This is a genomic window from Dyadobacter diqingensis (genome assembly GCF_024220585.1).
GTDB lineage: Bacteria > Bacteroidota > Bacteroidia > Cytophagales > Spirosomataceae > Dyadobacter > Dyadobacter diqingensis.
On the sequence record NZ_JAMXKF010000001.1, the window covers coordinates 1 to 115343 of the forward strand.

The following is a 115343-nucleotide window of genomic DNA, read 5'->3' on the forward strand; positions in this document are numbered from 1 at the left end:
CTGCTTACAAAAATGTTACTGGCTAAAAACAGATAAGCCCACCATCAAAAGTGACGAAGAGCCCAACTTCTCCGAAATATCCAAACAAGAGCAGTAAAAGAGTCTAAAAATGAATTTGGTATTTTGGAGTCTTCCCTAGTCCCTGTTGCTTTCCCTGCAGCCGCGCTCCACTTTGCAGAACTCCAAAGTCTTTTTGTTGAGACTTCCTTCGACACCCCATCGACGGTCAATCTAAGGTAAACATAACGCAGAACATCTGCATTTTCTGTTTTGGGCTTCTTTGGGAAAAAGAATAACCCGAAGCTTTTTTCTAACATAACATAAGCGTTTAAGGTGAACAAAGTTCGAATCGCTATGCATGCAAATCAAGACATAAATCACATTAACATGTTTTATATCAATCAATTACATTGATTTAATCGCGTCATTTTTACCTGAACAAAGAAGCCACGGATGACGCGACTGAATTTTGGATATTTATGCATATTTTGATACACAAATGACAACAAAAAACCCTGTAAATGATTAATTTACAGGGTTTTGATGCTTTTTGTTACTGTATTTGGCAGAGAGAGAGGGATTCGAACCCAATCTCTATCTAGCTTATTTTCAGTAATTTATGACGATCAAAATATACCTGCTCCCGGATTGCTCACTTGATGCTTAAAATTGGGCAATTGTTATATCAAAATAAAGCATTAACTATCTTATAACCAATATTTTATGAAAATAAATTTTCGAGTCTCCGCGGGTTCGAGTATCTAAAGGATCGTTTTTAAAATTTGTAAATAGCTGAATTTAAACTATTTAATGAATAGGCTTGCCTGACATTTCCCTTTTTTACTGATTTTTTCAAATTTTTCAGCCGAGAGTCCATTTAATGACCAATTTGATAAAATACACTTATCAGCCAACAGTTATTCGATCTTCATGACCTGCCGGACGACCAGAACATCTACTATCGATGAACCGGTCGCACTTCCAGAAAGTATAACTCAGGTGATGCACGGATATTTCTTTGAGGTGATTGTTCAGCTCACCTTCCAGCATGGACTCCAGAAGATGTTTTAACATCGGAGCGAATACCCCGTCGGTACCACCCATTTTTTGCCGTCATAGAAACCTTGCATCGCTTCTTCTTTGAAGCGTTCGAACCGGGTCGCCGGAGCGATCGAAGGATTCGTTTGTCTTCATTGTGTCGATAAGTTTAAAATCAATTTACTTATTTTTCCCCTTAATAGAATTAAGAGGTGACAGTTTAGTTCTCAGTCTCTGTAAGACTGCTATTTCATCTCTTCAAAAAATCCTTCAAGCTAATGGTTGCCATACCTAAACCCTTGGCTTTTATCTGCAAGCCATTATCAGATGTCAATAGAATCGGGTTCTCGGCTTTGTATTTGAGAGCTACGGACAGAATTAAGTTGTCAGGTGACTTTCTATTAAAATCAATTGGCAGTAAAGATAATTCTGCCGTCTCCATTTTTACATTTTTTCTATCCAAACTCAAATTTATATTTTTCAAAGCTCGTCGAACATTATTCTTTTGTTCTTCCGACAATGAAACCTTCAAATAATCGAGTTCATCAATAACTTTGGCAGAAAGAATTACGAAATATTTCTTATCAATTTTTTGTATTATATCAGGATAATCAACAAATACATTTGTGTCAATTACATACATGTTTTCCTTCTGCGAATCTATTTCTTTTCTCTTTCTTTCAAATTGAGATACATCAATCTTACCAACCACTTTAAGCCCAATTCGTGTAGAAGAATTAACTTCCGAATCGATTGCAAGATTTACTAAATCCACGTTTACAGCACCACTCGGTTTCAATTCTTCTGATAGATGAGATTCTGCATGATCTAGTGGATAGTTAAAAGCCAAGCTGTCTCTAAGTTTTGATAGAAACAAAGCAACCTCACCATGGAGCTTCACCTTCCTACCAAAATCATGTTCTACCAGAATAAATGTCGATTTTTTTGCTCTGCTTGTAGCAACATTAAAACGATTAACATTATATGAAAATGAACTAGATGACGGTATTACATAAAAGCAATAGTCAACATCTAACCCTTGTACCCTATCGACAGTATCAATTAAATAATCTCTACTCTTAGTTTTGCTTTTTAAGGATTGTTGTAAAAATTTAAGTACTTCGACATACGGCGTTAGAACTGCCACTGAGGAATTTTCAAGAAATGATATTTCATCAATGGCTTGTATCAGAAATTTTTCCATTTCTTTATTTATGCTACCAGAGTGATTATGGAACAGCAATAGTGAAGGACCGCCATTAGAGTGCATAATCCTAGACAACGTCGGAAGTTTTTCAATATCCGAATCAATATCCTCAAATAAAGATTTTGACCTTATTGTACCCTGGTAAAAAACATTGGTAAATTCAGTTGACCGTTGGGTTAATCTCCGGCTTTCAATTTTTCTTTTGAACTTAAAGCCTAACACTTGGCTAACCACATTCATTCCATTAATTAAATCCTTTACATTTGGAAATACCTCATAATTTTTATTAGTCACTATAGGGACAATTTGTTTGGGGTCACCCACCACAATCACCTTCTTCCCAATTTTACAAGCAGCTGCAATCGTAGTTAAATATGCCTGAGACGCCTCTTCAACAATAACATAATCAAACGTCTGAGTCTGTGTCTCCCAAATTTTAGAAAATTGATAGTAGGTAGTAAGTATCAAGATACCTTTTGCCGCAATCAGATCTTTCGCATCCATTAATAGGGGAAATCTTTGCTTCTCATCTAGCACGAGAGGCAATTTTGATACACGTTGTTCCTTGAACAGCTTTTCAAAAAAGGGCTTTTCACAAACTTCCATAGCAGCTTTGTTTGTCAAAGCTGTAATCATCACAGACTTATTGTCTAAAACAAGGCGAGAAACTAAATCAGCAATTTGATATGTTTTTCCTGTACCCGGTGGACCTTGGAGTACATATACATCATTTATTTTTAAGTCGTCAATGATACTTTGAACAATATCAATCTCTTCTGTTAACAATTCAGGAGCTCTGTTTCTATCAACCGTATATCCAAAATTCAAAATATTGCACCAAATGTCGCTGTTTTCACTGTTTATAGTCTCGCTAAATTGTTTCAAATTTATTAGGTATTCGAACGGAGGAAGCGTGGGGCCAAATGCTAGAATTTGATTGTACAGCAGACTGTCAACAAACTCTTTTTCCATCCCTCTTAACAGCATCGTTATCCATCCTTCTCTTTTGGATGGTATATAGTCCACAATGACAGTCTCGGAACTATTTCTATCCTTTAACAGATCTGCATAAATCATCTCTCCCCAAGAAGATGGTCGCTCCATACCCGCTTTAAGAGTAAAACAATTCATTTTTTGATCTAGCCGTGGAGAACTATATTTCTCACCAGCAGGGATATCTACGAAAACATTACCTCTTTTTTCGTCAACACCTTTAAATTGACCTACATATACCTCCCCATCCTGGAAAAGTGATATACCTCTTGCATTAAAAGTTTTCTTCACTGAGAATTCTAATTCTCTTAGCTCCTCAGTATAAAAATCGATTTGATCCTGCCTTCCTATCATTTGTCAAAGTTTAAAATCATCGTCAGAAACAGCAATATCACTTTCTCCTATCCGAATACTTGACTTCTTCAACTTGGAGAAGAGACTTTCCCTCATCGTCTCACTTGTTACAAGTATCATATGTGCATCGGATTCCAGAGTTTCGAAAAAATCGTCTATTTTCGACTCCTGTTTATTATTAGAAACGCGAAACAATACATTTTTCGACAGATCTTCATTCAGTAGATCAATTCTATCTTTGAATAATCTCACAGAGTTGCCAGGATAGACTACGGCTAAGTAGGTATATAGATCCTCCAACATATCCCAATGTTCCTTATCCAGATATAGCAACCCTCCCCTTGCACTACGAACAATACACGTAATCATATTACCGTCTGAATCAATAATATCATATAGCGCTGAATACTTCAGCCCACTTTCACCTTCACTCACCTTGTATCCTTGCTCGCTCAGGTAATACAATACGTGAACCTTAGCATTATCATTTTCATCCTTTTGCTTCTCTGATGAAATCCCGAAACGATCTTGAATCATCCTGTCGAATGTTTCATTATAGGTAAATTGAGGCTTTTCTAGTATAGATGGATCCCTACGCGTTTCTAATTCCCACTTTTCCAAAGACTGCAATGCATTTTTAGGAAAAACATTTGATAAATGCCTCATTAAATCTGACCTAAGCAAATTAGAAAAATAATATTTCCCTCCATATGTTATTTTTAAGTCTTTGGTAAAAGCCTTAATATCAAGATTATCATACATCATCTTGAAAGGAATTTCTCCATCATCATAGAGAAATATCGGGTAGCTTCTATGCTCGATCCACTCCTCATAAAATGGCTCATTCCATAATTTAGATTTTCCTTCCAACCGTTCCGTATCGATACTGGAAGTAACTTTAATAGTTTCTGTCTTAAAATGTGATATTTGCTTGCCGCAAGTGTCGTCTACGATTAACACTTGGTGATCCCGTTTAGAGAGAGCCTGAAAAATCTCAAAAGATAAATCCTGATCTAGTTTCAAAATCAGCAGTTGTCGATCCAATTTTACATTAATTAATTTATAAGTTCTACGTCCGTCCTCATTGATTCCACCAATTATTGGTATTGTTAAAGACGTAATACTTCCTTTGTTAAAACTAACCTGGTTATTAATTAATCTTATAAGATCTATGTTAAGGGTAATTATTTCTAAACTAAATTTTGTTAACCAAATATTTGTATTCCAAATAAGTTGATGGTTCTTTCTGGATTCATCATAGTGATGATTCACTTTAACTCTATCATAATTTTCCGAAATAACTTCTTGTCTTAATTTAACAATGGAGCTCTCGAACTCATTATAACCCAATTGAGAGATAAAATGAATCCTCTTTTCTGCGTCTAACTCAATCCATTCTTGCAGCCAATGAGGCAATATTTCGCATGAGATAGCCCAATCTTTCTGAACACAATTTCTAAGATCAAAATCAATAAAACTAAATCCCTTTAAATCCACGAGATCAATATCATGGATTATGTCTAAAAACCTTCTATAAGAAGAAAATAAAGAAATTAAATTCTTCTTATTTTGGAAATAATTATCAAAATGAATTTTAGACCATTTGAAGCCAGAATTAATCGAACGATGTAAAATTTGAAACACTACCTGGTATTCGGTGTAATACCCTCTTGACTCAGACTCGATTCTACTACAAATTTCATTTATCGGTAGTGATCTTGTCTTAAAAATTTGTTTTCTTAACTTGGTCTTATCTGTAATTTCAAAAAATGAGACAATTAATTTATCAAGGATATCTGACTCTCCTTTAAATTCCTCCAAAATATCAGAAAGTTTGAGAATTTTCTTTCCTTCACCCTTCCCAATATAAACGTTGTTACTAAGATCAAAGTCACTCAATGAACTATTGCCAATTTTTATTTTCTTGCGAAGGTCATCAATGACAAACTGTACATCAGGATCAGTGGAGTCAGGCTCTTCCACAACTCTTAAAATGTTGTTAACAATTATATGTTCTGGTGAAGAGGCCGAATACTCAAAATCTAAACCTAGCTTTAATTCCGGAAGATTTTCAATAAAATTCCTAAATACCTTCCAATCCACATTTCGTGGTAAGTAACTTGCAAAATTTTGATCATATAGCTTTGTTTCAATAATCGATTTTAACAAAGCGTGATCTCTCAATAAGCCAATTTTACTTCTAGTTTCACTACACAATTCAAGATCAAGCTCCTGAAATAATCCTATTAAACCTTCAATACTATTGATATATGATTTAAGAAATGTTTCAGAACTATCGAAAACTTGCTTGTTTCCTATTGGCACAATTGACCATTTGTTCTCCGAGGTAGAGATAAAGGTATACTTAAAGAAAAAGTCACTATAACTGCCATCTGCCTCCATCCAGTCCAAAAGAATGTTGGCTGATGTTATATCCAAGTTTTTTAAGCTCTCCCAATTATCAAATGGCTGACTATCCATTTTTAATGAAAATAAATTAATAATCTCTTTACAATCCAGTACTGGATACATTCGACCCAGAATGCCACCAAGATTATTATAATTTATTGAAGAAATAGACTGAAACGCCCGCGACCAAAAGACTCCATCACATTCCAAAAATCTTGTTTCATCATTAATATATAGCCATGGTATTAAAGCCCACTGACTTTGTGAAATATCAACATCCTCATTTCTCCAAGAGAACGCTTCTTTTAGAAACTGAATATATTGTTGTATACTTTCCTCTTTAAATTGTACATTCCATTCGCTAAAAAGAGATTTATTTAAAATGAACTTCGTAAAGACATCCTGTTTTGATATCAATTGTTTTTTTAGCGAATCAGGTAGGGCATTGTATTCTACCTTGCTGATTATAAAATCCCTTATAACAGTATTATTTAGTACTTCTTCAAAACTGATTAAATGATGAAGGGGTCTCGGAGTTCCTTTGCTATCGACAAATAACGTAAGTTGTCCAAAATACCTACTTACGCCTATACCATCCATAAATGGTGCATTTTGAAAAAAGTCAATCAGCATCAACTTTGTCGAAATAGCCATGTTTGACAAATTACCATTAGCCGCTATTCTTTCATATGTTAATGTCTTATCATTAACATATCCATTTAATGAAAGTAATACGCCATTGATATTAGTGTAATTGGCAAAGTTAAGGTTAACGGTGTGATAGCCGAGATGTTGAAATAGACTTTCGTAAGTTGCTGTATTTACCGTCATTATCCAAGCCTCCTCCTCCTTAACCAAAACTTCAAGTGACAATAGTTCACCATTGTGAACTACAAAAGGAATTTTACTAAAATATTCAGGTACAAAACCTGCTAACATTTCCAACCACCCGAGTAGCTCGGGTCTCTCAAACAGAGATTTTTCGGCTATTATTCTTCCCAAGCGCTCGCATATTATTGGAGTAACATGCTCTGCTAGTTTCTCCAAATCAATAATCTCCAAATTTAAATATTCATAATCTCGAAGATATCTTGTATCAAGATTGAGATGTGGAAGATACTTTTGGGTTTGGACAATTTCATAAAAAACTTCGTGACCAAATAATTTTACCAGGCCTGATATATCAATAATTGTTTCTGAAATTAATTGTATCTCGTTCCTGTCATTAACAACCGTACATTCTAATTCTAATCGTTCTAAGTATCTCTCATTATAACTGTCTATTATTACCTGGGCAGTATCGTCCTCAGGAAGTAGATTCCTTAGTAATAGTGATAAGTACGAGTTAAAAGATCTATTATCCCTGACAAACTCCGACGCGTAGTATGATATAGTAGCTACATGATTGTCTGCTACCTTTAACATGATAAACTTGTTCCATAGATTATCACCCTGTATCTTTTGACGGTCTGAGGAAGGAACAAAATCGGCGTTTATCAAAAATGGCAGTTGGAATCTTGTATCCTCCATTGGGAGGTAGGTGAACAGACTTGAATATTTTGCAACTCCATTTGTGTAGTCTCGTTCTGGTATAATTTCATTTTCTTCCAGTGATATGCCAAACGAAATTTCCGTTTCGTCGACAGAGGCCAATTTGGGAGGAATTGTCTCAATTTCTCTACCTTCTAAATCCGTGAAATAATAGGTTACCTCATTGTAGTCATTAATTTTGTGTTGCTTTCTCAATCCAATATTGGATTGAGAAAATGAACTGTCCGAAACTTCTATGTTATCGAAAATTCGCTTTGTATAATAATAAACTTCATTTTTTTCACCTTTTCTAGACTTAGTAATTTCAGCGACATCGTCGATATCATTTCGAAAAACAGTAACTCCATTTTTAGGAGATCTAAATTTTGATATGTTTCGAAGGAACAGTAGGAACTGCGGACGCTTGGCGATGTTATCTATTGCTACTTTATATTCATCAATATTTGATTCTCCAAGTTTTAGAGCGAATTGAACCGGATTGTTAAAATTATTGAAGTTGCTATCATTGAAGTCTTCTGGCAAATGACTTTGCCATATAGGTATAACCTGCCATGGTATGTCCGTTGAACCGTTAAAACGCGTCTTTTGGTTTTTGAACTTTAATTTATCTTCTTCTAACAGTTCTGGATATTTTCTATACCTTTCACCAGCAAAATAAAAATTATCAAAATCCTCAAAAATACTGCTGTTGCGAAGGAACGCAAATTGATAGCCTCCAGACTTAACCCACACTTCTGTACTATCAGTAAAAACTGATTTGAAACCAATACCCTTATATCCCGTTTTCTTGTTATCTCCACGTTTAGTGCTTTCTGCCGCACTAGTTATGGCCTCTACGTCATTTTGATTAAAAAGAGCACCATCATGCATAATAAAGAAGTAGTCACCCTTGATATCAATATGAAACTCTACTTTCTCCCTACCCGGTGCGTCATCTGCGTTTTGTAACAATTCAAAAATCATTCGCTGCTTGGAGGAATACATTCCTTTACCGATTTCACGCATTAAATTAGCAATCATTTTGTTGGCCTCAGGATTACTTAGTCTCTCAAAACGTAATCGAATAAAATCTTTGTACGGATTTACTTCCAATTTTTTAATTGAGTGCGATACAGCACTGGGTAGTTTCCCAATATTTTCTTTTATGGAAAAAGAATAGTAGTTATTTTCGGACAAGGATATTTTGGGGTCAACAAAAACATTCAATGGCTCCTTGTTCCGCAATAAAATTTCACCAGAATCAGCATTCATCACAAATACAAATTCTGCATATCTATCATTTACACTTCGATAACATCCATAGTAAATAGATTCAATTGAATTTATTTGGGGATCTATTTCTTGGCTTAACGGATTTACAGCTTTTATTTTCAAAGAATACGGATTATTTCTACCCTTTGGCTGATTCGTGAACTCCAGTTCTACCAAATAAGAATCGCCGTCATTTAATGTTTGAACATTACCCCAAGAGAATGAAATTCGCCTAACTTCGACATTTACATCTTCAAAAGTGGGATAAATTAATTTTTCTTTACTTATAGGATGGACAAAACTATTGAAGTACCCGTGAGATTTATCCTCACTTTTATTTAAGGTTGCTATCAATATTAAATCGTCACTCTTCCAATTAATTTTTAGCTGTTTTGTATAGTCTCTCATATAAAATATTGATAGAAATCCTAAGCAACTTTATGGTACTGTTAGCTCTTCTTAATATCTCACCCATTAACTCCTCATCAATCAAGTATACACCCTTTAAGTATCTGGTACACAACCGCTGATTTTCAAAGCTTTAACGTACTTAATTATCCACTATATTCTAAAGGTTTCAGACCTAAATAAATGAAGTCTTTCTCTAGCATTTTTCAGAGTTTCTTCATCAAAAAGTATTTGAAATCTATCTTGAAGAATGATGTACTCGAAAGTTAGTTGTGGTTTGTTAATTGCTAGTAGTTTTTTAAAACCAGATTGGATATGGTCTGTTCCCGATTGCATAAGTCTATTGGCTCCTCCAACCGCTCCATAATTAAATATATAATCCCTTATTAGTCTTTCGTTGATTAATGGACCTTCCTTGATTGCTTCTGTAATGGTACGTTCAAAAATTGAGTTCAACTCAGCTTCAAGATTCAATAATTCTCCTTCTTTCGAATCCTCCTGTACTATATCGCGATTGGATAGCAATGAACTATCGAATTCAGATACAATTCTCTTTAATTTGTTGAATCTGGCCTGAAATTGCATTAGCAATAAATTTTCATCACTATGTATTACAAATTCATGATTGTATGATTCCGCGGAGATAGTCCAGTTGTAAGATCCAGCCATAAGATTTTTATTGTCGAAAATGGCAAACTTATCATGCAAGAATTTCCCACTTCCTTTTTGAAGAACAAACACTTTTCCCCCACCATTGATAAATCTGGTATAGGAAAGTCTATCATTTTCCATATGATCACTTATAATGATTTCTACTTTGCAACCATCTTTGACTTTATCTGTTAAAAATCCTAAGAGCTCTTTACTAGTAAACCAAGCTACCGCAATTTGAATTGAATCTTTTGATTGATAAATGTTGGATCTAATTTCATCCCTAATATTTCCAAAAAATGCCTTTGCCATATGATCTTATATATTAAATAAACACCACTGTAAATTTGAAATTCATCTAGCCATCTCAATGTACCTGCAAAACGCATTAGCCAGCCTCATCTGACCTGGGCTTTTGCACTCAAGCTCGAATAACCTGGGGCTTGCTACTAAAATACAGGCGGACCTCGCACGTGAAACGGCTACGTTGAGCCGATTCAAACTATACAGAAACTCCATTCCTCGCGGTGCATCTTCCGGCGTTGATGTGCTCATTGAGAAAATTACCACCGGAGCTTCCTGTCCCTGAAATTTATCAACAGTTCCAATGTGAGTACCTGCGGGCAAGGCAGACTCCAAACCAACTACCTGGGCATTATAGGGAGCGATTACCATAATATCAGACAATGTCAGCGCTCTCCTTACATTTCCTCCGTCAGTCCAAAACACATCTCCTTTAATTAGCTCCGAGACAATTTCATGTACACGATGAACTTCTTCCAAGGATATACTCTGATTACCCTCATGTACCACTGGCTCATACCACAATCCAGCACCGGTATATTTTGTATTCCCGTCAAGTAACTGTTGTATCAAATGCGACTTGGAGCCTAGTCTACTTTCATAAAAAAGCTCGGACGTAAAGGCACAGATTTCTGGATGCAAGCGCCAGGTTGTATCTAAAAATATTCCCCTATCTGATGGTATCGTTTTCTGGCCATTTAGGATATGTTCAAGTGCCGAAACTTCCGTTCCTTCTGGATGACTTCCTTGTTGTGGTTGCTGTAATTGTTGCGGATCTCCTAAAAGCACGATATTCTTAGCTGAAAGCGATACGGCCAAAGTGTCAATTAAGGATAACTGCCCTGCCTCATCAACGAAAAGCACATCAACAACACTTTCAAAATCTTCTCGTGCCCACAGCCAGGAAGTTCCTGCGGCAATGTTGGCTTGCCCAGTCACAAGCGCCTCTAATACTCTTTCGTTCGTTGTAACCTCCAATAATCTTGGATTCGGATGCTGAGATCTGGCTTTAACTTTTTGAACACAAGTTAATTCAACGTTTTGTTCATTAGCGGCTCTGATCACCTTATCCAATAAACCACTTATAACTTTATGACTAAGTGCTGTAACACCTACTTTTTTCCCAGCTGCCACTAATGCAATTATCATATTTGCTGCGGTATGACTCTTCCCTGCCCCAGGCGGACCTTGAATAGGCAGAACTCCCTGATTTAGTGCTAACACTATATCCACGGCCGATGCCTGTGCATCATCGGACAGTTCGTAGTTATGGCTTGTACGCGGGGGATTTTTCAACAACAGATCTCGTCCTGACCGAAAAAACCCATCGGAATCAATCCCATTATCTGCTACCCAATTAGCCAGTCGAAAAATCGCTTGTTCCTTAACCGTATCGTCTATTTGCACGTGCTTAAACACGGATATTGGGTGATTATCCCTAATACTTGGTCCTTTTCTTATATGGATTAGGCAAGCATCGAGATCGATTGCCTCAACGGTTCCTGCGTTCGAGCCGTCATTATTTTTTAAGATGTCTCCTTTCCTAATATCACAATCTTGCACAGGATATTGATAGACATCAATAACACTTTTTTTATCTAATTCTCTTGAACCGGTGAAAGCTAATCCTGAAAGAGCTGATTTCTCTTCAATCAACTCTTCTGAAGGTAAAGCCAAAATTCTAAAATATTCCCACCAAATTGCTTTCTTCTCACGCCGGTACCAGTCAAGCATGTTTGCCAACAGCCACCTTGCGTGCTCCTCTTCACTTCTTTCTTCAAAATTGATGGAAACGTCTTGATCCAGTCTATCGTAGAGCTCTTGAACTCGCTGCTGATGCTCAGTTAAGGCTTCACTTGTTTCACCTGTATCGATTGTTGGTCTCGAAATTTCACAACCCTCGCCCAATAAGTCTTCTCGAATAGTCTCTAACCAATTCCGCAGACTTTTAGTTGATACACAGTCCTCATGATTATAACTTTCAATTGCCCGAATTGTATCCTCCGGAATTCTATCACGATGGTTTGTTTCAATTAGCCTTTCGAAGGCTCTCAAATGATGAGATGCATCTCTGAGCTCCATCTTTCTTTTAAACTCATAAAAAACCTCTAATTCTTTCAAGGAATACCGTTCAATTCCAGCTCTTATGGCTTGTTTCGTAATGCTGTAAATATCAATAAAAATATTCCCTCTAAGCATTTTGTCAATCTCAGCCTCACGCGTTGCATATTTGCCCATCAGCCTCTTCAAAGCGCTGGGCTCATATGCTGTATAATGATAAATATGGAGATCGGGATAAGCTTCCCACCGTTCCATGACCAGGTCAACAAAAGTTTCGAAAGCATCCTTTTCTTCTGATGCGTTCAATGCCCAAATCTTGTGGTAGCGATCTTCATCTGCAAACACCCATCCAAATAAATATTCCAATCCGGTTCTACCCACAAATGGATCGCCTTCAAAGTCAAAAAAGATGTCTCCAACTGACGGTTCCGGAAGCCTGCCAACACCAGTCAAATTGTTATAGGGCAAAAGTTCATACACGGGCAACTGTGTTTCCCGAGCTTGTAGCTGGACCCTGGCTTGCTCCCGCACTCGCACATATGTTTCAATTGCACCACGTGCAGGCACTTGCGCTAGCGGCAATGCAACACCGGCAAGTTTTTCAAGTGTATCTGCTCCCCATTTATTAATTTCAATAGTCTGAGAACCTGACAAACCTGCTACAAAAGAAAGATGATCATCATCCCTTCTGCGTTGATCGCATTTTTGCCACCACCTACAGATGTCACATTGAGCAACAGGAACTGGATAAAGTTCGATGTCCGTTGGCTCGATAGCACTCAGTAATCTATTTTTAATTAGGCGGTAGTAGGCAAGAAAATCGTCAAGCCTAAAAGTATGCATGCTAAATCCGTCTTCCGGAGTCATCACATACATCTGATCTGGCATAATCCCCTGAATTTCAGAAATCAATTCAGAGTATAGACAAATTTGCAAAATTGTCCCGGCCCGAGTCTCGTTGGCAAGTTTGGAATCAATAACTTCATATGACCAGCTGCCCAGCCTACTCGGTTTGTCCACCTTTTTTAGAAAATCCGCACGGCCTAACCAAATCCCACTTTTTAGACTCGCCTGGTAGACAACATCCACTCCAGACTTCATTGCAGAAATAGTTCGCTCAATGGCATTAGTCTCGTCAACTCCTGGTTCAAAGGTACTGTAACCCTGTTCCCTTAAGTGGCTGAGATATTCCAGTTCAAATACTAAGCCGCGTTCTTGTAAGATCGCAAGTGATGGATCTCGATAAGTTGGTTGTTCAATAAACCCTTGCGCAGCAGCAAGATCCAAAGATGTCAAATGACAACATGTACTATGATTAGACAGGTCACCTGCCGAAATAATAATTCCGTGCTCGGTTTTTCTCATAAAGTATTCTTTAAGAGGGGGTTGAAAATTCTAGTTGTATTCCTTGTCTAATTCTCTATATTCAGCATCTTTCTTTTGAAGTTCAATATTGAGTTCTACTCTCTTATTAAATTGCTTGCATTTTGCAACTTCACTTTCAAGTTTATTAATAAACGAGCTCAGTTTTTTTTATTTTTTGTTCATAATTTGTTAGCTCTGCCAGACTCGTTATTTTTTCGGATCTACCAGACAATTGCCGACAGAAATCAAAATACACAAAATCTAAATTCTTCCTCAAATGCAATTCAAAAGAGTGATTTTCCAGATTCAGCCATTCACTCTTGAATACCCAATCAACTATCGCTATGTCACTATTAGTTGGGTGGGGGTGCTTTTGGCACGCGGAAAACATAACTTTATCATCCAGTACTATACAGAAGATGATTGGATACGGAACCGCCCGGTTTATTATTTCCAAAAGCTCTTCAAATCTCTGATCACTTCTCAGTTCAAGCAAAAAAATCTGTATCTCACGAATGTCTGCACCATTCAGATTTATGGTTTCAGAACTAAGTTTGTACCTTCGCCAATCCCATACCAAATATTAGTATCGCAAATAACTATTGACTTCTTTCCATTCATGGTTATACTTAAAATTCCTGCAAATTATTTGATTATCTAATAACAGCAAATAAATAGAGACAACGGGGAGGGTTTAGCATTCATATTCCGTTCAGATGTGACTTTAATATGTTGGAATTAAGATCTAAGGTTCACTGCTGTTGGCAAGTTCTAAGATTATAGATTTCAATGTTTCAAGATGTAAGCTAAATTACTGTTGTTCAACTACCTATAAGTCCACCTCTTTGTTATCAGTTTATTTTTTTTCAAAAGTCGGACTAAAAAAATCGTAAAGGTTTACATTTAAAGCCTCAGAAAGTCTAACCAAAGTATTAAACTCTACGTTTTTTTTCCCATGTTCCATTTTACTAATTTCACTACGCTCCATACCAATAGCCTCTCCCAAATCAAGCTGAATCATTTCGCGATACAGCCGAATTTCCTTTAATCTTTCTCCAAACAGCTTAATTTCTTTATTATACCTGTCTTTCACTTTCTAATTTGTTTTTCGAAAGTTGGATGGAAATGACAAAAAATAAAGTGGGTTATAACTCACAATTATCCAAAATTGACTATATTTGTAACTGTAAGTCATAAAGCATGCACCATGGGACTACATGATCTATCAACAGACAGTGAAAAAAATGACCGCTACCTCGCGCTGTTTCATCGAGGCGATCAGCGTGCGATGGATTTTCTCTACAGAAAATCCTTTCATAGTCTTTTGTATTTCGGCAAAACCCTAATCAAAGACGAATTCCTAATTACTTGCATCCTCCACGAATGTTACCTCAAAGCATGGGATCATCGTGAAAGAATGGAGACCTTACCGCATATATACAGATTCATCCGTATGAACCTACGCTGGCAAATTCTCCGACATATTGAAAAGTCGCGTCATACCATATACGGTAAAACCGTACTAATAGACCATTTTGAGGCGACAATTGGAGACTTTGAAGATGTGCTAACAGATAAAGAATCTTATGAGAATGACATCCAAAATTTTGAAAGAATAGCCGAAGCACTGAAATATCTGTCCACCGATGCACAACAAATAGCTTCGCTTTATTTCAGGCGGGGATTAACCCATAAACAAATCGCCGATCGATTAGGAACCAGCACCACCCATGTTTCCAATCAAATCAAAAAGAGTGTGGAGCAAATCAAAAATATGGTGCATGCGCAAAGCAAACGGGAGCGAAAGAACCTTTCAGTCAAAAAATTGAATCTGGACACGGGCACACTTAACCCTCAGCAAACCTCTATTTATCACCTTCGCAAAATCCAGAAGCTGTCATTTGCTGACATCGCTTTGAAATTGGGAATTAATCAAGTCCAAGCCCAGCAGCAATATATTCAGGCGCATCAGCTTTTGCAAGAGCAGAACAGCCAACAAAAAATCAAGAGATTCTAATCAAACCGGTCAGGAAAATGGACAAAACATTCTTCACCCGCAAAATTCAGCTAAAAATTGACAGCGAAGATCCTGAATATAAGTCTCAGGTTTTCAAAATGCTTTACGACTGGCGCAACATCTGCTTTAGGGCCTCAAACCTGATTTTCACACACCATTATGTGCAGCAGCAGATCAAAGAGATCATCTACCTGACCGATGAAGTCAAAGTCAAACTTGCCAATTTAAAGGTGGATGATGAAGGCATTCTCACAACTTCCCGAATGAATACCACCTATCAGATACTATCCAAAAACTTTAAGGGCAGTATCCCGATGCACATTATGAGCTCACTGAACAGTACGTTGGTTAGCACTTTCAATACAAATCTGGTTTCTTATATCACGGGTGAAAAAACACTGCCTAATTTTAAAAAGGAAATACCCATACCATTTAAAGGAACCGATGTAAAATCGCTGACAGCTAGTAATGAAAGCAATATCTTTCATTTTAAACTCTTTGATATTCCGTTTAAAACGTACCTGGGAAAAGATTTCTCGGACAAGAGCAAGTTACTGCATCGGCTTGTCAAAAAAGAAATCAAGCTTTGCACCAGCTCGCTCGTCATTGAAAAAGGAAAGATCTTTATGATGGCTGTTTTTGAATCGGAGAATCAGCTTCACGTGCTTAATAAAAATATCATCGCGGAGGCTTCGCTTTCACTTGATTACCCAATTATGCTGACTATTGGTAAAACCCGGTATACCATCGGAAATAAAGATGAATTTCTTTATAAAAGACTTTCCATCCAGGCTGCCATCCAAAGAAAGCAGAATGCCATGTCCTTTATGAACAACCAAACCAAAAGGAGATTGAAACAAAACACGATTGAAAATCTAAGGAATGCAGAGAAACGGTACGTAAACCAAAAGCAGCACGTATATAGCAAGCGGTTGATTGACCTCTGCCTGAAAAATCAGGCGGCAACACTGCTATTGGTGGATCAGCAGGAAAAAGAAGAGCAGGCGACAGAAGATCCCTTTATTCTGCGTAACTGGGGTTACGGTGGCTTAAAACAGAAGATCGAGCGCAAGGCTGCCGGTGCTGGCATTACTGTAATCGTGGAATAAAAAATTTAGAGGCTACTTGTAAAGCCGTAGGATGAAACTGTGACAGTTTCGTTAAATACCTCCAAGGTGTATACAACTGGGTTCGGCTTATTTTTAAGCAAAAGAAACTTTGAGGCTGCTTGTACAGCCGCAGGATTAAAGTCAATATAGCTTTAATTAAATACCTAACTGGGTATATACAACTGAGATCAGTTTTGCAATTTTCACAGTATTAATTCACTGCCCTACCGGGTTACCGGCAAGGCAGTGAAAAATTATTTATCGTTTAAATGACAACGTAGGCTCAGATACTCAATCCTTTCTTTCGCTGCTTTGTCAAACTTAGTTCTGCCGACTTACTTTTTGCCAGGCTCTGGATTACGCCAAGCCGTTTTTCCAGATTTGCAAGCGAATACTGCCTTCCGATATCCGAACCCTTCACTTTCATTCCGTTTTGGGTGTTGATAAACGTGATGCCACGTTTGACAAGCGTTTTCACGCCTTGCTTTTGTAGTTCAGTGCCAAGCTCCTGCATGGTGGAAACATTTGGTAACATACCGTCAATCGTCTGCTTCAATGTCAAAAGCGCCTGATCCTGCGTATGACGGGGTTGCTGTTTATTCTCAGCGGTCAGATGCATTTCCGGCGTGATCCGAAGCCCCAGTTCCAATTCCATTTTCCGGCAAAACTTGCCAACCCTTGCATAATTATTAAAATGGTCAGCCGTGTTTTTACCGTTATAGTTGATCCGGTTGGCAACAATATGAAAGTGATGATGCGCTTTATCCGTATGCAAAAATAGAGCCATCTGATTATCCTCAAATCCGAAATCCTTGGCAAACTGCAAAGCAATTTCGGTGATCTTCTCATTGCCAGGATTCTCCCCCGGCGGAAAGCTGAACGACTGGTGCCAGATGAATTTGGTCAGCCTTCTGTTTTTCTCCATGTTGTCCAGAAACTGCTTTGAGAGGTTGTCGATATCAAACCTTCCATCCGGCAACCTTTGAAGCGCCAGGTTCTGAATGTACACCAGCTCCCCTCGCACGTCATCTGCCCCGAGCTGCTTAATCTGTTTTATGCTCAGTTGCTTATCGTAATAGCAGTAGGCCAAAATCCCTTTGGCATACCTGCCCAGTCCTACCTTCCCAATCATAACTTTCGTTGTTTTAATAATTGCTCCAGCGCTTCCTTGATCACATCATGAACCGGCCTTGTCGCATCCGGCTTTTCAGATTGCCAGACGGCTAGATTCTCTGGCGTTTCTTCCCTGAGATAATGCGCCTCATACTTTTCAAGAAGTTCCTGGCTTTTATGGTGTAGCCTGGCCGCCGTTTCAAGGAGACTGGTTTTGCTCTCTGCGTTGTGCAGCACCTTTTCCAAATAACCATAAAGCTGACGCGTCCACTCGTTGATATCCGTCAGCGTCTGCCGAAACGATCGGACTTCAAAGTCCTCGTACACCCACTGCATGATCAGCTTTGAGATCAGCGAAATATTCTGGCTGCTCTCTTGCCACTGCCTGGAAAGCATATCGGCCTGGCTCGCCCGAAGCACCGCGAGGGCAAACTGGCCGCTGAGCATCCTCAGCACTTTGTAAAGCTCCGCGGTCTGCTTGGGCAGCACTTTGAGCTGCGGTCTTTTGATGGGCGTATCCAGTACTTGCGTAAGGAAGTACTGACTCGCCGAAAGCCCGCTCCTTTGGATCATTTCATTGATCAGCTCTTTCTGATCCCTACTCACCCACACCGAGAAGTGTTCTTTTTTAGCAATCCGCTCCCCTTTCGGCGGTCTGCCTTTTTGCTTTTTTTCCATAAGTCTTCAGCATTAAGCTATGAGCCCAAAGGCGAATAGCCGGGGTCCAGGGGTTTCCCCTGGCCAGTTCTCGCCGTTGGCCGCATTTTCGCGACGCAACGGCGATAGCTGGCTATGGAGAAAGCCATCGTAAGGACCCGAACGGTTTAAAAATGATTAAACAGTGACTTAAATTGATCATAAATGATTCTTCTGACTTTTAATTTCCTTTTTCTGATCCAAAATGACTTCAATTGCCTTGATTGGATCTAAAAGGATCATTTTAGCCTTCGAAGCGGAACGTGGACCTCTTTTCTTTTCCCATCGAACTCGTAGACCCGGCCAAAGGTGTTACCTGCGGGCTTTGCTGGTTTCAGGATCAAAAACTCGACTCCGTTTTGGGTTCTGATATTTCCTTCGCGCACAAGGTCCTGATACGATTCGATGTTTTTCAAATCCTTGACGTATCTGCTTATACCCTGATACATCTTAAAGGTGCTCAGGTAATAGTAGCATAAAAAGCCAAGGACCAACACGCAAACCGCATAAGGAATACTGACGCCCAGTCCGTGAAGAAACGATTGTTTGTCCGAAGCGAAGTTTACCGAACTGATCGAACCCTTAAAGGTCTGCTGCAACTTTTTGCTTTCAAGAAGGTTGACATTCAGCTCTTTTCTCATGGCAGTAAAATGCTCCCTGATTTCGGCAAAATTAATGGCGGACCATTCATCCATTTCCATCCCGTATTTCATCAGATACTCCGCCTGGATGTAGCTGATCATGGCAGACATCCGTGCTCTCTTATCATCATTCATCTTTGATGTCTATTTGAAGTTGTCTTTTTAAACTGAACCGTGTACCCCGGCTATAATTATCCAGTCCCCATCCCAGTCTTGCACCGTCCAGAATCTGTCCTCCCTGAGCCGTCGTGGGTACGAAATCTCCGAATTGTCTCAATGGAAGACCTGCCTTTGCGCAGCGCTCTTCAAGCTCCTGAGCAAGTACACCAAAGCCGCGAAATGAAGTAATACTCTTCCAGACGATGATCTTAAAATCATCTCCTACCGCAGCCCTGATCTGCTGTAGATAATTGACCGAAGACTGGTAAGCCGGTCCGCCGCCAATGACCACGTGGAAAATCATTTCAAAACCGGAGTCGTCAGCAAATTCCTTCATCGGGATATCATCCCGGATCAGAAACGGAAGCTGCGCGCTTTCAGGCGAGCCAAGGTCAAAATAAACTGCTTCGTACCGGCTCTCGGAAACCTCTTCAAGGTAACCCACCAACAAATCCCGCACCAGAACATCCCTGTCATCGTTCAGACTGACCATATCAAAGTTGTCACGGTCAATGAAGAAAAGCTGTTTTTTACTGGATTCGGTCGAAGAATCCAGGTCAACAAAAAGGATGTCTTTTTTATGCCCGTATTTGAGCGCAAACATATACATCAAAAGGGACTTACCCACGCCACCTTTGGACTGGGCAATAAAATTAAACTTTTTCATGATTTACCAAATTTGTCGCTTTTAAATGATTGTCTTCTTACCAGATCCTCTTCCACCGGTAACACTTGTGGTTCCAGCGGTTTTGGAATGATGACCGGAGCTGCTTTTCCGGACTTTCCCGCGTCATTCCATTGTGCTGCGTGCGAGCGGATGTACTTCACATCGTACAGCACGGTCAGCGGTGCGCCGAGCTCTTTGTTGATGAGCTCGACGGTAAGCGCCGCCGAAAGGTTCTGAGCGAAGAGCTCGCGGAAAAACTCGTAGAGTTTTCTTCTTCGCTTCGGATCTTTCATCTCATACATGGCTATCAAAAGTGCTTTATCCATTGTCTTGACTGTTTAAAGCTCTTTCATGCTGACCGCTAAGCCCTATACGGCTCGCACGCAGCGGATGAAAAGAAGGGTGATAATCAATGTGACCAAACCGGGCAAGGTCCCGGATGCAGCTGTGATACGTGGCAACGGATTTAATCCTTGCATAGCGCATCAGTCTGCGGCGGCTGATCTGTATCCGGTTTTGGCCCGCCTTCTCACAGTGAAAGGCGATAGCCGCATACAGACAGATGTGCACCGCGCGGAGCCTGGGATCATCCCATGCCCCTGCTACCAATCCGGCTCCCGCCGGATTGGTCATGTTTGTATCAGACGCTTTCAACGGTTACCGCTTTTTAGAGGGTCCGTTTGCCAGCATGAGCTCAATGTCCTCGTACTGGTAGTAAAAACTGCCGCCCACTTTGGTGTACCGCAGATGCCCATTGACACGGAGGTTCAAAAGCGTTCCGGGCGAGATCTTTAAAAGTTCCCTTACCTGGGCACTTTTAAGCCACCTGCCGTGCGGCGACGGTTTCGCTTTTGAAACAATGGTTTTTAATTCTTCGAGAAGTTCAGTTTTAAACTGTTGCAAGTCTTCCCTGGTGATCAACGCTACATGCATGACTGCTTTTGTTTAAGGATGGAACATAAACCTGACCGCTGACGGGGTACCACCGCCAGAAATCATCAAAAGCAAACATACAAGGGGAAGCTCAAATAATAATGACCAAAAGGGTCCATTGGTCAAATAGCAAAACTACTTATTTACATTCATTTTGCTGATTACAAACAACTTATGCTCATTCCTGACCTTTGTACCTTTGATGGTAACCTCACTGCCTTTTCCAGAAAAATAGTTACGTGCGGTCTCAATCGGGATAGGATTTCCGCCATGAAGGAAGTACCGGGAGAGCAGTTTGTACCACGCGCTTTTACCCTGTACCCTGAGAAGCGCCTTCTTTTCCACAGGCAGCATCAGCTCCTGCATTTGCAAAAGAAGATCAACGAAAGTGCCCAGGTGGTTTTCTACAATGCCAATCTTTTCGCTCGTCTCGTATTCTTTCATCGCTTTGAGCTGCTCTTTTAACTGCGCGTTTTCCGCGGTTAGCTGATCGATCAGACGGTTCTTTTCCCCGATCACAGATTCAAGTGGGTCGAAAACGTGCCATTGATCGATGGAGCGGAGAAACAATTGAAAGGATTCAAGTTTAAGAAGATTCGATTGATACGTTTTCTGTCTGGAAGAAAACGGGTTCTGTATTTTATAATACGCGATCCGCTCGGATGTAAGTCTTGAAAGGTTTATAAAAAAGACATGCTGCTGATCCGGGCTGGACCCGAGAAAATAATGAAGATGATAATCGTAAAAGGCGTTATAATCACAGGCGGGCAGACTGTAGATTTTCTTAAAAAGGTGATTGTGATTAAAATGCCAGCTTTGGATCAGTGGATTACCGATTTCAAAACGGTGTGGTGAAAAGTCGAATTTGTCTCTGATTTTAAAGTAGGATTTTTTCATAGCAAGCCAGTTTTTTATTTAAGTTACCAACAGGTACTAAAAAATCCAATTGCAGATAGAAAATTAATCAGCTGAAAATCAAGTTAGCATATCACTTCGAAAGTGCAGATATCGGTTCACAGGGCGTAAGCGAGTGGTATTTACTATATGATTCAGGAGTCTGAAAGTAATTAATCAGACTCCTGAACTTGATTTTAACTGTCAAGAAAAACATGACCATCATACTCTGAATATCCATCCAGAAACAAGTCTCTTCCAAAGGCTTCATAATCAAAATATCTTTCCAAAAGCGAAGGCGCTCCTGCGAGCATTCCGGTGTCTTCTACATATTGATAGGTGAACTCTGTTTTAGGATCTTTCATGACTCCTCCATAATAACCCTGATAGGCTTCATTAAAATTTTCCAGTGTTTCTTCGAGCTCATTGCCATTGGTTGGCCAAGAGACAATATCCGAGCAGTATAACTCAAAAGCCTCTACCCTGTCTTCATCCATTTCTGAAACTGTTTCAAAATATCTGAAAGTACCTTCATGCAGACTGCACTCTGAAATCAGAAAATCCGGAATACCCTCCCAGTCCTGAAACATTAATTCGGGTAAAAATTCATTGCGGTGGTATTCATAGCAGTCTTTGAAGAATTCTTCTGCATCATTATACTCTGATAGATCAAACCATTTTCCGAAAAGTGATCCGGAGTTGTACATTCCGTAAGTCCCTACATAAATCTTTGGAGTGTTTTGTGAATTTTTCATGCGTGAAAGACATTTGAAGTAGCTTGGGCCCTGGCGGGGCCGCCCCGGCTTTGTGCCAAAGGGCAATCGCTTGCCTCACTCGAATGAAAAATGACGGGGCTCGTCCCCTTGGCTTCAAGCCCAGACGGCGGTTTAAGGAGCGGCCATCAGCCGGGGGCGCCCAGCCGCGGTAAATAGCCGACTGACGAAGTGAAGGCTTGAAACCGTCATCTTTTCACTTCGTAACTTTCGTTTGCACTGACTGGTAAACGTGCGGCTGGGTTGCTTTATAGTAATTTGTTTAACTGGATATTCCGGACCAATGAGGTTCTTCGTCAATTTCCCCTAAAAACAATTCAGTACTTTGATTAGAAATGCGCAAAGTATTTCCACAGCAGGCTGGATTTTCCTGCATTAAAAAGGTTGTGTTATTTTCTCGGCACCAATGCTGATATCTTCCAATTTCACTTGCTACCTTCATTGGTAATTTTCCCCTGCAAACATATGATCCTTGATCATTAGCTTATGTCTGTGTTCTCTGGAAATTATCTGGGCGGGTTTGGTGAACGAGGTTTTTAACCATCAAAAATTGACACTGCCTTTCTTTATTTTAACCTAAACTGTTTAATTTATCTATTATTTGTTGATGATATCTTATTTGTGCAGCAACCCTTTGTTCATTGTACACAGGCTGATAATGTGCATTATAAGGCTCCTGTTTATACAAAACGTTCCATACCACCGTGAGCATTTTACGGGCTATTGCAATTAGAGCCTTTTTACTGTTCATTCTCTTATGTAATTGCTCAAATTTGTATTTAAAGTAACTTTCTTTACAACGGGTCGCACTCCACGAGGTTTGCACAAGAATTCGCCGTAGATAATTATTGCCTTTTGTTATGTGGTTATTTTTAATCTTGCCTGCGCTTTCATCATTTCTTGGACGCAGTCCAGCCCATGAACTTATAGCCGAACTGCTTCTAAAAGCATTCATGTCAGCTCCGGTCTCAGCAATTATCTGCATCCCTGATTGTTTACCTATCCCAGGGATAGTTCGGAGTAATTTTAGTTCAGAAGCATAATGTTGCTGGCAATGCTCTTCCATTCTGGTCTCTATTCTGGATGCCTGGTCAAGGAGAAGATCATATTGTTGCAAACCCAATTCAAGTAAAAATTTCTGGTCGTCCGATATGGCTCCTTCCAATGCCTGCTCCACCATTCCCTTCTTTCGCTTTTTTACCGCTGCATTTACCTGATCCATTAGCGTTTGATGATCCGAATTTCCTGCGACAATTGCGCGAATAATACCTATGCTGCTAACAGAATCCATCTTTGTCATTACGTTATTGATTCTGATGTTACACAATTCCAGACACTTATTCATTTGCTGTAAGACCCTTGTAATCTGGTATTGAAGCTGTACAAATTTACGGCTGTAGTTTCTAAGCTCCCTGATAGATCTGGGTGGAACCAGGCTTCTCCTAAGGAGATCCTTATGTAATAATGTAGCAATCCACTGGGCGTCAGCTACATCCCTTTTTCTTCCGGGCATTTGCTTGATGAACCAAGGGTTAACCAAAACTAACTGAAGTCCGGCTCCCTCCAGCTCATTCCATGTAGGAATCCAGTACGTCCCAGTGCTCTCCATAGCTACCTTTTTTACATCGTGATCCTGTAGCCAGGTCGATAATTTTTTGATGCCACAGCCAAAAGTTGAAAACTTCTGCACCTCCGTATGGTCCTTCCCATTGTAAAGCGCGGTATAGATTGTATCCTTATGTACATCTAGGCCGCATACGACAGTTCGCTCTTTCATGCTATCCTATATTTAAGTGGATTACAAATTTCTAGTATATGGCATGGAAATATCTGAATTCACTGGTTTTTATGTGTTTGTGAAAACGCAAATTTATCCTGGTTTGGTGAAACTTGAAGAGACATTTTAACCATTTTTTGGTCGACCAGATTGATTCAAATGTGTATTTGCCTTTATTTAAAGCATCTAGTTGCCTTAAAACAAGTGCGAAACTCCGGCCATTTGGCACTCATTCCATGGGAATTATGGCAATTCGTTGTAATTTTTAATTGTAACTGGTGCCGGATCCATGAAAAGCTTCATCAAAATTGACGAAGAACCCAAGTATCTCGGAATTTCCATCTTATCCAAGATTTCTTCAAGCCTATGTCCATTTCTTGATAGATCCCTTGTCAAGTCCCTCTCTAACTTTTCGCAATTTTCGCTCACGATCCGCTGCAAGTGGGATATTGTCAAGAAATCCCACTGCTTCAACAAGCTCCTAAATTTTTCCGTCAATTAATGATAGGTCCATTGATTTCTTTTTGTCTCCGATTCAAGATGTTGAGTATGTGCCGCATCAATTGAAGAAGATGAAACGGAAGAGAAAGAAGCGGTTATCGATGAGATTTTGACTTATTCAAAAATTGCGCTTGCACCACAGCGCAGCGAAAGCTACAAAGCAAAAACCGTCTCATGGATTTGCAGCCAAGGGCTAAACCCGTCACTTTTCGCTTTGAGTTAAGATAGGCGATTAATTTTTAATGACCGGGCAAAGCATTTACATCTACATGAAACTTCTGCATCCTTAGAATGAATGACAAATAGCTAAATGAATTACAGCAGAGCCATTTTTTCAGTATCGTGCGATTCGTCTCCTTCTCATTGATTGGCAATAGGTCGTCCAACCGATTCGCCAACTGACAGAGTCTGCTCCAAGTTGCGAGCCAATAGAACGGATCGCTCTCAAAGAACTAAAATGATTCTAAATTAGTATGCATTCATTATCGCGTCATCAATCTCTTGTAGTATAGATTGTTTCGATGAGTGCTCCGTAGACTTTGCTATCAGAACTGTAAGGAGTATTATTACAACTATCTGTATTTTTTTTAAATCCTCGATATCAAAATCCTTATTCAGCCCATGGTGAATCAAGCTACTTCGAACTTTATACATTTTTTTTAACAATTCAATAATTTCAGTTCGCTCATCCATATGCTTAGTCACCAGTTTTGAGCAGTACTTTGTAACACTTTCAATTATGGAAGATGTTTCATCTTTTAAAAGCAACGATTCGAGAACTGTGAAGATTTCAATTATTCTTTGATGGAGATTCTCTTTTGACAGGGCATCGGCAAATCTAGTTATTGAAATTTCAATGAGGGAAGATATCTCGTTACTACCGCGTTGAATCAGGAAGTTGTGAAAGATCTCAATCTGATTCAAAAGTGAATTTTGCCAAGTATCAGGATTCAACGTATAAAACCTTTGATCTCGCTGTCCAGTTATGTTAAAACTGTAAGGTTTCACTATATCCTGTTGCAAAAATTCATGGTTATAACTTCGCTTCGCATTCTTATCGATATCAAAAAGGATTGGATATTCTGGAAAATTTAGTGTTGGACTACAGATTTTTAGAATATCAATAGATATAGAGCATTCTTTCAATGCATTTTCAACGGCCTTTTCTCTTTCTGCACGAACTATTGTAGACACAAATACTTTTCCCTGATATAACTTCCGAATTGTAGCAAAATAGGACGGATCACTTTGAATTTCGTCTCTTTTCTCACTTTTGTATTGTATCTCAAGTTTATCAATATATGCTTTATTCATATAGAATAAAGTAGATTTTCCCAAATGATAAATACCAGAAATCTCAATCTTGTCAACAAAGAATAGAATTTTGTGATCTTTTAATTCCTGTGTTGATTCTGATAAAATAAAATTAGAATACTCCTCATCAATTTGTTTTTTTTGATAAGCACTGAAAATCCATTGAAGAGTTTTTTTTACAAGAAAGCTCTTGCTCACATATTTCTTAAAGCTATTTTCTTTCAGAATATTTTCCACCATTTTATAGACTCCACGAATACTGTCTTTTCCAAGTCCATACTTTCTCTCACCATTTAGCTCAAATGCACTTGTGATTGTATTAGTAATAGTATCTTCGGTGTACTCCATTAAAGGTCCGATAGGAGTCACAATGGTTGGTACTATCACTTCAATTTTGCTGTCGAGCGAATTTTCGGTTTGATGCTCTGATGACCCTTGCCCTTTTTTAGAACTAACCTCCTCCACTAGGTTTAAGAGCTTTACGCTCTCCTGATTGAGAAATTTTACTTTATTTGGATCTAGTGATAACATAACGATTATTGAAATACTAAGACAATCTAGGCTCAAATCTTATAAATTCAATCTCATTAGAACTTATATCTTTTAAGACCGCATCTACAACGTCATCTGCGGAGATACTTACTGTTTCCACATGTGTAGTAAGCCAGTCAAATTTATAGCCTACACAATGAACTTTCAACCATCCCATATCTGAGTGATATAAATATCCATCATCAAACAAAAATTCGTGGGTATAACTTCCATCGTCACGGCTGACTAATCGAATTTCGTTATCCATGTCAAGAAACGACTTTATCTTGCCACCTGACCTATCACAAATGCTCAATTGTTCATTTAATCCATCGATACTAATAACACCTTTGTACTTTTCCAACTGTTCACGAAGCCTATTAAAGTTCTCGATCAGCCAATCGTTATCAAAGCTAACATTTCTTTGAATGTTTGTCGGCTCAGTAATTAATATCTCAACGGTCACATTCTTTAATCTTCCTTCCCAATCACACAATTTTGGCGCTCGAAGTTCCATTCTTCTTATGTCCTTATTATCTCCGTAGTTTGCGGCCCCCATTTGATATCCTGTCTTAGATATGAATATTCCTGTAAGATCTCCAATGTCCTCAATCGCCGCATAAAAGTCCCTCATCATTCCCAATTCAACATCTCTTCCTAAATTTTTACATTCGACGGCAAATTTTTTTCGTTCCCCTTTAATGATCTGCTCAAAATAGACATCGATTTGATGTCGAACTCCCGATCTGCCCAAGAGTTTAACATCGTGAGCGATATTTTCTACTTCGGGCGAACGAGACAAGAAACTTTCAAAAATGAGCTTGGTGTAAATTTCGTATTGCTTTCCGCTTCTCACTTGATTTAGTTTCATGATTTGATATTTCTATATTTGGTTCAATTGTGTGAGCTTTGATAACATCCCAAGGCTATCCTAATCTCAAGAGTTAAAATTATGAAAGTAAAGATATCAGAATCACCAAATTGCTTCTAATATTGACGGTTAATGTTATAGTTTTGTATGAATCAGTCATTCAAATAAGAGCATTTGAGATTTAAAGTCTTCGTCAAAGTCTGCTGATCCGTCTTCGACTATGTCGACAGAGCGTAATAATAATTTTCAGCGTTCAGTTTAACCACCGAATAATAAGTCGAAATTTTGAAAATAAAGAAAATCTATGAATTTGCAGCTAAAGCTGACATCCATAAAGTAATGTCACAATAATTTATATTAGGAATGGCTATTCATCTCTGAGCCAAGGAAGGCATTTGATTTTTAGTAAAAAGGGATATTCTAATATTGTAATAGAGAGATTCGAACGATTGACTAGATAATTGTAAATTTGATTGAGAAGGCAGATTTAAAACAACATAAACTCCAAGTTATCGGAGACACCTTTATTGTTTATTTGGCATTAGATGAGTAGGATAGTCTGGAACACTATGCCGCAACGCTACATAAAATAATTACGAGCCACAATTGGGAGGAAATTCAGCCAAACTTATATGTAAACGCATACACATACATAACTTTTAGCCCAACTTTCGAGCCTGAGCCAATTCACGATTTCTTAAAACGTATTTTCGACTCAATTATGACTCAGAAGGCAAATGGCATTATTTTTCAAACAGCAGGAGAAACAATATCAAGACTGGATTGGAATATTTAACAGATGGTATCTCATCGATGAAGCCTATTTAAATATCCCACTGAAGCAGTTTGGGTTTAAACATAATATGCTAGAAATCAAACTGGATCCCAAAATACCACCCCCGAGGCTTACCAGAGAACCTGTAGGCAATATCTTGTTCCAAATTTGTAGTGGATTTTACAATGTCTCCTGCTCTTAATTTTTGAAGTGTAGCTTGCCAAGTCCAGACACCTCCTATGGAAAATGCAATTCTAGCCACCGGTATTGAAAGTCCGCTTCCTAATAGTAGAAATGGTCTTTTTTTCGTCGGATCCACACCAAATTGCACAAGAGGAGACATATATCGACTAGGTCCAAAACTGAAATTTAAAAAAGCTGCTGAAACAAAGGTGTCTTTAATAATTTCTTCCTCGGTAATCTTTAAATTATCATCAACACCAAAACCAGCCAATTTTGTGTTTGACCAAAAACCTCCAACACTTAAGAAAACAGCTATGGGATCATATTTTTTAAATATTAACTTTCCAAGATTTGTTTTCTGCTTTTCTTTCAATTGAACGGCAGTGGAGTCAAACTCGTTTTCGATTAGAGTTAAAGAAGTTTGAATCTCCTTACCATCCTCTAATTCTATTATTCTTCCTTCATAATACTCGGTTCTTGCTATGAGATGTTCTTCTGAGCCCACTAAATACAATGAAGGTGTTCGAATCGGAACATCACCAGGTATTTTTAATGAGTTGGAAATCAATTTAAATATTGGATCAAATTTATCCACTAGGTTCTTTTTTGCTGCAAGGCTCACCGTTGCTTGCTTTATAAATTGAGTTATTTCGTTCTTTAGGTATCGTTCAGTCAATTTATCAGCCAAATTAATTTTCGCCAGTTCGGTTGGAATGCTTTCAATAGAGTTTTGGGTGGGAGTAATGACCAATTTCACAATTTCAGAAATCGATTTCTTACTTTCAGGAATTGCAATATTCATATCACTAGCAGACTCAACACCAAATAGTTTGCCCGAAATTGATGCTATATCTCTTGTAATATTCTGCGAATTCAGCTCGTCAAGAACAGTGATCTTAGTTGTTAACGCATCGATTGCTGCGATTTCCGGTGCACTCAATGAAGCAGTTCTTAAATGAAGATATAAAATTGTTAGTTCAACACTGTTGAAACCGTCGGGCGGATAGGTAATTTGTCCCGGAACAGGAGCGGCCAAGCCTGACGCCCTGACAGCGGATAAGCTTTCTTTTTTCTCGCTGGCGATATTTTTTTCGTTTGAAACAAATAAATTTTTGAGATTATCAAAATAGGCTTTCACGGCTGCGTCGTTTTCGTCAACATATATAGAGTCGGACCAGCTAAGCGTGTAATGGAGGGGATTTAGCCATTTTACAAAAATATTACAGGTCCTACTATTAATAGCAAAATGAGCACTCCCATTCCATCGTTCTTTACCAGCTTCATTATTTGGATTTTGGAAGGTTTCAATTTTTCTCCGATCTAAATTTAAATATATTTTATTTTCTGTGACCCTAGTTCCACGTATGGCCAGAGACTTCTGACCGCTTACGCAAAGGCAGCTTAATGTGAATACCAAAAGAAGTAGTAGACGTTTATTCATAATTTCTAATGTTTGAAAGATCCATTTACTTTTTTGGAGGTGCAATGAATGAAAGATAAGATAGTCGATAAGTTGGTGTGATTACCGTTGCATTTTCTACGATGAGTTTGAACTTAATCCATTGACCTGGCTTCAATACTTTTGTAAAATAATTCCAGGCCCCTTCCCTCGGATCCGGACAACTTATGCCTTTTACATATACATTTAGATTTGTGCGATTAGGGTTAAAGTTCTTTTGATAGCCAATTATCCTAACTCTCGCATCTGAACTTACGAGAAATCCCAAATCTTCGTCATATTTTGCTTCTTCAAGGTTTAAAATTACTCCCGTTAACGTATCCCGAAGGATCATTTCGCTAACTAGCTCATCGTCTTGCTCAAAACCAGTTAATCCATTGCTAATGATACTGTCAAGTTGGCATCCATTCATAAACTCAGAGTGGAATCGATAGATTGATGAGTCCGACAATAATTCTGAGCAATTGAAATAATTATTATCAAAAAAATTTAGGGGGTCGTCAGGATCGAAGTCTGGCGGTGGTGGAATTGGAATGGTAAATGCTTGATCAAATGCCTTTTGCCAGCCATCTATAATTGCAGTAAATCGCACTGCTTTTTGAGGATGAGTAATACTCACACGAGAATCTTGTAACAAACTTGAAATCATAATCCAGGTTGACTGATCTTGTTTTGCTCCCATGCGGTAAAGTAAAAATCCTGCGAACTTGTCCGCTTGCAATTCTTGCCTGTACCGAATTGTCGAATCATTAGAAAGAACATGCCCATAGAGGTGATGGCCGATTTCGTGCGCTAGAATAAATGTTGATTGCCAGAAGTCAGTTCTGGAAAGCTTATCCGCATCCTCAATAAAGTCTTTATTATAAATTATGATCTTTTTATCTTCATAAGTCGTGGCCAAGGCGTTCGGGACGTTGCCCTGGAAAATTATTAGATCTTGCTCAATACCGGAAAAATCCTGAAGCGATTCAATAATTCTTACCGCTTTTTTGCTTGGTAAAGTAAGCTCATACTTCATTTTTAACGAATCGCCCACATCAAATGCGGCACAGAAATTCATTGAATTTAAATCAATGAATCCAAATTTGTCTCTATTTGGTGCTTCAAAATTCGCTCGTTTACAGGAAGAAAAACATAAACAGAGAATACATAAAATATGATTAACGTAAGTATACATCTGTAATAGTTCTTTTGTCTTCTTTTGAAATTCGTACATTTATCGGTGTAGTGTAACCATCCTCTGTTAAACTTGCAGGAATGTGGTACATCATTATGGAAAGTGGATCATATTTTCCACCTATAATTTGGTTTTGGGAGTAACGATCAAAAATGTTTAGTTTAATGTCCTTTATTTTCCAAAAATTTGGATAGCCCATATAGTAAGCATATACAGAATCAACATTCCACTTAATTTTGTTTCCATTAGGCAGCTGGTGTTCATGTACCAATCCAATAGCGTGGCCGAACTCATGAAGAACAACGCTTTGAAATAATGAATCTATTTCCTCCTCTTCCAACCACCCAAAATTCATCGAAGGACGCCTATTTTTCGAATCGGTTCCAATCGATGACCATGAAACCCCTTTTTGAGCAAAAGAAATTTTGATATCGGCATTTTGAGAATTAGGCACATACATAAATTTGGCTCCGATTAACGGCTCCCAAGCGGAGGCAATATTTTGAACTCGTTTTTGAATACTTTGAACTCCATCAATAAACGTTACAGTAATCACTTTGCTTTTTCCAGGTGCCCATCTCCACCTAGTGGCTGATAAAACCCCAGCACTAAGCCCCTCTACTTTATCAATGTATGAATCTGGAATAAGTTCCGTACACAATCTCACATGAGGAGGAATGGAGTCTTTTGCCACAATTTCACTTGTCTTTTCTTGCGAGTCAGAGTTATTTTTTGACGTACAAGATACAGTAAGCAACACGAGTACTAAACAGACTACGAATGAACACCAAAACGCTTGTAGTTTTAACATCTCTCAATATGAAGGTTTACTTTATTTTTTGAATATTAATTAACCACTTATAAAGATTAATTCACAGTTCATTTTCACAATAATTTTTTAGTATATATGAATAATCAGTTCAGTTTAATTAATCATGCTTGTTCAATACAAGCTTTTAAAACAAACAAATTTTAGTAACAAAGTTCTTCTATCGAGCAACTGATATAAGGCAGAACCATTCCTTCAATAGACAATATTTACTATTTCCGCAAAAGTCAAAGTAATGTCTCGATTTTTTGCATATTTTCAAATTGGAATATTAAGCTATGCCCCGAGTTCAATCGCTGGATAGTGGCCTTAAATAAACTCGATTCTACTTGGAGTGTATTTTATCTCCACAAGAGTGATCAACATAACTTCAATCAATATAAAAAGAAAAGGTTTTACCCTAGCTGAATTTTTAAAATACTTATTTAACGGCAGTCGACCTACTATCAAAAATATATAATCTATTAGAGTTCTACTTACATCCTAATGGGTAATCAACAAATAATAACTTCAATTTCTTGTCCTGAATAGGATTACTGTGAGCAATTAATATGTATCCGTCCGATGATACCCATATTTTATTGAATTGATAGAGTTCGTAATCTTGTTTCATGAAAAATGAGACAGAAAAAATGCGTGAACTGTATGATCAGTGGCAAACGCAAGGAATAAGTAAACAGGCTTTCTGCAATCAGAATGGCATGGGATATCATAAATTTAATTACTGGGTTAAGAAATTCCGACACAAGAATGTTGCGCCTGTGGCACCCACCCGTGGGTTCAGCCAGATACCGGTTCAACAGCCGGGTGTAGTTGAACAAAACCAACATCTGCTGGCGGCCATTAGTTTTCCATCGGGAGCACGTATAGAGCTATTCGGCTCTCTGGACGCATCATTTATTAGAAAGCTCATTCTTTAATATGTTGGCTTTATCTCACAGTTGCCGGTACTTTCTATACCGGAGCCCGACGGACATGCGTTTTGGGATCTATATCCTAGCTGGCCTGGTTCGGAATGAATTGGGTTTTGATCCCTCAAGCGGCGATGTCTTCGTTTTTCTGGGCAAGCTAAATCTGTAAATTTAATAACTTACTTACTATGCTGCATCACTCTGTATATTTAGACGCTTGTGTGCTAAGGCGGCTTGAACATTATTAACTATGTCATCAATATTCCTCTTCCTAACTGGCAAAGAGTTAAAAAAAGCAGATGCGGTGTATTCCACCGGTAATATGCGCTTACAAGACTCCCAAAAGATTTCTTCAGATACATCTGGAAATTCTGCATGAAATTCGCTGTAGAACTTATTAAAATAATTTATGGGTGCATCACGTGTCGATTCGATTGTCCAATCATCTGTTTTAAAATATTCATCGTTATCCTGAAGGAATCCACTAATTACCCTAATGCAAAAACCAACACACGTTGTGTAATTTGCTTGTTCGATTGTTGTAAAATGCAGACCATCCTGATCATAGTAAGATCCATCAAAACGATAGCCAAACTTGGGATCTTGTTGTTTAATAATATTTTGACAATGAGCGAGAAAATCTATGCTAAATTCATCTCCATCTATTACTTCTAATTCTTTACAAAAGTACCACTGATCTACCGGAGCTGGCGCTTCAAGTAGTACTTCAACTGCTGTAAAGTGAAATAAAGAATAATTCCCATCAACACCAATCAGTATTGCGGAGTGAATTCCAATCCCGTTTTCATCAACATGAATCGCTACCGCAACTGTATTTGGTAACAATTCTGAACCATCTTCAATTAAGATTAAATCTCTATTTATCGTTTCGAGGGTCACCAATTTTATATTTTTAAAATAGTTTCTTTCCAGTTTTATTTTCAAGATGCTTAACAATTATACTTATGAGATCTTTAAACTGACCATTTTCTTTAAAAGCTTTAGATGCAACTAGCATGCTTCTCATCTTATGCTTATCTACTAGATGGTGTGTAAATAATCTAACAAACTTTCTTGCCTCACCAAATCGTTGATTAACAATAAGATTTTTAAATTTCTCATGAATACGGAGTAAAGGCTCGGTGCCCGTGCCATTCATTATTTCTGCTATTTCAAGCCTAAATTCGTCATACAAGTCTTTTGTTAAGTAATTGTCACAAAATTCATAATAGATCTTGCCATCGCTTTTCATGCCAGTCCAAGCTGATAACATAACTGTGCTATAAAGCAAATTATTGACCTTCTGAGCTTGCTTTTCATCACACGATATCTTTTGTTTAACACCTTCAACTTCTACATGAATATTGGGTTTTTTACCCCCATTTTCAATAAGCTTACCGGTAATGAATTTTATGTCATAGTATTTGTCATCATTTTTACGTCTGGGTGATCTAACTGGTTTAATCGATTTCAGAATTTCAACAAAATCATAAGTCTCATTATCAAATTGAAACGAGGATTCGTAAGTTAGTCCATTGGCAGTTATTACCTTTTGTATATTTCTTACCTCTTCTAAATAGGTACCCTTTTGAGAATCTCTGTTAATAACATCAATGATGTTAGCTTGAATTTCTCTAACGTCTTCACCAACTATTGCCACACATGCGCTGCCACTTTTTACTGAAATCTTAACATCCGACTCAGCTCTATTCTCCGCACTACTTTCAACATCTATCATCCTATTGAGAGCTTCCAAAATTACTACAAGCGACTTTGCGGCGCGTAAGGACATATTATTCAAATCGAGATCTGAACCATCAACTTCCTTGGTAATCTTAATTTCAATCGTAGGGCTCGGCATGGTTGTTGAATTTCTGAAAACAAGTATACGTAAAAAATGAGACTTTAAGTAAACTAACACAAAATCGTTAAAACCACTGACCAATGTACTAGTAGGTAATAAATGCATCAAGCTAGTCGCCGGGACTGAGTGATTCAAAATTCTTTACGCTTCGCTTTAATCCAGCAGACAAGTCAACAATGCAAAATAATCATTACTTTACTGTATTTTTAAATATTAATTCCAATTTTTCAATTTTCTCCTTTTAGTGGAACGTAGAGTATAATTCTCCATGCTAGTGAATCACCCACAGCTATTCCTAATCAATTACGTACTTAAATTAACCTGAATTCGGGATAAGAAATAGCATATATATTATAAAAACAGGAGAAATATTGTTATGTTTAAATAACTGACATTCAAATATTTAACCAATAAATCTCCATATTTTCAAAGGATAAAGTTATCGAAATATTTTGTACAGTAGACGATTTTTGTAAAGAATTTGAGCTACGTATTAAAGAATTAAAGCAAGTTCAGGTCAATGGAGAAAAGCGATATAGAAACAGGTCTTTATCCATGTCTGATTCTGAAATTCTAACTATTCTGATCTGTTTTCATTTGGGAGCACACAAAACATTGAAACATTATTACCAACAAATAGTACAAGATCATTGGGCAGATTTCTTTCCTAAAAACCTGTCTTACAATCGTTTTGTGGAAGTGCAAAGCCGTTATTTTATTGTAATGGCTATGTTTTTGAAAGAGAAAGGATTAGGTAAATGTACTGGGATAAGTTTTATGGACAGTACTACACTGAAAGTTTGCAGGAATCAGAGAATTCATAACCATAAGGTATTTAAAACCTTAGCTGCAAGAGGTAAGTCATCAATGGGGTGGTTTTTTGGACGGGTCGCCGCTGCGATTTAAGTTGCACTTGGTTTGTAATGAAAAGGGAGAATTACTTTCTTTCTATTTGACCAAAGGCAATGTGGATGACCGGAATCCCAGACACATTAAAAAGCTAACTGAGCAGCTTTTTGGAAAAATTTATGCTGACAAGGGCTACCTATCGAAGGCAGTATGGGAAATGTTATTTGCAGATGGAATGCAATTAATTACAAAGGTTCGCAAGAATATGGGGGACGCCCAGTCAAAGGACATATTATAGAGCTGAAAGACAAACTTTTACTTAGAAAAAGAGCGATCATTGAAACTATAAATGACGAATTAAAGAATCTATGCCAGATAGAACATACCCGGCATAGATCTGTCAATAACTTCATAATGAATACACTTAGCGCCTTGATTGCCTATTGCTTCTTTCCTAAAAAGCCTTCACTTAATATCGAAGAAGTTCAAACAAACCAACTTTATCTATCTGTCGCTTAAACCGAATTCACGTGAAATTACACTACATTATAAAGCCAAACCGGACAGCTTTCCTAATATTAAGCAGGGCAATACGTTTATTATGATCCGTCAGGATCTTTTTCCCAGTTACCAAATTATTAATAAACTGATATTCAAAACCATGAAGCTTTTTAGCTTTTCGATCCCATGCCATTAATTTTTCGAGCACTTCAACTGTGACTGTAATCGTTTGTTCAGGAGCGCTTTCTTCAACAAGCTCGTTGTCGTCTGAAAAAAGAATCTCAGGCACGTGATCGGTGATGATCCCAAGTATTCTGATACCGGCAAGCCGTTCAGTTTCAGAAAACGCTTTATTGTTCCTAATCCGACCTACAAGGTTAAAGCAATGGTCCTGCTGCTGCAGTGAAAGATGTCCTGTTAATTTTCCCCATTCATCTATCTTATGCCATATTGCCGGTGGTACAGACCTTAACCGTTCGGTTTCTTCTTCGATTAGAATAAGTGCCGCCTCATCTTCAGTTATTTTTTTCCGCTGACCTGATTTCTTATCCGTAAAGTCTTCTTTTAGAGTAGTCAGATCGACATTCAGGTCGGCATTTTTGAGTTGAGACCAACAATCTTCTTTTTTTGCCCACTCACCATAAAGAGATCCGGGAGCATTCGTTCGAATCCAGGCATCGACTATAATCATCAGGTTATAAAGCGTATTAGACAAAGCATCAGAAATCTTTTGTTCTCTCCATATTTTAAATAAATCCAGCTGATAGTTTGTTTTTATTGCCAGCCATCCGATCGTATAAGGAACAGTAATATACCTCATGTCACCTATCGCATTTGGCCTGACACCATAAATCTTCTCAGCGGCCCGGAAAATTATGGCCTTAGCAACCAGATCCTCAAAATAAATATTGTCAGGTATTGCAGTTGCAACAGACATAAACTGAACGTAATTCTTTTGATTTCCCCTTACAACGGTCCAGGGACCGGCAACAATAGTTCGTACTGAAAATTTTTCCCCATATGCATTTTCATACTTGGCGACGTCCTCCTTACTGAATACCTGATATTTAGGATTTTTTATATCAAATGCCCTCGCCCGTGCGTCCGTGAAACCATCCTTAAGGCGTGCATTTTTATATTGGCCCCGGACGCGTTCATAAAACCATTTTGTCTGAACCGGTCTGGAATCGTGATGCGGCGTAAACGAAGCCCGGGAAATTTTTTCCAGACTAACATGAAATGGTTTATTTGAACTCAGATCTGACACTGAAACTTTATTTTGTGTATTAGCATATTCTGCAATTCTTGATACAATGCTGCTCAGATTCTGCTTATTTTTAACAAGTGAAAGTTTCAGCTGAACGAAAATTTTGGAAATGTCCGCCTTATCCTTTTTCAAGGTGTGATAAATAGATGCAGTGGTTTGTCCTCCGTTAACAATTTGAAGATCTTTTACTGCAATTATCACCTGTCCTTTACCGTCAGTCGCGGTGGCAATAGTCACGTCTTCAGCAGTTGCAGAGATGCCATTATTAAAAGCAAGAAACATTTCGGGTTCAGTCATTATGGTTTTCCGAATACCATTATTTATTTTTCCAGAAAACTGCAGGAAGGACCTTACATTTTGTTCCAGTAGACGGGCACCGAATCTTTCATAGATAATGGCAAGCGCGTCACCAGGCACTATTGCCAAATATGACTGATACTCTGTTGTGGGCCCGGGTGCTGCGACACAGGGTATTTCAAAACCGTCCTCACGAAAATTAATTTCTATCGGTATGTGCGATTTAACGCTGATATTATAGAGATAATCCAAGTCAACAATCCTAACGAAAACCGGATAGCCGGAAATGTTTGCCTGGGCAGGGGGATTTCCGGAGTATACGCTGTCAGTGAGAATTATCGCATTTATGCGAACCAGATTTTCCCGCAGATCGGCAGAACTACTCAGGGTTTGTGCAAACTGAAAAATTTCTGATGCCTCTTCTATTTCTTCCGCATAATCTTTGTAAACCGCCTTACGAAAAAAATTAGTAATACGCTTAACTGCTGTTTCCACATCCTCTCTGGAAATTTTCTGCGGCTCATCATACCCTTTGTAAAGAGTAATAATCAAATCGACTGTTTCGTAATTTTCTGAAATAGCGTAGCCATTTATTTTATGCTGGTTTTTGGTACCCAGTGCCTTTTCATCGTAAGCAGGACGAGCATTTTCTATTTCACCGGACTCGCCGAGCAAATCAAGCGCCCATTGTGTAAAGGTCTGTTCCTGTGTACCTCCGTTCTCTCCGGAAAGCTGAGCAGAACGAACGTCGCGTGACATTTCTGAAAAAAACCGGTTGATGCCGGCGCTAGCATATAAATCAATCATGGTAATTCAGGTTAGTAAATACGGAAAATGAATCTGTCAGGTAGTTCTGACAGGACGAAACCGTCACAGAATACTTAACATCACCAACTCCCTGACGAAGCTCATTTTCCTGTATACGGGGAAAATCTCCTTCAATTTTATAAAATTCAGCTACCCGCATTAGATATCCCGTATCAACATAGTATACTTCATCTTCAGAATGATAACCGACAAAAAGCAGCTTTGCGTTGAAACGGTTCAGTGCGGCGGCATCCGAATCCAATATATAACGAATTTCTTCGATCAAAGCCGGAAGTGTCTGTCCGGCGTTCTGCAACACTTCCAGAGAAATATGAAACAGATAAAGACTGTCCAGATGAGTGGGATCAAGCTGCCGGTCGCCATTAATAATTATTTGCTGGTGGTTATTCCCCCTGGTAGTTTTAACCTCAACTGCACACATTCCGGACTGGAAGTCACGAACCTGTCCTTCGCAGCCTACCCAGGTACTAATTCTTGAAAAATGTTCCGGCTGCGCGAATTCCAGAAAAAGCTTCAGGCAGTGGAGCTCACCCCAAAGCCCCTGCTGGGATTCAGCTGAAAGCCAGTCTCCGGCAGCTTTTTTAAATAAACCATTCCAGTTTGCAAAACGGTTAAGCATAACGTGAATCAGAATTCGTTCATCTGTGATGCTGCGTGCCGAGTTAATCAAATCTTCACAAAGAATAGCAAAAATATCATTGTGTGCAGGATTTATCAGTTTGAAAAGCAGAAGATTACGATCTGATTCTCGCGGATGATTATCCAGTGTAACCTCCAGATCCATTAGTCCGTTATAAGGTTTAAGATCTATTATGTGAGAATTGCTTACCGAGGCTGCAAGGCACCTGTTTTTTCCAGGAGATTTCAGCGCGACAAAAATCCGTGGTAAAATCCCGCTAGTAAAGCCCCGCAGCATAATTCCCGAAGTAAATTCCAGATCGTTTTCCTGCTGAACCCAGATTTCTTTAATTGTCATCATCTTCCTCTCCGTCCTCTTGTCCAAATTCAAAATCCTGATCAAAGTAAGGCAGCAGCTGTTCGGGTATCTTGTATGAAACTGCCGAGTTATGCCGGCTGCCTGGGAAGCTGATAGCAAAGGCTGCCACAGGTTCACTGAAAGTTTCCGGTTCGTCTTTAAGAAATGCCCCCTGCGGTTCCAGCAGATAGATCATCAGAAGTGAGGTGGAAGGATCCCGAATTTCGTTACGGACAATTTCACCGTTCGGGTATGATGGGATGCCTTCTTTGGCTTTTCTGATCCACAGTGCCCGGGTGCGTTCCATAGCTTCATCATAATCTTCGGGCGTCAGATCTATAAATTCATCACGCGGACTTATAACACGCGATTTCCGCAGGTAATAATTATCAGCTGTGGTATTTTGTATATCTGCATTCCGAAGGTACCATCCTGCACTAACCAGGCCATCAGCCATAATAGTATGTTTTGCGGGATCCACAGCCTTTTTAGAAATCAGTGCCACATTCCACGTTGTCAGTTCCTTATTGGTAAGCTGAAGATTAATGAAACGAATAAGATTTGACGGATCTGCTGCGCGAAGATTTTCTGAAAGCCTGAAGCCATAAAGAAACTCGAGAACCTTACTGGCAGAAACATTTTCCCATAAATAATTATCTTTCTTTATGACGAAATTATCGCCCAAAGATTCTATAAGCCCGGTTGTGGCTTCCAAATTTTTCAAGACAATATCTTTGTTTTTGGAAAGCTCGTAGGATTCAATCAGCCGTCCCGCCCAAGATACAGTAATATCGACTGCGCGCCGGATTTTATTCGATGCAGAAATCTGAAGAACGCCGGGATGAGTGCGCACCTTTAGCGCATATTTTTCAGGAGTGGCGCCTGCAACATTTGACATGTAATCAAATTCCTCACGAAGTTCCTCAGAGGCATGAGTAATGTGACAAAACCATTCATTGATATCACGGCTTGTGAACAACCGGCACAGATCGGTATAACCAGTACGGTAACCAAACCATCGGCCCATCTGCATTAAAGTATCATACATTTTTGATGCCCTCAGATAGTAGCTTACTGACAGTCCTTCAAGTGTCAGTCCCCGCGAAAGCTTGTTTCCTCCAATTGCTATCACCGAGAGCCCACCTTTGTGTTCATAATAGTCAAGCACATCCTTGGAACCACCATTAATTTCTCTTACCTGAATTCTTGATGCTGCCTCATGTAATGCTTCCATTACCTCCCCCCACTTGTGAACCTGCATGTGATGGTCCAGCTTTCCTAAACCGTTAAGAAGAATCGTCTCAGTAGTGTTCACATAAGATTTATTTTCCTTACTATCCTGTTCAAAAACAGCCTGAAATTCGGCGATAATTTCCGGTACGTTCTGCTCTATTCCAAGTTTGTAATATGACAAAAGTTCATCCACTACCCGGAAAACCAGTTTCTGCCAGTTTTGAAAACGGGTTATATGTATGAGCATCGAATTATGAACTGCGGATTGACCGCGGAGCGAACGTATCGCACAGGTAATTATGAAACTTTTAACGGCTGTTTTCAGCGACCCCGGTATCCGTCTGCGGAAATCGGTGATATAGTTCTGTTCGACGGCTTCATTACTCTTCCACTCCGGAAGGTCTGCTTTTTTATGCCTGTCCGGTATGAATGAATCATAATCACTAATACGCCGAACAACCGGCAGAACCGAGTCAGAACTCCCTTCGTCTTCGAGGACAGAAAATCCAAAAACTCTTTCGGGTCCTATGTAGTTTGACGGTGCGGGAAGATTAACAATGAAATCTCTTGGAAAAAGCTGATCTTCCTCGATCGGTATAAAAATATTTGCAAATGGCGTTGCAGTGTAACCAACGTACCCTGCTTTCTCGAACAGTCCGATTACCTCCCGAATTAACCGATTAGTTGTGGTAGCGGGATCATTTTCCCTATTGGTATTAATAGATGCCTGATCCGCCTCATCGTCAATAAGCAGCATTTTCTTGCTCCTTATAATGCGCTTCCCATCTGATCGTTGTTCTGCCTGTGCTGAAAGCCATCTAACGAGCTTTTCAAGTCTTGGCTTGGTTTTCTTGGCCACCACAATAATCGGCTCATTTGTATGGAAAGTTAATGTAACTGAGCTGCCTATATCCCCGCCGCTGGCACTGGAAGTAACAGAATGAACCGGAAGACGATTCCGATTAATGCCTGCACCTATAGTGTGCTCGCCAGTATCAAAAGCCCGCTGAAACTGCGTATCAAAACCAAGAAAACCCTCATCAATACGCAGCTGGGTTTGACTTCGCAAGCTGTTTTGTGTTCCGGCCAGCACCACAATAAGATTAAAGCCCGCATCCACCGCTTTGCTGATCAGTCCGGTATAGTTTGAAGTTTTACCTGACTGCACCTGACCAACAACAAGTCCATATTTGATAATCCCACCCGGCAGAACCGGATCAAAAAGACCATCAAGTATACGCGCGGTCAGACGATCAGTCTGCGTCACCACAGCAGTCGGCATCCCCTTTTCTTCAAGCAAATATTCGCTGTAACGTTTCCAGAAATTCCAGCTGATGGAAGCTGATTTTTCATAAACCCATGGTCTTGGATTCCGCTCAATCGCAGTAAAATCTTCCATGCGTATATTAAACAACGACATCAGCTCTTCTTTGATGGCATTACGACCAAGACCAGCAAATCTGGGATTACATACAACATTATCCACGGTCTCTTCAAATCTGGCATCGTCAATGGAGCCTGAAAGAGGCAGATCTGTTCTTGCAAACCTCACAGCCTCAGCTAATGACTCTGGATTCTCCAGGACTGTTGTCAGATCAGCGATGAGCTCGTGAGATGATACCGGAAAAATCTGTATTACCTTCAAAGCAATATCTGCAATTATATGTTTTGATAACGGTCTTGGCATTCGTGAAATCATCACCAGGGCCGTCTTAACAGCTTGTTTAATCATTATTACAATAGGTCAATCAGTTGGGGATAATGGTTGAAAGGTTCTGTGTTAACAAGTATTTTTTTCGCCTCCTCACCTGTTGCTCCATTTTGTACAATGTGGCGAAAAATCAGTTCGAGTGTTTCCCGGACCGGGTCGGCGATTCCTCCATCAAATGACTGGCCCTGAAGTTCGGGTTGTTCTGCCTCTTTTATGTAAATGGATTTTACAGGAACCGTTTCCTCGACAAATTTTAGAAGGATGTCAACTGCCCGTGCCGGATTCTCAGTTGCTTCTCTGATTGCTTTTTCAATTAAGGGATGACTACGGTTGACTTTGAAGTGCCATTTGTCTCCACGTTTATGTTCTAGCCATAAGGGAATAAAAGGCTGTCCCGGCGTACGTGAGAGGATTTTACCACGGTGCCTGTAAACTTCAACCGCAATATTTCTGATCTGACCGGCATAGGCTTTGAGTTGATCACGCAGAAGTAGCGGTGGCCTTGCAACTGATTTTTTAATGTCGATCTGCCATTGGGCATCAAGACTGTTCGGAATATCAACCATAATGCGCGCCAGCTTGTAATGTTCCTCTTTACGGTACATGCCCAGCCAGTCACCGGCCAGCAATAAACGCTGGTTTCTGTAAATATAGAATCCCTGCTGCTCATTCCATCCACGCGGACCTTCAGCGGTCCTGAATTCTTCGTTTGATAACTTTGATTTATGAGGCAATATATAACCTTTTAGAAAAACCTTTCCATTCAGCAAGTGCTCCTTCGGCTGTGGCTGTGTGAAATCATGGGTAGACAGGAAGGGATTCCAGGGCTCAACCATCCTATCCTGAAAATATATATTCAGTTTACCGGACTCCATAAACCGGTGAAAGACCATGGCAAGATGTCTTTTTACCTGGTTCATAATATGCATAAACTTCTCCAGCGCACCCTGGTCATCTTTCCGGAAATTCTGCACAAGCCTGTCGATATCATTCCATAAAATTGATGTGCCGGAATCCAGCATATTAATTCTTCCCGAACCAGAATTTTCGGGAATATATTTCAGCAGATCCCAGCGTCCGGTCTCCTTTACAAAATCAAGGTCCCACGTCCATAAGACCTTTTGCTCATTTTTCCGTTTGCTTATTGCAGTTAGTTTTCGACATTGCGAAAAACTTGCCGTTTTAAGGCCAAGGCCAAAACGGCCGAGATCCTTTTCGCTGCGTTCGGCGAGAGGATTTTTGCTACCGGGACGCATTGCCTGAATAAGTTCTTCATTATTCATGCCAGTACCGTCGTCAGTTATGGAAAGCCAGGTGCCATTCCCCTTCCATTCAAAATCAATCCAGACATTACCAGCGGCACCCGAGACCGAATTGTCAATTATATCTGCAACAGCTGCTTCAATGGTGTAACCGATTGCGCGGAATGTTTCAATCATTGAGGATGCTTCCGGAACAGCGGGGCGAGTCTCGTATAAACTATAATCCATATTTTTAAATTATTGACAGATGTCAGGAAGTGGGATTCCGGTTACCTGTACTGTTCTGATAAAGTTGGGTCTAATTCTTAATATTATAGCTGGCTTCTTAGTCAGTGCACTTTTTCGTCGATTCTTTTCTTTTAAAAATTATGGTTAAACTACATTTCTAAGCTTACAAGGCCGCTGTAAATAGATATCCATAAGGATTAACCAGTATCTCGTTTATCTGTATTGCGAATACCGAATTATCAATCAGATCACTGATTGACGTCTATGGAGAGTATCCTTCCTCTGCAATAGATTTAATCGGAAATTTCGGAGTAGGGATCACGTCTTTATGTTTTGACTTCATCAAAAGATTTCTATTTGTCTACCCTGTGGCAACAGAAAATTCAATAGGGGATGCATAGCTATTTCATTCTGATTTTCAACATCCTCCTGAAAGATATTACTGATAATTTCAGCTATCTGATAAGCAAGAAAAGGGGGAACAGCGTTACCCACCTGGTGATACTGTTCCGTTCTGTTACCACAGAATATATAGTTATCAGGAAAAGTCTGAATTCTGGCAGCCTCCCGGACAGTCAGGCTTCTGCATTGTACCGGATCAAAATGGATGAAGTAATGTCCGTCTTTACTGATGTGACTTGTTACAGTCGTTGCCGGCGAATCAGGCAGTTGTACACGGAAGCGGTCTGTGAACTTTCCGGAATCAACATTACAATGATCAGGAAGCAGATTTTCATCAAATAACTTATAATCGTTAAGTTTTGGAAATCTGTTATTCTTCCGCGTATAGAGCGCTGCAAAAAGATACCTTTTCAAATCCTGAAGCAGATGACTTCTAGAAACATGATGTGTTAAACCAGTTAAATTGCGATCACTGTACCATTCAAAAAGGCTGTGATGTTCGTCTAATTGCATATCATTTGTCTTCACAAATTCAGCGCCCATTGTTTCAGGAAACTGCTCTGTAAAATCCTCCATCCGCAGCTTAGACAGCAACTCCGAACTAAATCCCTCAATTTGCTGCTTCCAGGCTTCATAGGAGCTCTCAAATCTGGAATAAAATCTCTTTTTTCCATTTGAACCGTCCTTTTTCATAACATCTTCACTGTGAGAATAGGACCGGCTGATACCACTTCTGATTTTTGGGAGCATCCCGATAACAGACGCTAATCCGACTTTTTCCGAGTGTGTTAAAATATCAGGACGTTTGAGAATATCTTCTCTGACTCCTATGAGAATGACACGGTGCCTTTTTTGAGGCACGCCAAAATCTTCAGCTTTTATTAGATAGTCTGAATGTTTTGTAACCTTATTCTTAACCAGAGAATAAATTCTGTAACCCGGAGAATTATGATCTCCAAATACTGAAGACGGATCAGCCAGATCCCTGAGAATCCATCCGAAAATTTTCTCATCATTTAATTTTGCTGATAAAAGCCCCTCAACATTTTCCATTACAAAAACCGAAGGGTGATGCCGGGCAATGATTCTAAGATACTCTTTGTAAAGATAAACCCTGTGATCCTCTTCATTAATACCACCAACCCTCGATCTTCCGGCGTTAGAATACGCCTGGCAGGGTGGCCCTCCTATTAATACCCAGTCGTTTTGATTTTCCAGAGAAGTAACTATTCGCTGATCAACTTCTTCTGAAGGCGTCTGACCCAGAGTTGCTTGCCAGGCTTCACTTTGGGCTTCAGTATATTGTTCAGGGTATAATTGATATAATTCATCTAGGGATATCTCACCCTCTACAAAACGGTAGTATTCATCCGGAAGCTGTCTTAGTGGAAACTGGCGTACAAAAGAACGTAAAGTCAGAGTTTTATGAGCTGCTGCATCTTTTTCAATCGAAAGTTTAATACTAAAAACCCGGTCACCATTGTCATTGGCAACAGAACTAAACCCTTCTGCCAATCCCCCAGGCCCTGCAAATAAATCTATAATAGGAATCGGCATTGGATATTATGATTTGTATTACAATATATAGTTTAAATATAAAATATGTACTGTATGTAAATAATTTATTAATTATTAATGCTGACTTTGATGAAGGAAGCTAAATTTTCAATAGTCTTCTCTACCAGATTCTTTTTCAGCTCGCACTCCCAGACTATTAGAACCTGCCAGCCTGTTAACCTGATCTGCTCTGTTACTTTTCTATCATTTATAGTGGTCTTTCCAATTTTTGCAGTCCACCATTCAGTTCTGGATTTTGGAATAACAAAATACCGGCATCCTTCATGGCCATGCCAGAAACAACCATTTATAAAAATGACAGTTCTGTATTTTGGAAGAATAATGTCAGGCTTTCCCGGAAATGACTTATCATGTAACCTGTAACGAAAGCCCAAAGAAAACAGCCGCTTTCTAACCAGCAATTCCGGCTTTGTATCCTTGCTTCGGATACGGGACATATTAAAACTTCGTACCTCTTTATTGTGAACGTCAGCCATTACTTTCAGCAATTTTAGTTGATACTAATAGCTCCCGTATATCAACATCCAAAACAACTGCAATATCCTTTAATACTTCCAGACTTGGCTGCGCTTTGTTATTGCAGTAATTTGTCACAATTACATAGCTCTTTCCAATATTGGCCGCAAGCCATGTTTGTTTTCTACCCTGATTTTCTAAGACTTGTTTTATTCTGTTCATAATTAGCATCACCGGAATAATGTCAAAGATACAATAAAAAATATATTACATTTTAATATTTATTTATATTGTTTTTGGTTATTTTTACTTTAAAAATATTTTATTTATGGAAACGAATCTTCACTTTTCTATTGGTCTTAATTATTACGAGATTATGGATCTTTCGCATGCTAATCTTCATAGTTTTTTACAATTATGTAGCAGAGAGGAAATTATTGACTGGCTACGATGGAATGATCCTAACGGTATTTATACAGATTCTTTGTCAATGGCGGAATTTGACAATATCGTGTCAAAGAAAGAAGGAATTGAAATTATAAAAAGGCAATTGCTAGATTGTTAATATGTTTAATTTTTTTCAATATTTAACTTCCTGTTTGGGAGTGTTCGCTGAACTGTGTCAGGATTTAATTTCACAAGATTCAGCTGCCAACTAAAAATTCATGATCAGCCTGTAATCTTTCACTAAATTTAATATACAATTGATACATCGTCAAATACCAATTATGGATTGACATCGTCCAGTTTTTGGGAAGTCCTTGACGACCTAATAGACCAGTTTTAGCAACGCCTGATCGGAAGTAAATGCTCCTTTTGTCTTGGTAACTTTTCTAATCTGGCGATTCATTCCTTCAATGACATTTGTGTTGTAAATAACCTTTATTATTTCAGCAGTAAACTCAAAAAAGGTCGATAAATTCTCCCAATTTTCCATCCAGGATTTCACAGCCAAGGGATATTCCTTTCCCCATTTGTCTTCAAATTCAAGGAGATTTTCATATGCTCTCTCCTAGTTAACTACTTTATAAACAGGCTTTAAGTCTACAATGACAGTCTTTTTTGTATTTTCAGAAACATACCGTATACCGGTACTGATCTGGTGGATTTCACACAATTGGATTTTAGTTTTTGGAGATATAGCTTCTATGGCTTCCGGGAAACCTTTTAAGCCATCGATGCAGGCATTAATAATCTTCGACGCCCCTTTGTTTTAGGTTGGTTAAAACAGATAGCCGCCAGGCGGCCCCTAAAAACTTAGCACCTTCGTTTTCAGATAGATAAATACCTATCAAATCCTTTTTTCCTTCACGGCGTACATTATAATGCATGCTGTCCAGAGAGACAAAGGCATAAACGGCTTCTAATGGCCTGTAACGCAATTCATTCATCAGCGGAATTATCGCCCGTCGACGCGGTTTATCAGTGATATGAGAAATCTCAGTAGCAGATATTTCCATTGCATACATTTCCTTGAGATACTCAGAAATATTACGGACAATCATACCCCGTACATACATTGCAATTACCTTATCTTCAAGATCTTCGATGATAATTAGTTGGCATCTGGCAAGAATTTAGGTTCAAAAGTGCCTTGACAATCAATCTCCAAATGACCCGATTGAAGACTTCGGACAGTCTTCTTTGTTTTGCCGTACTTAGAGTTACTCTCGCCAGCAGCCTTGCTTTCTTCCAGGTGATTACTCAGCTCAGCTAGCGGAACAAAAAAGGGGTACTTTGACAGGATATCTTATCCAGATTAATCGGAATATCGTTCTGTAACGAAATGCAAAGAAAGTTTGATTTGATTCTGGAAGAAAACCAGAATATAAATTTTTGTTGGACTTTAACAATTCTTCAACAATCAGGCGCATCTAAAATAAAAGACTTCTTCTTACTCTCACAAGTTAGCCTTCTGCAGCCATAAGTAATTGCTAGCGCTTTCACCGGGCCCGGGTTTTCATAACCCAACCAATAACAACTATGTCAGAAAAAAATGTTGCCAAACAATGGTTTGGCCTGCCAGAGATTTCTTTGCTAATTGCACTCATGATTACCCTTAGTTCGTGTGGGCACGAAGACGTGACACCAATATCGACCGCGAATCCTACCCATGTGGAAGATGATCCGGATCCCAAGCCGCCAAAAGACGGACACGGAGGACGCATAAATAACGAAAGAACAAAAACATCTACAAAAAGAGCAAGCAGTTGAATTAAAGCTTAAAGAGATCCAGTAGAGGGTGTCAAAGTACCTGCTGCACAACCCTATTTTAAATGGCTGAATAACCTCATTTGTCTGCCAAATGGTCATTCAGCCATTTTTTTATTGATTTTAACCATGAATGAGCTGATAAAGGCAATTATTGCTTAATTAGATCTAATCTGTTATGGTTTATCTCGCACCAAGACCAGAAAAACAACCACCGGTTTTGTCAAGAGGACCCGGCAGTATCAGGCCATAAATTGCCAATAATATTCGAACAACGGTGCTCGCCATAAATAGCAAGGGAACAGGATCATTCAGATTAATGCCAATCTGGAAAGGTAAAACAAAAAGCAGACGAACTTCTAAAATGTGAAGAGGGGACTATTAAACAAATGAAACGATGTTTTAATTTAGAAGCTGTCTTCGCCAGCATTAAACCAACCACAGTTTCCGCCGCTTCATGCTCCGCGGCACAAAAAGGCCCAAACCGACTGGGGACTACTTTAAATAGCACAAAATATCAGAAAGAAGACTACATAGCAGGCCCATAATACACTTCCACCGGCCTTTTGGGCCCTGCCACTTGTAATTAGAGCATAAAATCTAATAAGCTGCAACTCCCTCGATCAAAATAGAAAACCGTGCCAGATATATTTAGAGACCGTCTCTTTTTTATACAGAATTACATTTATCGAGTTCTATTCTGTACATAGTCAGGAATTATGATTATCTTAACGTCCCATATATATTGCGCCCCCTTCTGTCTTTTTATGTACTTCTCTTCTGTTAGGATTTACTGGTGGATCATTACGATGTGCCTGTTTTTGCACACGTCTGCTTTCGGATCGTTGGGATCTATCCTCAAACTAAGAGCAGATGCCGAAGCCCTCTACGATGACGAAAAATTTAAAGAGGCGACGGTGGTGTATAAGAAGGCGTTTTCCAAGTGCATTGAGGGAGGTTTTCCGGAATTGGGAACGACCCTGTTGGTGGACCTCAGTTCCATGGAGCATTTGAACGGAAATTACAGGGAAGGTATCGCTCTGTGCCATCAGGGAATGCAATTGCTCAAAAAAGTCGCGCAACCTGCTGATTCTTCAGTATTCAAGCTGAATGCCAGCCTCGGCGAACTATACCGTCAACTCCAATATATTGATTCCGCCGCCTTTTACTTTGATACCGCAGATCGCCTCCTCAATAAAAACCCGAAACTTACCGATCAGATCACGGAATATGTGATCTACCATTTTAGCAACCAGTCGATGCTGCATGAACTCGTGGGACGCTTTTCACTCAGCGAAAAACTGGCTGTCAAGGCCTTGCACCTGACGCAGGATTATCACCTTCCCGATGACGAAGCAATCATTAGAAATGTACTGGCAGGTCAGCTCGAAAAGACAGGTAAATTTGCCCAGGCCATGGAACTCAGGAGAAGCGGCCTCGCGACGTATAAACCCGAAGATTTGCAAAAAGCCCGCATGTATTCTGGCATTGGCCGAAATGCGTTGTACCAGAAAAAATACGGTGAATCCCTCCGGTATCTCCTTCGCTCGTATAAGCTTTACACGGATCTTCGGAAGAAAAAAAGCGAACAGGACGACAGCAAGAAGTTGATCGCCTTATGCAATCACCTCGGACGTTGTTATATGTCATTGGGTATGTACGAACGCGCCCAATTTTTTTTTGAAAAAGGAATCCGCATTCATGAAAACAAATATGGAAAGCGGGGATTACTTATTGCTGACTGCTGGCTGATGAAGTGCCAGATCGAAGAATTAAGGGATAACAGAACAAGCGCGCTGCAATATTGCCAGGTAGCCCTTTCGGCAATTACCTTGCCAAACAGCAGGCTCGACAAATGGGAAAACCCGACCCCGGACGATGTCCTGAATGAACGCCTGGCCATGCAGATATTGTCCTTTAAAGGCTCTCTGCTCAACCGAAACAAGGCATTCGAAAAGTCATTGGCAACTTATCAGCGTGCAGTAGAAGTTTTTCACCATGCACGTCGTCAGCTGTACTTGCTCGAAGATAAGCTATATCTGAGCGAGACAGTGATACCGGTTCACCGGGAAGCTCAGGAGGTTGCCTATCAGTATTATAAAACGAACCGTACAAAATCAGCATTCGATGCCGCATTCAGGCTTCTTGAGCAGGTTCGCGCTACTGCATTGCAGGACTTTACAGCTGAGACGTTTCTACGCCCTCGATATTTGGATGCAAAACAGATTCGGGCTGAAATCGCACTTCGGCAAGAATTAGTACGGGTGCGATCCGACTTACTATCCGATGCTCCTGAAAAAGAGCGGCGTGAATTGATTGAAAAAGAATCCCGACTTCGACATGAACATTACCGATTGCTTCACAGCTGGGAAATGGAACACGCTACGTATTTTCAGTCCCGTTTTCAAATTGACTCGTTAAATATCAAACAGGTACAGGGGCAACTAACCAAACGGGCAGCTTACCTGACCTTCGGGTATCAGAAAGGTAAGCTTCATCTTTTTGCCATAACCAAAGAACATAGTATTTGGAAAACGATCAGCGTTGACTCCTCAACGCTTTTTAGTACAATGGCGGTGCTCCGGCAGGCGATTGCCAAACATCCTGATGTGAAGGGTTATCACGGAACCCCGGCTGCACTTCATGGATACGAATGGTTTATTGCACCATTGCTGTCACTGATTGAAGCAAAGGACGAATGGATCATTAATTCAGGTGGTGTGCTGGACGGCTTACCAGTAGAAGTTTTTGAAACTGGAAAGAGGGCTAACGACTATTTGGCTAAGCATTTCACAATCAGATACGTGTATTCAGCGGCCACACTCCGATCAGAAGCCGGGCCACCAATCGGCACTACTCCGGCATCGCTGACTTTAGCCCCGTTTCATGCTGATGTCCCGTCGCATATCAAGGCACCATACCGATACGAAACATTACTACTCAGCAGACAATCAGTTCTGAACCCAACCGATAAGCTGCTGGTCAATGAAGAGGCAACCCTTTCTGCATTTCGTAAGGAGTATACCAAATATCCGGTCTGGTATCTCTCGACGCATGCCAGGCTGGACCTTGCGGAACCGATGCGCTCGTACATAGCCTTCTTCCCACAAGAAAACAGTGACAGTCATAAACTATATGCAGGGGAAATAAGTCAGATGGACTTGCGTCACGTCAAGCTAGCTTCCCTGAGTGCCTGTGAAACCGGGGGAGGAAAGGTTAACCAGACAGAAGGAATTATGAGCCTTGCACGAGCATTCGCATACGCTGGCTGCCCCGTTACCATCAACACGCTATGGACAGCTCAGGATCGCAGCTCGGTAAACTTTTTCCAAAGATTTCGTCAGCACCTCGAAGAAGGTGATTCTCCTGCCTTGTCATTAAGGAAAGCGCGAAACGATTTCTTTGCGTCACCAGAAAATAACGCATATAATCACCCCTACTTCTGGGCCAATTTTGTAGTGGTGGGATCCAACGCTCCTGTTTACCCTTCACAACCTTTGGCACCTTGGAAAATCGCAGGCATTCTGGTGGGTATTTTAGCAATCTGTTCAACATGTTATGTCCTTCAAAAAAACTTTCGCCGTTGAATCTGGACATACAATTTCCATCGCTCTACCCAATCCACCTGATATTCCGGATTGTCAAGTTCCCGTAATTTATTAAAGTAATGCTCGGCTGCCCTGGGTTGATTGCTGTTCAGATAGGCCAACGCCAGGTACCATTGCGTTGCTTCCCTGAAATAGGACCGCAGATCCTGCTCGCGCTGCACTTTTTCGAGGTAGTTGATCGCAAGGAGATAATTCTTGTTTTCAATGGCATTCTGCCCCTCAAGAAGTTGACCGTAGGCAGTCGACTGCCCGCTTACGTCATTTTTTTGCGCTGCTTCACCGCGTACCGTCAAAAGGTCATCGTCAATGGTAGGCAACTTCACGGGAGCAAGTGCAAAGTACAAAACAAAACTGATACAGGCCGCTGAGATAGCCAGGCTCAACCAGAGGGACCGTGTTCTACCCCGTTTCAATGTTCGTCTTTCCAAATATATCTCCCGAAGTTCGGCCTTAGCCCGTTGCTCTACCCCCGCGGTATGCAACAACTGTTTGATTTGTTTCAAGCCTTCCACTTTTCCAGCAAATTTCGGATCATTAAGAATCTTAATTTCGACCTCTTTCTTTTTCGATGCGCCCAGTTTGTCAACCAGATAGCGCTCGATCAGGTCCAGTTCATTTGTTGGATCATCATTCATAAAGTCTCTTCAATAAGTTTAAACATCGAAATTTTTGTTGTTTCACCGCGTCCGGTGAACGCTTGATCTTAAGACCAATTTCTTCCAGGCTCAAATCTTCAATGTAAAAGCCATTTAAGATAGTGCGGCATGGCTCCCTCAGCTGGCTGATGATCTGTTCCGCGGTCAGCCTGTCTTCGAAACGTTTCACGACATCATCAATTTTCTGATAAATTGATGCAAATTCGGTTTCCCATTTACCTTTTTTAACCTCCCTCTTCCACCGCTTTACCCAAAGCCTGTAAGCAATACTATAAAGATATGTGTGCACGGTTGCTTCTCCATCCGGGTCAAATTCATCATTGCCGACGATTTCAATAAACATCACCAGCACATCCTGAAACAGGTCTTCGGCATCCTGATAATTGCCGCCCAAACTAATCACCATCTTCCTGATCGTAGGATAATTTCGGTTGTGCAGAAAGCGTATGATTGCATTAACATTTTGACCGTTCCTTTTTAAGCCTGCGACAATTTCGCGCTCGGAAAAACCTACCATCAGTACAAATTATTGTGGATTTAGAAGTTACTGCGTTTATACGGGTGGAAGGTTACACAAAAACCAATTTAATTTAAATTTCCGAAACGAAAAATGTCCTTACCTGTTCACAGCCGGTTCCCCGGATGATATAAACCATTAAAAGGATTGTCGGAATCCTCTTCATGCCTGGTATTTTTTTCACCTGGATGTTACCCAATCCGCCTGAGATGACAGCTATTCATAAATACCCAGGAAACAACTCCGTTCGGTTAAGCCGGTATATCTACCCTCAAATATTTATGAAGCTATTAACCTTTATATTTTGTATAGGCTGTATAAGTTCTCTATTGGCCCAAAACACGGGCCGTGATGTTAATTCGCCAACTTTTGAGGATACCAATGATGTGCGGCGAACCTATCGCCGACACATTATCATAGCCCTTGACCAATCCCCTCCTTTCACCCAGGACGTCAAAAATACCCCGGCGTATTTTCAGCAACTGTACCAGATTTTCTCCGATTCTTCCTTTTTTAATCCTGCTCAGGACGAAATTTCTTTTTGGAGCTTCGGCATTGCTTATCATGATTTCGAAAACCTCAGGCACCTGAATGCCACAGCTGAACCCCGGCTTAAAATCAGTGAATTTTATAAAAGCCTTTTTCAGTTCCAGGCAGGTTGGCAGTCGTTCAACAAGGCAAATGCATCAAAAGGCGACCTCAGATCTTTCCTTCAATTGCATATATACACAGCCAATACCAAATTTGGTCAGGGAGTTACACAATCCAATCTGGTTTATCCGCTCATTATGAACCGCATTGCCAGAAAAGATCTTGACACCTATGCAAAGGAGTATAGGCTGGTGATTTTGAGCGACTTTCTGACGGGATCTGTTCAGGGGAACAAACAAGACCTTTCAGTTCTGAAAAACTACGTCTATAAAGGACAACCTCTCGACGACAATGCAACCGTTACACTCATTGAAGCGGAGTTCAAGTCTCTGGACGAAAACGCGTTTACAGCCGAAAAGATCAAGGATATTAATTTGGGAAGACTGTGCATCCTCGTAAACAAGATCAGACCCAGAATTGAACAGAATGAGAGTCCATCGTCAGGGCTAAGCCTTGAAAACAGTCTTCATTTAACACAGAAAGGATTTCATTCGGGCATTTTCTCGATGGGCGAAGGCCAGCTTCGCTTTGCTCACAATGCGTCTCTGAACATCCGGGATGCCATTATCACCGTCAGGCAGAACGAAAAAACCCTCTTCCGAAAAAGTGGTGTGGCTGTTTTATATGATCAGCAAAATACTACGTACTCGATCGACGATCAGGAACTCAGCCTGCCAGAAATAGCCTCCGGCGTGGACACCCCGGTCAACGTAAGCTTTCAGCTTCTGGGAACCTATCTCGCCAAAACACCAAATGACGAGGATCTTCGGTTAAATTACAGTTTTGAGGTAAATCAAAACATTCGTGCGGAAGACATTCAGTTTGTCACCAGCGAGTCGCATCTATTGTGGAGCAGGATTCTGCCTGCAGCGGGATTGATAGTACTGATTCTTGGATTGTTATATTTCGGCAAACCCGTCGCATTGGTAATTGAACCCGGCGTTTTATCAGAATCCTATGAAAAAGTAGATTTTCGTGGCGAAGGCAAATCGGTTTATCCGTATCAGGCCTGGACTTCCTCCGACCACGATACAAAAATAGTTTTCAGAGGAAAATCAGTTTACAGGCTGGAAAACTATATTTTTAATTGGGATCGAACCCCTGCAAGAATAAAATTCACAACCAAAGAAAATGAGCCCGACGGCTTTATGCTGGTTTTGCGTGAAAACATCGCCAGCAACAGGGAATTTCTGGATCCGTATAAAGGGGAAATGGATGTAAATTTATCCAGACGGGGAGAATTCACCTTCGAAACCCGCCTCACCCAGAGCGACCACCTTATAGAGATTGCCACTCCGGAAAAAGTGAGCTTCACTTTGGAGGCAACACTGAGGGGTTGGGCGTGGGGTATTTTTAAAGTCAACCTGACAAAAAATTTCAGTTACGCATTCCTGATAGGCCCGGATCTGGGTAAATTATGGGTTGGTTTTGACCCTGGCACAACGGGAACCTGCATTGCAGCCGGACGGCATGCCGGAGAGATCATTACGAATCAGGTGGTACCTTCCTATCTGGCATTCGATACAACCAAAACGCCACATCCCATTTCTGAGGGTGTCCCTGTTCCTAACAATAGGGAATATTATCTCCATGGCACACTCGCCAGTTCTTCCCGCGAAGCAAAATATATCCAGTACCGATCCATCAAGAAGTTACTTGGGTTTATGGACGAAAAAATTATACGTTATGCTAATGGCTTTGAATTGCGCCTCAGTGGCTCACGTCTTACGGGTATGTTGATGAAGGGAATTTTTCAGGATATGAAAAGTGCTATCGAATCAGACCCCAATAAATATAAGGAGCTGCTCAGCCAGCGTCAGTTTAACCCGCAAAGGGCGGTTGTCGCCATTCCTAATAATTTTAGCCCTGGCAAGATCCAGGATATGATTGACGCTTTTGAGGAATTGCCCGGCCAGTTCAAAGAAATAAGATATGTTCACGAAGCGGAAGCGGTCCTGTTCTACTATCTCTCCAGGTATTCCATGGCCTCTTTTTCCGAGTCTGTACTGATATTTGACATGGGCGGCGCAACCATCAACGCGACGCTTGTGAATATTACCAAAGTACCTGCAAGAAATGCCGGAATAAAATACAACATCAGCATTCTTGGTAAAACCGGCTACGGGATCGGTGGAGATACAATAGACTATTGCTTAATGAAAGTCCTGCTCAGGAAATTCCCTGATGACTGGAAAAATAAACTTGACCCCTTTGACGACCGAAAAAGCGCTGTGGAGCGAAAAACCCTCGTCGAGAACTGGCTGAAACTGACCATGCAACTTAAAATACAATTGGTCTCCGCATTCAAGGATAATCCGACTCCTGCCAGCCTGATGGAGAAGGATTATCTTAAATACCGATTTTTAGAGGCTGATTTGTACAATGACCTGCATGATGATTTCGGTGATGTGCTGGACTCATTGAGCGAGGAGCTGTTCACCCGACAGTCCAATCGTTACCCAGTGTTTCACGAGCACGTATTTCAAACATTGATATACGACAATGTCCGCGAAGCGACCCAGGAAGCCATAGCGCTTTTTGAAGGTAAAAACATCAATAAAGTGATTTTTGCCGGTAGAAGCAGCCATTTCCCCTCCATCCGGCAGACAGTAACCGGGGAGATAAAAAAAACTTCTTCTGCTGTTGAAGATATTATGCTGGCGATGGACAAAGATAATATGGAAACAAAGTATGCTGTTGCGTTAGGCGCATGCTGGTACGGTCTTAACAAAAGTGCCATAGAGCTCAATAACCGGCAGATATTTTCAAACATCGGTATTCAGCGTCGGAAGTCTGCGCAGACCTCCGATATGGAATTCATATCGATCATCCGTAGCGGTACGGAACTAAGTGGTTCCATTCAAAGTAAAGTCCCCATTTCCGACACCTTTAATTTTGATCAGAATGAGGTTAATTTCTTTCAGATCATGGGGCATAACACAACCGACATACTGAAGAAAAACCAGAAACATAAGTATACGCGGCTGGCAAGCATTGCCATTAACGGCGCGACAACCTTCGTCGGAGCCAATCTGTCGGAAAACGACAAAATCAACTGCTGGGTCGCCTCCGAGAATTCCGACTTTCTGGAACAGCAATCTGCATTACTAACCGATCAACTTATAAATGATGCTAACGATGAACACTATACCTGGGTACTGTAATCTGACGCATTCGGTTATCATGAATGCAATCCTGACCGTGCTGATATTGTCGGCAGGGACCTCCGGCAATGCTTTTGGTCAGCAGGAAAGTGTCCAAATGATGGTTTCCAGAAAAATCCATATCCCGCATACTGCCGATTCTGTCACTTTTAACAAAGACTCTGTCTATCAGGTTTTGGAACAAATCAAGACAGGCAAAAACGCTGCAATAGACAGGATCTTCCTGATTAATCATCAGGGCAAAAAATACGTGATATCCTCAGTCAATTTCAAGCCGGAGGAAACTGTAAACACAAAGGCGGGAGTGTCCGACCTGGAAGGTACGGACCTATCTGGCACTAAATTCATAGAGCTCACGGATCAGCTGAATAAACAAACCCTGGAGATTGACCATCTCAATTCCAATCTGATAATTTTTGAAACTGCGACCGGAGTACTTGGTCTGCTGGCGGTAGTCGCATCTTTTCTTTTCTTCAGATTTTCCACAAGGTTGAAAACGGTTGTAGAAAACACCGTTATTGTACAGTGGAGTAAGTATTTTAAAGACATATCCAGTTTTTCGGACACATTTGAAATCGATGAGCAAAGCCTTCAAAGTTTAAACCCACACGCTGATTTGAAAGGCCTTATATCCGGAGATGAACTGGTACTCAAAGAAAGAAGCCACTACGAAAGCGGCCCTAAGATTCAAATGGAGTCTGTTTTCGAGCGGGCTTTCCTTCGGGCCAAGCCCGCAATTCTGGAAGCAGTTCAAAATGAGCTGGCTAATGGAACTGGCCACAGCAGCTTCCGGATATCAGAAAGCGAATTCAGGCAAATGGCAAATGCGAAGGATGCACTTTTAGAAGAAAAAAAATTAGCTGACGGCCGGGTCACCCAGCTCAAAGATGAACTGAATGTGCTCAAAAATAAATTACAGGCTGAATCTGCCAGCGAAAAAGCGCTGTCCATTTTACAAAAGGAATTTATAGATGTAAGTGCGAACACAACGCTGGTCCAATTTGCCGCTCACGCTAAGAAATTGCTTGGAACTTTAACGGAAGTCAGAAAAAAAACACTTGAATTTGCGGATTTCAGATCGCTCAATGCCGATCCTTTTGTTTGTAATCTGGTCGCTGCCCTGTTTGTAAAATCTCAAAATGAATTTCAACTGGTAAAAGTCCAGAATTGGTCCACCGTGATCAACGAGATCAACGATACGCAACGAATCTACACAGATGCATTTTTAAAAGGATATCAATTTGAAACCCTGACCGATAGCAGGCTTGCAAACGAATTTATGCGTACAGCCCGCAAGGAGTTGTTTAGGGATTATCTGAGCCAGAATTTGATTCTCTGCGAGACGCTGAGCAAGCTATCCTTGTTTGAAGGCGTATCTCGGCAACTGGCCGCCGACTCCGAGGCTGTTTTTAAGAATCTGGTCAAAACATTGCTTCAAGAGGCGGCATTGACAAACCTGAAAGTACAGTACATCGCATTGGGTACCTCAGATGATGAGGTTGAAAGGTTGATAGGCCACGATTGGGAAAGGGTTACCGAGGCGGAGTGGCCTTTCGACAAAATTGCAATAGGCAAGAATCGCGTCAAACAGATTCTAAGCCTTGGCTATGACGACACGCCAGGCATTCTTGATTCTAAAACAAAAATTGTATTGGACGTTTAACCTATACCAGTAGTTATGATAGACAGTTTAAATGCTTATTGGAACGGAACCCAATGGTTCTCTTTTTGGGACTTTTGGTTCCCTGTGATACTCACCTTCCTCCACATCTTGGGATTGACATTTACGCTCTTGAAATTGATCTCAAGGGGTGATAAACCTGAAAAGATAAACTATCTGACCGTCTTTATCATCCACAGAGCTTTTATCTGGGCATGCTGCCTGGTGGCTATGGGATGGGTAGCCTATATTTGCTGGTACTGGACAAGTCATTTATACGGACAAAACCATAGAGAGTTCGCCCACCTGCTATGCCTTATCCTTTCCCTGGCGGTGGCTTTGGCGGGGTACATATCGCTGCGCAAATACTATTCCCGGGAGACGCTCAGGGCAATTATGCCCGTTGCACGTACCTACAACGAGGCAGAACAGCGCTCCACTTTTGCAAGAAAGGGATTCGGAACGCTGAAACTCGCGTCGCTCACTCCCTTTCTGGGCTTTCTTCTGCTTTTGCTGCTCTTGAAAACCAGTCGAAGTATCATTGTTATTTTTCTTGACAACTCCCCAAGCATGGAACTTGGCCTGGCTCTTGGCCAACAGGCACTTAGCAAGACGTTCTCAGAATTACCTGCAAATACAGAGATCGTTCTGGCTTCTTTCCCAGCCAAAATATCAGGTAAGCCCGCCGTCAATGTGGATGACATTTTACGAAAAGAAAAAACCAGCGGCCTTTTGGTCTCATCACAAGAATTTGCCAATCCAGTAGATGCAGACGGTTATCTGCGGGGCATTACGATTGGGGACGGTTCGCCCATTACCGAAGCGATCTGGGACCTGTTCCTTACCCTCAAAGCAAGCAGGGACCAGACAGTTTACGACAACCGCAAGCTGTTGATTGTGACAGATGGTGGCGATGCATATACCTCCGAGACAGCCAACAGGTCTAAAAAGTTTTTGTGTAGTAAACCCTCTTTTGAAGAGTTTTTCAATTCCATTGATGTGCATATGATCAGCATTAACAACGATGCTGGCCGCTTTTTTGAAGATGCACGTAACTGCGGCTACGACATTCAGGACGGTAATAGTCTCGATTCTTACACCGCTGCCGTTGATGACGCACTTGGTACGCTTACCAGGGACTGGAATTTCATCTGGTGGATGCTGATTTTGCTTGGGATCTTCGGTGTGAGTTGTCTGATCATTTATCCTGCGTCTTTTAATTAACCGAATAACCAACTGTATTATGAAGAAAGCATTCCTCTTCTTTGTTTTGTGCCATAGCGTTGCTTACGCACAGCAAAACGCCTTCGTGCTTGTTGACGTGTCGGGTTCCGCCAAAAACCTTCATAACGTCAAGCTGGAAGCGAGGAACCTGGTATATGCACTGCTAACCGGAGGGCGGTCGGTCCGCGATTTTACCGGATGGACATCCAAAAATCCCAACGATTCGCTGCTGACCGGTGCATCAAACGGACAACCGATGACCGGAGTTGATTCGTGGCTTTGTATCATGCCGTTTGGACATAGGAACCGTTATAAGGACTTCCGGATTCAGCGAATCACTCAATTTCCGGATCAGATAAAAACCTTTTTTGACTCTTACTACCCTACTACTTACTCGGATAAATTCACGTATATGTCGATCGCTGAAGCCTACACGGCTCAAATCGCCAATGAGAATAAAATCTCTGAATATTACATATATATGGTAACCGATGGCCTTGGTGACCAGGACGAAACGGATAGCCAGATTCACAATAATATAACCGAGAAAAATCTCATTAACCAATGGGGGAATAAGACATCCACGGAAGTGTCTAAAGTGGGAGTTTTTGAAAAACAGGGATATCAAATTATTGTTAAAAAAATCATTAATCATCAGTTAGCTCACAAGATACCTCCGCATAGCCGCGATTCAGCAGATACACATGAGCCTAAGTCTTATGAGATCAGGCTTACCTCCTATGCGAACGGTAAACCGAAAAACCCGATTAAGATAGAAAAGGAAGATATCTCCGTATCATGGGCCTGCGCCGATTGTCCTCAGAGAACCGCTTACAGGGTGAACATCGCGGGAATTGGAAACAGGTTCAGGGACCAGAGAAATGGCCTTATAAGCAACAGTACTCGATACCAGCTTACCCCTGGAAAGTACAGGATTACCGTATCCGGGGACATACCCGGTAAGCAGGAGCCTGTTTCCTCCGCTACAACCTACATTGAGATAACCAGTAAGAGCACTGTTTTTATATTAATCGCGCTGGCTACGCTGGCTGCCGGTATCGCAGTTGCACTTTATCTGCTTCGAAAGAAAAAAGAAAGGGAGAGAAATGCCCGACGGTCGGAATCAGGCCAGGGTCCTGGAATTGCAAAAACCCGGCCGCGAGGTGGCGATTCGGGGGACCTTAATATTATCTAAACTGCCCGTTACTGGCTGCAAACAAATTGAATACTACCGGGCTGGAAGAAACTCCCGACGAGGGATAAATTAACTGTCTTAGTTTTTACCGTATTATCGAAATGGATTTTTCCTTGTTAGACATCAACTACAAAGGCCCGGTTGCGACTTTCATCACTTTCGCGCTCCTGGCTTCTATTTCTGTCATTATCCTATATCTGCTGTATTTGACACTTACGAAGACCACTTTTCGGAAAAGTGACCTCCACAAAGACATAACGCTAAGAATCACGTTGTTGTGGGCACTTGTTGTTCTTCTGATTTTGCTCAACATTTTACTCGGCCTGCTCTTTTTCTTTGCAGGCTGGGAAAATATCCGCTTCTTTTCCCTGGGCTTTCTTCTCGGAATGCTGCCGTTCCTGATCATTTATTTTGGAATTGCAATCGCCTTCTGGCTAATCTACATTAAGCTGACCGTCAAATAGTCATCAGGACCATTTTACCATTCACCATTAAAACAACAAAATATGGCCACTCCAACAATTCTGATCGGCATAGGCAGCAGCGGGATGTACATTCTCGAACATGTACAGCGATTTTATTATGAGACCTATGGGAAAAACAAGCCCGCACACGTGGAATATTTATTCATAGAAACCAATAAGGATAATCACGTAGGCATAACGCCGGTGCATAATGAAATCCACAAGGTGTATGTCAGTCTTGCGGAGATAGAAAAAATGATCCAGGGCATAAGAACCTATAATGATGCACCATGGCTACCTCCGACAGAACTGGTATTGGAAACCGGAATGGGCGCAGGAGGACTTCGTTCTTGCGGAAGACTGGCGCTTTGGGGCGCCAATACCGAAGGGGACAACTGGCATAAGGTGGTGTCAGCAATTTCAGATGCTTACCGCAGGGTATCTTCACACACTGTGTCGGGTGGTGGTCGGAAACCTACGGTTTTTGTAACAGGCACTTTTGCAGGAGGCACCTGTTCGGGGATGTTCATTGACATGGGTTATCTGATCCGAAGTATCGTACAGGAGATCACCGAGCTATATGGATTATTCCTGATCCCTGGTAATCCCTCTGCAAGAATGAATGGCTATGAAGTGAGATATGCTAATACCTTCCAGGCGTTCCAGGAACTCGCCTACTACAACACCGAGGACGTTGTATATAAGGAAAAATGGCCCAGCAAGCAGGAGGTATCGTTCAAAGAACCTCCGTATGAGCTAGTCCAGTTTATCAGTCAAAATGACAAGCAGGGACGGATTGTTGCAAACATCGACGGATTGTATAAGCTAGCCGGTCTCTATTTGTTCATGAACATCGTCTCCAAGGAAGTAGGTAATATGGAGGTGGGGTTCCGCGCCAAGCGGATGGAGCGCTTTGGCGACGCAAAATCGAACAATCATATTAATCATTATGGGACCTTCGGTATTTCCGCTATTCAGTTCCCAAAAGACCAGATTGAGGAATTTACCGCATGCCAGTTATCCAAAGATCTCCTAAAGCGATGGATCGATGACAGACATTATTTTCTGAACGGAAACCAGAGGGACATCAATCCGGCAGATATCAAGAATGCCATGTCATACAATTGGGACAGTATCATTACAGACGCTTTCAAGAAGCTGAATGTCTCCGGATCCCGCGATCTGCAGCGAGATCTGGCCACAGAGGCTGAAAGGATCAATGAAAAAAATTTAACCAAAGACCCGGTTGACTACATCCGTGAGCTGTTTTCCAGCAATTCCGGCACCAATTTCTACGGCGTGGTGAAGTCCAATATAAATGCGGCAATCAGTGTGATCATTGACAGGATTCACGACCAGGTCGAAACCGAACTGAACGAAACGGAGAGTTTCTACTATATCGTACAAATGTTGGAAGGATATATATCAGCGATTGAAGCCACCCTTAACTATTGGGTGACAAGTGGTATAAAATCGGATCCGGGGGCATGGGAAAGTTTACTAACCTCGGAGGCTGAACATGCGCTGCAAAATCTTTACAAGGGCGTCCAGGAACAAGATAATGTATTGACCGACAGACTCCGGACTATTTTCGAAATGATGAAAATGCACCTGATAGCCAAATCCATTCAGGAAGTTATGAATTACCTGCGCACGACCGAAGACAGGGTGCCGCTGACTTCTTCGGAAGGAAAGGAGCTGCCGATGAAGCGGATGGTTAATTTTTATATCAAGCACATCAACGACGCTATCGGTAAATCGGATGACAAAGAAGTAAAGATATTCACGTTCCTCACCCGGCAAAAGCATATCGAAGATGACGTCAAAGATAAAGGCGTGCCTATTGAGAAAATTTTCAGAAGAGGTACGTTTGAAGAAGATTGGGGCCAGGTCTACACGCTTTACATGCAGCGAAAAGGGGACAGAAGATCCAGGAAGGAATTGGAAGAATATGTTGCCAATACCGGTGAGCCCTCCCCGCTGACCAATCTCTGGAGTGATTTCAAAAAGAACCAGAACGATCTGCACTATCGTCTTTATAGTGGTTGCCTGAAAGCTTACCGCTCTCTCCTGGGCAGACAGGATAATGTGCAGGCATTTCTTGCTTATGATGTAGCGCAGTATGTAAATGACAACCCAGGCCGAGGCAAGGAAATGGCAGAACGGGCCGTTCAACCGATGCTGAACGTAAAGGAAAACTTTATGAGCGACTCTGCCTCCCTGCCACGCTTCATTACGGGTGCAGACGAACAATCCATTAAGGGTGTGATTAATGCAATGAAAGGTAATACGCAAGACAGTTTTACCGAATTTGACGATAGCAAGGACAGGATACTGGCAATAGAAGATCTAAAGAATGTCATGGTCTTTTATGTCGAAAGGGGAAAATTTCAATACTCATTCACACCTCCAATTTTCGATCTCACGTATATCGACCAGATGCGGGAGGTTTATGAAAATCCACCGTATAACTCGGGAGATTCAAGGGTATCCTGGCAGCAAAAACGGAATGCATATAAGATCGACCCATCCAAAATCGATTTCAAACGGCAGAAGGACCGGAATGATGCTCCTAAAAGTGAAGATCGGCCTTCCGAAGTATAATTGACTTCACATTAAAATTTTCAACATGTTACTAGGACTTACATCAAAGCTCAGTGAAGGGCTACGCATTCAGGTCTCGAAAAAAAAGCGACTTTCTCTGACTGCTTTCAGCTTTTGTTTCTTTTTACCATTACTGACCTGCCTGCTCTTCTACACCGGTGTGTTGAAAGGGCGGCCCATGTTCGACGGACAGATCCAGGAACCCGTTGCTAAGATTGTGACGTCGGGTGGCGTCGGTACGGGCTTCCTCATATCGTCTACCCAAATACTTACTGCCCGACACGTGGTCGAGAACGTAAAAAGTACGGTGCAGGTGACGTTTGAAAAGGCTGGTGAACCGCGTACGGTTGAAGGAAAAGTAAGATACATTGCCCCGTCAAACGGAATTGTTTCTCCTGATGGGACCGTACCCATTGAATACTTCCTGACCGATTTCGCAGTCATAACAATCCAGCCTGTCACCGATATCATCCCATTAGACCTGGGAGAGTCCGACGGAATCAATCCATTGGACGAAGTCATCCTGATCGGCTATCCAGGTGGTGACTATTCTATCACCAAAGGCAATATCAATTCAGATACCTACCAGGGACAGAATCTCTTTAAACTCGACGCAGCCTCCAATCCGGGGAACAGCGGAGGGCCCTGTATCCTGAAAGATGACAATACCGTAATCGGAATCCTGGTGGGAGGTGGAAGTTCCGGAAACCAGGGAGAAAATATTGCTCTGAAAATTTCGACCGTCAAAGCATTACTCAAATCTGCCCGAATTACCATTGCCGATTAATCAGCCGAGCATACCATTTCCATTTTACACCATGAAAATCCTCGGATTGCTCATCACGTTATCCATGATCTCAATGTTGTCCTGCAAAAAGAACAATGAGTCTCTGGGAACGCTCAGAGATTATGAACATGCGATCAGAAATCTGTCGGATACCACCGATTACGACATAGTAGTGAGTAAAGTTCAGTCCTTATCGGATTCTATCCGTTTGGCTGCCCAAATCCCGGATGATTCCTTGAATGCCATGCTGGCCCGTGTCATGAACTGGGGAGATGAGTTAAGCAGTGAGAAAAAGGCCTACTGGGAAATGCAGTCTTGTTTTCGACCGGCATTCAAGGATTCCATTGATGCGGGAAACTGCTTGGTGGAATGGAATAAAATCCTTAACCGTCATCCGAATGCTTTTAAAAGAAAAATATTCCAGGATAACTATGATGCAACCGCAGCGGCCTACATCGAATTGTTTTGCATTAAAAGAAAATTCTATGGGCTGGATGATATCAATTCCGCGGTCATCACCTGTATGTCCATTGCCTCTACTATCCAAAGTGTGTTCAGAAAACAGCAAACAAATATTCCACTCAATAACTTATACGAACAACGCAGGCTGTTGTTCAATAAGGTGCTCGAATACAAGATAACCGAGCTTGAAATTGCGATGGCCGATTCGATAAACCGATATTTTATTACAGATCAGCCAGATTTTGAAATGATAGGCATGACAGAAGCTGCCGAAGAAAATTACCAAACGGAATCGATTCTCCTTCCCCTAACAGTCACTAAAAACTACAACATCATCGCAACAGATCATGATTTGTTGAACCCTAAGAAGCTGACCTATCCAATAAGGATGATCGGAGTGATTACCGGCTCTGTATCAACCCCTCTAAATGCGGAAATAAAACAGGTAATGAAAGGAGATATCAAATATGAATGAAGAATTCGGCTCACAAATCCGCCACTTCATTCTATATGGCAGTGGCGGCAGATGCTGTCAGTTGATCAGATATATATGGAACCTTCTCCAATTGGTGTTTTCGACAGCGGACTTGGTGGTTTATCCGTGTTAGACGCATTACGTAACCAGTTCCCTTTTGATGTAGTCTACCTGGGTGATACTGCCAGGGCTCCGTACGGCAATCGGCCTATGTCAGAAATAATACATTTCACCTATCTGGGCATAAAAAGTTTGAGATCCTGGCCGGAAAGCTGCTTGGCTATCCGACACAAAGCAACATCCTGAAGCTGTCTGAAATTGGGACATCGTACCAATGACGGGAATCAAAAAATAGTAAGCCCTCCCTATTTTTCACCCAAACAAATCCAAACCCATGTTTTACAGATCAAAAGATTCTGTTGCAGCCTTTTTTGTATGCCTGCTCTCCGCACTAACCTCCGTTGCCCAACCCAAACCACCTGCGCCTGATGAAGTGATCATGGAAAAAGTCCGTGAAATGGATATTAAGTATACCGTTTCTGAATCCGGCCTGATCAGATTCACTTTTGGTGTTGAGCAGAACCGGACGCAGCTGGTAATTGTAACAGGAAAGGTTAATAACTACCTCTCGTCCGACTATATGACCGTATTAACGCGGGTCGCCCGAATAGACAAAGGCCAATTCGAAAATAAGGTTGCGTTCGATTTGCTGAAAAAAAACTGGAATTATACGGCCTGGTTCTGGCAAATACGGGAGGACGAAACAGACGGTAAAGTAAATGTCTATCTGGGCTCTTCAGTACCTGTCAATACTCCGGCTGTCAAGTTTTACCTTATTCTTTCAACGATGGCCAAGGAGGCCGATACGATTGAAAAACTCCTTACCTCCACGGACGAATTTTAAAGAGCATTAACAGCTGATCCATTATGTGCCACATCCTGAACTCCATCGAGGAAGTGCTGGTAGCCAAAGGTTTTGACTTTGACATGCGCTTCGATGCCGAGCAAAACCAACATCTGTTTATTTTGAACTTTCCCGGAGAGAATGGCCGTTTCGCATTGGTATGGACTATCATTCAGGAACATTCCCAGATGATGCTGGTGAGTACCTTTCCAATTTATGCGCCAAAAGCGGCACATTCTCTTATCATCACGATGCTGAACCGCATCAATATCACGATCAGGCTGGGAAGTTTCGAACTGGATGAAAAAAGCGGCCACATCCGCTTGAGACATACTTTTTACTTTAATGCTGACTTACCTTTTTCGGAGAAGCTGGTTATGGACAACCTGGCAATTTCGCTGGTAACCATGGATCAGAGAATCCCGGAGATCATGAGTGTTATGCATGCCGGCCAAAGCAATAAAAGCCAATCGGCCCTCCCATTCTGGTGCAATTAAATCTTTTTACTTTCTTTTAAGCTCAGGTCAAAATCCATATCAATATGACCGATCCAAAACAACAGCCGCTCCCGATGGGTTACCACGCTGTACCCGACGCGATGATCACAACCCCAGCAGGAAATCCGATAGCTCAGCCCAGGTTTATAACGGCTGATGGCACAGGGCACCTGATGACGGTTGCCCCCACGGGTTCCGGCAAGGGGCGTTCCGTTCTTATTCCTCAACTTTTGGCCTACACAGGCCCGGTGGTAGTTCTCGACAATAAGGGGGAAAATGTAGCCGTCACCTACCGGCGTCGCATTGAAATGGGACATAAAGTGGTAGTTTTTGACCCTTTTCAAATCAGTACCTTTGATAAAGCCGGTATTAATCCGTTGGATATAGCCCACTTTACGGGTGCTGACGCGGAAGGAGAATGTTATTCACTGGCCCATTTGATGGCTGGCAGAGGTTCTCTGGAAGATCCATTTTGGGACAACGGAGCCAAAGGCGTTATCTCAGCCACGCTTATGTACCTGATCCTTCTGCGAACAGCCGGAGAACAAAACCTAGGGAAACTACGCAGCATTCTTTCCGAAGATCCCGCCTATCACCTCGCGGTTGTTTTGGATACTGAAGGCAAAAAACTACCCTCCACTGTCTACGACGCCATTGCCGGATATCTTAACCTTCCATCTGAAAAAACGCGCCCATCAGTCGACGCTACCGCACTTTCGTATCTGACTTTCATGTCCGGGAACATTGCCAAAATGTTGGAGAAGACAACTTTTGATATGCAGGATTTTGTAAACGGCCGGGAAGTAGACGTTTTTATTGTGGTGCCGCCGGACAAATTGAGGAGCCACTCCAAACTGATGGTGCTCATTATCTCTACGCTCTTCAAGGCTATCCTCTCCCGACGTGAAATACCTGTCCAGAAAACTTTGTTTTTGCTCGATGAAACGGCGTCTCTTCAGTCATTCGAATACCTCGAAACGATGATATCGCTCTGCCGGGGTTATGGCGCGCTGATCCATACCTTCTGGCAAGACATTTCCCAGATCCGCAAGTGCTATGGCGAAGGCTACTTCAGTATCATTAACAACTGCTCGGTATGGCAAATATTTGGCATACAACATTATACGATTGCCAAAGAGCTTTCCGAAATCACGGGAATCAGTGCCTACGAGCTTCGGAACATGAAACCCAATGAACAGATGCTGATCATTAACGGACGTGAATACAAAAAAGCGATCAAGCTTGATTATCTGAAAGACCCTTATTTCGCTGGCAAATTTGACCCTAATCCCTTTTTCAAGTTAAATAAAACCCTTTGAATTGTGAAAGATAAAACAAACTGGACCAAAAAACTGGGAACAGGAGAAACTTCGGCGAACAAATCTTATGCAGAGACACACAAGGAAAAGTTCATCCGTGAAAATAGCAGCCAGGTTTACAAAATTTGCGGCCGCGATAGTACCGGACGCCAGGCATACTACTTTGTGCTGATTGAAAAAATTAAAGTCCGGGCCTTTCTGAGGCATAAGATCGGAGATACCTACAACATCGAAGATTATGGCGAAATCATTCACTCGGCCTACGGAACCACGGTACCGCAGGAAATCCGGGATATGCTAAAGGAAAAATACGGCTTCGACAATTTTGATGATGAAGGTCGTGACAGGCAGGACCAAACCTGAGCCTTTCAGAGCCTACCTTCGTTTAACTGGACAATCCATCGGATCGGATTTTTTACGGCTAACGTCGCCGTGCCCGTATTTTTTGACGATCTGCGGTTTTTGTAAAGGGTAAAAATCCAGAACAGGAGATAAACGCATACCATTTGAAAAAAAATGGTTGGTAAGTTTTGGGGCTATATGCTGTGGTTGATAGGCTGAATTAAGATATGAAAAAGTAATAGTCTTGAGACATGGGCAATGCTGTTTGCCATCCCTGATTTTCATGAGGTTCATTTTGGCAATTTCCAGGCGGCCTTCTATCTTTTCAAGTATGGCTATTGCTTCTGATGTTTTGTCATTTTTCGCCAGCAACATTGCGTAATTATTGCTGGCATGCACGGTCTGGCTCCTGAGGTAATAGCTTCCGGCTAGTTCCGGAAATTTGAGTTCCTCTGCGTACCAGCCCAGGTTCACAAAATATACCGAACTGTCGGCCAGGGGTGTTATTTGCTCTGCCTCGCGATAAATTGGCTGAATGACATCCATCGCATAGGCCGCAAAGCCTTTGGCAGCTTGCGGGTATCCCGAATTGCGAAAATCGTAAGTTCTTGCAAACGCAAAGTTAAAAATGATGCTCGCTTTGGTGATGTCGTCGGCTACCGTACCAATCATGGTATAGGCTTTCGCGATTAGCTGCATGCCTGCGGTTTCAGTCTCCGGCTTTCTAAGTAATACCAGCCCCTGTCCCATGATCGCATTCGCATTGGAGGGATTGGCAGCCTCTGTTTTCCGAAAATATAAACCTGCCTGTGCCAGGCTGTCCATTTCAAGGTAAGCCATGCCGACTCCCATTAAATTGTCTGCATTCACGCGGATCGCGCCAGCTCGCAGAAAATAATTTATGGAAGCCCTATGCTCCCGAATATCCTTATTCAAAGTGCCCAGCCCCTCAATGGCATCCAGTCGGGAACTGTCCTTTGCGATTGCTTTTTTATATATCAGGGTCGCATTTGCAATATAAGTCGGGAGGTCATTGCTGTGGAAATATCCCGACTGATGTTTTTTGTAGGCCAGTGAATACAGCATATAATGCCAGGCCCTTGCCTCCGCGAGCAACGACTCGTAACCGACTTCGTAATTGGGGCGCTCGTTTTTGATATGACGAAAATCAGCCAGCGCTTTTACAATACAAGAATCAGAATCAGGCTTCTGATAATCAAATAACCGCAGCCATGCCAGGGCGCGCATTACATAATATTCCGGTTTGGCGTCCAGTTTAATAGCGTTACTGTAGTGTTTAATACCCGCTCGCCAAAGGTCAGGGTTATTTTTCACATATGCCTTCCGGACATTCACGTGCCCAAGCAAGACGTGGGAATCCGTAAACTTGGGATGCGCCCTGACGATCCTTTGCAATGTCTTTTCAGCAATAGAATCTTTGTCAGCCCAAAAATAAGTAAGTGTAGTGGCATATTGTACCGCACTATCCGATGGATTAAGGCGCTTTAACAAATGCAGTGCCCTGCTGTATTTCCCTGACTCACCATGCACGATTGCCCCCGCCAAAGTGGCAGCGTAACTGTCCTTCTTATTTTTTCCGGCTATTCGCAGCCATTTGATTACATTGTCGAACCAGGATTGATCTGTTCCGTTCCGTCCCAGGTATTTGACTTTGGCCATAGCAAAAAAAGGCAGGTCCTCTCCCAGCCCTTCCATTTTTTCAAAATACCGGGTTGCGGATGTGTAATCTTTATATTCCATCTGTATTAACCCGTTCAACAACAAAGGGATGGCCGTTAAACTATCTGCCTGTCGGACTGAAATGCGGGCCTCTCCAAACTTACGATTAAGCATATACGCAATCGTGATATTTTCCCAGTAGTGTTCAAAAAGCCCTGGATCCGCTATCGACCTCAAGTGTTCCAGCCTTTCGGCCCATTGCTTTTTTGACGATGACATGAGGCATACCAGGCCGAGATGGTACCTGCAGGTATCTTTGTTTTTATTATCGACCCCTGACCTGTGCAGCGCACTTTTTAAAGCCGTACGAGCCGCAAACTGGTCGCCTTTTCTGGCATAATAAACGCCCTGATAAGTGAAACCGGCCAGCAGATCTTCTGTCGCCACCAGTTCTGTCAGTTTCTGAACTTGCGAAAAACAGGCTGACGGGCAGCATGTTCCCATCAGCAAAAGGATAAGAATTGCTTTCATTTGCTTTGTCCGTTTTAGTATTGACGTGTTTTACCGATGCTATCTGAACAGAGATATCACTTCATGTAAAATTGGGGAAGGTTACTTTTTCCTGATGGAAATTTTGAATGAGCCGCTGTTGTCGCCCTCGTTGTTATCATTGACCCTAAGCTCCAGACGGTGTAATCCCGGCTTAATAAATTTCACAATGCAATTAGACCCACAAAATTTCCATGGGTCCGAGCCCGAAACCCGAAACATCAATCCAGCATGATTAATGCTGGGAACAATGTTATAGTCAGCTATGGAAAACCCAAAAAGCCCTTTGGCCCTACCATCAGGTGTTACCTCTCGCAGATACTGCCCCACAGTTATCTGGCCGGTTGCCGAGATTTCAAATTCCTCATTACGGTTTGTCGTTCTAATATTATGAAACAACACCCCCTTTGATAAGACCACCTCCGCCGCAGCAGGTAATGGTGGGTCAACAGGCTCCGGTTCGTACGGTGGGGGCACAGGCACATCAGGGGTTGGATTAATTCTGCCCGTTCTCTTTTCGAGCACGAAGCTACCTCCTTGCGGAACATGGATCATCGGTAAAAAACCGTACAAAGGCCGACTACTACTCCTCCGGATTGCCATTACATCAAAAATCTCGTCCTTTAACCGGCCCGCGGGCAGATCTCTGTGTTCCCAGTTATCCAAAGTCTGAATCAAGGCAGCAAAGAATTGGCTTTCATCGGGAACCGGACTAAAACTATCCCCCGCCGTGATAATTTCTGCCGACGGGTATTTCTTAAATATCTCAACCGATTCAACATTGACAGGCCTGCCCCTCTGCCTGACCAGTTCTATCAGGCTCCCGGAAAAACATGCATCCGTCAGCATCAGGAGTTTATCACTTTTTATCGTCTCCTTTATCTTGTTGACCAGGAGCCAGGCCGGCGTCCAGGTGGTCTCGTCATCGACCATTGAATTTTGAAAATGAAAATAAAAGGAATTTCCATTCTGCACGCTGCCATGCAGGCTAAAATAAAGGAGCACGTTATCAGAGGGGGTTACTGCATTACTTAAAGAATCCATAAATGCCATAAAATACCTGCTTGTTACGTCTTTCCTTACAAATACGTTTTTCGGTGAAAAATTCCAGTCAGCGACAAGCTTCTTTTTCAGAATATCCATTTCTTTGGTCGGACTCGTCAACTTATCCCATCTTGGGTCCGCGTACTGTCCAACCCCCACCAGGATTGCGATATTTCTTGATGCAGAAAATGAATTTGCTGGAACAGACCTGGTAGGTTGGCCACTCACAGTCGTCACGAATGACGCAAAAACAACTGCAAAAATTAGTGGGTAAAGCTGTGTTTTCATGATTTAGCTGGGTTAGATTAACGTTGCCTGCAAGTTATAGAAGAGCATACCCGAGACGTAATACTTTTTTAAGATTTTTTGGATCTTATCGCACAACAGGCGACGCTTTATAGCATAAGATTCATATTTTTATAAAAAAGATATTTGATTAAACAACTGCGTTCCTAAACATGAAACCTTCCGGAAATTTCGCATTAGCTGAAAAAATACATGAAATACTAAACCTCAAAAAAGATAACGGTACATTCATAATAGGGCATCGCCTTAAAGATAAAATGGATATTGCTTACGACAACTTGTGTCCATTTATGTTACTTCATGAAAAATTTGTCAGAGAAAATAAGGAAGCGGAATTTGTAGAATTAAGTCGAGGACTTTCGATAAAACTGAGAAGTCTTATTGATAATAAGGATAAGAAAAAATCAACTTCTTCTTACGAAACCTGGAAATCGAAGATCCTTGCGTCCAACTCGGGGACAACTACAATAGACGAGCTCTCTGAGATAATCAGACCATACTCGGAAGATGACTTTCAATTCAAAAAAAGTAAAATTTTCACGCAAGAAGAAATTAACTATTTAGAATTATCCAGTATTAGTATTACCAATATAAGTACTTTTAAAAAGTATCTTTTATGGGCAAATGAAACCGAACATTTCGAAGACATCTTAAAAACTTTTCAGCTCCTGATCTTTATAATGGCAGTATACCAGATATCGGTATCTGGTATACCTGGCGATCATGATATTGTGATCAAACATAATCCCAAGCTCGAATCATACTATGGTTTCTACGACAGGTCCTTCGTAAAGCATAATGACTACGGTATTTGCGAGCTGACTATTTTCAATGATTATTGGTCAAGGATCATATATTATTACCCCAAAGATGTGTACCGGGATTCCGCAGAGTTATACGTATTTGCGCACGTCGAATATTTTACTGAGAAGGGTATTGTTATCATTAAAAACTTCGAAGATTTTACTGGCATTAAGGGAGAAGTATACAAAAATGGCCCGGTAGAAAATTTCATTATCATGAAAAGCCAAGGGACCGCGGAGCCAAAATCCCTGAATAACATGATGCTGGGGTATACGACATCTTTCAATAGAAAAAAGGATTTCCCTATTGCACAACCCTGATCCTTGTAGAGCAAAGCTACTTCAACACTAACCACAGGACCATCGCACCAGAGCAGCTCCAATTGAAGCATAATGAAACGTTTTGGGAGAAAATCAGGGAGGACCGTCACACTATTGAAGATGACGAGAGAGGTCATGATAAAAACAAAAATCAGCGTAATACGAACCTTATCGCCCCACTATATTATTTTTTGTATCATAACAGCCTCAGTATAAAACATTTCGAACACGATAATTTTAGCTTCTCTACGGATCATAATCCTTTAAAAAGTATTGATGACCTGCCTTACATTCAGGAAAGCAAATTGATCAGACTGATTTCCGGCACCTACAGAGATATAAGCCTGTACACGGAAAAAGGCGAAAATTTTATCGTCGTTTCAAAGTTAGAAATTGATCTGTCCGGAAAGGTCGACATGATCGTACAAACACAAGGAATCGGATTTGTCGATGCTCAGAACAAAGACCTGAACAGAGGTTTTGTTAAGTTTATCGAACAGGTTGGCGGGATTTATTTCATAGTCGTAGCGATGCGGTACAACTATCGCGGCCACTATCACGACATGCTATTAAACCTTGAATTTAAAGTGCAAAATGAAAAGGCGCTGGAAATTGGGGAATTCATCACAGGACATTTTCAGCGAAAAGTATTTATACTAAAAAACCGCTTGCCGCGAGAATACTTTTTGAAAGAATAGATGCACACATTTTCGAAAAGATGAGGCCAAGTTTCGGTAAAATCAATAGTCCTAATTTCAGTGAAATACTTCAGAAAGATAAAGTGAGGAATTTCTTTAAAAATTCAGAATTTGACAGCTATTCCGACGCGTCTGCCGTACTGGAATTGCGGGGCATGTGGAATAGTAAACCCGGCGCAATCTTCGAAGGAGAATACTGGCTTTTAATCGGATCCAAAACCAGTTACACAGAAGGCTATTTTTCAGACAAAATTCCGCTTTTAACCGTATTCAGTGTTTCTATTGACCATGATGCCAAAGTAACTTTTAATTACGATTACAATAAGCCGCAATGTTCGTCAGGTTATGTCGAAATAAATAATCGATCTGTCGTTTTGCTCCTACGTGGTGACGAAATGTTTGCAATTACTTTTAGCGCTGATAAAAAATTCAAGCATTGTTATTGCATTCTAACCCGGTTTAACCAAAATGGCGATAAATCTGAATCTTATTTGGGATTGATCTGGGACAAGAAGAAATTAAATAATGGTTTTAAAGGACCAGGTAAAAAACAGATTTTCAAGGTTCCGTCAAATTACAGCATTACGTATGCAGAATTAATAAAAAGCGGTAATGTCGAAATTGATCCTGAGATAGATGAACTGGATAGGCAATTTGAAGGACACCTTAAATTCCTTCTGGGCGCGGAAAGTCTTCGCATGATCCGATTGGTAGGTAATCTTGAACCAAAAGCGAGATTAAAATTCGACGAGCACCGTCGTATATATTTCGAATCCGCAATTTTTCATCTCAATGAAAACAATGATGAAAAAGCCCGGATCGCAATGATTAAAGCTTATCAACAGGGATTCGCAAGCCTGTTCCTAAATGGCGAAAAAATTACTTACCGCGGAGAAATTCCGGAAACGCTCAAAGAAGATTATCGTATTTTCCTGAGATACAAGAATAAAATATCCGGCTGCCATCCCTTACATCAAATCGTTAAAAACTTGTGGGGTGAAACGGCCTTCTATCAGATGTATCAATTCATGGACTAGCCAGGCTATCACCTTTGTTTCACCTGATAATCAATCTCTTCAAAATAGACGATATTTTGAATCATATCCCACAGATTCTCTTTTTGTTCCGGAAAACTGAAACGGTTTTTTTCTGCGGAACTACCCGCCTCTAACCAGTTAATCCGAAATTCTTCATCCTCAATCTCCTTCTCGCTTACCAAAATCCAAAATGACGAAACGGAAGGCGACAAAGGTTCCGTGGCCATCGTTCTAAAGAAGTTGGTTTCGTTGAAATCATTTCTGTGCGTAGAATAAAACCCCTTGGGGTCCTTTGTGTCGGGGTCCTGAAAACAATGGACCAATCCCTTTTCTTCTGTCGCGTCCAGAATTGTAAAGTAAAGCTTCTTTTCCGGTGGCAAATTGACTTGGACGGTCAGGTTATCTCCAAGTTTCACCGAACCATCGGCGAGCGGCTGGCATTCCTTCTTTTCCAATACGCCATTGCCTTTATCGATATAATCATTAGCACAACTTTTGGAGACAACACCCAGTTTTTTCACATTCAACTCCCGGAGCGCATATTTAAGATCAAGCTTGGTTTTTGCCTGATTGAGCGATATTCTGGCAGCGTTGAGTGCGTTTTCACGCGACTCAGAGGGCATTAAGGTATAGTTAATGTTCTTGGAAGCTTCAAACTTGTCGAAGAAATCAATCCGGACTTCCTTCTCTATCAGTTCTTTCACAACACCTTCGGCCTTGATCTGATCGTTTTCCTTGATTTCTAAATGCATTCCTTTCGTATAGAGCTGGGGATTGGGAACGTAGAATCCCTCTTTGTTTCCCTTAAGTTTATCTGCCTGCCGCCAGTAAGTTTTCGCAAATGCTGCAAAGTCGGATACCCAATTCCCGTTGAACAATTGTCTTGATGCTTTTTCTTTGCCCAGTACCTCCCAGCCCGGCTTTCCTTTATCCGGATAAGCACCACGAAAGGATGTCATCTTTTCAAAAAAGGCCTCATAAAATTGTTGGTAAGTTGGACAGATCAAAAATCGATGCAATGCGAAATCGATGGCGTTGACAAAATAGCCGACCCGGCTTTTATCCCCTATCGGTACCCCTACTTTTTTCGTAGATGCCATGATTCCTACGAACGTGGCGGGGCCCGCGTTCCCGGGTTGCTCCAACGGCTCGATCCGCTCGGACTCCCAGGCACCCTCCCCCTTGGTACCTCCTACTGATGTACAGAAATCGGCCAGATAAAGATAATGCCCACCCGAACCTAATTTGTTCATAATAAGCCTGTTCCAATCACCGATTTCATCATCTGCAATCGCATTGCGGTAATGATCGGGTAACCTTCCAGCCTTGTTTCGTATGGCGCCTTCCCTTGCCAGTGTAGTACTGTCAGAACTATCGATGCAAACAAACAGCTCATCTGCACGATCCTGGTGATCCCGGTCCCTGGCGGCCTCGTCCCCGGAGTAGTCCCGAAGCTGTAAGCCGTGCGATCCCAGGTACACCACCACGATCGAACCGGGCGGCAGACTTTGCGTGAACTTGTCCACCACTTGGCGCACACTATCTGCTGCAAGGTTCGTCCTCACTGTAATGTTGCCGGGTGGAAATTCCTGTCGAACCAAAATACCTTTCAATTCGGAAGCATTGTTCTTTAATTCATCCTCAAACGAGCTGTAATTGGCAAATTTCAGATTTTGAATGATCAGCGCATACTTTTGTTGATCTTTCCCCAATGCAGAACCCGCGATCAGGCAGAAGAAAAGCATCTTATACATATTGGGGAGAGGTTAGAGTTTCCGTCCAAAAATACAAAATACCTGATCTGATCCTAATCAGGTAAACCTGAATTATCGCTTATATTTCGGGCAAATAAGTCCCTCTTTTCTCATGCCTATATTTACTTTCTGCCTTCTGTTATGACAAGCTTAGCGTATTCCTGGGCAGGGGCTGACAATACCGGCTCTTTTGACAACTGCTCAGCGACATTCAATGCCTGTTCGTCTTTGCCTTCGAAAAGATAAGCAACTATCAACCCGTGAGATGCCTCCTGGCGTTGCTTGCTGGGAACCGGATTCTTTACAACAGCCTGAAAATGGTTGATAGCAGATTTATAGTCAAGCGATTTCATGCTCAACCATCCCTCCCAGTAACTTTTGCAAATCGTTTCGGCTGTTGTTAAAGCAACGAATCTTTCCAGGTTTTGCCCGAAATCCTTGCCAGAGAGCCTGAAGAATGAAGTCTCGTTTATATCATCGGACAACGCGCAACCGTCCGAGACTCCATTGGTTTCTATATTCCCCATGCTTTTCCGCAATATCGGGATGGTTTGCAGGCCATGCTGTGCGATGGCCAGATCAAGCTTATCCTGGCTAACATATATCCAGGACAGACCAATGCACAAAATAACTGAGGCTGCCAGTGCAAGCCAGCGGAGCCGGGCAGTTTCCGGGATCCATTTTTTATCATTTTCAATACCCTCAATTTCCAACGGCAAGATCTTCACGCTTTCCGATTCTTGCTCCGTCCCGGTTAATTCCTCTTTCTGCGTTGCTTCATATAGTTCGAGGAATTTCTTGAATTCCTGCTCCTGTTCCTCCCGGTTCTTGGCAATGATCGCTTCCTCGAGGTTTTCGATCAAAGCATTAAGCACCAGATCCTCTTCTCTTAGTTTTCGGAACGCCCGCTTTTCTTCCAACGTGCCATGGCCTTTGACCATTTTATTGAAATATGTTATTGTTAGTTGACCGTTCATACATGATCATGTTTAGCGTTTAAATTGAACTTCTATCTACTTTGTGGGCTTAAACCTCTTCGCTCCATTTCATTCCGGATATTCAATTTACCCATCGAAATCCATTTTCTGAGATTGACCTCGGTTAAATTCGGATTGAAATCCTTCATATACCTCAGCATCAGCTTTGCTTTCTTTTCGTCCTTTTCCTTTTCATCTTCTATGGAGGTGGCTTTCTCGCTGGCTGGGGTGAAGCGGCTTATTTCTTCGTGATTTTTATACCATCCCAGGAAGCTCTCATGAAAATTGTCTGATTCGATGATCTCTATTAGCGCGGCCAGAATGTAGCGGGTGGTAATTTTGCCGCTTTCCCATTGATTTTTTTCCCTGAGATATAAATCCAGCAGTAGTTCCGATGTTTCATGGAGATAGGCATAATCAACAACGGGGCTTGGAATGTCACTGGCTTCGTCCGTTTCCTGGCTGTCATTCGCACCTCCTTCATTCAACTTACCCGAGATATAGTTATGCCAGGCTCTTCCAACAGTCATCCGCAGGTGGATTACGAGTAATACCTTATCCTCCGCCCCCCTGGTGTTCCAGCCAAATGTTCCATTCCAGATTTTAATCCGCATTTCTTCAAGAATATGATCTGCGAAATCGATAGCTCTTTTTTCCAGGTCTGCTGTTTTGTATGCCAAGGTCATGCTGGCTACAAATTGCAATGACTCTACCATAAGCTTGGCATTCATTTCCAAATATCGTGTCCGTAAAGCCTTCACCTGCCCCGCCAGCTCATTGACCTCGTACTTTTCCAGCAGGATTTGCGTAAGGGTCAGCTCCGAGTTTTCGAAAAACGGGGTCGAAAGGGCGTTATCATTAAAATACCTGGAATAGGTCGCCTGTTTTCTGTCAATTACTTTTTTCAGCTTTGTAATGATGTCCTCCTTAGTGGATTTTTGATGGCTTGCCAGCTTTGCGGCATTTTTCGTGGCATGATAGATATCGTAAAAATATTCAAACCGTAGCGCTTTTATGATGTTCCTGATAGATAAGGTTTCTGAAATTTCTGAGATACTTTTTTCAACAGTATTTTCATTTTTCAGCTTACAAAGCTCCCTGTTCATAAAGTCGGTATCCGGTTCAAAGTCAGCTGGCTTACCCGCCATCGCCAATACATAGCATACTACAGCCTTTGACGGCTTGTCGGCATAAAATAGCTTTAAGAAATTGCCCTTGTAAGGATTACAGATCCAGCTAACGATCTTATTCCTGAACTTTCTTTCGCGGTATGTCGTGACCAGATAGTCCGCCAATACATGAGCCACATCTTTTCTAAACTCAATGTCGGTAAGCATCCTGTTCCGAAATCCATTCGTAGTGTAAGCTGACCATTGCGTCAAGTACAAATAGTGATCGTACAACGCACCGGCCCTCAACCTGAAGTTCTCAGCAGTTTCTTTTGCTTCCTCGCCTTCACGACGAGCAAGATCCCTCGGAGATTCATACAGACCATTTGGTTTTTTTCTGACGACCAGGTCGCCCATCAATGCGTCATTACTAAAAATTGACGCCTTCGTAAATTCACTCAGCCAGGTCTCCGATTCAAGAATTTTCATTTTGCCCATATGCTCGCTGTTACATGTTCGGATACAATTCTTCCATTTCATCCATGTATAGCATGAGGATGCACTGTTGTGAGTGCGAAAAGCAAAATATTTTCTAAAATCTTGGCAATTTCGATAAATTGCTACTAAAAGTCCACAAATTCTTGTTTAAATATCATTTTATTACCAATGAATTGTTCCAGTTTGTAGCTCAGCCTGTCGCCTTCCTCGAATTGCAGAATCAGATGGTCGTCGAATGCGTACCACCATCCTCCGCTCGCCGGCTTTGGCTGAGGAGGTCTAATTTTTCCCTTAATTATCTCTGTCAGGTACACATTAAACACTCCATTCTTAAAAAAGCGACAGATGTAGAAAGCCTGTTGCTTCTCCGGAATGCCATTAGGGACACCTTGCTCCGGAGGATCAACAATTATTATTTCCCCCTGGCTTAATATCCAGGTAGAAGAAGTGAGTTGATCGATATTAATGCTCGGTTTTTTTGTTTGACCGTACTGATAAGCAGCACCGCATTGAAGGCATAAGAAGATACAAAGAATCCAGATTTTTATCATGTAATTTAATGCCCTCCTATGCAACTTCACAAAGAGCAGTAAAGTATCTCTTTTAAAAGACAGCAGGAGGTTTACATGCTTATGGCTTTTGGTCACACATTTGTGCGCAAAAGCTGGAAAAATATTTTGTCTGGTAACTTAAATACACCGAAGCAATGAGAGCCAGTTGCAGCGCCGCTAAGTAAATTACCGTCAAAACTGATTTACTTTCTTCATTCCATTTCTTTCAACAACTTCTTCGCCCGATTGGCGAACAAATTATTTTTATCGTTTGAAATACTTTCAAGTAACTCTTTGGATTTCTCCTGATTGTTATCTTTCAAGTATGAAAGTGCCAGATACCAACTCGCAAACGGATGTTTAGATTTGCCCAGGCTTATAATTGCAGACTTAGTATCGCCTTGATCCAGATAAGCCATCCCCTCATCATATAATTGTGTGTCTGATTCTGTGAAGTTTTGATTTGAATTAATCCGAACATCTGCTTTGCTAAAATAAGCATTGTAAAGCATCGCGGATTCCTGGCTGGTTTTATATGCGTCAAAACCGAAATAGCCTAACAATAAAAAACTGGCGGCCACAGAAATATAAGTCCATAGCGGCCGTATTCCTATTCGCCGATTTGGCTTCTGATGAATTTTCTTTATCCGTTCTTTGAGATAGAAGTTGTCCAATCCTTTTTTCATCTGCATCTGAAGTTCCAGCTCGGCCCGAAGTTCCGGGTCTTTTGCAAGATCACTCCGAAGCGCCTCCGTTTCTTCCTTCGAAAGATTATGTGTGATATAGTCGTTAATCTTTTGAACGCTCCAATTATTACTATCCATGACAAGACTGTTTAAATTATTTCCCGACCCAGGTTCCCCGAAATAAAGAGCTTTCGCAAAGCAGGGAAACATATTTTCGAATACTTATTTTTAATAGATCCTACCGGCTTATCCATTAATTTTGCTATCTCTTCCCACGAAAGCTCTTCATAAAACCGAAGCCGGATCATTGTGATACAGTCTTTTGGGGTCAATAAGTTTATCGCTTGCGCTATTTTTGATGTCTGCTCTGATTCCAGGATCATATTAAGCTGGTTATAATTGTCGGAAACCTCCATAGCCTCATCCGTTTCATATCGAAACTCCATTTTGTTGCCCATTTTTTTAGAATAATCCAGCCTCTTCCACAATAAATTCTTTTTGAAAAGGCTGATCACTGAAGCGGTTTCATAACCTTCATTACCTGGTTCAATTTTGCCGCTGCGAATACCTGATATTAAATAGACCAATGCATCAATATACAAGTCTTCGGTAAACTCCTCGTCTATGCCATAGGATTTGCAATCAGCAGCATGCGAACTATAAGTTTTACTTTTTAAATATTCAAAGGCCCAGGGATGTTCTTTAGACAGACCGACAAAAAGGTCCCCATCATGATCTTGCATTGAATCGGGAGGTTAATTCAATGGCAAAAGTAGTCAAATAGTTTGTTACAACTATTCGAAAAACATCACTTCAGGATTAAAAAGGAAGCGCTTGGTGAAGCCGTGGCAGCTACTCTATTTCCATATTACAAAATCGTTCACCAAATTCTCGGTCCTGCTGGTAGGCAATTGCTTACCACCGCTAATTTTAGAAACATTGGTGCGCAAATATTCAAGCAATTCAGAAATTGTGATCTCCCCGTTTTTGTTGGCATCTGCATTTTTTTCGCGTATACCGGTCTTGAGGCTATGGGTAAATGCCCCATTATTCCAGGCACTGCTCTCCAATGCGTTTTGCGACGGGCCACATGCGGCAATAATGGTTGCACCATTGTTCATGCGGACGTCAGAGAACAAAGTGTTCATCAACTGAAATGCATTTTCCTCCGGACTATCTGCAAGTGTAAAACCCCTGGCGCCTGCCTCGTTCGCTTTGCTGTTATCTTGTCCCTTCGGGTTTAAACCTTCCATATCTATTTCACCACTGTGGCACGCGTCAATAAGCATAACTTTATTTCTGGATGGTACAGCATCAAGCAAATTCTCAAAATCCTCATAAGCAATGCCAGAGCGCGATGGCACATGGAAGTCGGTGTTGTAGGTGGAAAGGAAGTAATTTGAACTTGCGTCGACCAATCCGTGCCCTGCGTAGAATAAAATAATAAAGTCTTCCGGCTTAGATTTTTTCAGGAGTTCTTTTAATGCCAAAACACTCTGTCTGGTTACCTTTTCATCCAGGATAGTTTGCCTGAAAATTTTGTTATACTGTTTACTGCCGGCAAAAAGATCTGCAATTTCCCGTGCATCCTTTGCAGGGAAGTCCAGGTTCATCTTCACTTCGCTGAATTTCCCCGAGCCTATGGTTACAATATATGCATCCGGCTTCTGAGCGATACCGGAGCGTGTAATGGACAGATATTCCCGGAGGCTCTCCGTCCCAAGCGCATTTGTTGCCGAAATGGTAATTCTGTTTTCTCCTACGGTAAGCGGAACTGACACAACAACTTTAATTTCCCCCACGGTTATCTGATTGACTTTAAGTCCCTTTACTCCATGGATCGGCACCCCATTGACACGGATCATCAGGTGATCAATTAACTGCTCGCGGTCCGAGGCCACAATTGCGAAATTCAGTACAGGCAGAGAAGTAGACTGTCTGTTGGCAGGAAGTCCCGAGAGGCTTATTATGGGTGCGCTATAAGACAAAAGTCCTGGAAAAGTGGCCGGTTTATAATTCATTTTTTGCAATCGTTTCTCGTAAGCCATCTGGTAACGGCGGGAGCTGGCCGGTGAAATATAGCCTAACGATTGCAATACTTTATCCGGGCGGTTTAAGTTGAGGTCAAATTGAGAGAATTCGTAGGTTTTGCCTCCATAAAAAAACCAGAGATCATTACTCGATTTTTTATTGGACATATAATACCCTTCCTGATTGACGAAGGCATAAGTCTGGTAATTTAGTCCTACAAATGATGCAATGGAAATTCCTGTTTCCATATCCAAAAATTTTATCGTCTTGTCTAACGCCACACCAACCAGATATTTTTGATCTGGTGATAACGTGAGGCTGTACATCATCAGAAGCTCCTTGTTAATCCTGCGGTCGGGTTCCCGCTTGCCTTCGGTCCATAACAGGATTTCCCCATTGCTTCCTGCGGTTATAAAATGCGTGTTGTCAATAAAACAGGCAGCAAATATAGATGGATGAGAATATTGCTTAATCATCTTAACTGACAACCCTTTACCATGCTCATATTCAGAAGTTACACGCATCTTTTGGATATCAAAAATGCCTGCGGTACCATCCTGCATACAAAACAAAAGCTTCTTGCGATCCGGCGAAAGCTGTGACTCGTACACATAGGATTGATATTCCAGGCGTTTGCTGTTTCTATTGAATTTGTAAGACTTTACCAGCGTACCATCGATATCAAAGTGTGCAAAGACCAAATCTGCCAGGCCCGGCTTACTCCGGGTAGACAGGATTGAAAAAATCGTTTTCGTTTCAGAAAGGTATACCGGGTTAACTGCAAAAAGCGTATCCTTTTTTACAATCATTTTCAGCTCTTTTGTCGAGAACGTTCCGTCTTCTGCAAATTTTACCAGCCTGTGATTTACCAGAAACAAAGATTGCGAGCCCGGAATCTGATTTAAAAAATAAGTGAACTCCTGGTCTTTATAAAAGTACTCCCGCTTTTTCTGCCTGATTTTCGCATCCCAGACTTCTATTGTTTTGTTCAGATCGGGATTACAGAAATTATCATGGACAAAATTCGTAGTTACGATCTCCGACTTGTCATCTGACAAAGAAATATTATTCAATCCAATGGCCGCATCATCGAAAAGCTCATAAAACATATTAGCCCCTGCTCTGGCCGTATCATTACATTCCAACTGCCCTTTAAGCCTGCTGACCGAGGCGGCTTTCAAATCCAGCACAAAGGCGTCACTTGTTATTTTAGGAATGAGAAGAGTTGTCTGGTCCAGAAAGACTGGTGCATTCAGCTTGATATTTCCTTTATTGGACGAAAACGAATTGATTATTTCGGATCCTGCAATATCGTGGACGAGTATATCGCGTGTGCACTCAACGAGTCTCGTCTGGTCATCCGAAACATCCATTACGAACCCGCCGTTGAGTTGCCCCGCATGATATGGGCCGGAAGTATTCCAAAAAAACGGCTCTCCTTTTTTGTATTTGAAGAGCTCCTTGTCAGTAAGAATATCTTTGGCGGTTATTTCGAATCCATTCGGGCCCGACAATTGCGTCTGAAAATAAGTGTTGAAAGATTGGCTTGTAGTAGTCAGGAAAATGGCCATTGCATTGGAACGGTACTTAATATCAACCGATGCTACACTACCGACCAGTGCACGCTCCACTGTTCCATCAGCAGCAGATAATACCGTTATGCTCTCCGTTTTCAGGGTTGTGCTCCCATTTTTCTCTAAATGGTCATTCGTTTTGATGATCAGCCTGCCCTTATATAGCCGCAGATCACTGACCACCACTTTATCGGCTCCCTTAATCGTTTTCAGATCGCTCCCCGTTACAGTAGCCGCAGTTGCAGTCCTGTTCAGGTCCATCCCCCAGATTCGCCCGAAAGGGTTACAAATAAACAAATGATCGAAATCCGGATCCACCGCAACAAAACTGATTCCCGGCAGATTTTTCACGAACGGGAAAACCATTTTCGTGAGCAACTCCATGCCCTTGCTTTCAATGATCGGAGGCAAAGAAAGTGTCCAGGTTTTAATCTTTTTTCCCTGCATTGTAAACACACTGACTGTACTTGATGTATTGCTTCCCAAAAATTGGGAGACCAGCAGAATTTTGCTATCATCGTCCGAAATAACTGCGTGTGTATAAAATTCGCCTTTTGTGAGTGGCTTAAAACGACTACTTACTCTATTATTTTTGACGTCGTAGACGAGGTAACTTCCCTCAAACCAATCGGGTACGATCAAATAATTTTCACTTTTTGACATCTGCGCCTTCGGCGAATAAAGCAACTCAGGTGTGTCATTTCTCAGCTGTGTAAACCGCTTTACCTGTTTCGAAGATTTTAAATCCCACAGAATAAGCTCGCCGGCATCATTAGATCCAATCAGGAAGTTATTGTTTGAGGAAAATTGAAACTGGCAGTTGATATTGGCATTAAATCCCGTTTGAAAAACCACAGATGGTCTTGGTAACTGCCCAAGTAGCGGAGTTATCTTAAAAAGTAGCAAAAAAGAAAAAACACAGAAATAACATAAGGCATTCATGCAGGCAACGGTTTATGACACTTTGATAGGATGGGATTTAATTCAATGTTTCAAAAGCCTTATCCCCTGGGAAAATTGTTTTTATGAATTTTACCAGCTGAGGGCGGGCTTTGTCGCAGTCTTCCTTTTTTTTCACTCCTTTATATACAAAACTCCATTCATCGCAAGCCATCGAAATCAGTACAGTAAGCTTGGTCCTACTACCAAATTGTAGCCCGATAACCGGCATAAATGCACAGCTCTTTCGGATCCTGTCAAATCCATAATTCGATTGATTGCTAAGAATGGCCCGAACTTCCTCCACCTCTTCCTTTGAAAGTTTTTTGGGTTTATCAAATATGGCATAACCATGAAAAAGGGCTTCTCCTTTGGCCATCGGATCCAGAATGTACGCCTGAACAGAATCACTGGTAACCATAAGCTTATAAGCTTCCTCTCCTAGAAATCGTTTAATCGCCTTATCCGGTTTCTTTACAGTATCATCCGGATAAGCATTCAAATTGTATAAGCGATTAGCAGTATATTGGAATGAGTCTGGCAAAACCAACTTATTGCTGCACAATGCAACTTGCCATGAAATAGCAAAGCATACACAGGCTGAAACAAATATTTTCATTTGTAAGTCTGATATAAAAAGTGGGACGACATGGCAACAGCCTGGGCATCTAGCCTATCGGCAGGTCGAAGAAAAATTTAGCAATCTGTTCCTTCCGGGCAGCTAACTAAAGTTACAGCATGATAGGGGGTTTGTTTGAATACATCCGCTGCTTCGTTTGCATTGGTGTTAGCGGAAGAAATACTTTTCAGATATCCTTGGGTTATCACCCTGGCCCTCACGAAAATCTCTTCCCAGACAACACCGGATTCCTTTCGGGAATTATTTTCGGCATTGCTTTCTATTTTTTCGTTAAATGCTTTCATAAAACAATGTTTGTATACCGATCCAAACGACTGACTGAATGAGAATTCGGCCTTGGAAGCTGATGAAACCTGAATAGAAAGTCTTTGGTTTTTCGTACCAAAATCCCACAAGAGTTTTTTGACAATCGCGGGATTAGGCACCGGCATGGTGCTGGTAAATCCCCCGGCCGAAGTCAGCACATTATTGCAGCAATCTCCAATCAACAAACCTACTTTGGGGCGTGCATTCACAATCAGTTTAGCGATCTCCTTCATTTTTTTGCTTTCATTGCCCATTCTGAAGCTTGGCCATAAGCTTTCTCCATCATTGTTGCCATGACCCGAAAAATATACGATGAGACTATTTTTTGTACCGCCCATTGATCCAAGTCCCTGAATAGTCTTAATGAGCTTTTCCGGCGTAAAATCGTTGTCAACCAGACGGACTATCCGAACATCCATATCAGCTAGTTTCCCGATCCGGGTGAGGAAGTCGCCCATTTCAACCAAATCTTTGGTACGATCCGCTTTGCGTTTGAGCTCGCTTAAATCCACTGCTAAAATTACATTCAATATGGGTTTGGCATCATTCAAAATCCTTTCTGACAAAGCCGTTGGCATAACTGCGACAGCACTCGATGCACTTTGTAAAAACTGTCGTCTTTTCATTTGTTTTTCATCATTTTATTGAGTTAGGCTTTTGATTGAAAATCCATTTTATCTTCAAAATTGTTTGACATTAATGCGTTGGGTTCCAACAATATTGAAAGAAAATATCAGCTTTAAAACTAAGCAGTTATGCCTGGCATAAGGGTCTTGATTAATAAAAAAGCAATGATCGCGTCTTCGAGTAGTGTCACTACAATTGGAACGCCTGGTATCAAGCCAAGAAGTATTCTTATTTTTCCACTGATTGCGCCGACAAACAACACAATAACAATTCCAAATACAACTGTAAAAAAACCAATTTCAAAATGAACATTAAAGACTACTGAAAAAATAAAGATTAAAATTGCGATGGGTTTCAAAAATGCGTTGACACCATTCCACGCGGCGCCTACTCCGGGTATTTTTTCAACGAAAAACTCAACGACAAACAGAACCCCAAATACCAATAACATTCCACCTGCTGCCAACGGGTTCAAAAACGTCGGGACGTTATCCAACCATTCAAATTTGATTACCAAGCCGATAATAAAAACAACAGCGTAAAAGTCAATAGCGGCTAATGCAATTAATTTCAGCACAACACCCATATACACCGCAGTCGGTCCGATAGGCAAATCATTCTCCTGCTGCGCAAGGGCCGAAAAATCCAGAAAAAACAAGAAAAATAACATTAGCAGCAAATACGGCTTATAGGTTTTCATAGTATTTTTAATCATTTAAGTGTAACAATATCAATTGATTCTATCATTCTATCCGCTTAATAATCGGATCATTTGGAAAGATACTTTTTAGATAAGCGATTACTTTCCCATGGGCAGGGTCGAAGTTTTCATCTTTATCCAAATTCTTTCCTTTAAATCGCCAGATATCGCAATCTGAGCAAATCAAAAACCGAACTGCTGCTGCTCCCTTTTTAAATTCAATCCCTACAATGGGAGAAAAAACACAGTTTTTAATTAAAGGTGAAAAACCATAATTTTTCTGATCCCCGATAATGGTTTTTAACCCATCAGCTTGCATGGTAGTTAAAGTCGGACCTGCTTTTCTCACTTTAAATCCTTCAAATGTAACGCCGTCAAATTTGTCGGGATAAAGTAAAAAGGTTTTGATCTGCTCCGACTTCATGATCAGCTTTGAAATTTCACTGCCTAATTCCCCCGAAATCTTCTGATCCATTACCGGTTGCGAAGAAAGTATTTTCCCGTCAGATTTTGAACCTCCATTTTTTGGAATTTTGGAATATTCAGGTTGTTGCGGCAATTTTTGTGACTTGACCTGAGTCTGATGAAAAATTAATTTATCTGTGCCGAAATCCGCCCCCGGACTGGCAAGAAAAAATGTTTTATCCGATAAAATACTTATACAAATAAAACTAAGAAAACATTTTAGTGTGACCATGGCTGTATTTAAAGATTTTGAAAAAATCTGTTAGACATTGATTTTCCTATTCTAGACTGTTTTGAATTGATTTACTGTCTTATAGAACAGTCAATTGTTTCGTAACAAATTTTTTCAAAAAGTTTGACAAATTTTAAAGTGCCGGAATGACGAATTCTTTCACTTGCTGAGACGTTCCTGCGACAGATTTTATTTTCCCTTGTAATACTTGTTCGTTGTTGCCTATTTTAATGTATACTGTATACTCAACAGTTTTTGAAGTTCGGGGCTCATAGTTTACAACTTTCACACTGTATGTTCCGGGCATCGGCCTGTTAGCGTTAATATTTTCTTGAGGCGTGTCGGTGATGGGCGACACCTGACGCTGTCGCTGTGTCAGGAACTGATCTAAGAACCCTGATAATCCTTCGCTTCTCGCGCGGCCTGATGCATTGGCATCCACATCCAGACTTACCGAAAACTCCACGTTCTCGTAAGACGGTTTTCCAAAAAAGAGCTCCCTGCCGTCAGGCATTAACAAATGCAAATCCAGGTCATCCCGTGTTTCCCATTGCAGATTGATGCGAATATCCCCGGTTTCTCCTTTCATTTCACGTAGCTTGGGCAGTCTCCGCATGAAAACGGTCGTATCTGTATCAGATCCCGGTTTTATGCCGAAGCCTTTGTCTCCATACCCTTCTTTTTCTAACCCCAGGTCCATTTGCGATCCTTCCACCGGCGCAAGTTCCACCTCGCCATCCTCGTCGGTAACTTTTTGAATGGTATCGGTTTGCGTGATAATTTCAACTTTTACACCGGCCAGGACCGCTTTTGTACTGTCGTCCTTAACGGTGAGCGTGTGGCGTTTCGTCAGCAGCATAATATCCCCGCTGCAATTCTTGAGAAATAATACCAGCAGCAGCAACGCAAGCAGCCCGAGTAGCCACCAAAGCCACCACCGGTTGGTCGGGTAAAGCGTATATGCATCCTCTTTACCGGTAATTTTCACCTTCCGATTATAGGAAAGCTTTTCTTTACTCCCCCGATACCTCATATCTTTCTCAAAGAAAGGAAACCCACGCCATTCGATCTGGCCTTGAGCATCTGTGATCCTCTGGAAGGTCTGCTTGTTGTAAGTAAAGTTAATCGCGACCCCGGGTACCGGATTTTTTCTTTTGTCCACACACAGGAACCGGATCGTGCGTTCGACGGGCTCTGGCACCACAACAACAGGATCGGGCAGCGTAACGAAATATTCCTCTTTGCCGTCATGGGATAGGATGTGCTCCCATGCCGTTTCGTGTTTCCATTCCATATGGATAGGCGAGTCCAGCTTCACATCCGCGAGCGTGATCAGGCTTTCCTCATCAACTCTCCGCTCTTCTGCTTGCCTGCCTCCGGTAATCTTGTCATACTGGATCTTGAAATTTTCTCCCGTTGCGGTAGCTCCGGACACATATCGGACACGAAGCACTACATCAAACGATCTTAACCATTTTTCGATGATCCTCCGCCGTGGATTAATAACATCTTCCAAATGACCCCATTGGGTCACCACATATTTGACGGGATCTGGCTGCCCTGGAACTTGCAACACAAATATATTTGCCCGGGCGTCGGAAGGGATTTCAAGGCAGTCGTGCAATATCTGCTTAAGATCCTTGTATACAGGCATATCAGGTTGCTCTTTTTGCAATATTACAGCACGAAAGTAGAGCTGCATAGCTTGCTTTTTGATCATGCGACGGTGATCTGTCTGCTCAGCCTCTGAATATGTATTGAGCAATCGGGGAGTTCCCTCATAGTCCCAGTCCGTTTGCCAGGTGATGGATTGGCCCGTTAGATCAGGGAATGGCTCAGCAAAGATCCTGTAAGCATTGTCCTTTTGAAAAAATGCCCTGATGTTCTGATAACGGTTGATATTCTTGACACCATTTGTGATAGTTGGGATCGTGCCTTGAATCGGCAGCGATGCCACATACTTAGACTGTACCATGAGGCAAAATTTAAATGTAGTGAGATATTTGGATGCCGTTCAGGAATAGACCTGGTCCTTCTGTTCACCCAATGCAACAATGGGCGTGCTCCAATAATGAAAATTAACCTTGCTTTTTTCCTAAAATATCAGCCTATCTTCGATTGAACCATAGACATAGGGTGTCTGCTCTCCCTTGGAAAGTTCCTTCACACTTTTAAGTGTGCTTCGCCAGAAATCATCCAAGGAAATCCCTCTTCTGAGATTTTGCTTTATGCCGTAGGTAAAATTGCCGTTGCGACCGGTTCCGTTCCCGGCAACTTCTTTCGCTTTAGTTGCATAATATACACCGACGTTCTCTGACAGATTGGACGGTACCACAAAAGCTCTTTCACGCGCCTCTGTTTTAGGGTCCGACGTACGGCCTACTGGCTTCCAGGTACGAAAAGGATAGTTTCGGCAGGCGTCTAAAAACACAAGGCTGATTTTGGCCCGGGCCAACGCAAGCTTACTGAGTACTTCCTCCAATGAAATGGCCTCCGTTTGAACATGTGAGGCTTCAATAATGCGTGCGTCGATTGGCAACAGAAAATTTTGTCCGTTATCCTCCATCCCATGCCCTGCATAAAACAAAGTAATCAGGTCAACGTTTTTCGCGCTTTGAACAAAGTTGTCTATCGCTGACTCCATTGTCTTCTTGTCCGCATCCTTCACAGTTACCACTTCGAAGCCGATATCACGAAGAAGTTTGGATAAATCATCTGCATCATTAAGCGGGTTGCCTGACAACGGACTTGAATACCGGTATGTCGAATTTCCGATCACAATTGCCTTGCGTTTCAGAAAGTTAGATTGCACAAAGCCCGAAGCCCCATTTCCAGGCAGGTCAATTTTCAATATCTTATTCGCCTTCGCCAATCCTTCCAGAGCTTCCTGATGGGTCGGGGCAATCAACACAGCCTCCTGAAAATCGTCACGTGCTTCCTTGTACTTCTGAAGTTTCAGGTTAGCCTCGCCGCGGTTCGTGAAAGCCAGATGTCTTTGCTGGTTATTCAGCTTTAAACTGTGGTCAAAATCGCTGATGGCATCGGAATATCTTGGTTTTACTAAATGCATGTATAAAAATCCCCTGCTGTTATAGCTATTAGCATCATCCGGACTAATTTTTAAAATGGCATTGCAATCCTCAATCGCGTTTTCGATCTTCCCTAATTCATAGTGGCTCATTGATCGCCCGAAGAAAGCAACCAGGTTTTGCTTATCGATGCTGAGCACTTTGTTATAGGCCACGATCGCTTCTTTGTGCTGCTTTAAGGCAGCATTTGCCTGCCCTTTCGATAGCCAGACCTCCGTATTCTGGGGATCCCTAGCTATAACCTGCTCCAACACCGACAGCGCTTCCTGGTTGTTTCCGGCCTTTAGCAAGGTCCATCCTTTACGGTACATGGCATTTTCGGTATTCGGGTCCAGCTTGATTGCCGCATCCAGATCACTGATCGCATTCTGAAATTCTCCCGATTGCGCATGAGCCCATCCCCGGTTGTTGTATACGTAGTTCGGCGTTCGGGTGTTATTGGCCAGGCTCATTCCAAAATCGCTGATCGCATCCTGGTAATTCTCGCTCAACAGATAGGCATAGCCTCTGTTATTGTACCCATCCGGATCCTTTGGCCTGTAATCAATATAGCTGCTAAAATCCTTCGCTGCATCCGCATACTGACGTAGTCCGATCAACGCCCTTCCTCTCATGTCATATGCAGCGACCAACGTGGGATCTGCTTTGATTGCATCATTGAGTAACTTAACCTGCTGAGAAACATTCTGTGTATCTTCGGCCTTTCTGAGCAGTTCCATGCCTTTGGTACTTGACACAATTGTTGTCTCATGACCCGGATCGTATACCGAAACATTGGATTCACGTCCGTCACCCGCTCCATTGGTCGCCACTTTTTCAGAATCTCTTTTTTTCGCAGGGGGATTTTCTCTTTGAAAAGTTTCTTTGACATCCCTTTTTGCACCCCTGACATCATTGCCTGCGCCCTTGATTTCATTAGTTGCGCCTTTCACGTCATTGGCCGCGCCTTTGATCCCTTTCGCCACTTCGCCCGCATCTCTGAGTGCTTTTCCAATATCCTTGAAATTAATTCTCTGCGCCTGGACCCCGCAGACAAACAACACATTGAATAAAAATCCGTAAAGTAAAGTTTTCATAAGTAAAGAGGTTTGACTGAGAAGGTGAGCTAATCTTAATTCCATTTAATGGCAATGTCCCTGAACTCTACCGGATAAACTTCGCTTTGGCGGGTAGCGAGATTATACATCCGTGCACTGAATTTCACAATCTTCAGACTGCTTGCTTCTGCAACTGCCTGGTTAATTACAAACGTTTCTTTGGTTGGCACCCCGCTGACCAGGCTTTGGAGAGCAAGCATTCCGGGTCTCAGCTGGTTAGACAAATCGTCGACGGCAACCGCCGACTGACCCGTTATTCTGATATCGCCCTTCCGGTTATGTTCAAATAGCAGAGTCAGGGTTAGCGACCTCCGCAGTTTATCCCCCGTAAGTGACAATACTGAAATCCGTACGTCGCCTGCGACGGCAACCAGAGCATCTGAATCTTCGGGTGTGATATCCCGGCTGTTTTTCTCTGGTTTTGTGTCTGGAATGCGTTCCTTTCGTGAAGGAGAAGGGCTCAATTGCGCCTGAACACGCACACAGGATAGCAGCATCAGGCATAATAGGCCGAAAAAAAGTAGTTGTGTTTTCATAGTAAGTTTTTATTTCCAATTGACCGGTACATCCCGGAATTCTACTCGTTGATCGCCCGCATTTTCCCTTCTGATTGTGAAGCTCAGAATTTGCAGTTCACCCGGCGTTCCCTCTACGTTATGAAACATCAGCGTGGCCTGGCTTTTCACATTGGCATACAGCGGCCGGAAGGCCCGGCTGTATCCATCATAGCCGGTATTTTTATTCTGTATCCCATCAGAATCAAACATTTCCGGATAAAAAATTTCCACTTCTGCATTATTCTTTTTATTAACGAGGACCAACTTCAGTGTAATTGTTTTTGCACTTTTAGTGCCATCAATGGCCACCATTTTAATATTACAATCACTAATATCTTTCTCGAAAATTTGGCCCGCAGTACCGGATCTGCCGGTGTCAATATTACCGTTCTCTGCGGGTGTCGGTTTTTGGGTTACTTTTGTCGCACTGGGGCTTAATTGCCCAAATACAACAATCGATGAGAACACAAAAAATGTGAGAGTCAGGATGAGTTTGAATAGTTTCATAGAAATTATTTATAGTGAAATTTTAAACCGAAACAATTTATTATTGGTAAAAAAGATCGAATGCATTTATTGAATATTATTCTAATTCCGGTTTACGACAAACAGTAATGCGGACTTTATAACCACCTCTGTTATTTTCAAAGTCATTATCATTGACATTTAATTTGAGCACTCCGTCATTAGGAATTGTATTATTGAGATTACTGCCTGCTAATGTCCATGACCCTTCTTCCGTCCGATAAATTAGAGCACCATGTAAGATGTTTTTTTCATAGCTATAGTAAGTGGAAAATTTTATACCGTCAGGCCCACCCTTTCCAGCCCACATACCTAACACGATCTCGCCTGTAGCTTTTATGCTCAGCAAATCTCCGCTCAGTAAATTAATCCCGGTGTCCAAACCATTTTGATCGTAGCCTCCTTCAAGGGTAAGTTCATCGCCGTCTTCACAAAGATTGGTTTCTCCAACTTTCTGCAATTTCTGGTGATCTGTCACTGGCTGGGCCAACTTTGATCTATAAGTGCCCCTACCTGCTGCTGCATCATTCCATGCCTGGTGCCGGCCTTCGATTACTTCTCCGTCGCCTTTGAATTTCGCTCCAACAAAAAGTGCAAATTGCTTAAGTGGCTGGTCGAGAATAGTCAGGCTCAATGTCTGGACTACGTCCCTGTTCACATTACTGACGGTTTGCCCAAAAATGGCATCCGTATTATCAAAATCGGCTTGTAGATCACTCATGCCGAGATCTTTGTTGATCCGATGTTTGAATGCATAAGCGATTGCCCTGGATAAATCGTAATTAACATGCGCATCGACACTGGTAGATAACGCAGTCTCCAGATCAAAAAGAGTCCGGAAAGATTTTGCGTCTATCTCTGTAACCTTTTTATAATGAGTCAACCAATGAGTATCCACCTTTGCCAAATTTCCTCTCTCCCAATTTTCCCTGTTAACTTTATATGCATCGTAAAAAGCAAGAAGCTGATTCAATTTTTCAGCTGGATATTCATAAATACCGTTACGGATTAATTTCATTTCTGATTGGGTAGTATGAAAATATGCGGTTGGAAAAATATCAATCAATCTTCGGGAGGTAAGGAACTGATTTCTATAATTCGCAAGATCATTCATCGCCCCTTCCATTTGTAAATACAATTCTTTTAACTTCTCTGCTTCGGCAGGTGTTTCGGCAGTTCCAAGCAGTTTGTCCAGCCCGCATTTATCAAGCTGTACCTGGACATAAGGAGATCTGCAAACGTTTTGTGCCGAAACCAGATCTGCCAGATTAAACAGAACAAATACACAAAAAACAAAGGCGATTTTCTTTTTCATTCTTTCAGAAATTTAAGTCTGATAGCGAATAGAACTTCCAAAAAAAATGTAACAATAAAGCTTCCTAAAAGACTAATTATCTTTGGTGGTAACAAAAAGTTTATCTTCAACAATCTTCGCACCCACACTTGCTGGTACTTGAATTGGTGACCCAGTCTGCGTTGAGTCGTTATAAATACCGCGGGACTTTTCGACCGAATTCTTAAACGTCCCGTTGATAAAATGAAACTTTCCCACCTTGGTTGTATTTAATGCAGGAAAGATCGAATCAGACGCAAAAGCCATGAGCAATTCGTCGCCAAATGGTGAAGAGCAAATAAAAGGTCCGGGCACCGTTACGAACGTATTCGTATCCTTGGACGAAACATAATAATTGTTGAGTAGAAGGGTCTGAGTGCCATCCTGCAATAAGTAAATTAATCGGAGGTAAGCCGGTTGAGATACCCTGACAAACAGCTTCATTGTGTCCGCCCTTTGATAAACCAGATTTTCTCTGCCCCGGTCGGTCTTGATTTCCAAATCAAAGCCTTTGTAATGACTTGGCTTTTCTTCCTCCACTAATATTCGCTCGGCCTTGGCGAAGGGGATAATGCCATATCTCAGACCGGTAACGATTCGCTCAGGGTTCTGAACAAACCCAAGATCGTCCGCTCGGGACGAAGTGGCCAGACTTGTTTTTTTCATAACCTGCTCCCAATCCGGATTCCGGGAGACAGGGTTTGACATTTCTCTCCTTAGCTGGCTTAAAAATGACTGAGCAAACACGCCGCCATTTTCAATATCAATCACCGACTTCTGCCCTGTTTTCGCAGACCAAAACAAGATCTCTCCGGATGCCTCCCTGAACAAGCGGCTGATCGCCTCAGCCTGGTAATTATAGGTAGGCTCAGGTCCGCTTCTCGACCTTTTGACTGGGGCGAGCACATTACAGGATTCGCCGATCACTACTTTCAAGCGGACATTTTTAGTCCTGAATATTTCGCTTATCTCCCGCAGGTTGATTGAGTTGGATGCAAAATTCTGATTGGCCTTATTAAACGCAATCATAGGTGTGTCGGTAGTTCCGTCGTTCCAGCCATGCGAAGCAACATAACAAAAAACCGCATCGTCAGGCCCGGTTTTGAGGCTCTGGACAGATTTTTTAATCTTACTGACAGAAAGCTCTTTATACTCCATGAAGACAACGTTGACTGTCTGCCCACTTTTTCTAACCGTTTCTGCCAGCTGATTTAGTTCTGCAATGGTTGTTAGATTACCCTTCATCGCCTGATCACCGGGATCCGTGTTGATAAAGCCCAGAAAATGGATGGTCTGCCCAAAAGACGGGATGTTAACGAGAAAAAAAATAAAAAGTAGAAGTCCGTTTTTCATAATTCAACAATTTTATTCGATAGTCGGGTTTTCGATTTGCTTGTTAATATTTTCAATAATATCCTGGTTTGCTGCCGTCTTAAGAATACCAATTTTGCCTCCGCCCATTGTGTAAGGTTTACTGAGCAAAATCGCAGAAGTATCCGCATTCCCGGTAGTCACGATCAGCTGAATCTTACTATTCTTCATCAACTGATACAGCGTGTCAGCCGAACGTTTCTCGTATGTATATAAATCAAGATACTTATGTGCCGGCAACACTTTGGGTAACAAGCCTTCCAGGTTCCCCCGGAACTCCACATTATCAGAAATTCCGACATATATGGTATCTCTGGACGTTAGGCTTTCTACATTCGGCACCTCACCGCCACGCGCCTGGACAGGGTTATCACCTCCCCAATTTTTAAAGATAAAGTAACCCAGCGCACAGGCACACACGGCCGTTAATGCTATTAAAAGTGTCTTTTTTGTTAGTTTCTCTCTCTGAATACCAGAAACCGGCTTCGCTTTTTTTACCGGTGGTTCCATAGTCTCAGCACCGACAAATACCTCAATTGTCTTCTGTTCGCTTCCCTCGAAATAACTGATCTGCCCAATCTTTCCCGATCCCGATTTGCCGGTAGTCCTAACCTGAATGGTAGCCATGATGTTACCGAACCTGTTGCATTTTTCGGTAAGCTTCTTGGAGTAAATACTCTTGTTGGACGAAATTTCAATGGCCCCCTCTGCTTCCAGGACGATCATCTTTTCGACTGCTGCGACGTATTCAATTCTGAATTCCTTGACCAAGCCCAGTTCTTCTTTCTCAAATACGATCTTTTTTGATATGGTATTGATCATGTTTTCAGCGTTTTACAAGTACAAATTCCACTTCTTTTTTACTGGAACTCTTTCGGGTCCCTTCGCAACGGGCATCACCCAGTCCGTCTGTTTTGCAGGTAAACGTATAAGCCTCATATCCGAATCCCGGGCTATTACAGGCTGCACTCCCCAATTGATCGATCATTAAAGTGCTCTGATCCAGCGAAAGCAAGACCTGCGAGCTGCACCTGAGTTTTCCGGATTCCAGATAGGTAATGGTACCGGTACACCCTTGTTTAAATTCGAAAAAGATTTCTACTTTTTCTTTTGAGCGCACATTCACAAGATCGGTGCTGCTTTGCCAGTTCCCGTTTGCAAAATTGCAGTCCTTTGGATTATCCGGAATTCTGAGTTTTTCGCCGGTCAGTTTTAGTTTCTCAATCTCCCTTTTAAGGCTGTCAATTTGTGCCTGACACGGGTCCGCCTCTACCGGAACGCCGAGCGCCTTCGCCAATTGGATAAGGGGACCGACGGGCTTATCAGGTTCCGACGAGACCGGAATTCCCGTGTCCACCAATAGCTTTTTAATTTGTTCAAACGTGAGCTGCGGCCTGCTCGATTTGATCAGGGCAACGGCACCTGCAACGATCGGAGCAGCCATGCTCGTCCCGTCCCTCCTGTCAAAACTGTTATTGGGCAAAGCACTGAAAATTCTTACACCCGGTGCGGTAACCGTAGCTTTTGATCCAAAATTACTAAACCCCGCCCTTGTCTTCCCCGGATCGCAAGCCGCCACATTGATTGCATATTTCGAACGTTTCATCGGGTCAAGGACAGTTGAAACGTTGTCATTGCCAGCGGCCTGCACCACTACGCACTGATGGCTCGCAGCATACTCAAAAACGATATTCCATACTTCCTCCTCCTCCTTCCCAACACTGTCCGCAGTTGCCTCCTGCTCCGGGATCGGGACCCCCTCGGATATGCTGGTCGGAAAATGTACGCCAAGCGACAGGTTAACCACATCAGCACCGTTGTTGACGGCGTAAAAAACAGCATTGATCAAAGCGAGTGTTGACATATTATTGCTGTCGTCGCTGACCTGAATGGGCATAAGGCGGCAGTTCGGGGCAACACCGCTTGTCCCCCGCCCGTTCTCGTCCCGGCCCACCGCCAGAGCAGCAACATGCGTCCCGTGGTCCAGTTTACCACCAGTACCACTGTTTACAGCAGCCGAATGGGTGATAACATTCCAGGGCAGGATGCTTTTATTCAACAATTCGGGATGCCTCAGGTCAAATCCATTGTCGATAACCGCCACCACTACACTACTGTCGCCCCGGGTAATGTCCCATGCTTTAAAAGCCTCGATCAGATTAAAATGATAGTTGTTTTCCATCACCGAAAACCCCGGGTCCGAAGGGATGTAGTTGCCTGCGAAAATGGCTTCATCAAATACCAGTTTTACTTCGGGATACTTTTTTAACCTCGAACGCCAGATTTCAATGCTGCCCAGATCGAATTCCACCTGTAGGAGATTATATGCCGATTCATAGAACACCACCTGTATTGGTTCCTCTGAATTTTCGGCCACCAGCTTTTTGGCAAAATCCGTCAGGTTGGCTGATTTATCCAAATAGATATTCAACCGGTTGCCTACAATTTTTCTCTTGAGCGGGTCTCCCGGTTTGTCGATTAACTTCGTGCTGTCCACAGGAACAAACACGCCCTGCCGCTCAGGCAACAATGGTTGCCGCCGCCATAACCACCAAGCCAATAAAAGCAGCAGCAGCAATCCCAGCAAAATCCAAAGCCATTTGTAATCACGTTTTTGCCTAACTGCCTGCTCTACTGGTTTGCTTATTGGCGGGACAACAGTTTTCTTTGGTACGACAACCTGATGTTCATTAACAAAGCGACGAACAATGAAAGCCCGGGCATTTTCAACCTCCGCATAAAAGCCCCAGAGGACGAAAGTGAGGTCTTCTCCTTCGACAAAAATAAATTCATCCCCGGGTAACTCGGACGCTTTATCCAGCAGATCTCCCAATTGTCGTTTGACAGGATCCGGATCGGCCTTTAAAGTGGTGCTCAGCTGATCCATGTCGTCCAGCAAATTCCTGAGCCTTTCGACCGCCTGATCTTTCTCGGTACCGGTAAGGTCCGAAAGTGCTCTGGCCCTGTTGCTCATGAGCGGATTGCTCCATAAGGCAGTCGCATTGCCGCTCAGGGCATCGGCGGTAATTGTGGGTTCACCAAATAAAGTGGCGTGTCGGGCACCCAGCCGTTCCAGCAAAATGGCCCTGATCTGCTCAGAACGCTGGTAAACCGGCTGGGCAAACAACATTACCGGCCTGAAACCCGAAAGCTTGCGAGAAAATACAAATGACGCCATAGATCAACAGTTACAATCTTCTAATGGCAGTTTCTGTATAATCTGGGCCAACTGGTCCTGGGCATACAATTCTTCCTTATCGGCCAGCTTGCCCAACGCAAAGGATGTCGACGATGTTTTATAGGCAATCTGCCATTCTTCAAAAATCCTTTTCCCTGGGTACGAACCGTCCAGTCTTATTTCCGCTTTGGAAGGAGACGAAAATTTTGTTTGGCTTTGCGGGCCTTCGACCGTAAAATTCCCGGCGTTTAAAACGTAAGAATTAACGGCTGCGGTAGCGATGCTGGCTACCAGTTCAAAATTGTTATTATTGATCGGATGGTAAGCGTTTATTTCGTTGCGCACGAGACCGGCGATGTGGGTTGCAAGCCCGACACGCTCGGCGTTCTTTCTCAAATGATCGATCACCAGATCCTGTACATCGGCGTGTAAAGCACCCGATTTGCGGCTTAGGTCACCAAGCATTCTGCTCCATCCGGTGTATAGCAGTTTTTCAGCAAAAATATCGGCCATGTCTTTGCTCTTAACAATTTCGGCTTCGCTCCAATCCACATTGTTCGCTTCCAGGATCGGGATTAGCTCTTCCAGCGGTAATTCGCTAAAAAAGGCACTTTGCAGCAATAATGTCAGAATTGCGCCCGAACTCTCAGTACCCGCAATTTCCAGTCCCAGCTCCTCGGCATATTTATGTAACGAGATCCGTCCTGTGGTTGTCATGGGCGCAGTGGACCTGACCTCTGATGCCTGGCCAACCGGGCTATTGACCAGGTCGTGGTAAATACTCCAGGCCGTATTTTTTGTCAACATCAGGCTTTCCAGAAAAAAACCAAATATCTGCTTGAGCATGTTCTGGGTAACCAGGCTGGTCGTCACTTTTGCCGAATTGATATTGGCTGCCCTTAAACGTTCTCCCTCATTTTCCCCTACCCTTTCTGTCAACAGGAATTTTTTCAGTTCGCATCGCATACGGCAAATCAAATCCAGCAGCTGTTCATACTTAACGGCCGGGTTACAGGTTGGCGTCATGTTACGGATGATGTGATCAATACCACTCTTGTTGGGTACAGACGTTTCGTTCCATGATTTTTGCGGGTTCCGCACAAATTTTCTGACCAGGTCATTCTCAAGAAAGGATGCTTCCGTATCCCGCATCGTCTGCTGGTATTCCTCCTTTATGCCTGTCTCAATTTTGCTAACTGGATATTCCCCTGAAAAAATGGCCTCTGAGTAGTTCGGGTCCCTCAGGAAATAGGCGTTTCTAAAAGTACCATCGATTTTATTCCAGTTAGTCAGCCAGTTATCATTGCTATTGGGCCTGAGCCTCGTGAAAAAATCGTCGAAGTTGGCCCCCAGCCTTGATATCCATCGCTGATCATATGTTTCAGGCAGCCCCAGTTGATCATTATTGGGTTGTTTGAGCAGTGTTGAATTGTATTTTGTAAAAACAACCATAAAAGGGGAAAACCTTTCCACGTCGGCCTCGGTAGAGTTACGGCGGAGTTTGGATTCAAATTGCTCCCTGCTTTCAGCACTGGATCCTACGTTATTACTGACCCAGTTATACGCAAGTTTTACCAAAGCCGAATTATCAATCTGGCCATCCCCCAAACACATTAGAAAGGTGTTGATCTCTAAGTTCAGATCGTATTGATTGAACAGAAAAGAAACCTTGCCTCTCAAAAACACCCCGAGCTGTTTGTCCTTTTCACTTTTCAAGCCATTTTCATCGATCCCGGAACGGTTCCTTGCTCCCGGAAAATCAAGACAATCGACGTCGTTCAAAAATTTGCGTTGCGGATCCTCGGCAACAGACGAAGGCACGTGTAGGGTCAGCTCCACTCCAAGCCCGGACAAGATGGCGCGGTTCATTCGGACGATCGTGCCGCCTTCGAGTTCTACGTCGACCAGCCCCGGATTATCCGGCAAAGCGATTTTAAGTTTCCCTCTGTATTTTTCGTTCAGCTCCCGTTCGCTCATACCAATCTCGCTCCATCGTTCCACATCGATAATCGAGATCTCACGGGGGACCAATGCACTGTCATAATTTACAGCAACCTCTCTGGCAAACCTTAACTGGTTCAGTCCTTCACTGAGCGACAAAAAGGTGTCATTAAAAAACGGAACTTCCCCCCATACAAATTTCAATGCCTCCATGCGGGTTTGATAATTCAGGAAAGGCACGATGGCAGCCAGTTCATCCCAATAATTAATGGCATTCAGCGCCCGGATATTGACCCTTTCTCCATAGGTCCTTTCCACCGTTTCGAGATAATCGCGGATCTCGTAAACATCATCTTTGGTAAATTGCTCACTCTCTGTCGGGTTGCAGCTTTGCCGGAGAGATTCAAATGTTTTGAATACGTTTTCCCGGTTCAATTCGTAGGTCCACGTTGTCAAGTCACTCAGGTAGCCATCCACGATAATTTTAACGATATCTGCCTGCCGTGCCAGCTTAAGCGGAACAGCACTATTGAAATTACTTCCCTGGGAAATGTCAGTTGTAAACCTTGTAACAAGGCCAGTCGATTCTTTTTGGCCACCCTTAGGATTGATCTCATTCAAACAGTTATAGTGACGGCCCGTTTTTACATCAATCACAAACGTGTCCCCATCGCTCGATCTTTTGTTCATACCTGATACGAGAAAGGATTTACCCACTTGGCTAGGCCCAAAGACACCGACCGCAGGCCGTTTCCCAGCCGCGTTCTGATAGCGCATGAGCACTCGATTCATGTCGTTAAGCCTGTCTATGAAAATATTTTTCTTACCGCCCTGCAAGTTGGTTTCCGCCCATTTTTTGGCTTCCTGAATCGCCCGCCTCAATGCATTGCAATTTTCAATTAGATCATGATACGGAGCCTTTTTTGCTGACATAACTTAGGTATTTTAAGATTTCGGATTATACGACTGCTAATAGAATGAGATGGATTGTTGTAACAGCTCACTTGGATTTACACTACCAGGACTTTGCCATTTTTTTTAAAATTTGCTGTGCGGGTTTAAAATTCTGTCGTGCTGACTTTTGATATAGCTGTATTGCCGTCGCAAGATTCTTGTGCCCCACCATACCTTCCTCATACATATTCGCTAGATTATACTGGCCGCTTGCATCACCCTGTAAGGCGGCTCTGTAGTACCACTTTACCGCTTCCGCCGGGTCTTTGGCAACTCCCCGCCCATACGCATACATCGTTCCCAAATGATCCTGTGCGCTGGCATATCCTTGCTCAGCGGCTTTACGATACCACCGTAAAGCTTCCTTGTTATCTACAAAAACCCCGTCCCCCTCACTGTAAATAATACCTAAATTAAATTGAGCAACAGCGTTGTTCTGTTCGGCAGCTTTGCGGTACCAAAGCCGCGCCTCTGTTTTATTTATGGCTACCCCGTAACCATTATGATACATATATCCCAGATTGGCCTGCGCCTCAGGATTATTTTGCTCTGCAGATTTGCGGTACCAACTAACAGCCTCTGCCTCATCCTTCGTTACACCCAGCCCCTCTTCATATATATTGGCTATATTGTGCTGCGCGTATTTGTCATCCTGAACGGCCGCTTTCCGGTACCAGTTAACAGCCTCGGTAGCATCGCGTGTCACACCCAAGCCATTTTTATACATGTTCGCCAAATTATTTTGTGCTGCCGCATCTCCCTTTTCTGCAGCCTTACGGAACCATTTGATCGCCTCTGACTCATCCTTGTCTACACCCGTTCCATTTTTATACATAGTACCCAGATTATTCTGTGCGGCGCTATTTCCGCGATCTGCCGCCTCACGCCACAAGCTGATCGCCTTTGCCTCGTCCTTATTTACTCCTGCTCCTGTGTGGTACATGAGGCCCAGATTGAACTGACAAGCTGCATTACCCTTAGATGCTCCCTTACTCCACCATTCTGACGCTTTGCGATAGTCTCGCACAGAGCCATATCCATTAAAATACATTAGTCCCAGACCGAACTGAGCATTAACTTCTCCCTGATCTGCTGCCTTCTGATACCAGGCCAGTGCTGTCTTATGATTTTTTGTGACAGCGTACCCATTGTAAAAGAATTCGGCATATATCCTTTGCGCCGATGCGTGACCGCCTTCCGCTGCCTCGCGGATCAGAGGTAATGCGGCACTATATTCCGCATTTTCATATAAAGCCCTTCCTTTGCGGAAAGCATTTCCAGCAGGATTAATCGGCAAATCGGCCTCCATTTTGACCACGGGCTCAGGCTTTGACACCGGCTTGAAATAGAAGTCATCTGTAATAAACCCTGCCTGATAAGGTTGCTGATTTGAATTTTGGATCTTAACACCAAGAGATATCTTTTTGAAGAACTGATTGAGCTCCTGATTCGGAGTCGCGATATGACGCAATATCTCTTGCGTAAAAAGGCCGTTGCGACCGCCTGGATTTTCGTCTGCTTCCTGTCCGGGAGATGCCGCAAAAAACGCGATGGTGCCATGCGGGGCATTTACTGCACCCAAACCTCGCCGGGTTGACCGCCCCCAAGAGCGATATGGGTTATTACGGCAGGCATCGATCAGTAAAATATTGGTTTTATTATTGCTCTCCCTCATGCTCGATACGACATCTGTCAGACTGATCGATTTACTTCGGACCAATGTTTCGTTCAATCCATCGTACACGTCAACAGAAGTAAGATAATTTTCCTTGTCACTTCCTTCAAATCCGTGACCCTCGAAATAGAACAAGCCAACCGAATAATTCCGTAAACGATTCGTAAAGTTGGAGATCGCATTTTCAAGACCCAGCTGGCCCAGATTTTCTCCGAGTATCACATCAAATCCAAGGTCTTCGAGCGCGTGTTTCATGTCTCTCGCATCGTTCTTAGCATTAGGAAGCGATTTTCCTCCATAGTCAGAGTTTCCGATTACCAGTGCAAGGCGATCGGTTTTCTCAAAGGCACGTGTAGATTGGGCCTCGGCGTCATGACTGCAGACCACCAACGCAAACAGCAAAAAACCAATAAGTCTCCATTTTGAGAGGTAGAACATGTATTCAAAATTTACACTGGCTATATAGATCAGCTTCATAAATTAATGCTATGTTTTAGGCAAGCATAACCGTCCGAAAAGTCATAGTCTAACGCCAAGTTTTACCCATTTTTGTGAGTGCATCCTGAGCAGCCTTAAAACCCTGTTTCGCCGCTTTCTGATACCAGAAAACCGCTGTATCTATATTTTTTGTAACCCCGGCCCCGTTGTGATAACTGACTGCCAGACCATACTGGGCGTTGACAAAACCCTGATCAGCTGATTTACCAAACCAAACCGCCGCCAGTTTTTCATCTTTTGTAATCCCGGTTCCATCGCGATACATGATTCCCAAGTTATTTTGACCGATCGGGACACCCAGATCAGCAGCCATACGATACCAATTTACCGCCTCTTTAAAATCCTGTTTGACACCTTCTCCATTGTGATACATAAAACCAATGTCACTTTTCGCATAACCATTGTTCTGGTCCGCAGATTTTCGGTACCATTTTAAAGCCTCATTGAAATCCCTAGTGACGCCTTTTCCGTTATGATAGAGGTGCCCAATATGCCATTGGGCCCATTCGTTATTCTGATCCGCAGCCTTACGGTACCACTTTAATGCCTCTTTATAATCTTGCGTAACACCTTCTCCGTTACTATACATATTTCCCAGATTAGTTTGAGCTATTGCCAAATCCTGATCCGCTGCCTTACGGTACCATTTTAATGCTTCTTTGTTGTCTTTTGTGACGCCTTCTCCATTGTAGTATGTGTTTCCGATACTACTTTGTGCTATTGCCAAGCCCTGGTCCGCTGCCTTATGGTACCATCTTAATGCCTCTTTATAATCTTTTTTGACGCCCTTTCCTTTGTTATACATGTTTCCCATATTGTTTTGAGCAATTGCCAGACCCTGATCCGCTGCCATTCTAAACCAAACAACTGCTTCCTCATCATTTTCCGGGACAGCATACCCCCTTAAATACATAACACCAACATTGTTCTGGCCTAAGGCACTACCCTGCGCCGCTGACGTACGGTACCATTCAAGGGCTTTTTTGTGATCTTTCTCGACCTCAAAGCCATCCAGGTAAAAATTACCATAAGTCTTCTGTGCTGCCGCATGTCCGTTTTCGGCAGCCTTCCTGATCAGCGGCAGCGACTTTGCGTATTCTTTATTATCAAACAGGCGCTGCCCTTCTTTAAACATTGCTTCATAATTGACTATGGGCAAACTTTCCGGCCTAAAATAAAAGTCGTCGGTTATGAACCCGGATTGATACGGGGACTGTCGCTTGTTTTCTGATGAAACCGCACGTGCGGTCCTCTTGAAGAATTGGCTCAATTCTAAATTCGGGGTTCCAAGGTTTTTCAATAGCTCGCGTGTAAATAAGCCATTACGTCCCGTGGGGTTTTCGTCTGCCTCCTGCCCCGGCGAGGCGGCAAAAAAAGCAATGGTACCAACGGGTGTATTCACTGCTGCCAAACCAGACTTATCGGTTCTGCCCCAAGACCGGTAGGGGTTATTCCGGCAGGCATCTACCAGCAATATATTCGTCCGGCTATTGGCTTCCTTCATGCTCGACATCACATCGTTGAGGCTTACCGATTTCCGGCGGACCATTGTCTCATTTAAGCCCTTCCGTACCTCTATCGAATTGAGGTAATTGATATTATCGCTCCCTTCGAATCCATGACCCGCATAGTAAAATAACCCCACGGAATAGTTTCGCAGGCGGTTAGTGAATTCAGAAAGGGCATCCTCAAAACCCACCTGGTCAAGGTCCTCTTTTAGGATCACATCAAATCCAAGGTCTTCGAGTGCCTTTTTCATGTCGCGGGCATCGTTCCTGGCATTCGGAAGCGGTTTCCCTGCATAACCGGAATTACCAACCACAAGCGCAAGACGGTCAGGTTTGACAAATCCTCGCTGGGCAATGAGTTGACTGTGCAACAGCAATACCATAACCAGCGACACGACTATAGCCCTCCGTCCCAAACCGAATGAAATTGAAAAGCCACAGTAATTGGAGTAATAAAAAAATCTCATAGAATCCTGACTTAAAAAAATATTTAATCCCGGAACTACAATGATCCGGGAGTGGGATGACTCATTTTATACCAACTAAACCACGTCAATTTCTGCAAACCGTGCTGTCTGGCGCGTATCTCTTCGTATCACGACAAAACTTCTCCCTTCTTTAATACTTTCACTTCCCGCACCGGTAGCTTGGTGAATAGCAGGATCAACACGCAATGTTTCTTCCGGGGAAATAAAAATGTAATTACCGAATTGCACAGTACATGCCTTTGCCAAGACATCCAGTACAATCCTCCGCTGACTAATTTCGATGCCGCTGATCTCCTGCAAAAACCTGGTAAGAAATGGATACACCAAGTTCAACTTGTCCTCATCTCCTTCCGGTAAATCCGCAAACAGATTCTGCAGGTTCGACCAGCTTTTCGAAACAATGATCGCGAACCGGACCAGTTCGTCATCCGGGTTATGCAAATTTTCCTGCAAAATCTGTCGCAATGAGAAGGAAACGTCATCGTCTTTTCCGAACCAGTAGGGCAATATCTCTGACAATGAGACACTACCTTTTAACATCCGATTAACCCTGATCAATTCTGCATCTCTCTGGGCAAAGTCGTCCTGAATGCGCCGAAAGCGTTCGATCAAATCATTCTTGTCCAAGGTGACCCTCGTGAGCTGGTTTTGAACTTCATTCAATTTCTGTTCCTGTATCACATTTTTCGTCACGATACCTTTTTCTATCATTTCGATGTGCTCATAGGTAAAGAACGACTTTATAATTTCTGTCAGCCAGACCGTAATATCGGATGTCGCCTGATTGTACGGGCTTTGAAACAAAGGGTTATCCCTGAGTGATGTCCATGGCTTCGCGCCGGATGTCCCAATGAGCCAGTCCGCTATAAATTGTGCCGGATCGCTGAACTGCAACGCAGCGGGCGGTACTTCTTCCCCGACTGCTATCGGCTCCTGATCCGACTCCTGCCTTTTGATGTTAACCTGCCTGATTATTTTTGCCATTTGACTATAACAGTTCTCCTTTCAAATCATTGAACTTGCAACACCCACTTCCTATTTGGTTCTGTCTACGCTGAAACATCCTGTATCAAGCCAGTGACCACTTTCATCCGGGATCGTCTGCAGGCTAAGTTTAAGTATGCTGGAAGGCGCATTTTGTCCGTTTCTGTCAGTCAATACCCCAATGATCTTAATCCCTTCCTTGTCCTTTGGATTGCGTTGTAACCTGACCGTAAAAGGTACCGCATGTAGATATTTTTGTGCTGCTTCGTTGTTAGACCAAGTAATTTTATAGATCGGACTGGCCAGCCAATCCGCATAGTTCATTTGTCTCACGCCAAAAAGTGACGGTCCCGCAAACTTGATCTCAGCCTCGTCCAGGTGTGGGGTGAGATACGGTTCTTTCACCCGAAAAGCTCCGGGGTCGAGTGCACCAATATAATCAGCGGTTGACTCGAATTTTTCCCTAAGCAATTCCGTATCAATAGAAAATCCACCAAGTCGGCCCAAGGTCCCACCCATCAGTGCAACCGTTGCTCCCACCGCCACGCAGGTTTTTGGGTCACGGATAACCCCTCTTTCATTTGCAAAGGGATACCAGTTACCAATCTCATATCCTCCCAAGCTAATCAGGCGGTCCGGCGAAATAGGCAGAAAGCGCACAAACATCTCACGCACAACCGGTAACATCGTAGGCCGGCCGGCGAGCAAAATAAAATCGGGGTTAAACTGCGCAATCACCTTGCATAAGTCCAAGATCATGGGCTCAACAGTGTCTTTGACGATCTGGTTGATGCCTGATGTATCCAGTGTCCATTCCAGTTCCTCCAAATTAAACTTCCAGGCACCGTACTTTTCAAAAGTCTGGTTTACATGCCTGAGGACATGACTGGTGGGTCTGGGGAAGTCGATAAAAAAATCTGCGAATTGTTTCTTTCCCGAAATTCTGTTTTCCGAAGCATGTTGTAAAATGCCCAGCGCCAGCGGGTAGGCGATTTCGTTTGCAAACTGTCGCTTGTAAAACCGGTCTGAAGCATTAAGCTGGCCCATATCATTGCCAAAAAGGAAATTCATGCTACCAAACAGGTCGCTTACCCCTTTTGCTTTGGCCGCTTCCCGAATTGCCGGCATCACTGCCCGCTCTACTACACTTTTGATGATCGCATCTCCGGCAACATTAAAACCTTCCCAGAACCGGGGGTTAGGAACTATTCGCGTAGTTGGTGTTTCCGGACTGTCCTGGTACTCGCAGATCATCAGGTCAGTGGTGCCGCCTCCAATGTCTACACTGGCTATCATGACAGAGGGAACATTTTCAATATGACTATTCGCGCGCCTCTTTCCCATGGTTTCGAAGAACAATGAGGCCTTGTTTTTGAAGCGGTAAGCCACTTCTCCATATAAAAAAGCAAACTGACTGCAAGACGCCTCGTCAAAACCCCAGTTTCTTCGCGATCCGGAATTATGGCTAAGATCCCTGGTACCAGGAATTATTTCCAGCTGTACATCGATAAACTTTTCAGAAAATGATTCTTTTAATGCAGCAATAGCATCCTCCGCATGTTCTCTCAAAATACGCTTCTCCCATTCCATCATTGCAGTGGGACATGTAAGTGTAATTCTCCTGAGCTTGCGCGGAATCGTAGGACTTCCCTGCCTTTCCCTGAAAGCATGACTGTTAGCCTGAGTGAGTGCCTGAAGAAATATTTCAATCAACGCGAACGTCATGACTGAGCTGCGTGAGTAATAGGCATTCTGTGCATTAATAAACTCCTTTCCTTCCGGATAACGTTTATGAAAAACACCTCCTTCGTCAAAAAGCTTCGAAATACCCTTTAATGCCGCGTCATTTTGATTCTCGCCAATGTAATTCCAGTGAAAGAGTCGCTTTCCGGTATCCCACAAGTATCTTTTAGGACTGGACATCGTTGCATTGTTAGCTGTCCCGTCATGGATTACCGACAAACGGGTGGCCTCTTTGCCAAGCCTGACCATGCTTGGCCAATGAAATGCCTTTGGATTACCCGAACTTACATTGGCTGCCTCATCTCCAAAAGTACATCTGCGAAATGCTACTCTCATATCGAAAGTATCGTGGTATAATTTATCGGGGCTGGTGAGGTCACGTAAATGAAGCGGAAATGCCTGCTCAAATTTGAAAGGGTCACCCGGCCGATCAGTTTCCACCAGAATGCCGCAGGTCCTCGAATTCCCGATATCCATTATCAGGTCCAGCTCGATGGACCGGTTATTGGAAAAAATAGTGATGTCTGGAAAAGCACCCGTCATTCCGAATGCCTTGATCAATGTGATGTAAGCGGCAACATGTCGAAACTTGTCCGTATCTGTTGGTTTTAGTACTTTTTTCCTAAGAAACACCGTTTCCAGCCAGCGCTCTACCCACGAAAGCCCCTCGACCATTGAGTCTGTAAAATATGACAAATGATAATCATCAGTTGGAACTTTAAACTCCACATTACCGTTGACATCCAGGTCGCTCAGAGCTACGTGATTGGCTGCATTGACCTCTTCGCTCACTACATTCGTATCAAATGCCAGTGCTATATTGTGGGTATGCTCGGAGGTGGCTTCTGCCGTAGGAATGCGCGTAAACCACATACGCGCCCAGTTGACCGGCCCCATAAATAGTTGACCCGATCCCTGATGTTTTTTAAAGTACGGCAAAGGTAGCCACTCCCCTTCGAATAGTTCAATAGCCTTTCGCGCCGACATGGTCATTACCTTTTCCTCCAGTAATACGTTCTTAATGACGCTATCACCAATCGTGACATTGCGCTCGGCGATCTTTAATTCGTCAATTACCTGCCAGGTCTCAGGGTCTACGGCTTCCGGGATGAGACAGTCAAAAGTACTCATTTCTGGATCTCGCCCTTTGAGTACATACCGTTCCCGCGTTGAATCATAATGAACAGAAAAGAAGTCGGCCCATTCGCGTCCATCATATTGATAGGTATGTTCGTAATAGTTGAAACTGCTCTTAAGGCTTGGAGAAGTTTCCGTGAGGTTAATTTTGCGGTCCACAAACTGTATACCTGAATTAGCAATGAGCGTTATCACAGATGAAAAACTGGTTAGGTGATCATTTTATACTGGCAACATCAGATTATTCAAAAGGACTAATTGTGTTACTCTGAATGGTAATAGATTGAATTCTCACGATGTAATGTGACTGAGGCATTATTTTTGATAAAACCGCCCGATTTCCACTTTATCCCAAAACGCACAGCCAAGATCAGATAAGCGGCAGTACGACCGAATAAAATGTTACTGCACGTCGTCGCGGATCATTTTTAGCCGTATTCTCAGGTAAGTCCCTCGGCAATTTTTCACCACGGCCAAGGACGCGCACATTGATATTGATCAGGGCCGAGTCATCTTTTTTTCGTTGCTTTATAATTTCTACCAGTAACCATTTTACTGCAAGCGCCCTCAACTCCGAAAGCTTTTGATTCAGATCTTGTTGTGAGGGCTGAGAGACTTGATCATCTTCCAGTAGTTTTCCCGAAAGGTCCCGATATAATGCAGACCCCTTTTCAACGGCAGTAGCATCAGAGTATCCGGTAACGATTATTTCACCTTTTAGTCCGGCGAATTGATCCTTATACCGGCCAGCAAAAACATTCAGCTTTTCGACCACGGGGTTAAACAATCTACGCGCTTCTTTAACCTGTTCTTTAATCAGGTGAAATTCTCCCGGCCTGAAGAATGCCCCAATTTCAGACTTAGAAAAAGTCTCACTCCCAAGAAAGTCAACAATGACCTTGGTTTTCTCCTCAAGGATCCGCAGTCGTTCCGAAGATTCCTTCACAGCTTTGTGCGCCTTCTCCAGCACCTTCGTCTGATTTTTCTTACTTTTATGCTGCGCAAACTCAAAAAGATCAGTTTGCGCAGATTCCAGCTCTTCTTTAGCTTCTTCTATGTTAATTTTTTCGACGCCGATATATTTCTGAATATCTACATTGGTAGAAGGGTCGATCCGTTCTTTCGCTTCCGCTGTATTAGACTGGTCCGACATCATGTCCAGCATTGCGGAAGCGCTTTCCTGAGATTTTAGTGCGACCTTGAGCGCGGTAGAAGACTGTTGCACTGCCGTATTATTGCGCGTACAACCGAGGTAAAATAAACCTAAGAAAAGGATTATAATTAAGTAGAAATATTTTTTCATTCGGTACTTGATTTTTGTCTGATCAACTTGTTTTTATTCTTTAACAATCGATTCCATCTATATCGGCATAAATATCCAGGTTTAAAAGAGAACCTTTTCCATATCATGATATCTATACAATGTCTTGTGAGATACTTCTATCAGAAGGATGTCAGGTTACGAAAATTTTCAGAATGATGTTAATATAATGCAGCAATGTTGCTTCGGATAGATCTTACGGGAAATTGGCTGCGTGGGAAGATGCTGGTTTCGGGTGTCCCGGTAAGTCAGAGAAGAAAAAGACATGGTTAAACTGAGGATAGGTGAGTCCCCAATATACCCAAAAACCAAAATATCAAACGCTTCAGTAAAAAATTTGAGATCGCGTGTCCAGATTGCCTCTGGCGATTAACTATTTTGAAGGATATCAAACAAGACATGCACTGATACTTTCAAACCGTCGTGCAATCGAAACTTGAGGGAACAAGATTGTGCCTTGATGCTTCTGCGGATTTACAGACATCTTTGCGTGAAACCAATGATCTGCCGTGTCCATTTAAGATCGTACCTGAGTTAGTCATCCACTTGATGAGCATTCCAACAAATACTTCATTTCAGCCAGGTTAATGTCGATCATTTCGAAAATCTGGTGGCCTTATTCCGTAGGCTCTATTTTCGTGATCATTGCAACCAACGGAATGTTGCCTTACGTTGCCAAAGCAATAGTCTTCTCTAAGTCCACACCTCCGTATACTCTCACGCCGATCAGTTTGAGCTCACGCCAGAAAAAGCGTAACAGAATTACCGGTTTGAGCCAGGCATGAATGGCCACAATCACGATCTGGCCCCAATGTTAACTTTTCCCTTGTTCGGCGCAGCCTGTTTTCTATCTACTCGAAAGCATCTATAACTTGGTTATCTACAATGGTTAACGAATTTCGTTTTGAGAACAAGAGAAATTGCCGCCCCGGCGCCATACCTAGTAACTGCAATTCTTATTACGTGTGCTAAAAGACAACCTGCGATTCTATTATAGTGGTTATTTCTGCCAATATTGCCCGTTGATGAATCTACAAGCTTCATTCCGACTCTTTGTTCCAAATCAAATAACTCAAGTTCCATCAGGCCAATGGTTTCGTCATTTTCTGGCAATGTCAGTTTAAAAACTTTTTCGGGATCATTAATTTCCCACTTGAAATTAAATCCATATGAAGAATAAGCTCAGTTTTATTTAAACCTCGTACGGCTACTACATATTTTGCATTAGTTTTATAGCTCTGAGCAAACCTTATCAAGATACTAAAAATATCACAAAATATATTAACTTTTAGTTGTCTCATTTTTGAGGCGTATACCTTGGAAATATATTGGAAAGAAGACCAACCATAGTCATCCTTACCAAAGTCATGAGCAGCACCAGAGCTGAACTCCGGTGCTGTCTTAATGATACTATTTCAAAATCTGTTTCAACTTTTTCATGTCTTCACTAATCTTTACATCCACGATCTTGGCATACTGCTGAGTAGTTTTCAAATTCCTGTGGCCAAGCATTTTGGACACACTCTCCATAGGAACCCCGTTGGTCAATGTCACCGTTGTCGCAAATGTATGCCGCGCTAAATGAAAGGTGATCACCTTATCAATCCGGCAGAGCACCGCAATCTCCTTTAAGTAGGAATTCATTTTCTGATTGGAAAGGACCGGAAGAAGTTGCCCTTTGATTTCGCACTGAGGATCCTTATCATATTTTTTAAGAATGGAAAGTGCCTGGGGAAGCAGCGGGATTCGCGAAGGGGTATCAGTTTTCTGTCTTTTGATCACAAGCCACTTCTCTCCGTCAATACCGGTTATAATTTCAGAGCGGCTCATCTTGTATACATCGATGTAGGCAAGGCCTGTGTAGCAGCAGAAAAGGAAAATATCACGCACCTGGATGAGCCTTTCATGATCGAATTTCTTCTTTGAAATCTTGGCAAGTTCCTCGGCGGTTAAGGCTGTTCTGTCCACCTCTCTTTTACTCATTTTATAGGCGTGGAATGGATCTCTGGGAAGCCATCCGTTTTTGATGCAAATGATTACGATCTTTTTGAAAGTGGCCAGATACTTAATCGCTGTATTATGGCCGATATTTCTGACACTTTTAAGCCAGTATTCAAAATCTGTTATAAACTCGTGATTGAGCTTGAAAATGTCAATGTCATCGGCTTTGTATTTCCAGCGGATAAAATCGCGGCTGTGCTCAAGTGTCGTTTTGTACCGCGTTAATGTTCCCGGGGCGAAATCCTTATTAACAAGGTTTGCTACACGATCATTATGCTCCTGGAAAAGCGCTAAAATGAATCTTGATTTTGCTGCCGTTCCATTCAGATGGTTGCGGATGATCTCGGCTGTGATCTCTTCGTCAGCCTCCACCAGCCTACGGTGTATCTCATAGATCTTCGCCTGAAGCGTGTCGAGATAAGCATTCAGAATTCTTACATCTTCTTTGGTACCGTTCTTGCGTCCGGCTGCAATATTCCATTTTTCCGGTTCGCATTCACGTTGGGCGGTAATCTCAACGCGCTGGCCGTTGATGGTGATGCGGATGTAGATCGGAAGGTTTCCGCTGACATAGTTACTGCGTCTTTTTAGATAGAAAAGCAGTGAAAAGTTTTTTGTAAGCATAACATTTGTGTTTTTAAGTGATTAAAAATACAACTGCAGTCCTTCAAAAATCAAGATGTTTATCCTCTGAACAGGCTTATATTCAGAAAGTTATGAGCATTCTGGTGAGCACTTTGATTTTGAAGAAAAGTGCTCACCAGAAGCTCACTACAATACTGAGAATATATGCATATTTTGGTCATTTCTAAAAACAAAAAACCCTGTAAATGTTTGATTTACAGGGTTTTGATGGTTTTTATTACCTTATTCTGCAGAGAGAGAGGGATTCGAACCCCCGGTAGGTTGCCCTACAACGGTTTTCAAGACCGCCGCATTCGACCACTCTGCCATCTCTCTGTGTTTCGGCGTATCCGAATCGTGGTGCAAAGGTAGAAAGAAAATGATTACATGCAACTGTTCAGGAAAAATATTTTTGAAAATTATTCTTAAAAAAGAAGCTTGAAACACCTAAATAACTACTTTACAGATATTTAATCATTCGAAAAAAATTTAAAAAATTTATATGACAAATTGAAATACCTTTCTACTCGACCTTAACTATCCAGGAAGATTTCACTCACCATAACTACATTTTTTGTCACATTTTCGATTTTATAACGATCATCAATTCTCAAACCAATTACCCAAAGGATATCGCCGTTTCCATTCAGCAACACTTTCACTTTTTGTTTTTGATTTC

Annotated in this window: 84 protein-coding genes, 1 tRNA gene and 3 pseudogenes (1 of these 88 running past the window's edge); 24 read left to right on the top strand and 64 right to left on the bottom strand. The window is 42.1% G+C overall.

Annotated elements, in window-relative coordinates:
* Positions 1–1288: 1288 nt before the first annotated feature.
* The 6 genes from M1L62_RS00005 to M1L62_RS00025 form a co-directional block, all read right to left on the bottom strand.
* Positions 1289–3592 (bottom strand): PIN domain-containing protein, encoded by a 2304-nt coding sequence (locus tag M1L62_RS00005; protein ID WP_254410941.1) that lies wholly within the window; start codon positions 3590–3592, stop codon positions 1289–1291.
* Between the two features lie 3 nt (positions 3593–3595).
* Positions 3596–9211 carry a sacsin N-terminal ATP-binding-like domain-containing protein gene (locus M1L62_RS00010; RefSeq protein ID WP_254410942.1) on the bottom strand — a complete coding sequence of 1872 codons (5616 nt, stop codon included), beginning with the start codon at positions 9209–9211 and terminating at the stop codon, positions 3596–3598.
* A 153-nt stretch (positions 9212–9364) separates the two neighbouring features.
* Complete coding sequence (locus M1L62_RS00015; protein ID WP_254410943.1) at positions 9365–10174, bottom strand: phospholipase D-like domain-containing protein; 810 nt, start codon at positions 10172–10174, stop codon at positions 9365–9367.
* 42 nt (positions 10175–10216) lie between these two features.
* Complete coding sequence (locus M1L62_RS00020) at positions 10217–13591, bottom strand: TM0106 family RecB-like putative nuclease (protein ID WP_254410944.1); 3375 nt, start codon at positions 13589–13591, stop codon at positions 10217–10219.
* A 145-nt stretch (positions 13592–13736) separates the two neighbouring features.
* Entirely contained in the window at positions 13737–14171 is a 435-nt protein-coding gene (locus M1L62_RS29650; protein WP_374760281.1) for a DUF4391 domain-containing protein, read from the bottom strand.
* Positions 14172–14447: 276 nt separating this feature from the next.
* Positions 14448–14684, bottom strand: coding sequence for a helix-turn-helix domain-containing protein (locus M1L62_RS00025; RefSeq protein ID WP_254410945.1), 237 nt, complete (start codon positions 14682–14684; stop codon positions 14448–14450).
* A 114-nt stretch (positions 14685–14798) separates the two neighbouring features.
* On the opposite strand from M1L62_RS00025, the gene M1L62_RS00030 reads away from it, so the two are divergent.
* The gene (locus M1L62_RS00030) at positions 14799–15608 is read left to right on the top strand and encodes an RNA polymerase sigma factor (protein WP_254410946.1); all 810 of its coding nucleotides are present in this window, start codon (positions 14799–14801) and stop codon (positions 15606–15608) included.
* A 17-nt stretch (positions 15609–15625) separates the two neighbouring features.
* Positions 15626–16717, top strand: coding sequence for a hypothetical protein (locus tag M1L62_RS00035; RefSeq protein WP_254410947.1), 1092 nt, complete (start codon positions 15626–15628; stop codon positions 16715–16717).
* 283 nt (positions 16718–17000) lie between these two features.
* Here M1L62_RS00035 and M1L62_RS00040 read toward each other — a convergent pair whose 3' ends face one another.
* The 15 genes from M1L62_RS00040 to M1L62_RS00110 all read right to left on the bottom strand — a co-directional run bounded on the left by M1L62_RS00040 (position 17001) and on the right by M1L62_RS00110 (position 31992).
* Positions 17001–17849, bottom strand: a complete 849-nt coding sequence (locus M1L62_RS00040) for a relaxase/mobilization nuclease domain-containing protein (RefSeq protein ID WP_254410948.1) — start codon at positions 17847–17849, stop codon at positions 17001–17003.
* Entirely contained in the window at positions 17846–18508 is a 663-nt protein-coding gene (locus M1L62_RS00045; RefSeq protein ID WP_254410949.1) for a plasmid mobilization protein, read from the bottom strand. Before M1L62_RS00045 ends, M1L62_RS00040 begins: the two co-directional genes overlap by 4 nt.
* A 257-nt stretch (positions 18509–18765) precedes the next feature.
* On the bottom strand, positions 18766–19302 hold the full coding sequence (locus M1L62_RS00050) for a hypothetical protein (protein ID WP_254410950.1): 537 nt from the start codon (positions 19300–19302) through the stop codon (positions 18766–18768).
* Complete coding sequence (locus M1L62_RS00055) at positions 19295–19993, bottom strand: P-loop NTPase family protein (RefSeq protein ID WP_254410951.1); 699 nt, start codon at positions 19991–19993, stop codon at positions 19295–19297. The genes M1L62_RS00050 and M1L62_RS00055 overlap by 8 nt, the downstream gene beginning before the upstream one ends.
* A complete protein-coding gene (locus M1L62_RS00060) occupies positions 19990–20319 on the bottom strand; it encodes a hypothetical protein (RefSeq protein WP_254410952.1) in 330 nt (109 codons plus the stop codon). The genes M1L62_RS00055 and M1L62_RS00060 overlap by 4 nt, the downstream gene beginning before the upstream one ends.
* Positions 20312–20647, bottom strand: coding sequence for a hypothetical protein (locus M1L62_RS00065; protein ID WP_254410953.1), 336 nt, complete (start codon positions 20645–20647; stop codon positions 20312–20314). The genes M1L62_RS00060 and M1L62_RS00065 overlap by 8 nt, the downstream gene beginning before the upstream one ends.
* Positions 20648–20650: 3 nt before the next feature.
* A complete protein-coding gene (locus tag M1L62_RS00070) occupies positions 20651–20926 on the bottom strand; it encodes a helix-turn-helix domain-containing protein (protein ID WP_254410954.1) in 276 nt (91 codons plus the stop codon).
* Between the two features lie 135 nt (positions 20927–21061).
* Positions 21062–21823 (bottom strand): hypothetical protein, encoded by a 762-nt coding sequence (locus tag M1L62_RS00075; protein WP_254410955.1) that lies wholly within the window; start codon positions 21821–21823, stop codon positions 21062–21064.
* A gap of 194 nt (positions 21824–22017) precedes the next feature.
* Positions 22018–22575, bottom strand: coding sequence for an antirestriction protein ArdA (locus M1L62_RS00080; RefSeq protein ID WP_254410956.1), 558 nt, complete (start codon positions 22573–22575; stop codon positions 22018–22020).
* A 589-nt stretch (positions 22576–23164) separates the two neighbouring features.
* Positions 23165–24370: an IS110 family RNA-guided transposase gene (locus M1L62_RS00085; RefSeq protein WP_254410957.1), complete on the bottom strand. Its 1206-nt coding sequence runs from the start codon at positions 24368–24370 to the stop codon at positions 23165–23167.
* Positions 24371–25339: 969 nt separating this feature from the next.
* Positions 25340–26716: a HEPN domain-containing protein gene (locus M1L62_RS00090; RefSeq protein ID WP_254410958.1), complete on the bottom strand. Its 1377-nt coding sequence runs from the start codon at positions 26714–26716 to the stop codon at positions 25340–25342.
* A gap of 16 nt (positions 26717–26732) precedes the next feature.
* Positions 26733–27587: a restriction endonuclease gene (locus M1L62_RS00095; RefSeq protein ID WP_254410959.1), complete on the bottom strand. Its 855-nt coding sequence runs from the start codon at positions 27585–27587 to the stop codon at positions 26733–26735.
* A gap of 866 nt (positions 27588–28453) precedes the next feature.
* On the bottom strand, positions 28454–29986 hold the full coding sequence (locus M1L62_RS00100) for a hypothetical protein (protein WP_254410960.1): 1533 nt from the start codon (positions 29984–29986) through the stop codon (positions 28454–28456).
* Positions 29987–30011: 25 nt separating this feature from the next.
* Positions 30012–31220, bottom strand: a complete 1209-nt coding sequence (locus M1L62_RS00105) for a phage exclusion protein Lit family protein (protein WP_254410961.1) — start codon at positions 31218–31220, stop codon at positions 30012–30014.
* Positions 31165–31992, bottom strand: coding sequence for a M12 family metallopeptidase (locus M1L62_RS00110; RefSeq protein WP_254410962.1), 828 nt, complete (start codon positions 31990–31992; stop codon positions 31165–31167). The genes M1L62_RS00105 and M1L62_RS00110 overlap by 56 nt, the downstream gene beginning before the upstream one ends.
* A gap of 629 nt (positions 31993–32621) precedes the next feature.
* Between M1L62_RS00110 and tnpA the strand changes: the two genes are divergently transcribed.
* Positions 32622–32930, top strand: coding sequence for an IS66 family insertion sequence element accessory protein TnpA (tnpA, locus tag M1L62_RS00115; protein ID WP_254410963.1), 309 nt, complete (start codon positions 32622–32624; stop codon positions 32928–32930).
* Position 32931: 1 nt separating this feature from the next.
* Positions 32932–33090, top strand: coding sequence for an IS66 family insertion sequence element accessory protein TnpB (gene tnpB / locus M1L62_RS29655; protein ID WP_374760282.1), 159 nt, complete (start codon positions 32932–32934; stop codon positions 33088–33090).
* A gap of 17 nt (positions 33091–33107) precedes the next feature.
* Here tnpB and M1L62_RS00120 read toward each other — a convergent pair whose 3' ends face one another.
* Both M1L62_RS00120 and M1L62_RS00125 read right to left on the bottom strand, forming a co-directional pair.
* Positions 33108–33866 carry a hypothetical protein gene (locus M1L62_RS00120; RefSeq protein WP_254410964.1) on the bottom strand — a complete coding sequence of 253 codons (759 nt, stop codon included), beginning with the start codon at positions 33864–33866 and terminating at the stop codon, positions 33108–33110.
* Positions 33835–34782 carry a hypothetical protein gene (locus M1L62_RS00125; protein ID WP_254410965.1) on the bottom strand — a complete coding sequence of 316 codons (948 nt, stop codon included), beginning with the start codon at positions 34780–34782 and terminating at the stop codon, positions 33835–33837. The genes M1L62_RS00120 and M1L62_RS00125 overlap by 32 nt, the downstream gene beginning before the upstream one ends.
* Before the next feature lie 423 nt (positions 34783–35205).
* On the opposite strand from M1L62_RS00125, the pseudogene M1L62_RS29795 reads away from it, so the two are divergent.
* Positions 35206–36153: pseudogene (locus tag M1L62_RS29795) on the top strand (IS982 family transposase).
* A 22-nt stretch (positions 36154–36175) separates the two neighbouring features.
* Here the strand turns inward: M1L62_RS29795 and M1L62_RS00145 are convergent.
* From M1L62_RS00145 to M1L62_RS00175, 7 genes are all read right to left on the bottom strand, one after another.
* A complete protein-coding gene (locus M1L62_RS00145; protein ID WP_254410969.1) occupies positions 36176–38506 on the bottom strand; it encodes an AIPR family protein in 2331 nt (776 codons plus the stop codon).
* Positions 38499–39506, bottom strand: coding sequence for a PD-(D/E)XK motif protein (locus M1L62_RS00150; RefSeq protein WP_254410970.1), 1008 nt, complete (start codon positions 39504–39506; stop codon positions 38499–38501). Before M1L62_RS00150 ends, M1L62_RS00145 begins: the two co-directional genes overlap by 8 nt.
* Complete coding sequence (locus M1L62_RS00155; RefSeq protein ID WP_254410971.1) at positions 39493–42468, bottom strand: Z1 domain-containing protein; 2976 nt, start codon at positions 42466–42468, stop codon at positions 39493–39495. The genes M1L62_RS00150 and M1L62_RS00155 overlap by 14 nt, the downstream gene beginning before the upstream one ends.
* A gap of 2 nt (positions 42469–42470) precedes the next feature.
* Positions 42471–43937 (bottom strand): ATP-binding protein, encoded by a 1467-nt coding sequence (locus tag M1L62_RS00160; protein WP_254410972.1) that lies wholly within the window; start codon positions 43935–43937, stop codon positions 42471–42473.
* A 342-nt stretch (positions 43938–44279) separates the two neighbouring features.
* Positions 44280–45896 carry a DNA cytosine methyltransferase gene (locus M1L62_RS00165; protein WP_254410973.1) on the bottom strand — a complete coding sequence of 539 codons (1617 nt, stop codon included), beginning with the start codon at positions 45894–45896 and terminating at the stop codon, positions 44280–44282.
* 68 nt (positions 45897–45964) lie between these two features.
* On the bottom strand, positions 45965–46393 hold the full coding sequence (locus M1L62_RS00170; RefSeq protein ID WP_254410974.1) for a very short patch repair endonuclease: 429 nt from the start codon (positions 46391–46393) through the stop codon (positions 45965–45967).
* Positions 46386–46595 (bottom strand): helix-turn-helix transcriptional regulator, encoded by a 210-nt coding sequence (locus M1L62_RS00175; protein WP_254410975.1) that lies wholly within the window; start codon positions 46593–46595, stop codon positions 46386–46388. Before M1L62_RS00175 ends, M1L62_RS00170 begins: the two co-directional genes overlap by 8 nt.
* A gap of 106 nt (positions 46596–46701) precedes the next feature.
* Between M1L62_RS00175 and M1L62_RS00180 the strand changes: the two genes are divergently transcribed.
* A complete protein-coding gene (locus M1L62_RS00180) occupies positions 46702–46938 on the top strand; it encodes a hypothetical protein (protein WP_254410976.1) in 237 nt (78 codons plus the stop codon).
* A 204-nt stretch (positions 46939–47142) separates the two neighbouring features.
* On the opposite strand, the pseudogene M1L62_RS29675 reads toward M1L62_RS00180, so the two are convergent.
* Positions 47143–47893 (bottom strand): annotated as a pseudogene (locus M1L62_RS29675) (IS256 family transposase).
* Between the two features lie 529 nt (positions 47894–48422).
* Here M1L62_RS29675 and M1L62_RS00190 point away from each other — a divergent pair.
* Together M1L62_RS00190 and M1L62_RS00195 are read left to right on the top strand one after the other, a co-directional pair.
* Complete coding sequence (locus tag M1L62_RS00190) at positions 48423–48587, top strand: hypothetical protein (protein ID WP_254410978.1); 165 nt, start codon at positions 48423–48425, stop codon at positions 48585–48587.
* A gap of 764 nt (positions 48588–49351) precedes the next feature.
* Positions 49352–52171, top strand: coding sequence for a CHAT domain-containing protein (locus M1L62_RS00195; protein WP_254410979.1), 2820 nt, complete (start codon positions 49352–49354; stop codon positions 52169–52171).
* Here M1L62_RS00195 and M1L62_RS00200 read toward each other — a convergent pair.
* Complete coding sequence (locus M1L62_RS00200; RefSeq protein WP_254410980.1) at positions 52150–52827, bottom strand: hypothetical protein; 678 nt, start codon at positions 52825–52827, stop codon at positions 52150–52152. The genes M1L62_RS00195 and M1L62_RS00200 overlap by 22 nt on opposite strands.
* Positions 52820–53365 (bottom strand): RNA polymerase sigma factor, encoded by a 546-nt coding sequence (locus tag M1L62_RS00205; RefSeq protein ID WP_254410981.1) that lies wholly within the window; start codon positions 53363–53365, stop codon positions 52820–52822. The genes M1L62_RS00200 and M1L62_RS00205 overlap by 8 nt, the downstream gene beginning before the upstream one ends.
* Positions 53366–53646: 281 nt before the next feature.
* Between M1L62_RS00205 and M1L62_RS00210 the strand changes: the two genes are divergently transcribed.
* From M1L62_RS00210 to M1L62_RS00270, 13 genes are all read left to right on the top strand, one after another.
* Positions 53647–57180, top strand: coding sequence for an Hsp70 family protein (locus M1L62_RS00210; protein WP_254410982.1), 3534 nt, complete (start codon positions 53647–53649; stop codon positions 57178–57180).
* Positions 57155–58843: a hypothetical protein gene (locus M1L62_RS00215; protein ID WP_254410983.1), complete on the top strand. Its 1689-nt coding sequence runs from the start codon at positions 57155–57157 to the stop codon at positions 58841–58843. The genes M1L62_RS00210 and M1L62_RS00215 overlap by 26 nt, the downstream gene beginning before the upstream one ends.
* A 15-nt stretch (positions 58844–58858) precedes the next feature.
* Complete coding sequence (locus tag M1L62_RS00220; protein WP_254410984.1) at positions 58859–60064, top strand: hypothetical protein; 1206 nt, start codon at positions 58859–58861, stop codon at positions 60062–60064.
* A 19-nt stretch (positions 60065–60083) separates the two neighbouring features.
* Positions 60084–61259: a hypothetical protein gene (locus M1L62_RS00225; protein WP_254410985.1), complete on the top strand. Its 1176-nt coding sequence runs from the start codon at positions 60084–60086 to the stop codon at positions 61257–61259.
* Positions 61260–61360: 101 nt separating this feature from the next.
* Positions 61361–61723, top strand: coding sequence for a hypothetical protein (locus M1L62_RS00230; protein ID WP_254410986.1), 363 nt, complete (start codon positions 61361–61363; stop codon positions 61721–61723).
* Positions 61724–61765: 42 nt separating this feature from the next.
* Positions 61766–64327, top strand: a complete 2562-nt coding sequence (locus M1L62_RS00235) for a tubulin-like doman-containing protein (protein WP_254410987.1) — start codon at positions 61766–61768, stop codon at positions 64325–64327.
* A gap of 25 nt (positions 64328–64352) precedes the next feature.
* A complete protein-coding gene (locus M1L62_RS00240; protein ID WP_254410988.1) occupies positions 64353–65114 on the top strand; it encodes a trypsin-like peptidase domain-containing protein in 762 nt (253 codons plus the stop codon).
* A gap of 31 nt (positions 65115–65145) precedes the next feature.
* Positions 65146–66051 (top strand): hypothetical protein, encoded by a 906-nt coding sequence (locus tag M1L62_RS00245; protein ID WP_254410989.1) that lies wholly within the window; start codon positions 65146–65148, stop codon positions 66049–66051.
* Positions 66052–66126: 75 nt separating this feature from the next.
* Complete coding sequence (locus M1L62_RS00250) at positions 66127–66357, top strand: hypothetical protein (RefSeq protein WP_254410990.1); 231 nt, start codon at positions 66127–66129, stop codon at positions 66355–66357.
* 88 nt (positions 66358–66445) lie between these two features.
* Positions 66446–66955 (top strand): hypothetical protein, encoded by a 510-nt coding sequence (locus M1L62_RS00255; protein ID WP_254410991.1) that lies wholly within the window; start codon positions 66446–66448, stop codon positions 66953–66955.
* A gap of 23 nt (positions 66956–66978) precedes the next feature.
* Positions 66979–67452 (top strand): YbjN domain-containing protein, encoded by a 474-nt coding sequence (locus M1L62_RS00260; protein ID WP_254410992.1) that lies wholly within the window; start codon positions 66979–66981, stop codon positions 67450–67452.
* Positions 67453–67496: 44 nt separating this feature from the next.
* Positions 67497–68771, top strand: a complete 1275-nt coding sequence (locus M1L62_RS00265) for a type IV secretory system conjugative DNA transfer family protein (RefSeq protein WP_254410993.1) — start codon at positions 67497–67499, stop codon at positions 68769–68771.
* 3 nt (positions 68772–68774) lie between these two features.
* A complete protein-coding gene (locus tag M1L62_RS00270) occupies positions 68775–69134 on the top strand; it encodes a hypothetical protein (RefSeq protein ID WP_254410994.1) in 360 nt (119 codons plus the stop codon).
* A 12-nt stretch (positions 69135–69146) separates the two neighbouring features.
* Here the strand turns inward: M1L62_RS00270 and M1L62_RS00275 are convergent, their stop codons facing one another.
* A complete protein-coding gene (locus tag M1L62_RS00275; protein ID WP_254410995.1) occupies positions 69147–71324 on the bottom strand; it encodes a tetratricopeptide repeat protein in 2178 nt (725 codons plus the stop codon).
* Positions 71325–71405: 81 nt separating this feature from the next.
* Positions 71406–72674, bottom strand: a complete 1269-nt coding sequence (locus tag M1L62_RS00280; protein ID WP_254410996.1) for a caspase family protein — start codon at positions 72672–72674, stop codon at positions 71406–71408.
* Between the two features lie 170 nt (positions 72675–72844).
* Between M1L62_RS00280 and M1L62_RS00285 the strand changes: the two genes are divergently transcribed.
* The 3 genes from M1L62_RS00285 to M1L62_RS00295 all read left to right on the top strand — a co-directional run bounded on the left by M1L62_RS00285 (position 72845) and on the right by M1L62_RS00295 (position 75551).
* Positions 72845–73816 (top strand): hypothetical protein, encoded by a 972-nt coding sequence (locus M1L62_RS00285; RefSeq protein WP_254410997.1) that lies wholly within the window; start codon positions 72845–72847, stop codon positions 73814–73816.
* 62 nt (positions 73817–73878) lie between these two features.
* On the top strand, positions 73879–74514 hold the full coding sequence (locus M1L62_RS00290) for a hypothetical protein (RefSeq protein WP_254410998.1): 636 nt from the start codon (positions 73879–73881) through the stop codon (positions 74512–74514).
* A gap of 20 nt (positions 74515–74534) precedes the next feature.
* A complete protein-coding gene (locus tag M1L62_RS00295; RefSeq protein WP_254410999.1) occupies positions 74535–75551 on the top strand; it encodes a hypothetical protein in 1017 nt (338 codons plus the stop codon).
* Between the two features lie 8 nt (positions 75552–75559).
* On the opposite strand, the gene M1L62_RS00300 is transcribed toward M1L62_RS00295, so the two are convergent.
* From M1L62_RS00300 to tilS, 29 genes and pseudogenes are all read right to left on the bottom strand, one after another.
* Complete coding sequence (locus tag M1L62_RS00300) at positions 75560–77305, bottom strand: caspase family protein (protein WP_254411000.1); 1746 nt, start codon at positions 77303–77305, stop codon at positions 75560–75562.
* 122 nt (positions 77306–77427) lie between these two features.
* On the bottom strand, positions 77428–78282 hold the full coding sequence (locus M1L62_RS00305; RefSeq protein WP_254411001.1) for a tetratricopeptide repeat protein: 855 nt from the start codon (positions 78280–78282) through the stop codon (positions 77428–77430).
* A 32-nt stretch (positions 78283–78314) separates the two neighbouring features.
* A complete protein-coding gene (locus M1L62_RS00310) occupies positions 78315–79880 on the bottom strand; it encodes a hypothetical protein (protein ID WP_254411002.1) in 1566 nt (521 codons plus the stop codon).
* Positions 79881–80014: 134 nt separating this feature from the next.
* Positions 80015–80440 carry a hypothetical protein gene (locus tag M1L62_RS00315; RefSeq protein WP_254411003.1) on the bottom strand — a complete coding sequence of 142 codons (426 nt, stop codon included), beginning with the start codon at positions 80438–80440 and terminating at the stop codon, positions 80015–80017.
* Between the two features lie 212 nt (positions 80441–80652).
* Complete coding sequence (locus M1L62_RS00320) at positions 80653–81264, bottom strand: hypothetical protein (RefSeq protein WP_254411004.1); 612 nt, start codon at positions 81262–81264, stop codon at positions 80653–80655.
* A gap of 11 nt (positions 81265–81275) precedes the next feature.
* Entirely contained in the window at positions 81276–81869 is a 594-nt protein-coding gene (locus tag M1L62_RS00325; protein WP_254411005.1) for an RNA polymerase sigma factor, read from the bottom strand.
* A gap of 114 nt (positions 81870–81983) precedes the next feature.
* Positions 81984–85673 (bottom strand): caspase family protein, encoded by a 3690-nt coding sequence (locus M1L62_RS00330; protein ID WP_254411006.1) that lies wholly within the window; start codon positions 85671–85673, stop codon positions 81984–81986.
* A 37-nt stretch (positions 85674–85710) separates the two neighbouring features.
* On the bottom strand, positions 85711–86289 hold the full coding sequence (locus M1L62_RS00335; RefSeq protein ID WP_254411007.1) for a hypothetical protein: 579 nt from the start codon (positions 86287–86289) through the stop codon (positions 85711–85713).
* 77 nt (positions 86290–86366) lie between these two features.
* Positions 86367–87242: a caspase family protein gene (locus M1L62_RS00340; RefSeq protein WP_254411008.1), complete on the bottom strand. Its 876-nt coding sequence runs from the start codon at positions 87240–87242 to the stop codon at positions 86367–86369.
* Between the two features lie 119 nt (positions 87243–87361).
* Positions 87362–87901 carry a DUF4126 domain-containing protein gene (locus M1L62_RS00345; protein WP_254411009.1) on the bottom strand — a complete coding sequence of 180 codons (540 nt, stop codon included), beginning with the start codon at positions 87899–87901 and terminating at the stop codon, positions 87362–87364.
* Between the two features lie 85 nt (positions 87902–87986).
* Positions 87987–88502, bottom strand: coding sequence for a hypothetical protein (locus M1L62_RS00350; protein ID WP_254411010.1), 516 nt, complete (start codon positions 88500–88502; stop codon positions 87987–87989).
* A gap of 271 nt (positions 88503–88773) precedes the next feature.
* Positions 88774–90615 carry a hypothetical protein gene (locus M1L62_RS00355; protein WP_254411011.1) on the bottom strand — a complete coding sequence of 614 codons (1842 nt, stop codon included), beginning with the start codon at positions 90613–90615 and terminating at the stop codon, positions 88774–88776.
* A 120-nt stretch (positions 90616–90735) separates the two neighbouring features.
* The gene (locus M1L62_RS00360) at positions 90736–92805 is read right to left on the bottom strand and encodes a tetratricopeptide repeat protein (protein WP_254411012.1); all 2070 of its coding nucleotides are present in this window, start codon (positions 92803–92805) and stop codon (positions 90736–90738) included.
* Positions 92806–92840: 35 nt separating this feature from the next.
* Entirely contained in the window at positions 92841–93362 is a 522-nt protein-coding gene (locus M1L62_RS00365; protein WP_254411013.1) for a hypothetical protein, read from the bottom strand.
* Positions 93363–93371: 9 nt separating this feature from the next.
* Positions 93372–93890, bottom strand: coding sequence for a hypothetical protein (locus M1L62_RS00370; RefSeq protein WP_254411014.1), 519 nt, complete (start codon positions 93888–93890; stop codon positions 93372–93374).
* A gap of 76 nt (positions 93891–93966) precedes the next feature.
* Positions 93967–95223, bottom strand: a complete 1257-nt coding sequence (locus M1L62_RS00375; RefSeq protein WP_254411015.1) for a DUF5995 family protein — start codon at positions 95221–95223, stop codon at positions 93967–93969.
* 72 nt (positions 95224–95295) lie between these two features.
* Positions 95296–96594, bottom strand: coding sequence for a caspase family protein (locus tag M1L62_RS00380; RefSeq protein ID WP_254411016.1), 1299 nt, complete (start codon positions 96592–96594; stop codon positions 95296–95298).
* 12 nt (positions 96595–96606) lie between these two features.
* Complete coding sequence (locus tag M1L62_RS00385; RefSeq protein ID WP_254411017.1) at positions 96607–97434, bottom strand: hypothetical protein; 828 nt, start codon at positions 97432–97434, stop codon at positions 96607–96609.
* Positions 97435–97438: 4 nt separating this feature from the next.
* The gene (locus tag M1L62_RS00390) at positions 97439–99790 is read right to left on the bottom strand and encodes a S8 family serine peptidase (RefSeq protein WP_254411018.1); all 2352 of its coding nucleotides are present in this window, start codon (positions 99788–99790) and stop codon (positions 97439–97441) included.
* A gap of 3 nt (positions 99791–99793) precedes the next feature.
* Entirely contained in the window at positions 99794–102664 is a 2871-nt protein-coding gene (locus M1L62_RS00395; protein ID WP_254411019.1) for a virulence factor SrfC family protein, read from the bottom strand.
* Positions 102665–102746: 82 nt separating this feature from the next.
* Entirely contained in the window at positions 102747–104837 is a 2091-nt protein-coding gene (locus tag M1L62_RS00400) for a caspase family protein (RefSeq protein ID WP_254411020.1), read from the bottom strand.
* 49 nt (positions 104838–104886) lie between these two features.
* Positions 104887–106833, bottom strand: a complete 1947-nt coding sequence (locus tag M1L62_RS00405) for a caspase family protein (RefSeq protein WP_254411021.1) — start codon at positions 106831–106833, stop codon at positions 104887–104889.
* Positions 106834–106908: 75 nt separating this feature from the next.
* Positions 106909–107838, bottom strand: coding sequence for a hypothetical protein (locus tag M1L62_RS00410; RefSeq protein ID WP_254411022.1), 930 nt, complete (start codon positions 107836–107838; stop codon positions 106909–106911).
* Between the two features lie 51 nt (positions 107839–107889).
* Positions 107890–110922, bottom strand: a pseudogene (locus M1L62_RS00415) (virulence factor SrfB); the annotation flags it as partial.
* Positions 110923–111088: 166 nt separating this feature from the next.
* Positions 111089–112021: an OmpA family protein gene (locus M1L62_RS00420; protein WP_254411024.1), complete on the bottom strand. Its 933-nt coding sequence runs from the start codon at positions 112019–112021 to the stop codon at positions 111089–111091.
* Positions 112022–112706: 685 nt separating this feature from the next.
* A complete protein-coding gene (locus M1L62_RS29280) occupies positions 112707–112838 on the bottom strand; it encodes a hypothetical protein (RefSeq protein WP_256527616.1) in 132 nt (43 codons plus the stop codon).
* 611 nt (positions 112839–113449) lie between these two features.
* Complete coding sequence (locus tag M1L62_RS00425) at positions 113450–114664, bottom strand: site-specific integrase (protein ID WP_254411025.1); 1215 nt, start codon at positions 114662–114664, stop codon at positions 113450–113452.
* Positions 114665–114915: 251 nt separating this feature from the next.
* Positions 114916–115000: transfer RNA gene (locus M1L62_RS00430), tRNA-Ser, on the bottom strand.
* Positions 115001–115197: 197 nt separating this feature from the next.
* A protein-coding gene (gene tilS, locus M1L62_RS00435; RefSeq protein WP_254411026.1) for a tRNA lysidine(34) synthetase TilS crosses the window boundary here: on the bottom strand, positions 115198–115343 show its end. It continues 1201 nt past the right edge of the window; the window shows 146 of its 1347 coding nt (coding positions 1202–1347); its start codon lies off the right edge, out of view; its stop codon occupies positions 115198–115200.

Excerpts from the sequence above, each read along its gene's own strand:
- M1L62_RS00100 (WP_254410960.1), bottom strand. The coding sequence starts at position 29,986 with ATGAATAAACGTCTACTACTTCTTTTGGTATTCACATTAAGCTGCCTT.
- M1L62_RS00195 (WP_254410979.1), top strand. The coding sequence starts at position 49,352 with ATGTACTTCTCTTCTGTTAGGATTTACTGGTGGATCATTACGATGTGC.
- M1L62_RS00300 (WP_254411000.1), bottom strand. The coding sequence starts at position 77,305 with ATGTATAAGATGCTTTTCTTCTGCCTGATCGCGGGTTCTGCATTGGGG.
- M1L62_RS00085 (WP_254410957.1), bottom strand. The coding sequence starts at position 24,370 with ATGAAAGAGCGAACTGTCGTATGCGGCCTAGATGTACATAAGGATACA.
- M1L62_RS00370 (WP_254411014.1), bottom strand. The coding sequence starts at position 93,890 with ATGAAACTATTCAAACTCATCCTGACTCTCACATTTTTTGTGTTCTCA.
- M1L62_RS00125 (WP_254410965.1), bottom strand. The coding sequence starts at position 34,782 with ATGCCGAGCCCTACGATTGAAATTAAGATTACCAAGGAAGTTGATGGT.
- M1L62_RS00190 (WP_254410978.1), top strand. The coding sequence starts at position 48,423 with ATGATTACCCTTAGTTCGTGTGGGCACGAAGACGTGACACCAATATCG.
- M1L62_RS00080 (WP_254410956.1), bottom strand. The coding sequence starts at position 22,575 with ATGAAAAATTCACAAAACACTCCAAAGATTTATGTAGGGACTTACGGA.
- M1L62_RS00070 (WP_254410954.1), bottom strand. The coding sequence starts at position 20,926 with ATGCATGTAGCGTTGATCACCAGGGAAGACTTGCAACAGTTTAAAACT.
- M1L62_RS00385 (WP_254411017.1), bottom strand. The coding sequence starts at position 97,434 with ATGATCAATACCATATCAAAAAAGATCGTATTTGAGAAAGAAGAACTG.
- M1L62_RS00105 (WP_254410961.1), bottom strand. The coding sequence starts at position 31,220 with ATGTACGAATTTCAAAAGAAGACAAAAGAACTATTACAGATGTATACT.
- M1L62_RS00045 (WP_254410949.1), bottom strand. The coding sequence starts at position 18,508 with ATGGAAAAAAAGCAAAAAGGCAGACCGCCGAAAGGGGAGCGGATTGCT.
- M1L62_RS00310 (WP_254411002.1), bottom strand. The coding sequence starts at position 79,880 with ATGAAAATTCTTGAATCGGAGACCTGGCTGAGTGAATTTACGAAGGCG.
- M1L62_RS00250 (WP_254410990.1), top strand. The coding sequence starts at position 66,127 with ATGGAACCTTCTCCAATTGGTGTTTTCGACAGCGGACTTGGTGGTTTA.
- M1L62_RS00340 (WP_254411008.1), bottom strand. The coding sequence starts at position 87,242 with ATGAAAAGACGACAGTTTTTACAAAGTGCATCGAGTGCTGTCGCAGTT.
- M1L62_RS00380 (WP_254411016.1), bottom strand. The coding sequence starts at position 96,594 with ATGAAAAACGGACTTCTACTTTTTATTTTTTTTCTCGTTAACATCCCG.
- M1L62_RS00390 (WP_254411018.1), bottom strand. The coding sequence starts at position 99,790 with ATGGCGTCATTTGTATTTTCTCGCAAGCTTTCGGGTTTCAGGCCGGTA.
- M1L62_RS00155 (WP_254410971.1), bottom strand. The coding sequence starts at position 42,468 with ATGATTAAACAAGCTGTTAAGACGGCCCTGGTGATGATTTCACGAATG.
- M1L62_RS00410 (WP_254411022.1), bottom strand. The coding sequence starts at position 107,838 with ATGGCAAAAATAATCAGGCAGGTTAACATCAAAAGGCAGGAGTCGGAT.
- M1L62_RS00145 (WP_254410969.1), bottom strand. The coding sequence starts at position 38,506 with ATGATTGATTTATATGCTAGCGCCGGCATCAACCGGTTTTTTTCAGAA.
- M1L62_RS00355 (WP_254411011.1), bottom strand. The coding sequence starts at position 90,615 with ATGGTACAGTCTAAGTATGTGGCATCGCTGCCGATTCAAGGCACGATC.
- M1L62_RS00075 (WP_254410955.1), bottom strand. The coding sequence starts at position 21,823 with ATGAAAAAATCCTACTTTAAAATCAGAGACAAATTCGACTTTTCACCA.
- M1L62_RS00205 (WP_254410981.1), bottom strand. The coding sequence starts at position 53,365 with ATGGTAGGTTTTTCCGAGCGCGAAATTGTCGCAGGCTTAAAAAGGAAC.
- M1L62_RS00015 (WP_254410943.1), bottom strand. The coding sequence starts at position 10,174 with ATGGCAAAGGCATTTTTTGGAAATATTAGGGATGAAATTAGATCCAAC.
- M1L62_RS00305 (WP_254411001.1), bottom strand. The coding sequence starts at position 78,282 with ATGAACGGTCAACTAACAATAACATATTTCAATAAAATGGTCAAAGGC.
- M1L62_RS00295 (WP_254410999.1), top strand. The coding sequence starts at position 74,535 with ATGAGGCCAAGTTTCGGTAAAATCAATAGTCCTAATTTCAGTGAAATA.
- M1L62_RS00005 (WP_254410941.1), bottom strand. The coding sequence starts at position 3,592 with ATGATAGGAAGGCAGGATCAAATCGATTTTTATACTGAGGAGCTAAGA.
- M1L62_RS00020 (WP_254410944.1), bottom strand. The coding sequence starts at position 13,591 with ATGAGAAAAACCGAGCACGGAATTATTATTTCGGCAGGTGACCTGTCT.
- M1L62_RS00285 (WP_254410997.1), top strand. The coding sequence starts at position 72,845 with ATGAAACCTTCCGGAAATTTCGCATTAGCTGAAAAAATACATGAAATA.
- M1L62_RS00375 (WP_254411015.1), bottom strand. The coding sequence starts at position 95,223 with ATGAAAAAGAAAATCGCCTTTGTTTTTTGTGTATTTGTTCTGTTTAAT.
- M1L62_RS00180 (WP_254410976.1), top strand. The coding sequence starts at position 46,702 with ATGGAAACGAATCTTCACTTTTCTATTGGTCTTAATTATTACGAGATT.
- M1L62_RS00425 (WP_254411025.1), bottom strand. The coding sequence starts at position 114,664 with ATGCTTACAAAAAACTTTTCACTGCTTTTCTATCTAAAAAGACGCAGT.
- M1L62_RS00210 (WP_254410982.1), top strand. The coding sequence starts at position 53,647 with ATGAAGCTATTAACCTTTATATTTTGTATAGGCTGTATAAGTTCTCTA.
- M1L62_RS00110 (WP_254410962.1), bottom strand. The coding sequence starts at position 31,992 with ATGTTAAAACTACAAGCGTTTTGGTGTTCATTCGTAGTCTGTTTAGTA.
- M1L62_RS00335 (WP_254411007.1), bottom strand. The coding sequence starts at position 86,289 with ATGAAAATATTTGTTTCAGCCTGTGTATGCTTTGCTATTTCATGGCAA.
- M1L62_RS00360 (WP_254411012.1), bottom strand. The coding sequence starts at position 92,805 with ATGAAAACTTTACTTTACGGATTTTTATTCAATGTGTTGTTTGTCTGC.
- M1L62_RS00230 (WP_254410986.1), top strand. The coding sequence starts at position 61,361 with ATGGATTTTTCCTTGTTAGACATCAACTACAAAGGCCCGGTTGCGACT.
- M1L62_RS00235 (WP_254410987.1), top strand. The coding sequence starts at position 61,766 with ATGGCCACTCCAACAATTCTGATCGGCATAGGCAGCAGCGGGATGTAC.
- M1L62_RS00150 (WP_254410970.1), bottom strand. The coding sequence starts at position 39,506 with ATGATGACAATTAAAGAAATCTGGGTTCAGCAGGAAAACGATCTGGAA.
- M1L62_RS00160 (WP_254410972.1), bottom strand. The coding sequence starts at position 43,937 with ATGGATTATAGTTTATACGAGACTCGCCCCGCTGTTCCGGAAGCATCC.
- M1L62_RS00030 (WP_254410946.1), top strand. The coding sequence starts at position 14,799 with ATGGGACTACATGATCTATCAACAGACAGTGAAAAAAATGACCGCTAC.
- M1L62_RS00320 (WP_254411004.1), bottom strand. The coding sequence starts at position 81,264 with ATGGATAGTAATAATTGGAGCGTTCAAAAGATTAACGACTATATCACA.
- M1L62_RS00165 (WP_254410973.1), bottom strand. The coding sequence starts at position 45,896 with ATGCCGATTCCTATTATAGATTTATTTGCAGGGCCTGGGGGATTGGCA.
- M1L62_RS00330 (WP_254411006.1), bottom strand. The coding sequence starts at position 85,673 with ATGAATGCCTTATGTTATTTCTGTGTTTTTTCTTTTTTGCTACTTTTT.
- M1L62_RS00405 (WP_254411021.1), bottom strand. The coding sequence starts at position 106,833 with ATGAGATTTTTTTATTACTCCAATTACTGTGGCTTTTCAATTTCATTC.
- M1L62_RS00275 (WP_254410995.1), bottom strand. The coding sequence starts at position 71,324 with ATGAAAGCAATTCTTATCCTTTTGCTGATGGGAACATGCTGCCCGTCA.
- M1L62_RS00260 (WP_254410992.1), top strand. The coding sequence starts at position 66,979 with ATGTGCCACATCCTGAACTCCATCGAGGAAGTGCTGGTAGCCAAAGGT.
- M1L62_RS00325 (WP_254411005.1), bottom strand. The coding sequence starts at position 81,869 with ATGCAAGATCATGATGGGGACCTTTTTGTCGGTCTGTCTAAAGAACAT.
- M1L62_RS00225 (WP_254410985.1), top strand. The coding sequence starts at position 60,084 with ATGAAGAAAGCATTCCTCTTCTTTGTTTTGTGCCATAGCGTTGCTTAC.
- M1L62_RS00175 (WP_254410975.1), bottom strand. The coding sequence starts at position 46,595 with ATGAACAGAATAAAACAAGTCTTAGAAAATCAGGGTAGAAAACAAACA.
- M1L62_RS00215 (WP_254410983.1), top strand. The coding sequence starts at position 57,155 with ATGAACACTATACCTGGGTACTGTAATCTGACGCATTCGGTTATCATG.
- M1L62_RS00170 (WP_254410974.1), bottom strand. The coding sequence starts at position 46,393 with ATGGCTGACGTTCACAATAAAGAGGTACGAAGTTTTAATATGTCCCGT.
- M1L62_RS00255 (WP_254410991.1), top strand. The coding sequence starts at position 66,446 with ATGTTTTACAGATCAAAAGATTCTGTTGCAGCCTTTTTTGTATGCCTG.
- M1L62_RS00220 (WP_254410984.1), top strand. The coding sequence starts at position 58,859 with ATGATAGACAGTTTAAATGCTTATTGGAACGGAACCCAATGGTTCTCT.
- M1L62_RS00245 (WP_254410989.1), top strand. The coding sequence starts at position 65,146 with ATGAAAATCCTCGGATTGCTCATCACGTTATCCATGATCTCAATGTTG.
- M1L62_RS00395 (WP_254411019.1), bottom strand. The coding sequence starts at position 102,664 with ATGTCAGCAAAAAAGGCTCCGTATCATGATCTAATTGAAAATTGCAAT.
- tnpA (WP_254410963.1), top strand. The coding sequence starts at position 32,622 with ATGAAAAATGAGACAGAAAAAATGCGTGAACTGTATGATCAGTGGCAA.
- M1L62_RS00040 (WP_254410948.1), bottom strand. The coding sequence starts at position 17,849 with ATGATTGGGAAGGTAGGACTGGGCAGGTATGCCAAAGGGATTTTGGCC.
- M1L62_RS00280 (WP_254410996.1), bottom strand. The coding sequence starts at position 72,674 with ATGAAAACACAGCTTTACCCACTAATTTTTGCAGTTGTTTTTGCGTCA.
- M1L62_RS00095 (WP_254410959.1), bottom strand. The coding sequence starts at position 27,587 with ATGAAACTAAATCAAGTGAGAAGCGGAAAGCAATACGAAATTTACACC.
- M1L62_RS00035 (WP_254410947.1), top strand. The coding sequence starts at position 15,626 with ATGGACAAAACATTCTTCACCCGCAAAATTCAGCTAAAAATTGACAGC.
- M1L62_RS00315 (WP_254411003.1), bottom strand. The coding sequence starts at position 80,440 with ATGATAAAAATCTGGATTCTTTGTATCTTCTTATGCCTTCAATGCGGT.
- M1L62_RS00200 (WP_254410980.1), bottom strand. The coding sequence starts at position 52,827 with ATGAATGATGATCCAACAAATGAACTGGACCTGATCGAGCGCTATCTG.
- tnpB (WP_374760282.1), top strand. The coding sequence starts at position 32,932 with ATGTTGGCTTTATCTCACAGTTGCCGGTACTTTCTATACCGGAGCCCG.
- M1L62_RS00050 (WP_254410950.1), bottom strand. The coding sequence starts at position 19,302 with ATGAATGATGATAAGAGAGCACGGATGTCTGCCATGATCAGCTACATC.
- M1L62_RS00240 (WP_254410988.1), top strand. The coding sequence starts at position 64,353 with ATGTTACTAGGACTTACATCAAAGCTCAGTGAAGGGCTACGCATTCAG.
- M1L62_RS00060 (WP_254410952.1), bottom strand. The coding sequence starts at position 20,319 with ATGGATAAAGCACTTTTGATAGCCATGTATGAGATGAAAGATCCGAAG.
- M1L62_RS00400 (WP_254411020.1), bottom strand. The coding sequence starts at position 104,837 with ATGAAGCTGATCTATATAGCCAGTGTAAATTTTGAATACATGTTCTAC.
- M1L62_RS00265 (WP_254410993.1), top strand. The coding sequence starts at position 67,497 with ATGACCGATCCAAAACAACAGCCGCTCCCGATGGGTTACCACGCTGTA.
- M1L62_RS00090 (WP_254410958.1), bottom strand. The coding sequence starts at position 26,716 with ATGTTATCACTAGATCCAAATAAAGTAAAATTTCTCAATCAGGAGAGC.
- M1L62_RS00365 (WP_254411013.1), bottom strand. The coding sequence starts at position 93,362 with ATGAAAACACAACTACTTTTTTTCGGCCTATTATGCCTGATGCTGCTA.
- M1L62_RS00420 (WP_254411024.1), bottom strand. The coding sequence starts at position 112,021 with ATGAAAAAATATTTCTACTTAATTATAATCCTTTTCTTAGGTTTATTT.
- M1L62_RS00055 (WP_254410951.1), bottom strand. The coding sequence starts at position 19,993 with ATGAAAAAGTTTAATTTTATTGCCCAGTCCAAAGGTGGCGTGGGTAAG.
- M1L62_RS00010 (WP_254410942.1), bottom strand. The coding sequence starts at position 9,211 with ATGAGAGACTATACAAAACAGCTAAAAATTAATTGGAAGAGTGACGAT.